The 115,343-nt window shown below is 35.3% G+C and carries 98 protein-coding genes and 3 tRNA genes (2 of these 101 cut by a window edge); 61 read left to right on the top strand and 40 right to left on the bottom strand.

What is annotated here, in order from left to right; translation table 11 throughout:
• Both ACQH2O_RS02255 and ACQH2O_RS02250 read right to left on the bottom strand, forming a co-directional pair.
• A protein-coding gene (locus ACQH2O_RS02255) for a monovalent cation:proton antiporter-2 (CPA2) family protein (protein WP_425385261.1) crosses the window boundary here: on the bottom strand, window positions 1–1,291 show its 5' portion. 428 nt of this gene lie to the left of the window's left edge; only the first 1,291 of its 1,719 coding nucleotides appear in the window; its start codon is at window positions 1,289–1,291; its stop codon lies off the left edge, out of view.
• Window positions 1,292–1,296: 5 nt separating this feature from the next.
• Entirely contained in the window at window positions 1,297–1,869 is a 573-nt protein-coding gene (locus ACQH2O_RS02250; protein ID WP_010081997.1) for a thioredoxin family protein, read from the bottom strand.
• Window positions 1,870–1,977: 108 nt separating this feature from the next.
• On the opposite strand from ACQH2O_RS02250, the gene tmk reads away from it, so the two are divergent.
• Window positions 1,978–2,568, top strand: coding sequence for a dTMP kinase (gene tmk, locus ACQH2O_RS02245; protein WP_425385260.1), 591 nt, complete (start codon window positions 1,978–1,980; stop codon window positions 2,566–2,568).
• On the opposite strand, the gene ACQH2O_RS02240 is transcribed toward tmk, so the two are convergent.
• The 4 genes from ACQH2O_RS02240 to ACQH2O_RS02225 form a co-directional block, all read right to left on the bottom strand.
• Complete coding sequence (locus ACQH2O_RS02240) at window positions 2,561–3,229, bottom strand: hypothetical protein (RefSeq protein WP_010081999.1); 669 nt, start codon at window positions 3,227–3,229, stop codon at window positions 2,561–2,563. The genes tmk and ACQH2O_RS02240 overlap by 8 nt on opposite strands.
• A gap of 154 nt (window positions 3,230–3,383) precedes the next feature.
• Entirely contained in the window at window positions 3,384–5,225 is a 1,842-nt protein-coding gene (gene ftsH / locus ACQH2O_RS02235; protein ID WP_209473305.1) for an ATP-dependent zinc metalloprotease FtsH, read from the bottom strand.
• Window positions 5,226–5,237: 12 nt separating this feature from the next.
• Entirely contained in the window at window positions 5,238–6,533 is a 1,296-nt protein-coding gene (gene tilS / locus ACQH2O_RS02230) for a tRNA lysidine(34) synthetase TilS (RefSeq protein ID WP_208571594.1), read from the bottom strand.
• A 184-nt stretch (window positions 6,534–6,717) separates the two neighbouring features.
• On the bottom strand, window positions 6,718–7,197 hold the full coding sequence (locus ACQH2O_RS02225) for an OmpA family protein (protein WP_010081889.1): 480 nt from the start codon (window positions 7,195–7,197) through the stop codon (window positions 6,718–6,720).
• A 275-nt stretch (window positions 7,198–7,472) separates the two neighbouring features.
• Between ACQH2O_RS02225 and ACQH2O_RS02220 the strand changes: the two genes are divergently transcribed.
• From ACQH2O_RS02220 to ACQH2O_RS02175, 10 genes are all read left to right on the top strand, one after another.
• On the top strand, window positions 7,473–8,894 hold the full coding sequence (locus ACQH2O_RS02220) for a carboxypeptidase (protein WP_010963135.1): 1,422 nt from the start codon (window positions 7,473–7,475) through the stop codon (window positions 8,892–8,894).
• A gap of 23 nt (window positions 8,895–8,917) precedes the next feature.
• Window positions 8,918–9,994 carry a rod shape-determining protein gene (locus ACQH2O_RS02215; protein ID WP_007548791.1) on the top strand — a complete coding sequence of 359 codons (1,077 nt, stop codon included), beginning with the start codon at window positions 8,918–8,920 and terminating at the stop codon, window positions 9,992–9,994.
• A 202-nt stretch (window positions 9,995–10,196) separates the two neighbouring features.
• Complete coding sequence (gene mnmA, locus ACQH2O_RS02210; protein ID WP_038199627.1) at window positions 10,197–11,309, top strand: tRNA 2-thiouridine(34) synthase MnmA; 1,113 nt, start codon at window positions 10,197–10,199, stop codon at window positions 11,307–11,309.
• A gap of 908 nt (window positions 11,310–12,217) precedes the next feature.
• Window positions 12,218–13,066 carry a WD1261 family protein gene (locus ACQH2O_RS02205; protein ID WP_425385259.1) on the top strand — a complete coding sequence of 283 codons (849 nt, stop codon included), beginning with the start codon at window positions 12,218–12,220 and terminating at the stop codon, window positions 13,064–13,066.
• Between the two features lie 129 nt (window positions 13,067–13,195).
• Entirely contained in the window at window positions 13,196–13,441 is a 246-nt protein-coding gene (locus ACQH2O_RS02200; protein WP_425385258.1) for a hypothetical protein, read from the top strand.
• A gap of 59 nt (window positions 13,442–13,500) precedes the next feature.
• Window positions 13,501–14,007 (top strand): inorganic diphosphatase, encoded by a 507-nt coding sequence (ppa, locus tag ACQH2O_RS02195; RefSeq protein WP_010082061.1) that lies wholly within the window; start codon window positions 13,501–13,503, stop codon window positions 14,005–14,007.
• Window positions 14,008–14,406: 399 nt separating this feature from the next.
• A tRNA-Ser gene (locus tag ACQH2O_RS02190) sits at window positions 14,407–14,497 on the top strand.
• Window positions 14,498–14,673: 176 nt separating this feature from the next.
• The gene (locus tag ACQH2O_RS02185; RefSeq protein ID WP_095742874.1) at window positions 14,674–15,819 is read left to right on the top strand and encodes a SurA N-terminal domain-containing protein; all 1,146 of its coding nucleotides are present in this window, start codon (window positions 14,674–14,676) and stop codon (window positions 15,817–15,819) included.
• 97 nt (window positions 15,820–15,916) lie between these two features.
• Window positions 15,917–16,537 (top strand): hypothetical protein, encoded by a 621-nt coding sequence (locus ACQH2O_RS02180; RefSeq protein ID WP_006279429.1) that lies wholly within the window; start codon window positions 15,917–15,919, stop codon window positions 16,535–16,537.
• Window positions 16,521–17,072, top strand: coding sequence for a 5-formyltetrahydrofolate cyclo-ligase (locus ACQH2O_RS02175; RefSeq protein WP_010963143.1), 552 nt, complete (start codon window positions 16,521–16,523; stop codon window positions 17,070–17,072). Before ACQH2O_RS02180 ends, ACQH2O_RS02175 begins: the two co-directional genes overlap by 17 nt.
• 36 nt (window positions 17,073–17,108) lie before the next feature.
• On the opposite strand, the gene ACQH2O_RS02170 is transcribed toward ACQH2O_RS02175, so the two are convergent.
• Window positions 17,109–18,143, bottom strand: a complete 1,035-nt coding sequence (locus ACQH2O_RS02170; RefSeq protein ID WP_425385257.1) for a hypothetical protein — start codon at window positions 18,141–18,143, stop codon at window positions 17,109–17,111.
• 136 nt (window positions 18,144–18,279) lie between these two features.
• Here ACQH2O_RS02170 and elbB point away from each other — a divergent pair, with 136 nt between their 5' ends.
• Both elbB and ACQH2O_RS02160 read left to right on the top strand, forming a co-directional pair.
• Window positions 18,280–18,987 carry an isoprenoid biosynthesis glyoxalase ElbB gene (gene elbB, locus ACQH2O_RS02165; RefSeq protein WP_022626165.1) on the top strand — a complete coding sequence of 236 codons (708 nt, stop codon included), beginning with the start codon at window positions 18,280–18,282 and terminating at the stop codon, window positions 18,985–18,987.
• Between the two features lie 175 nt (window positions 18,988–19,162).
• The gene (locus ACQH2O_RS02160; protein WP_010081942.1) at window positions 19,163–19,471 is read left to right on the top strand and encodes a hypothetical protein; all 309 of its coding nucleotides are present in this window, start codon (window positions 19,163–19,165) and stop codon (window positions 19,469–19,471) included.
• A gap of 2 nt (window positions 19,472–19,473) precedes the next feature.
• On the opposite strand, the gene ACQH2O_RS02155 is transcribed toward ACQH2O_RS02160, so the two are convergent.
• Window positions 19,474–20,685, bottom strand: coding sequence for a peptidoglycan D,D-transpeptidase FtsI family protein (locus ACQH2O_RS02155; RefSeq protein WP_425385256.1), 1,212 nt, complete (start codon window positions 20,683–20,685; stop codon window positions 19,474–19,476).
• Window positions 20,619–21,020 (bottom strand): hypothetical protein, encoded by a 402-nt coding sequence (locus tag ACQH2O_RS02150; RefSeq protein WP_425385255.1) that lies wholly within the window; start codon window positions 21,018–21,020, stop codon window positions 20,619–20,621. The genes ACQH2O_RS02155 and ACQH2O_RS02150 overlap by 67 nt, the downstream gene beginning before the upstream one ends.
• Window positions 21,021–21,040: 20 nt before the next feature.
• On the opposite strand from ACQH2O_RS02150, the gene ispH reads away from it, so the two are divergent.
• The 5 genes from ispH (at window position 21,041) to hemA (ending at window position 29,482) form a co-directional block, all read left to right on the top strand.
• On the top strand, window positions 21,041–21,970 hold the full coding sequence (ispH, locus tag ACQH2O_RS02145; RefSeq protein WP_010963148.1) for a 4-hydroxy-3-methylbut-2-enyl diphosphate reductase: 930 nt from the start codon (window positions 21,041–21,043) through the stop codon (window positions 21,968–21,970).
• A 637-nt stretch (window positions 21,971–22,607) separates the two neighbouring features.
• Window positions 22,608–22,901, top strand: a complete 294-nt coding sequence (locus ACQH2O_RS02140) for a hypothetical protein (RefSeq protein ID WP_244226830.1) — start codon at window positions 22,608–22,610, stop codon at window positions 22,899–22,901.
• A gap of 608 nt (window positions 22,902–23,509) precedes the next feature.
• Entirely contained in the window at window positions 23,510–25,405 is a 1,896-nt protein-coding gene (htpG, locus tag ACQH2O_RS02135; RefSeq protein ID WP_095742876.1) for a molecular chaperone HtpG, read from the top strand.
• A 38-nt stretch (window positions 25,406–25,443) separates the two neighbouring features.
• The gene (locus tag ACQH2O_RS02130; RefSeq protein WP_425385254.1) at window positions 25,444–28,209 is read left to right on the top strand and encodes a host RNA manipulator TomO; all 2,766 of its coding nucleotides are present in this window, start codon (window positions 25,444–25,446) and stop codon (window positions 28,207–28,209) included.
• A gap of 64 nt (window positions 28,210–28,273) precedes the next feature.
• Window positions 28,274–29,482 carry a 5-aminolevulinate synthase gene (hemA, locus tag ACQH2O_RS02125; protein WP_425385253.1) on the top strand — a complete coding sequence of 403 codons (1,209 nt, stop codon included), beginning with the start codon at window positions 28,274–28,276 and terminating at the stop codon, window positions 29,480–29,482.
• A gap of 118 nt (window positions 29,483–29,600) precedes the next feature.
• Here hemA and ACQH2O_RS02120 read toward each other — a convergent pair whose 3' ends face one another.
• From ACQH2O_RS02120 to ACQH2O_RS02105, 4 genes are all read right to left on the bottom strand, one after another.
• A complete protein-coding gene (locus ACQH2O_RS02120) occupies window positions 29,601–30,296 on the bottom strand; it encodes an inositol monophosphatase family protein (protein ID WP_006279720.1) in 696 nt (231 codons plus the stop codon).
• An 8-nt stretch (window positions 30,297–30,304) separates the two neighbouring features.
• Window positions 30,305–30,871 (bottom strand): elongation factor P, encoded by a 567-nt coding sequence (efp, locus tag ACQH2O_RS02115; RefSeq protein WP_006279719.1) that lies wholly within the window; start codon window positions 30,869–30,871, stop codon window positions 30,305–30,307.
• A 62-nt stretch (window positions 30,872–30,933) separates the two neighbouring features.
• Window positions 30,934–31,440: a ribosome maturation factor RimM gene (rimM, locus tag ACQH2O_RS02110; RefSeq protein ID WP_425385252.1), complete on the bottom strand. Its 507-nt coding sequence runs from the start codon at window positions 31,438–31,440 to the stop codon at window positions 30,934–30,936.
• A 14-nt stretch (window positions 31,441–31,454) separates the two neighbouring features.
• Window positions 31,455–32,630, bottom strand: a complete 1,176-nt coding sequence (locus tag ACQH2O_RS02105) for an aspartate aminotransferase family protein (protein WP_010963155.1) — start codon at window positions 32,628–32,630, stop codon at window positions 31,455–31,457.
• A 65-nt stretch (window positions 32,631–32,695) separates the two neighbouring features.
• Here ACQH2O_RS02105 and ACQH2O_RS02100 point away from each other — a divergent pair, with 65 nt between their 5' ends.
• The 3 genes from ACQH2O_RS02100 to recF all read left to right on the top strand — a co-directional run bounded on the left by ACQH2O_RS02100 (window position 32,696) and on the right by recF (window position 35,894).
• Entirely contained in the window at window positions 32,696–34,123 is a 1,428-nt protein-coding gene (locus ACQH2O_RS02100) for a sensor histidine kinase (RefSeq protein ID WP_038198431.1), read from the top strand.
• 189 nt (window positions 34,124–34,312) lie between these two features.
• Window positions 34,313–34,780 (top strand): thioredoxin-dependent thiol peroxidase, encoded by a 468-nt coding sequence (gene bcp / locus ACQH2O_RS02095; RefSeq protein ID WP_010963157.1) that lies wholly within the window; start codon window positions 34,313–34,315, stop codon window positions 34,778–34,780.
• Window positions 34,781–34,796: 16 nt separating this feature from the next.
• Window positions 34,797–35,894, top strand: a complete 1,098-nt coding sequence (recF, locus tag ACQH2O_RS02090; RefSeq protein WP_425385251.1) for a DNA replication/repair protein RecF — start codon at window positions 34,797–34,799, stop codon at window positions 35,892–35,894.
• Window positions 35,895–36,561: 667 nt separating this feature from the next.
• Here recF and ACQH2O_RS02085 read toward each other — a convergent pair.
• Both ACQH2O_RS02085 and ACQH2O_RS02080 read right to left on the bottom strand, forming a co-directional pair.
• A complete protein-coding gene (locus tag ACQH2O_RS02085; RefSeq protein WP_038198436.1) occupies window positions 36,562–36,906 on the bottom strand; it encodes a TrbC/VirB2 family protein in 345 nt (114 codons plus the stop codon).
• Window positions 36,907–36,923: 17 nt separating this feature from the next.
• Window positions 36,924–37,250, bottom strand: a complete 327-nt coding sequence (locus ACQH2O_RS02080; RefSeq protein WP_010081966.1) for a TrbC/VirB2 family protein — start codon at window positions 37,248–37,250, stop codon at window positions 36,924–36,926.
• A 136-nt stretch (window positions 37,251–37,386) separates the two neighbouring features.
• On the opposite strand from ACQH2O_RS02080, the gene ACQH2O_RS02075 reads away from it, so the two are divergent.
• A complete protein-coding gene (locus ACQH2O_RS02075) occupies window positions 37,387–38,202 on the top strand; it encodes a YihY/virulence factor BrkB family protein (protein ID WP_274979346.1) in 816 nt (271 codons plus the stop codon).
• On the top strand, window positions 38,189–38,944 hold the full coding sequence (locus tag ACQH2O_RS02070; RefSeq protein WP_022626173.1) for an SDR family oxidoreductase: 756 nt from the start codon (window positions 38,189–38,191) through the stop codon (window positions 38,942–38,944). Before ACQH2O_RS02075 ends, ACQH2O_RS02070 begins: the two co-directional genes overlap by 14 nt.
• 124 nt (window positions 38,945–39,068) lie before the next feature.
• Here ACQH2O_RS02070 and ACQH2O_RS02065 read toward each other — a convergent pair whose 3' ends face one another.
• Window positions 39,069–39,242: a hypothetical protein gene (locus ACQH2O_RS02065; RefSeq protein ID WP_167471214.1), complete on the bottom strand. Its 174-nt coding sequence runs from the start codon at window positions 39,240–39,242 to the stop codon at window positions 39,069–39,071.
• A 138-nt stretch (window positions 39,243–39,380) separates the two neighbouring features.
• Between ACQH2O_RS02065 and carB the strand changes: the two genes are divergently transcribed.
• The 3 genes from carB (at window position 39,381) to ACQH2O_RS02050 (ending at window position 43,810) form a co-directional block, all read left to right on the top strand.
• Window positions 39,381–42,836, top strand: a complete 3,456-nt coding sequence (carB, locus tag ACQH2O_RS02060; protein ID WP_138265033.1) for a carbamoyl-phosphate synthase large subunit — start codon at window positions 39,381–39,383, stop codon at window positions 42,834–42,836.
• Between the two features lie 376 nt (window positions 42,837–43,212).
• Window positions 43,213–43,473, top strand: coding sequence for an IS110 family transposase (locus tag ACQH2O_RS02055; protein WP_010082049.1), 261 nt, complete (start codon window positions 43,213–43,215; stop codon window positions 43,471–43,473).
• Window positions 43,424–43,810 carry a hypothetical protein gene (locus ACQH2O_RS02050; RefSeq protein ID WP_425385250.1) on the top strand — a complete coding sequence of 129 codons (387 nt, stop codon included), beginning with the start codon at window positions 43,424–43,426 and terminating at the stop codon, window positions 43,808–43,810. The genes ACQH2O_RS02055 and ACQH2O_RS02050 overlap by 50 nt, the downstream gene beginning before the upstream one ends.
• 174 nt (window positions 43,811–43,984) lie before the next feature.
• Here ACQH2O_RS02050 and ACQH2O_RS02045 read toward each other — a convergent pair whose 3' ends face one another.
• The 9 genes from ACQH2O_RS02045 to ACQH2O_RS02005 all read right to left on the bottom strand — a co-directional run bounded on the left by ACQH2O_RS02045 (window position 43,985) and on the right by ACQH2O_RS02005 (window position 49,778).
• Window positions 43,985–44,965 carry an SGNH/GDSL hydrolase family protein gene (locus ACQH2O_RS02045; RefSeq protein WP_010082050.1) on the bottom strand — a complete coding sequence of 327 codons (981 nt, stop codon included), beginning with the start codon at window positions 44,963–44,965 and terminating at the stop codon, window positions 43,985–43,987.
• A 140-nt stretch (window positions 44,966–45,105) separates the two neighbouring features.
• On the bottom strand, window positions 45,106–47,058 hold the full coding sequence (gene rpoD / locus ACQH2O_RS02040) for an RNA polymerase sigma factor RpoD (RefSeq protein WP_425385249.1): 1,953 nt from the start codon (window positions 47,056–47,058) through the stop codon (window positions 45,106–45,108).
• Between the two features lie 138 nt (window positions 47,059–47,196).
• Window positions 47,197–47,508, bottom strand: coding sequence for a cation:proton antiporter subunit C (locus ACQH2O_RS02035; RefSeq protein ID WP_006279706.1), 312 nt, complete (start codon window positions 47,506–47,508; stop codon window positions 47,197–47,199).
• Entirely contained in the window at window positions 47,505–47,924 is a 420-nt protein-coding gene (locus tag ACQH2O_RS02030; RefSeq protein ID WP_006279705.1) for a Na(+)/H(+) antiporter subunit B, read from the bottom strand. Before ACQH2O_RS02030 ends, ACQH2O_RS02035 begins: the two co-directional genes overlap by 4 nt.
• Complete coding sequence (locus ACQH2O_RS02025) at window positions 47,917–48,444, bottom strand: DUF4040 domain-containing protein (RefSeq protein WP_015589497.1); 528 nt, start codon at window positions 48,442–48,444, stop codon at window positions 47,917–47,919. Before ACQH2O_RS02025 ends, ACQH2O_RS02030 begins: the two co-directional genes overlap by 8 nt.
• A 1-nt stretch (window position 48,445) precedes the next feature.
• On the bottom strand, window positions 48,446–48,733 hold the full coding sequence (gene mnhG, locus ACQH2O_RS02020; protein ID WP_006279703.1) for a monovalent cation/H(+) antiporter subunit G: 288 nt from the start codon (window positions 48,731–48,733) through the stop codon (window positions 48,446–48,448).
• 6 nt (window positions 48,734–48,739) lie between these two features.
• Entirely contained in the window at window positions 48,740–48,985 is a 246-nt protein-coding gene (locus tag ACQH2O_RS02015) for a monovalent cation/H+ antiporter complex subunit F (RefSeq protein ID WP_007548527.1), read from the bottom strand.
• A gap of 28 nt (window positions 48,986–49,013) precedes the next feature.
• The gene (gene rpoZ / locus ACQH2O_RS02010; RefSeq protein WP_007548528.1) at window positions 49,014–49,421 is read right to left on the bottom strand and encodes a DNA-directed RNA polymerase subunit omega; all 408 of its coding nucleotides are present in this window, start codon (window positions 49,419–49,421) and stop codon (window positions 49,014–49,016) included.
• A 60-nt stretch (window positions 49,422–49,481) separates the two neighbouring features.
• The gene (locus ACQH2O_RS02005; RefSeq protein WP_010081926.1) at window positions 49,482–49,778 is read right to left on the bottom strand and encodes a helix-turn-helix domain-containing protein; all 297 of its coding nucleotides are present in this window, start codon (window positions 49,776–49,778) and stop codon (window positions 49,482–49,484) included.
• 436 nt (window positions 49,779–50,214) lie between these two features.
• On the opposite strand from ACQH2O_RS02005, the gene purE reads away from it, so the two are divergent.
• From purE to ACQH2O_RS01985, 4 genes are all read left to right on the top strand, one after another.
• Window positions 50,215–50,706 carry a 5-(carboxyamino)imidazole ribonucleotide mutase gene (gene purE / locus ACQH2O_RS02000; protein ID WP_179943748.1) on the top strand — a complete coding sequence of 164 codons (492 nt, stop codon included), beginning with the start codon at window positions 50,215–50,217 and terminating at the stop codon, window positions 50,704–50,706.
• 7 nt (window positions 50,707–50,713) lie between these two features.
• The gene (gene mutL / locus ACQH2O_RS01995; RefSeq protein WP_138265030.1) at window positions 50,714–52,540 is read left to right on the top strand and encodes a DNA mismatch repair endonuclease MutL; all 1,827 of its coding nucleotides are present in this window, start codon (window positions 50,714–50,716) and stop codon (window positions 52,538–52,540) included.
• Window positions 52,541–54,226: 1,686 nt separating this feature from the next.
• Complete coding sequence (locus ACQH2O_RS01990; RefSeq protein WP_425385248.1) at window positions 54,227–56,881, top strand: 2-oxoglutarate dehydrogenase E1 component; 2,655 nt, start codon at window positions 54,227–54,229, stop codon at window positions 56,879–56,881.
• Between the two features lie 244 nt (window positions 56,882–57,125).
• Complete coding sequence (locus ACQH2O_RS01985; protein ID WP_038198464.1) at window positions 57,126–57,914, top strand: hypothetical protein; 789 nt, start codon at window positions 57,126–57,128, stop codon at window positions 57,912–57,914.
• Between the two features lie 130 nt (window positions 57,915–58,044).
• Here the strand turns inward: ACQH2O_RS01985 and ACQH2O_RS01980 are convergent, their stop codons facing one another.
• Together ACQH2O_RS01980 and ACQH2O_RS01975 are read right to left on the bottom strand one after the other, a co-directional pair.
• Window positions 58,045–58,641, bottom strand: coding sequence for a TIGR02217 family protein (locus ACQH2O_RS01980; RefSeq protein ID WP_138265061.1), 597 nt, complete (start codon window positions 58,639–58,641; stop codon window positions 58,045–58,047).
• A gap of 190 nt (window positions 58,642–58,831) precedes the next feature.
• Window positions 58,832–59,590 (bottom strand): DsbA family protein, encoded by a 759-nt coding sequence (locus ACQH2O_RS01975; RefSeq protein WP_010963174.1) that lies wholly within the window; start codon window positions 59,588–59,590, stop codon window positions 58,832–58,834.
• A gap of 256 nt (window positions 59,591–59,846) precedes the next feature.
• On the opposite strand from ACQH2O_RS01975, the gene ACQH2O_RS01970 reads away from it, so the two are divergent.
• The 3 genes from ACQH2O_RS01970 to ACQH2O_RS01960 all read left to right on the top strand — a co-directional run bounded on the left by ACQH2O_RS01970 (window position 59,847) and on the right by ACQH2O_RS01960 (window position 62,655).
• Entirely contained in the window at window positions 59,847–59,999 is a 153-nt protein-coding gene (locus ACQH2O_RS01970; RefSeq protein ID WP_010081826.1) for a hypothetical protein, read from the top strand.
• Between the two features lie 16 nt (window positions 60,000–60,015).
• Window positions 60,016–61,089, top strand: coding sequence for a Fic family protein (locus ACQH2O_RS01965; RefSeq protein WP_233395584.1), 1,074 nt, complete (start codon window positions 60,016–60,018; stop codon window positions 61,087–61,089).
• An 87-nt stretch (window positions 61,090–61,176) separates the two neighbouring features.
• Window positions 61,177–62,655, top strand: coding sequence for a UbiD family decarboxylase (locus ACQH2O_RS01960; RefSeq protein ID WP_038198474.1), 1,479 nt, complete (start codon window positions 61,177–61,179; stop codon window positions 62,653–62,655).
• Window positions 62,656–63,433: 778 nt separating this feature from the next.
• Here ACQH2O_RS01960 and ubiA read toward each other — a convergent pair.
• The 5 genes from ubiA to ACQH2O_RS01935 all read right to left on the bottom strand — a co-directional run bounded on the left by ubiA (window position 63,434) and on the right by ACQH2O_RS01935 (window position 71,762).
• On the bottom strand, window positions 63,434–64,291 hold the full coding sequence (gene ubiA / locus ACQH2O_RS01955; protein ID WP_425385247.1) for a 4-hydroxybenzoate octaprenyltransferase: 858 nt from the start codon (window positions 64,289–64,291) through the stop codon (window positions 63,434–63,436).
• Between the two features lie 3 nt (window positions 64,292–64,294).
• On the bottom strand, window positions 64,295–64,693 hold the full coding sequence (locus tag ACQH2O_RS01950) for a ribosome-binding factor A (RefSeq protein ID WP_006279769.1): 399 nt from the start codon (window positions 64,691–64,693) through the stop codon (window positions 64,295–64,297).
• Between the two features lie 9 nt (window positions 64,694–64,702).
• Complete coding sequence (gene infB, locus ACQH2O_RS01945) at window positions 64,703–67,027, bottom strand: translation initiation factor IF-2 (RefSeq protein ID WP_070357031.1); 2,325 nt, start codon at window positions 67,025–67,027, stop codon at window positions 64,703–64,705.
• A 9-nt stretch (window positions 67,028–67,036) separates the two neighbouring features.
• A complete protein-coding gene (gene nusA / locus ACQH2O_RS01940) occupies window positions 67,037–68,599 on the bottom strand; it encodes a transcription termination factor NusA (protein ID WP_070357032.1) in 1,563 nt (520 codons plus the stop codon).
• Window positions 68,600–68,687: 88 nt separating this feature from the next.
• Window positions 68,688–71,762, bottom strand: a complete 3,075-nt coding sequence (locus ACQH2O_RS01935) for an efflux RND transporter permease subunit (RefSeq protein WP_208571588.1) — start codon at window positions 71,760–71,762, stop codon at window positions 68,688–68,690.
• A gap of 175 nt (window positions 71,763–71,937) precedes the next feature.
• On the opposite strand from ACQH2O_RS01935, the gene ACQH2O_RS01930 reads away from it, so the two are divergent.
• The gene (locus tag ACQH2O_RS01930) at window positions 71,938–72,660 is read left to right on the top strand and encodes a hypothetical protein (protein ID WP_138264854.1); all 723 of its coding nucleotides are present in this window, start codon (window positions 71,938–71,940) and stop codon (window positions 72,658–72,660) included.
• Between the two features lie 3 nt (window positions 72,661–72,663).
• Here ACQH2O_RS01930 and ACQH2O_RS01925 read toward each other — a convergent pair whose 3' ends face one another.
• On the bottom strand, window positions 72,664–73,401 hold the full coding sequence (locus ACQH2O_RS01925; protein WP_010963182.1) for a glutamine synthetase: 738 nt from the start codon (window positions 73,399–73,401) through the stop codon (window positions 72,664–72,666).
• 326 nt (window positions 73,402–73,727) lie between these two features.
• On the opposite strand from ACQH2O_RS01925, the gene dnaA reads away from it, so the two are divergent.
• Window positions 73,728–75,110: a chromosomal replication initiator protein DnaA gene (dnaA, locus tag ACQH2O_RS01920; protein WP_010962298.1), complete on the top strand. Its 1,383-nt coding sequence runs from the start codon at window positions 73,728–73,730 to the stop codon at window positions 75,108–75,110.
• A 27-nt stretch (window positions 75,111–75,137) separates the two neighbouring features.
• On the opposite strand, the gene ACQH2O_RS01915 is transcribed toward dnaA, so the two are convergent.
• Window positions 75,138–76,412, bottom strand: a complete 1,275-nt coding sequence (locus ACQH2O_RS01915; protein ID WP_022626184.1) for a metallophosphoesterase — start codon at window positions 76,410–76,412, stop codon at window positions 75,138–75,140.
• Between the two features lie 190 nt (window positions 76,413–76,602).
• On the opposite strand from ACQH2O_RS01915, the gene ACQH2O_RS01910 reads away from it, so the two are divergent.
• The 8 genes from ACQH2O_RS01910 (at window position 76,603) to ACQH2O_RS01875 (ending at window position 84,817) form a co-directional block, all read left to right on the top strand.
• Window positions 76,603–76,690, top strand: a tRNA-Leu gene (locus ACQH2O_RS01910).
• A gap of 29 nt (window positions 76,691–76,719) precedes the next feature.
• Window positions 76,720–77,802: a GTP cyclohydrolase II gene (locus ACQH2O_RS01905; protein WP_010082649.1), complete on the top strand. Its 1,083-nt coding sequence runs from the start codon at window positions 76,720–76,722 to the stop codon at window positions 77,800–77,802.
• Between the two features lie 72 nt (window positions 77,803–77,874).
• Complete coding sequence (locus ACQH2O_RS01900; protein WP_425385246.1) at window positions 77,875–78,555, top strand: virB8 family protein; 681 nt, start codon at window positions 77,875–77,877, stop codon at window positions 78,553–78,555.
• The gene (virB9, locus tag ACQH2O_RS01895) at window positions 78,542–79,342 is read left to right on the top strand and encodes a P-type conjugative transfer protein VirB9 (RefSeq protein WP_174515708.1); all 801 of its coding nucleotides are present in this window, start codon (window positions 78,542–78,544) and stop codon (window positions 79,340–79,342) included. Before ACQH2O_RS01900 ends, virB9 begins: the two co-directional genes overlap by 14 nt.
• 16 nt (window positions 79,343–79,358) lie before the next feature.
• The gene (locus tag ACQH2O_RS01890) at window positions 79,359–80,819 is read left to right on the top strand and encodes a TrbI/VirB10 family protein (protein WP_010962301.1); all 1,461 of its coding nucleotides are present in this window, start codon (window positions 79,359–79,361) and stop codon (window positions 80,817–80,819) included.
• A 1-nt stretch (window position 80,820) separates the two neighbouring features.
• Entirely contained in the window at window positions 80,821–81,813 is a 993-nt protein-coding gene (gene virB11 / locus ACQH2O_RS01885) for a P-type DNA transfer ATPase VirB11 (protein ID WP_010962302.1), read from the top strand.
• A 30-nt stretch (window positions 81,814–81,843) separates the two neighbouring features.
• Complete coding sequence (locus ACQH2O_RS01880) at window positions 81,844–83,847, top strand: type IV secretory system conjugative DNA transfer family protein (RefSeq protein ID WP_095742602.1); 2,004 nt, start codon at window positions 81,844–81,846, stop codon at window positions 83,845–83,847.
• A 121-nt stretch (window positions 83,848–83,968) separates the two neighbouring features.
• Window positions 83,969–84,817 (top strand): P44/Msp2 family outer membrane protein, encoded by an 849-nt coding sequence (locus tag ACQH2O_RS01875; RefSeq protein WP_010962304.1) that lies wholly within the window; start codon window positions 83,969–83,971, stop codon window positions 84,815–84,817.
• Between the two features lie 164 nt (window positions 84,818–84,981).
• Here the strand turns inward: ACQH2O_RS01875 and prmC are convergent, their stop codons facing one another.
• A complete protein-coding gene (prmC, locus tag ACQH2O_RS01870; RefSeq protein ID WP_425385245.1) occupies window positions 84,982–85,821 on the bottom strand; it encodes a peptide chain release factor N(5)-glutamine methyltransferase in 840 nt (279 codons plus the stop codon).
• Between the two features lie 1,112 nt (window positions 85,822–86,933).
• Here prmC and rpsL point away from each other — a divergent pair.
• The 12 genes from rpsL (at window position 86,934) to ACQH2O_RS01810 (ending at window position 102,838) form a co-directional block, all read left to right on the top strand.
• Entirely contained in the window at window positions 86,934–87,308 is a 375-nt protein-coding gene (gene rpsL / locus ACQH2O_RS01865) for a 30S ribosomal protein S12 (protein WP_006279787.1), read from the top strand.
• Window positions 87,309–87,313: 5 nt separating this feature from the next.
• A complete protein-coding gene (gene rpsG / locus ACQH2O_RS01860) occupies window positions 87,314–87,793 on the top strand; it encodes a 30S ribosomal protein S7 (RefSeq protein WP_007549313.1) in 480 nt (159 codons plus the stop codon).
• A gap of 21 nt (window positions 87,794–87,814) precedes the next feature.
• Window positions 87,815–89,890: an elongation factor G gene (fusA, locus tag ACQH2O_RS01855; protein WP_425385244.1), complete on the top strand. Its 2,076-nt coding sequence runs from the start codon at window positions 87,815–87,817 to the stop codon at window positions 89,888–89,890.
• An 11-nt stretch (window positions 89,891–89,901) separates the two neighbouring features.
• Window positions 89,902–91,074: an elongation factor Tu gene (gene tuf, locus ACQH2O_RS01850; RefSeq protein ID WP_010962759.1), complete on the top strand. Its 1,173-nt coding sequence runs from the start codon at window positions 89,902–89,904 to the stop codon at window positions 91,072–91,074.
• A gap of 13 nt (window positions 91,075–91,087) precedes the next feature.
• Window positions 91,088–91,160, top strand: a tRNA-Trp gene (locus tag ACQH2O_RS01845).
• A 19-nt stretch (window positions 91,161–91,179) separates the two neighbouring features.
• Window positions 91,180–91,380, top strand: coding sequence for a preprotein translocase subunit SecE (secE, locus tag ACQH2O_RS01840; RefSeq protein WP_022626186.1), 201 nt, complete (start codon window positions 91,180–91,182; stop codon window positions 91,378–91,380).
• Complete coding sequence (nusG, locus tag ACQH2O_RS01835) at window positions 91,370–92,206, top strand: transcription termination/antitermination protein NusG (RefSeq protein ID WP_070356705.1); 837 nt, start codon at window positions 91,370–91,372, stop codon at window positions 92,204–92,206. The genes secE and nusG overlap by 11 nt, the downstream gene beginning before the upstream one ends.
• A 2-nt stretch (window positions 92,207–92,208) precedes the next feature.
• The gene (locus tag ACQH2O_RS01830) at window positions 92,209–92,649 is read left to right on the top strand and encodes a 50S ribosomal protein L11 (protein ID WP_006279541.1); all 441 of its coding nucleotides are present in this window, start codon (window positions 92,209–92,211) and stop codon (window positions 92,647–92,649) included.
• A 4-nt stretch (window positions 92,650–92,653) separates the two neighbouring features.
• Entirely contained in the window at window positions 92,654–93,307 is a 654-nt protein-coding gene (gene rplA, locus ACQH2O_RS01825; protein WP_065094732.1) for a 50S ribosomal protein L1, read from the top strand.
• Between the two features lie 12 nt (window positions 93,308–93,319).
• Window positions 93,320–93,838: a 50S ribosomal protein L10 gene (gene rplJ / locus ACQH2O_RS01820; RefSeq protein WP_425385243.1), complete on the top strand. Its 519-nt coding sequence runs from the start codon at window positions 93,320–93,322 to the stop codon at window positions 93,836–93,838.
• 26 nt (window positions 93,839–93,864) lie between these two features.
• Window positions 93,865–94,266, top strand: coding sequence for a 50S ribosomal protein L7/L12 (gene rplL, locus ACQH2O_RS01815; RefSeq protein ID WP_007551887.1), 402 nt, complete (start codon window positions 93,865–93,867; stop codon window positions 94,264–94,266).
• Window positions 94,267–94,324: 58 nt separating this feature from the next.
• Complete coding sequence (locus tag ACQH2O_RS01810; protein WP_425385242.1) at window positions 94,325–102,838, top strand: DNA-directed RNA polymerase subunit beta/beta'; 8,514 nt, start codon at window positions 94,325–94,327, stop codon at window positions 102,836–102,838.
• 6 nt (window positions 102,839–102,844) lie between these two features.
• Here the strand turns inward: ACQH2O_RS01810 and dusB are convergent, their stop codons facing one another.
• Together dusB and ACQH2O_RS01800 are read right to left on the bottom strand one after the other, a co-directional pair.
• Window positions 102,845–103,807, bottom strand: a complete 963-nt coding sequence (dusB, locus tag ACQH2O_RS01805; protein ID WP_425385241.1) for a tRNA dihydrouridine synthase DusB — start codon at window positions 103,805–103,807, stop codon at window positions 102,845–102,847.
• Between the two features lie 25 nt (window positions 103,808–103,832).
• Window positions 103,833–104,768 carry a Ulp1 family isopeptidase gene (locus tag ACQH2O_RS01800; protein WP_425385240.1) on the bottom strand — a complete coding sequence of 312 codons (936 nt, stop codon included), beginning with the start codon at window positions 104,766–104,768 and terminating at the stop codon, window positions 103,833–103,835.
• Window positions 104,769–105,099: 331 nt separating this feature from the next.
• On the opposite strand from ACQH2O_RS01800, the gene serS reads away from it, so the two are divergent.
• Together serS and purD are read left to right on the top strand one after the other, a co-directional pair.
• The gene (serS, locus tag ACQH2O_RS01795) at window positions 105,100–106,377 is read left to right on the top strand and encodes a serine--tRNA ligase (RefSeq protein ID WP_425385239.1); all 1,278 of its coding nucleotides are present in this window, start codon (window positions 105,100–105,102) and stop codon (window positions 106,375–106,377) included.
• A 34-nt stretch (window positions 106,378–106,411) separates the two neighbouring features.
• Window positions 106,412–107,683 carry a phosphoribosylamine--glycine ligase gene (gene purD, locus ACQH2O_RS01790; protein WP_138264878.1) on the top strand — a complete coding sequence of 424 codons (1,272 nt, stop codon included), beginning with the start codon at window positions 106,412–106,414 and terminating at the stop codon, window positions 107,681–107,683.
• Between the two features lie 628 nt (window positions 107,684–108,311).
• Here the strand turns inward: purD and ACQH2O_RS01785 are convergent.
• Window positions 108,312–110,177, bottom strand: coding sequence for a WD_0033/WD_0034 family tandem repeat-containing protein (locus ACQH2O_RS01785; protein WP_425385238.1), 1,866 nt, complete (start codon window positions 110,175–110,177; stop codon window positions 108,312–108,314).
• A 125-nt stretch (window positions 110,178–110,302) separates the two neighbouring features.
• On the opposite strand from ACQH2O_RS01785, the gene ACQH2O_RS01780 reads away from it, so the two are divergent.
• From ACQH2O_RS01780 to gatC, 4 genes are all read left to right on the top strand, one after another.
• Window positions 110,303–111,135, top strand: a protein-coding gene (locus ACQH2O_RS01780; RefSeq protein WP_094189578.1) for an IS5-like element ISWpi1 family transposase whose coding sequence is annotated in 2 segments (ribosomal slippage) — window positions 110,303–110,672 and window positions 110,672–111,135 — 834 coding nt in all. Because the reading frame shifts where the segments join, the coding sequence is not laid out codon by codon here.
• A gap of 374 nt (window positions 111,136–111,509) precedes the next feature.
• The gene (locus tag ACQH2O_RS01775; protein WP_006280296.1) at window positions 111,510–112,376 is read left to right on the top strand and encodes an ankyrin repeat domain-containing protein; all 867 of its coding nucleotides are present in this window, start codon (window positions 111,510–111,512) and stop codon (window positions 112,374–112,376) included.
• Window positions 112,377–112,679: 303 nt separating this feature from the next.
• Window positions 112,680–113,606 carry a ribose-phosphate diphosphokinase gene (locus ACQH2O_RS01770; RefSeq protein ID WP_010962322.1) on the top strand — a complete coding sequence of 309 codons (927 nt, stop codon included), beginning with the start codon at window positions 112,680–112,682 and terminating at the stop codon, window positions 113,604–113,606.
• Complete coding sequence (gene gatC, locus ACQH2O_RS01765) at window positions 113,596–113,949, top strand: Asp-tRNA(Asn)/Glu-tRNA(Gln) amidotransferase subunit GatC (protein ID WP_010962323.1); 354 nt, start codon at window positions 113,596–113,598, stop codon at window positions 113,947–113,949. The genes ACQH2O_RS01770 and gatC overlap by 11 nt, the downstream gene beginning before the upstream one ends.
• A 41-nt stretch (window positions 113,950–113,990) precedes the next feature.
• On the opposite strand, the gene ACQH2O_RS01760 is transcribed toward gatC, so the two are convergent.
• Both ACQH2O_RS01760 and ACQH2O_RS01755 read right to left on the bottom strand, forming a co-directional pair.
• Entirely contained in the window at window positions 113,991–115,253 is a 1,263-nt protein-coding gene (locus ACQH2O_RS01760; RefSeq protein ID WP_006279726.1) for a Tol-Pal system protein TolB, read from the bottom strand.
• A gap of 5 nt (window positions 115,254–115,258) precedes the next feature.
• Window positions 115,259–115,343, bottom strand: partial view of a ribonuclease J gene (locus tag ACQH2O_RS01755; protein ID WP_038198529.1) — the final stretch only. The gene runs 1,550 nt beyond the window's last position; only the last 85 of its 1,635 coding nucleotides appear in the window; its start codon lies off the right edge, out of view; the stop codon is at window positions 115,259–115,261.

The following is a 115,343-nucleotide window of genomic DNA, read 5'->3' as shown; positions in this document are numbered from 1 at the left end:
AATGCTCTGCCGTAAGCATTTTTGTTACCATATATCCCACTCTACCAAATCCAGCAACTATCACATGGTTATAAAGATCTTGTGTATCTGTTTCAACAGCTTCATCATCTAATATTGTTTTCTCAGTGCTAAATGAGTTTGCTACCCAATCTCCAAGCCCCGATAAAAGAGGAGTGAAAGCCATGGTTACTGTAGTTACCATCATAAGTACTTGAGCGATTTCACTTGGTAGCACATTTAGCTCATCTGCTAAGCGAAACAAAATAAACGCAAATTCACCGCCTTGTGAAAGCAGTAACCCAGCTTGTATAGCAGGTGCACTCTTAAACCCAAAAAATCTACACAATATATATATAATAGATGTTTTTAAAACGATAAGGATAATCGATAATAAAGTAATTAGTGGTAACTTATTGAGTAAAAGTTCGGTATTGATGGACATACCAACAGTCATGAAAAATAAGCCAAGAAACAAATCTTTAAATGGCAATACTGCGTGTTCTACTGAGTGTCTATATTCTGTTTCTGCAACTAACAATCCAGCAACAAATGCACCTAATGCTAACGATAAATGGAATTGCTCAGTAATAAATGCTGCTCCTAATACTATTAAAAGCGTTGTTGATATAAAGATCTCATTACTTTCCATTTTAGCAATAACCGAAAATAAAGGTCTAAGCAATAATCTACCAGTTATAAATATCAGCACTAATGCAATAGCTGCTTGCACCAATGAACCTGCCAATGAGCTTATCAGGCTGTGCTCAGAATTGCCAGTAAGTAAAGGTACCAATACTATTAATGGTACCACTGCAAAATCTTGCATTAATAGCACTGCTATCGACAACCTACCAACCTGACTTGCTTGAGAACCTTTTTCTTGCAGAACCTGCAACACTATTGCTGTTGAGGATAGCGCAAGCCCACCACCAATAACTGTTGCTATATTCGTATTCACTCCGAAAGCAAGAGCGATGCACCATATTGCTACCATGGTAACTATAACTTGAAGAGAACCGAACCCAAATACATGAATACGCATAGCGATCAGGCGTTCAAATGTCAATTCAAGGCCTATAATGAATAATAGAAAAACTACACCAAATTCTGCAAGATTATCCATTGCTTCAGCTGAGTGTATCAGATTAAATCCGTGAGAACCAATAACTGCACCTGCAACGAAGTAACCAAGCACTGGACTAATATTCATTTTCCAAAATGCTATGACTATAAACACAGCAGCAGAAAGCAAAATTATAATATCAAACAAATGCTGAGAGCCACTGTGCATGATATTTAACCTGTAGAATTAGACCATTTAATTGAGCAGCCAATACTTGATTTTTGGTCAATTGGAGAATTACCAGTTTCTGCAATAAATTTCATAGCTTGAAATAAGTCACTACTTCCTACTTCATAGCTTTGAACCTTTTCTTTTTTTGTGTCGTTAAAACGTCCACGATAGCAAAGGTTTAAATTGGAATTAAAGCCGAAAAAGTCAGGAGTGCAAACAGCCCCGTATTCTTTAGCTATTTTCTGTGTACTATCAATTAAATATGGAAATATAAACTTATTTTCCTTGGCAAAATTAATCATATTTTCAAAGGAATCTTCTGGATATTCATTTACATCATTTGGCATTATTGCAATGGTGTTTACCTGATAATCTTTTTTCAATTGATCAACATCGCTTACCAGATTGCTAATAATTGACTGAACGTAAGGACAGTGATTGCATATAAACATTATAATAAGACCATTTTTTCCACAACAGTCACTTAATGCATAATATTTATTGTCTACTCCCAAAAGATTAAAATCTTTTGCAGTAAAACTAAAATCGACTTTAGGAGTATTCAGAGCAACCATAGACTATTATTATACCACATGTAATTTACGGTCTTATTATTTAAATGTCAAACGGTTTTTATGTATACTGTTTGCATATTCTTTTTTAGTATTATAATTATAAAACTTATGTTCATAACTTTCGAAGGAATAGACGGCTCTGGTAAAACAACACAATCTAAGCTACTTGCAAATCATTTTAAGCAAATTCGCGGCGAAAATAATGTGGTATTGACTCGAGAGCCAGGTGGCACTAACTTTGCAGAGAAGGTAAGAGGAGTATTGTTAACGAATAATATTGATTCTATTTCTGAACTCTTGCTACTTATCTCGATGAGGCGCGAACATATGAAAAAATTAATATTACCAGCTCTTGCAGAAGGAAAAATAGTGATTTGTGATCGGTTTATTGATTCAACTATTGCATATCAAGGATATGGGTTTGGAGTTGACTTAGGGCTAATAAGGGACTTACATAAGCTAGTGGAAATTAAATATCCAGATATTACATTCATTCTAGATATTGATGTTAAAGTTGGGTTAAATAGAGCAAAAGACAAGAATAAATATGAAGAAATGGATGTTAATTTTTACAATAAGGTCAGAAAAGGATTTCAGGAAATAGCCATAAAAGAGACCGTTAGGTGCAGTGTTATCACTGGAATTGAAACAAAAAATGATAATCACGTACACAATGAAATTATTGATAAAATCACCTAGCTTGTGATAGAAAATTATCAATTTCAGGTAACATTATTTCATATGAATAACTTTTTGTTTGAGTAGCTAAAAAATCCTGTATTTTGTCTGGATCTTCTTCACTTATCATCTTATATGCCCTTGCGAGGTTCATTAATTCACTTCTATTTTTTTTATTGCTTACTTCAGTAATAGTAAAAAATTGATCAAAATGGTCTAAGAGGTCTTTATTTTTTATTGAAGACACAATATCGTCAATTTCTTTCACATATAATGCAAGTTTGTGTGCTTTACTACGATCTTCAAAACAAAGATTAACAAGCACGTTACGAAACCTATCTTTCGTAGTACTTCTCACTTCTGCTAATAAGGACTTAATATTTTCTTGGCAATGCACTCTCTTTACCGATTCAGCCGGTTCAACCATACCAAGAACATTCTTTACCAAAGATTTTTCTTCACAACTAAATATGAACATGTAATAACCCATCGATAAAGTGAAGAGCAAGAACATAGCCGGAAGTAAAAACGGAGCTAATACATTTTGTGACGCAGGGAAAATAAACCAGGTAACAGTTGCTATTGACACAGTTACAAATAATCCTGATAAACATAATTGTGCTTTTCTTCTATAATTCTGATCAATAACTGTACTTACACCAATAGAAGCTATATCAATCATTACTCACACCTCATTAAACATTAATACTAACTGAATGATAGCATTATTGTGATGAAAATGCAATATTATGAATATTTTAATACAATTTATATTGACAGTTACAATTCTGAATGTTTTATTGCAGCGTTAGCTGATTAGCATTTTTAAGATGAGGTCAACTCTCATAGAGAGAGGATTTTTTTACTTTCTCATTCTTCTCATTTTCTTCTCTAACAATTTTTTTTCCGTTTAGTATATCCTTTATTTCATCTCCTGTTAAAGTTTCAAACTCCAGTAGATTTTCAGCAATAAGCTCTAAGCCTTTCTTATGCTTGGTCAAAATGTCTTTTGCTTTTTCATAGCAAGAAGATATGATTTTTTTCACTTCTTCATCTATGAGCTTTAGCGTATCTTCAGATGTCATATGAGGATGTTGTGGATCTTGCTGCTCACGATTGTGATACACTAGCCCTATCTCATCATTCATTCCACATTTTTTTACCATAGCACGTGCTATGTTAGATGCTTGTCGTATATCAGAAGACGCGCCACTTGTAACTTTATCGTAGCCAAAAATTAACTCTTCTGCTGCCCTGCCACCCATGGCAACAGTTATATCTGCTATCAGCTTTTCTCTTGTGTGGGACACTCTATCTGTTTCCGGTAGTCTCATAACTAAACCTAAGGCCATACCTCTTGGAATGATTGTTGCCTTGTGTATAGGATCAGAAGCAGGCATATTAACCGCAATTATCGCATGACCAGCTTCATGGTATGCAGTCAGTCTCTTTTCCTCTTCTGTCATAATTAGGGATCGTCTTTCTACGCCCATCATTACTTTATCACGTGCATATTCAAAATCATCCATGGTAACAATTTTCTTGTTTCTTCTTGCAGCGATAAGTGCAGATTCATTCACCAAATTTGCTAGATCAGCCCCTGAAAAACCTGGTGTTCCTCTTGCAACTGTTTTCACGTTTACATCTGGTGCTATTGATATTTTCTTTATATGAGTATTTAATATCTTTTCACGCCCATTTATATCGGGTAAAGAAATAGTAATCTGTCGGTCAAAACGACCAGGTCTAAGCAGTGCTGGATCTAAGACATCCGGACGGTTAGTCGCAGCAATTATTATTACACCTTCATTAGACTCAAAGCCATCCATCTCAACTAATAACTGATTTAATGTTTGTTCTCTTTCATCATTGCCGCCACCAAGACCAATGCCACGATGTCTACCCACCGCATCTATCTCATCTATAAAAATTATACAAGGAGCATTTTTCTTGCCTTGATCAAACATATCACGAACACGGCTCGCACCAACACCAACAAACATTTCAACAAAATCAGATCCAGAAATGCTAAAGAATGGCACATTAGCTTCTCCTGCAATTGCACGAGCAAGTAAAGTTTTACCAGTTCCAGGAGAGCCAATTAAAAGGCACCCTTTTGGTATTTTTCCACCTAATATTTGAAATTTTTGCCTTTGTTTAAGGAAATCAACGATCTCTACTAGCTCTTCTTTTGCTTCATCAATTCCAGCAACATCATCAAATGTTACTTTTTTTCCACTAGTCATGAGTCTAGCCCTTGACTTGCCAAAGCTTATAGTTCTGTTGCCTCCCGCTTGTGTTTGTTTAAGAAAGAATAGCAAAAAGCCAATAAAGATAAATGTTGGGACCCATGAGATAAGTAATCCACCAATTACGTTCATGGCAGAATCTCCAGTTGAAAAGGAGAATCTCACTTTTCTATCATGTAAATTTTTTATTAGGTCGCTATATATGACACCGCTTGAATTGAAACTTGAACCGTCCCTGAACTTGCCTTCAATGCTCTGGTTTTTTATGACAATATTTTCTACATCATTGTCTTCTAGTCTAGTTAAAAATTCCGAAAAAGGTATAATTGTTTTACTTTTACCTACATTTCCGCTGAATTGAATATAAGCAACTGAAATAAGAACAATAATTACTAACCAGATCAATAAGCCTTCTAAAAATTTTTTCATTTCTATTTCTAACTAAATACTAATCAAGCTTACCAAATTTTGTTTTATCGTGCTATTAATAATGCATTGAACCTTATCGTCATTGGTATTTTTTCCGTTATAATTTACATCAGGATAAGCAAGCACCTTGCTATCTTTTTGTACTGTAGGCAAAGAGTAGAAAACTTCAGGGCAGCAGTTGTAATCCTTCAGAAATTCAGGAACTTTTTGTGTTTTTTTTAATGGAGCGATGATAACTGAACACCCTTGATTTCCGAGTATTGTGCAGCTAAATCTGTTATCCCATTGGGTAGGTTCATTTAAAGGTAGGTTTACGGTAATTTCTTGTATCCTTGACGATTCTCTAATTATTAAGATATTTTCTCCATACTTTCTTATTTTACACCCAGAAAGTGTACAGTTAACATTACTATCCTTTTGCAATATTCTATTAAATATTGCAATGAGGCTGCTGTACCTTGGTTTATAATGTTTACTGGCAATTGCCATTATAGAGTAAAGAAGAAGCCTCAAGGCTATTTCCTCTGGCAATTGATAAAATTCACTTAGTTTAATTTCAATATAACCAAGATCATGCACATTAACGCAGTCATTAAACGCAAGGCGTGTGTAGTGCATCAACGCTTTTGCAGCTCTTTTCATATGAAGGGCTGTGAGGCATATTCGCTCTGTTAAAATCTCTTGATTATCACTTGCTTTAAGTAAGTTACGGTATAAAGTTCGTCTGTATTTTAAGTCATGATTGCTTCTATCTTCGATCCATTTTAACCGATGAAGCTTAGCGTACTTTTCTATTTCACTACGACTAAAATTTAACAATGGCCTAAATATATAAATACCATTTAGGAAAGACTTGTAGTCCATTGATGATAATCCATCTACGCCACTACCTCGCTCTAATCTTAACAAGAACGTTTCTGCTTGATCATCTTTGTGATGAGCAACAAGTAAATATTTAACATTATTATTTTTACACCACTCTGCTAGTAACTTATACCGTGCTTTTCGTGCCTGTAACTGAATATTGCCTTTAATATTTTGCTTCTCCCAATTTAATATGAACGATTCCTTTGCTCCAAGTTCCTTTGCATAACTTACAACAAAATCAGCTTCTTTTTGAGACTCTGGACGTAATCCATGATTTACTGTTAATGCTATAGGAAGTGAAAGCTTGTTTTTTTTTGCCCAGTTAGTCATTAAGTGCAGTAAGACTATACTATCTACACCACCTGATACTGCAACTGCAACTTGATTGTTATAGAAAGCAAAACTATTAACCACATTTTGAAATAATAACTCTAATTCCATTATGTCTCTTGATGGCCAGACAGGTCAGATCTCTTACGTCATACCGCGACTTATTTGTGGTATATATAGATCCCGCTAACAAGCAACGAAATATGACAAGTTTGTCCTTTTTTGTCTACCCCAGTGCCCTTTCTTTATGTCATCCCAGTGTTTGACACTGGGATCCAGGTTTTAATGCAAGAAACTATTTCTTTATTCCAGAAAATGAAAATTCCACTCTACGATTTTTAGCATGCTCTTTTTCATATTTAGAATTTCTAGAATCATCTTTTACATTAACCAAAGGCTCAGTTTCACCTTTAGAAGCAGTTTTTATTCTGTTTTCTATGTAGGGTGTACAACTAACCATAAATTTTTTAGCTGCATCAGCCCTTCTAGCGCCTAGCGCAAGATTATATTCATGAGAACCACGGTTGTCAGTGTGACCAGTTAAAGTAACCTTCGCGTCAGGGTTATCTTGTAACACCTCCATTACGTCAAGTAATGCATCTGCACTTACTTCAGCAATACTAGATTCATCATAACCAAAGAAAACTCTTTTATCACCTATCTGCTTAACAACAGAATTTATTTTATTTGTTGTATTTGCTCCTTTTTTTGGGCAAGAACTTACACCAGTAAGTAATAAACAAAAACAGCACATTATAACCAGTCTACTCCACATTACTAAACCTCCATAAATTTTAAATAGTGCGTAACTTTAATTTCAGTAGCTAATATCTCTCCATATTGTAATATAGTCAAGAGAAATAAAATACTAAATACTTTTTCTACAACCTTACAATTAATTTTCCTATAATATGCTGGACTCTGAGTAGAAAAATCCAATAAAAGAATAAAAAGTACAATTTTTTATTGTACTTTAAGCAAATATACTTTTAACTTTATTATTAATCTATTACGGTATTAAACAGATGTTTTCTAAAATAATGAACAAATATGCAATCTTATAAGTTTTTAGAGGAAGTATTATATAGGGTAAAGAATATCGAAAATACGCTAAAAGTACTAAACCAAAGCCAATTGAATATAGAGGACAAAGTTGAACAAATGAGTCTTCTAGAAGAAATCAGACATGAAATTATCTCTCATGACGCAATAAAGGAATCATTAGCAGATGCTCTTGGTAACAAAAAAAGTGCAAATACTCAGCAGCTAAAGTTAATAGAGAGAATACATAAAAGCAACAGTGCTGTTCCTATTGATTTAGTAAAGTCTTTATCCAAAGCTAAGGTTGAATGCCAAAATTTATGGAAGCTATCTCATTCTGAAACCAGTAACTTAGAAAAACTAAAAGAACGTTTTACTGATTTAATCACACTCATTCGCGAAGTAGCTTCTATAAAATCGCAGCAATTAAAATGCTCAAAATACGACTCACTGCTTGCTGACTATGACTCTGATATCACAGAAAAGAATATAAGGGAAGTATTCCCCAAGGTAGGCAAATTTTTTAGCGAAAATGTAGATAAAATAATTGAAAAGCAGAAAAAGGATAAGGTTACTAATATACAAAAAGTTGCTACTCAGAAACAGATTGAACTTGGCTCATTATGTTTACAGCAAATGGGTATTGCACTAAATGAGATTCGTACTTCTTATTACTACCCTATAGATTATGATGAATCTGATTTTTGTTATGGTTTATTTTCACTTTTACGGCATAGTGGTTATGCAATTTATCAAAAATGTTTAGCGCAAAATTCTATAAGTAGTCCAATTACGAGACATGTTATGTATGAAACTCAAGGGTTATTCATGGAAAGGATGATTGGAACATCCAGAGAATTTATTGAGTTTATTCAACCACACATAAAAGAGAAATTTGCTATAAAAGGCAAAACTAACGAGAAAGTTAGCAGTGTTGAAAATTTGTACTTGATTTTCAATGAAATAAACCTTTCTTCTTTTTTAAAAAATGCAGATGAATTTAGTCTGTTAGCTCATATTATGTTGAGAACTAGGTTAGAACAAGATATAATAAATGGTACATTGGAAGTCAAAGACCTGCATGATGCGTGGCTGGAAGGTATGAAGCACTATAAAATTCCAGTAAAAGCTGAAAATGAGCTAAACACTTATTTTCAAGATGAATATTGGGCAAGCGGTGTTATGGGCTACTTTCCTATAAAAATTATTGCTTTAATTGCTGCTGTGCAGATTTTCTCTTGCGTTAAAAAGAATCATTACGAATCATTAAGTGCTATAATAAAAGGAGATTTTAGTTTACTTATCAGTTGGTTATCTCAAAATATATACAGTGCAAAGTGTGGCCTGGAACTGCTAAAAAAAGTAACAGGTAAGGGTTTAGACGTTGAGTGTGTTACTTACTACTTATCTGAAAAGTATAATTTGTCTTAATAAATGGTTTTCTTGAGTTATGTATGAATTTTGTTCGAAAATTAACCGGAAAGTTTTATAGCCTTTTTACTTTCAAAGGTTTGTTTGCTAGCGATATTGCTATAGACCTTGGTACTGCAAACACTTTAGTTTATCAGAAAAATCAGGGAATAGTGCTTGATGAGCCTTCAGTTGTAGCAAGAATAAAAGAAAAAGGAAGTTACGTTCCTTATGCTTTTGGTAAAAAAGCTAAAATGATGCTTGGGAAAACGCCTGGAGAAATAGAGGCGATAAGGCCCTTAAAGGATGGAGTTATTGCTGATTTTAAAAGTGCGGAAGAAATGCTAAAATATTTCATACGCAGTGCAAACACAAAATTCACTGTTAATAAACCTAATATTATCATATGCGTTCCATCTGGATCCACGCCAGTTGAAAGGCGTGCTATACAAGATGCAGCAGAAAGTGCTGGTGCAAATGAAGTATTTTTAATTGAAGAACCAATGGCTGCAGCAATCGGAGCTGGGCTCCCGGTTACTGAACCTGAGGGTTCTATGATTGTTGATATAGGAGGCGGTACAACTGAAGTTGCAATTATTTCTTTAGGCGGAATTGTTTATTCACGTTCTGCCAGAGTAGGTGGCGATATTATGGATGAGGCAATAAAGTCATATATTCGTGAAAATCATAAATTATTAATCGGTGAAACAACCGCTGAGAAAATTAAGAAAAGCATAGGTTCAGCCAGTCTGCCAGGTGAAAATAACAAAGAGGGAATGATAATTAAGGGCAGGGATTTAGTGAGTGGCATGCCAAAAGAAATGCTTTTATCAGAATACCAAGTTGCAGAGAGTTTAATAGAGCCTGTACATCAGATAATTTCTGCTATTAAGACTGCGCTGGAGAGCACTCCACCTGAACTTTCTTCTGATATAGTCGATAGAGGAATAGTTTTATCCGGTGGTGGTGGATTATTACGTAATCTAGGTAAAGTTATCAGTGAAACAACAAAATTACCGGTTCGTGTTGCAGATGACCCACTTTGTTGTGTTGCTCTGGGTAGCGGAAAAGTGCTTGAAAACATGGATTATTTTGGCCATGTTTTATTTAAGCAGGATTAAATTATTTTTAAAGGTAGTTCATCGAATTTTATAGCAAATTTTACCTCAAGCATAAAGATGTCATCCAAGTAGCCAACACTGGGATCCAGAAAAATTGACTATAAACAAGTATGCTGTTTCGATGAAATTGTGTAATAGAAACTAGATTCCAGTGTCAGCTACTTGCATGACACCAAGTTTGTGTTTATAAATTAAGGCGATTATGCTAAAAGAATTTGAAATAGAACCTCTGCTAAAAGATAAAGCTCCGCACCAGACCAAGGCTGTTGTTGCAATGTCCGGGGGAGTTGATAGCTCCGTTGCTGCAGCACTGCTACATAACCTTGGGTACAAAGTGGTAGGTGTGACTCTTCAACTCTATGGCACCGACGGTAATGCTAACGCAAGAAAGGGCGCATGCTGCGCTGGACAGGATATTTATGACGCTAAGCGTGTAGCTGAAAGTGTTGGCTTTCCTCACTATATTTTAAACTATGAGGAAATATTCAAAAAGGAAGTAATAGAGGATTTTGCGAGTACCTATATGCGTGGGGAAACTCCCATACCATGCGTGAGATGTAACCAAACGGTAAAATTTCGTGATCTATTGCAAGTTACAAAAAATCTTGGTGCGGATGTGCTCGTAACAGGACATTACGTGAGAAGGTTAGAAAAAAATGGTGAGGTAAAGTTGTGCAGAAGCATTGATAAAAGTAAAGATCAAAGTTATTTTTTGTTTGCTACAACTCAAGAGCAATTGAAGCTTTTGCGATTTCCACTAGGTGGGTTCTATAAAAGTGATATAAGAAAATTAGCAAAGTATTTCAGCTTACAAATTTCTGAAAAGCAGGACAGTCAAGATATATGCTTTGTTTCCGAAAGCTATAGTAAAACAATAGCTAAATTAGCTCCACAATCTGTACAGAAAGGTAAAATAGTGGATGTTAATGGAAAAGTGCTAGGCGAGCACAGTGGCATAGTAAATTTTACAGTGGGGCAAAGAAAGGGCTTGGGTATCGCACACAATGAACCTCTTTATGTGATAAAAATTAATACAGAAAATAATGAGGTTATAGTAGGTCCGATCAACGTATTAATGCAAAAAAAAATATTGATCAAGGAGTTAAATTGGTTAGAACAACCAAAGGAAGGTATGGAAGTAACTGTGAAGCTGAGATCATCACATGTGGGAAGTTTAGCAACAATACATTCAACTGACGAAAAAAATAAAGCCTGTGTCATTTTAAACGACGATTACTTTGGCATCAGTCCAGGTCAAGCCTGTGTAGCGTATAAAGATGAGCAAGTTATCGGCGGTGGATGGATATGCTCTTAACTAAAAGCTTTAATGCAGAGTGTAAACATACAATAGACTTCTTGCATAACCATATAACAGAAACGAAAAAACTTGCTTGACAAACTCCGCCAGCCCCCTTATCATGAAACTGAAGCTATTTATTTATCTTCTCTGTACAGATTAAATGACAAAAAAACTCACGTATCTGGCGTCTCATGTTTAATTTTTTGCACTATGTGCACTCTATGTCTTTATCAAATTTCTGGGTTTTTACCTACACAAGCTGAAATACGCTTATAAAGCATTTAAAACATTAAAAAACGCCAACTTAAAAAATGGATAGTGAATAACTAGCTACCCTAGGGTTTCTTTTGCCTTTTTTTCTGTTTAGTAAATTTCTTAACGTTTATAATTTAGATTAGTTGCGGCTTAAAAGCAGCTAAATCGCGGTTATTAAGTGTTTAGAATAAAAAAACGCCATACTTGAAAGTATAATGTAAGTAATTAGCCAACCACGGGGCTTCTTTTGCCTTTTTTTTCGTTTGGTAAATTTCTTAATGTTTGTAGCTAAACGACAACCGTCATCCCGCTAGCGGGATCTCTTGTTAGCGCCGCGGCGGTATGACGTAGGATTGTTGTCATTTCGCTACTTGTTAGCGGCTAAGAGATACCGCGGCGGTATGACGGTTCGTGGCAGCATAAAGATAAGTCTCGTCATCCCGCTACGTGTTAGCGGGATCTATGTTGAGAGATACCGCCAATGAATCGCGGTATGACGGTGTAGATAGTATCCCGCTGCGTGTTAGCGGGATCTCTTGTTAGTGCCGCGGCGGTATAGCTATACCTTTTTCTACTTAGTTTGGGTTATGCAAGAAGTCTAATAACATTTATTGCTATTTTGCCATGTATCCCTTATACTATAAAGTAGAACATTATAGGTTTCAGCAATGATAAAAGAAATTGAAGAACTAATAAAAATTGTTGGTAAGGGTAATTTATTAGAGACGTTATTTATTTTTTTAGGTAGCTTTCAACATGCTGACTTAGGTCGTTTTATGGATCACAGAAATCATTTTGGTTTGTCTGAATTCATTAGAAAAAAAGAGGAACCATTAGATAAATATTTTAACTTAAAATTTAGTCTACAAGGGCTATTTTTAATTTATGCTCAAGCTTATCAAATTCTAAGTGAAAACAATAACCTGAATACTAAAGATGTCATAGATAAAATATATGAAGTTATTAAAGGATCTGAGTTAAATGAATATATAAATGAAGTAGTAGATGGAAGAAAATTAGATTTACTTAACATCTTAGCAAATCCAAAGAGAGAACCAATATTTAAAACAGAAGAAGATTTTGAAAATAAAGTACTCATTGGTCTTAGAAAGTTACTAAGTGAAGGAAATACATTAAACAAATATGACAGAGAATTTGCATTAAATAAGTGCGTTATCAGCAGCTATTATTCCATTCATGACATAAAAGCAGATAAAGATATAGCATTGTTCTTTTCTTTGGGTGGTCACTATAAAGAACTTTCGTCATCTAACAAAACAGTAAAAAGAGAAGTATTAGAGATATGTGAGAATCAGTTAATAGAGAGCTATATAATGTTCTTAGCTGGCAAACTACACATGATCGGATTATCAAGTAGAGATAAATATACAATCGACCATGAGAATGTGGATCGGCAAGAGAAAGCATTGAAAATGGATGGATTAATATATCCTATAAATACAAAAAACACCCTAGAGCAACTGTTAAAAAACCAAAATAGTGATGAATTTGAATAATTAATAACGAGCCCTGATAATATATACTACTCAGTGCTGCAAGAAGAGAATGAATGTAGGCCAAATCCTATCACCAGCAAGAAAAAAGAAAAAGACCATAAAAACACAGTCTGTAAACTTATTTTAGGTATGTTTGTATTATCTGTTGGGTTATATGTTGCTGATTATTTCTTTATGGAGCAAAAATTATTTAATCCAATAAAAGGTGTCCTACCACAGGATAATTTTGCTAATCTAGTAATTGCTGAAGTGCTTACTATCGTAATAGTATATGCTTTATTTCAATTATCACAGGAACCACCACTTTCAACAGTCAATAAGATGACGAATGAAAATTTAGGACAGCCCGTGCAAAATAAGTTTAGAATTACATAAATGTAGCAACTTAAAAGCATATATTGTATAATGCTTATTCTTAAGTTAAGAGGTAATTTATGGATTTAAGTAAAATAACAGCAGGACCAAATGCGGTGAATGTGGTAATTGAAATAAGTGCGAATGCTGAGCCTGTAAAGTATGAATTTAATAAAGAGTTTAGGTTGTTACAAGTTGACAGATTTTTATCTACCTCAATGACTTATCCTTGCAATTATGGGTTTGTACCAAATACCTGCGCAGGTGATGGTGATCCTGTGGATGTTTTGGTGCTAACTCAATTTCCCTTAGCATCTAGTGTTTTAATATCGGTGCGTCCAATAGGCGCATTACTCACTAAAGATGAAAAAGGAGAAGATGAGAAAATATTAGCAGTGCCTGTTTCCAGTGTTGATAGCTATTATGACAATATAAAGGACTATTCTGACTTATCTAAAAGCCTACTAGATAAAATTACTCATTTCTTTTCTCATTATAAAGATCTGGAAAAGGGAAAAACGGTAGCAGTTGGAGAATGGGTTGGTGTGGAAGAAGCAAAGAAAATCATTGAAAAAAGCAGAAATTAGTTTTTATTGATTTATAGCTAAAGTGGCTTAGGTTTGCCCACAATTTGAAAAACAACAAATTCGTCATTCCGCTACTTGTTAGCGGAATCTATACCGCGCACAACTGTACGAACATTGCAATATGGCACATAGTAAACGATGTCATTCCAGTGCGTGACACTGGGATCCAGACTTTCCGTAAAAACGTTATATTTTAACATAACACTTATATGCTCACCAACTTAGTGCTAATCAAAATCCTGGATCCCAGTGTCTGGGCACTGGGATGACAAGAAAGGGAGCACTGGAATTTTTGTTTCAGCATTAGCCATGCATCTGAACAGATACAAATATTGCAATTAAAAGCATTAGACAGGTGGTAGAGGTCTTGGTATTATATAATCTTTAGGTTCTAAATTTGGAAGGGTGGCCGAGCGGCTGAAGGCGGCGGTTTGCTAAACCGTTATACGACCCAAAAGTCGTATCGAGGGTTCGAATCCCTCTCCTTCCGTATACTGTTTTTAGCACGGTTTAAATTCGCTATATTAGCATGTTTTTAGCCTATTTACCAGCGTACCTGATTTTGTTGCAATGGTTTTTATTTCCATTGTCACTGAGATCACTATTAAAAAGTTGGCTAGCATTGACTCAGTATTTATTATAGAATTGGTTATTAACTTTACTTGTATGTATAAAATACTAATTTTACTGTTGATAGTGTTGCCACTTAGGTTGCTTGCAACCGAGATTGAAATTGTTGCAGATGTAAATGGTGAACCAATTTCAAATTTAGATATCGAAAAACGCATCAACTTTATAAATTCATTGTTTGGCACTCAAAGTGTTAATCAAAAAGAAGCAAAGCCTCAAGTGCTTAGGGAGCTAATAGACGAAATTATCATTATCAATGAAGCACAGAGGCTGAATATAAAATTGAGCAACGAGGAGTTAGATAATGCTATTATGTTATTTTTAACCCAAAGTTTTAAACTTAAGGCTAATGAAGTTGATCAATACATAGAGAAGCATAATATAGATCTTGGTATTTTAAGAAAACAAATAAAATGTCAGTTACTGTGGAGCAAAATTATTGAAGTAAGAATTGTGCCATTTATTAATATAAGCGATAAAGAAGTAGATGATGTAAAAAGGCAAACAGAAAAGCCGGATTATCTTATCACGTTCCAAGAGTTTATAATTCCTGATCAAAAAGACAAGGACGTTTATGGTATAGCTGAAGATTTAGTAAAAAAATTACGCAACAGTGATAACCCAGAATCTCCAATAAAGATGCGTAAAGCAACAGTTAATTTAAGTCAGCTAAAAGGAAAACTCAAGAGCGTTTTAGAAGGATTAGAAACCAGCGACATAGCAGGTCCATTCAGTTTCAGTGAAGGTTACTCCGTTATAAAAGTAATAGATAAAGTACAACTTAATCATGCACTGCTGGAAAGCACTTTAAAATTAAAACAGATTGTGGTTGAAGGTTCAGAAAGTTTATTAGATAATCTCAAGGAGCAAAAGGTCAGTTGTTTAAATTTTGATAAATTGGCAGATAATTTTAAGCTGCCAAACGCAAAAGAATTTGAAATAAAAATGCGAGATTTAAATCCTGATTTACAGATTTTATTTAGTAAAACAAGTGTGAATGAAATAGTAGAATTGAGAGAAAATGGCACTGCAAAGTTGATGATGTTGTGTGATATCAAGAGTAATGTAGCGGGTATAGAAGCAATCAAACAGAAAATGTACCAACAAAAGATTATGATACAAAGCAACTTGTTATTAGATGATATGCGTAAAAATGCAGCTATCAGTTATCGGTATAGTTGAAGTCAGAGAGTGTTCTTGTCTTTGTGTATAGAACTATATAAATTACTTTGTTCTATAAAATTTCAAAAAATTTGAACAAATGCAGTTAAAATAGCACATGAAGAATATAATGCTAATTGGTGGTGGAGTTGGAAATGCAGTGTTATTTTCGATAGGGAAGGCATGTCTTGAAAATAATAACAAGGTTTTGTACTTTGCTGGCTATAAGAAGTTAAGTGATGTATTTAAACGAGCACTGATAGAGCGTGCATCAAATGCAGTAGTTTGGGCATGTGAAGAAGGATTGATAGAAACAAGCAGAGATCAAGATAAATCCTTTCATGGTAATATAGTTGATGCAATAGTCTCTTATCAACAAGGAAGATTAGGTATTAATTTGAACGTTATAGATAAAATTATCACTATTGGTTCTGACAAAATGATGAAAGCTGTGAATGAAGCTAGAAAAACAATTTTAAAGCCATATCTGAAATCAGGCCACATAGCGATATCATCAGTTAATTCTCCTATGCAGTGTATGATGAAAGAAATCTGCGCTCAGTGTGTGCAGCAACATATAAATGCGAAAACAGGAGAAAGGAGTTTTGTTTATAGTTGCAGTAATCAAGACCAGGATATGGGGTGTGTTGACTTTGACTTTTTAAGTGAGCGCTTGAAGCAAAATAGTTTACAAGAAAAACTTACTGCAAAATGGATAGATCATGTTCAAAGATATTAAACAGCACAAAAAGGAAATAAGAGAGCAATATAGAGCTATAAGAAAAGATATTGATGAAAGTTATTCCAGTTATGCGGCAAATTCCCTTATTAATCTCTTTAATCAGAACTTAAGCTACGTTAAAGGCAAAACAATAGCAGCTTACATTCCAATGGATGAGGAAATAGATGTTGTGCCTTTGATGCATAGTTTACTCGATTTAGATTATAAAGTAGCAATTCCTAATAAAAATAAGTTACTAAAATTTGAGGAATGGAACAAAACAAATGAAGACGTAATTCCCGACACAATCATTACTCCTGTTATTGCTTTTGATGATCATTTTAATAGATTGGGTTTTGGCGGTGGTTGGTATGATACAATGATAGAAAAACTGCGGCCACTTGGAAAAATATTTATAGGTGTAGCCTATGAGAAACAATATTGTAAAGATTTACCTGTAGAAAAACATGATCAAAAATTGGATATTATAATCACTGAGATGTGTGTTAGATGTGGAAGTGGATTGCTCAAAAAAGTGGATAAAAAAGAATAGATCTCTACCTTTTCCATTCCCTCCCTCTCCAAGCCATCAGAGGGTTTTGGTTTCTCCTGTACTCGCTTGTTCAGAACTTGGACTATCTAATTGAGGAACTGGTGACTTCATTTGGTTAACTTTATCATTAACCATTTTTTCTACCTCCTCTATTTTACCCTCACCAATGGCCATAATTTTAGATTGAAATTTCTCCATAAGTTCCTCAAGTGCTTCCTTATCACTTTCATAAGTACTAGTACCTTTTTCTCTAAGCTTTTTCATGTCATCTTCTGAAAAATTTTGAATAGTTCCATTCTTTACTAACTCTTGTATAGCAGATCGCTGCCCTTCATTTTGAAGCATGCCTATGACCTTTGCTTTACTCTGGGCGTTTTTTATTTTTTCACCTTCTTCGGACATATTATAGCCTATAATCTCTTGAGCCAAACTGTTGTATAATTTACTAAAGTTATCTTTTTTTGGCCCAACCTCAGGCAATTTATCCCCTAAATTTTTAGATAAACTTTTCACTGCTTTTCCTGCATCAATCGCACCTTCTTTTATTTTTTCCCCTGCCTTTACTATACCTATTCCTGCATAACGTGCTCCAATACCTACAAGTGCTATTAATGTAGCAAGCACAATAAGTGGAGAAAATGCTGCTCCTAATACCATTACGGCAGAAGCTATTCCAATTTTTTTATTTGCAGATGCTGATTTAAAATAATTGACTAGATTGTCCAGTGGACCTTTATTATTATTTATAACATTACTTATTGCTTGCTGATTAACAGATTTTAACGCCTCTTCTATTATTTTTGAGTCAACATTTTCAGAAGTTAAACCTTCAAGCGCTTCTTCAATGAATTTTATAAATAATTCTTTGTTGACCTCCTTTTGCAAGCCTTGGTCATTAATCGCTAAACCTAAATCATTGAGGTTCATCCCTTTAACTTGTTCTGATAGGGTTGTAAATAACTCTTTTTTCCCCTCTTGTGAGGATTGTGCAATACTTTCTATTATATCTGAAATAGCTTTTCTTAGTTCTGGATAGTCAGTGTCAAAAAACATACTATTGCTAGATTCCATATTCAGCTTCGTTGATTATAAATATGCCTAATTATACATACTAATCATTAATTATATTATAATTGATATAACATACCCCTTTCCAAATATAGAATTTGTATTAAAATATCTAGATTATATGAAATCAAGGTACTTTATGGGTGAAAAAAAATTAAAAGCTGCTGTGGTCTTATCAGGGTGTGGTCACCTTGACGGTGCAGAGGTAAGAGAAGCGGTTTTAAGTTTGCTTGTGCTTGATCAGCAGGAAGTGGATGTTAAATGCTTTGCACCTGATATCAATATCACACAAGTTATGAATCATAGAACAAAAGAGGCAACAAAAGAAAAAAGGAATGTACTTGTGGAAGCAGCAAGAATCGCAAGAGGCGAAATATATGACTTAAAAGAAGCCAAAGCTGAAAATTTTGACATGCTAGTTGTACCTGGTGGATACGGGGTTGCGAAAAATTTATCTGACTTAGCTGAAAGTAAAGACATGGTGACAGTAATGCCTGAATTTGAAAGATTAGTTTCAGAATTTTTTGTTACAAAAAAGCCAATAGGAGCGATATGCATATCTCCAGCCATCATTGTTTCAATTTTAAGTAGCAAGATAGGTAAAGAAGAAAGTAAGGTTAAGGTAACTATAGGAGATGACAGAGAACAGTTGATAGAAAGGCTTGGCGGCGAGCACATAAAATGCGATACAGAGTTATCAATAGAAGACGAAGAACATAATGTATTTTCCTGTTCTGCTTATATGCGTAGCGACGAAAGTACATACTCTGTATATCAAGGGATAAAGCATATGATTGACAGCATGGTAAAAAAGATTAACAAAAAAACTAAACAGCCATTCCTATAAGGTGTACTAAATAAGACTTCTCTATTAATCACACAATTAACTGTTGAATTTTACATTTCTAGCTGTATTATGGCTACGTAGCTAAAGTAACTTAGGTTTATCGACGCTTTACTACTTGTTAGCGGTGTGGTGTAGTGGCCATATATGTTTAGTTCTTTTTTTTAAGGTATTTTGTATGTCAGATCTTTTCTATATTGAAACTACGTGTTGTGTGGACGGTCAGTGTGATGTCTATACAGGGGAAGTGAGTTTTAATGATGTCATGTTAGGCAAGTTCAGTCTAAATTCGTGCAGCGGGAAAGAAGCTATGATAAATCTAGACATTATTACATTCGATATTAATATCGCTATTGATGGTCAAAATGGAAAGACAATAAAAAAAGACCTTAAAGGTCTTGAATTTGTAACTAAAGATGATGGTTCTTGGTATATTAATAAGGATTTTGGTGATGATAAATTTGAAGTTGTAGTAAAGCAATCATAATTTTACATCTCAGGTGTAACATTTAGTATAGGCGCTATTCTATTTATAATGTTCTTTACTATAGGCGCAGCAATTATTCCCCCGGTATGGTGCATCCCTTGAGGCTCATCAATAGCAATTAGCACTATGTACCTTGGGTCAAGCATAGTTAGCACTCCTATAAATGATGCTATGTTTGCATCTTTGCTATATTTACCATCTACAACTTTTTCCGCCGATCCAGTTTTTCCTCCTATTGAATATGCCTTTATTTTTGCTTTTCTGCCAGTGCCATCTGTTACTGCTGCACGTAATAATTTTCTCATTTCCCTGGAAGTTCTTCTTGAGATAATTTGCTCTCCTATACTTCTTTTATTCAACATCAAGGTTGCGTTATGAAATATCCCATTGTTGATTAATGCTGCTGCAGTTTGTGCAAGATGTATAGGAGTTACAGCTATGCCATAACCATAAGATGCTGTTATTAAAGTGGTTTCACTCCATTTATCCGGGATTATCGGTGTGGATTTTTCTGGTATTTCTATTTTCAAAGGAGAAAATAGCTTCATAGCTTTAAAGTATTCTACCTGTTTTTCAATACCTAGTTTGACTGCAATTTTTGCTGCACCAATGTTGGATGATTTTACAAATATATCTTGCACAGTAATTTTTGGAATTTTAGATTTATGAAAATCCTGAATTTTATACTTTCCGATGGTGATTGGTGTTGATACGTCATATAAATCGCTAGTTTTTGTAGCGTTCGCATCAAGCGCTGCGGCTATTGTAAAGTATTTTAATACCGACCCCATCTCATATACCCCAAGACTGGCGCGATTAAACTTTTGTACGTCTTCTGCCTTATTCTGTAAGTTGGGATTAAAATCAGGTAGGCTGACCATCGAGATAACTTCACTATTTCTCACATTTAAAACAATTCCTACTCCGCCAAGTGCCTGATATCTGCTTACAGCTTTAGTTAGCTCTTCATGCACTATGCTTTGCACTCGTGTATCTAAGGATAGTATTATGGGCTTTTCTTGCTCATTGTTTTTACTTATATACGCCTCAACTCCTGCAATACCATTGCCATCTATGTCAGTGTAACCAAGCACGTGTGAAAATAAATTACTGTGAGGATATATACGCTTTATGTCGTCATCAAAATTTACTCCTGTACACCAGCGTTTTTGATCGCTAGTAATTCTTTTGGAGTCAAGTGCCGCTTTATCCAAGCAAATTTCTTTTCTGAAGTAAGTACTCTATATAAGTTCTTGTATTCGAGGTCATGCAAAGTAGAACACAGTTGTGCTGCTATACTTTCCGGATTCTTTACTTTGGTTGCATCTATATATAGTGATGTTGTGGGCACATTTGTTGCTATTACCACTCCATTTCTATCTAAAATATCAGGTTGTTTATGTACTATATTATCTTTTCTAAAATTTTCTGAAGTAGTAAGTTGATCAAATGTTAAAGAGAATATGCGAAAAATAATTATTATATAAAATATAAATAATGGTACTATAAAACACAGTGAGCGGAGCTTATTTTTAAGTAATGCTTGCATATTTACTTGATTTGACAAAAATGGAAATCATCTTAGCTGAACCACGAGGTTTTTGTGCCGGGGTAAAAAGAGCTGTGGACATATTAGCTATTACTTTAGAAAAATACAAAAACGAGCGCCAAGTTTATGTGCTACACGAAATTGTTCACAATAAATATATAGTAGAGGACTTTAAGAAACAAGGAGTGGTTTTTGTAAGCAGTATCGAGGAAATTGAAGATAATGAAGGAATACTGATCTTCAGCGCGCACGGAGTATCAAAAAATATAGAAGATGAGGCAAAAAGAAAGGGTATTCAAGTGATTGATGCAACATGTCCTTTAGTCAACAAAGTGCATAAAGAAGCAAAAAGGTATGAAAACAGTGGTAAAGAATTAATTCTCATTGGGCATGAAAACCATCCAGAAGTTAAGGGAATTAGGGGAAGAGTAAACAATCCTATCACTTTAGTGCAAACTTTGCAGGATGTATATGATTTAAAGGTTAAAGATCCAGATAATTTGTCTTATGTTACACAAACTACGTTAAGCATCGACGATACCCGTGACATTATTGCTGCCTTGAAATTAAGGTTTCCAGGCATAACAGGTCCAGATTTAAAGGACATATGCTATGCAACGCAAAACAGACAAAATGCTGTTAAAAAGCTAGCTGAAATTGTAGACATGGTATTAGTTGTAGGAAGTAAAAATAGCTCAAATTCAAACCGCTTATTAGATCTGTGCACTGCCAGAGGAAAAAGAGCCTACTTGATTGATAATTACAGCTGTGTGAATAAAAGCTGGTTTCAGGGCGTAGAAAAGATAGGAATCACCGCAGGTGCTTCCGCTCCTGACATATTAGTTGATGAATTAATAGACTACCTAAAAGTAAACCTGAGTGTAAAAATTTCAGTTATGCCAGGTGGTATTACTGAAAATGTTCAGTTTAAAATACCGAATCTGGTTTAAAACACAACTTATCTACTAAACTTCTCTTGAAATCACACAAACCAGCATCTATAGCTAAGACGTCATACCGCGATTCATTAGACTTCTTGCATAACCATATAACAAACTTTTATTGGGAATAGAAACGAAAAAACTTGCTTGACAAACTCCGCCAGCCCTCTTATCATGAAACTGAAGCTATTGTATTTGCTTTCGCCAATCTGCAGATTAAAAGGTAAGGATTACTTAATGTGTCGGCGTCTTATGTTCAATTTTTTGCAGTATATAGATACTGTATGTCTTTACAAAACTTCATCTACATCTAGATTTTTATCTAAATAAGCTGAACGCGCTTATAAAGCGTTACAAGACATCAAAAAATGCCAATACTCGACAGAGATAGTAAAAGACTAGCTAACTCGGGGATTCTTTGTCTTTTTTTCTGCTTAGTAAATTTCTTAAACATTTGCAGCGTAGGTTAGTTGCAATTAAAAGCGGCTGAATCTCGCTTGTCAAGCGTTTAAAACATAAAAAACGCCAATATTTTAAAGCGGATAATAACCCCAGGGCTTCTTTTGCCTTTTTTTTCGTTTGGTAAATTTCTTAATGTTTGTGGCTGAACGACAACCGTCATCCCGCTACTTGTTAGCGGGATCTCTTGTTAGCGGCTGAGATACCGCGAATGAATCGCGGTATGACGGTTCGCGGCGGCATGACGATAAGGTTTATACCTTGTCATCCCAGTGCCCAAACACTGGGATCCAGTTTTCTTTACAAATTCACCAAAAGTGTTTCATTCTATAACATAAAACCCATACTCACCAAATCCAATGCATTACTTGCAATTAAGTTTCCTGGATCCCAGTGTCTGGGCACTGGGATAACAAAGGAGGACGTTATTCCAGTGCCAAGCACTGACCATTTCTGGTCTCTTAAATTGCAACTAATCTAAGTATTAAAAAATTTACCAAACGAAAAAAAAGGCAAAAAAAGCCCGATGGTTGGCTAGTTACTTACATTATACTTTCAAGTATGGCGTTTTTTTATTCTAAACGCTTAATAACCGTGACTCAGCCGCTTTTAAGCCGCAACTAATCTAAATTATAAACGTTAAGAAATTTACTAAACAGAAAAAAAGGCAAAGAAACCCTAGGGTAGCTAATTATTCACTATCCATTTTTTAAGTTGGCGTTTTTTGATGTTTTAAATAGCGTATTTCAGCTTGTGTAGCTAGAAATTTGATAAAGACATGAGGTGCACATAGTGCAAAAAATTAAGCATGATTTACGCCAAATACATTAAGTTTTTTTGTCATTAATCCACTGCAGAGATTGCGAAGATAAATAAATAGCTTCAGTTTCATGATAAGGGGGCTGGCGAAGGGTGTCAAGGAAGTTTTTCGTTTCATCCAATGCGCTGCCAAAAGTTTGTTATGCAAGAGATCCCATAAATTGGGTGTCATAATAACTACACCCACATTAATTTTGGTGTACGTGACCTTGAAAGATCGTGATTCAATACTTAAATTATTAGGGTAGTAGGCAAATAATGGAGCTCAAAATGCATAATGTACAAGAAACTGAAAATTTAAAATTTGACGCTGAGGTAGGGAAAGTACTTAATATAGTGATTCATTCACTTTACACCAATAAAGACATTTTTCTGCGTGAATTAATATCAAATGCATCAGATGCATGTGATAAGTTGCGCTATGAATCTCAACTAAACCCTAATTTGCTAGATTTGAGTGACGAATTAAAAATCACTATCAGCTCCAATAAAGATAAGAACGAGCTATATATCACTGATAATGGCATTGGAATGAATAGACAGGATTTAATAGACAATCTTGGTACAATTGCAAGCTCTGGTACGCAAAAGTTCTTGGATGCGATTAAGAATAGCAAGGATTCAAGCCAAACTGTGGAGCTGATTGGGAAGTTTGGTGTTGGTTTTTACTCAAGCTTTATGGTTGCATCAGAAGTAATAGTAGAATCGAGAAAAGCTGGAGAAGAGGAGTCTTGGATCTGGCAATCCAAAGGAGATGGGGAATATTCAATCAGCAAGTCAGATAATCAAGTCCCTCGCGGAACCAAAATTACGCTCATTATGCATCCTGAAGAAAACGAGTTTTTAGATAAATTTCGTGTTGAAAATATTGTCACTACTTACTCTGATCACATAAATTTTCCTGTTGAATTTATAGACGAAGAAGGAAAAAGTGAAAAGTTAAACAGTAAGGCTGCAATTTGGACTAAGCCAAAAAATGATGTTACTCAAGAGGAGCACAACGATTTTTTCCGCAGTGTTGCCCACGTTGGCGGGGAGCCCTGGATGATATTGCATAATAAAAATGAAGGTGCAATAGAATATACAAATTTGCTTTATGTTCCTTCTATAAAACCTTTTGATTTATTCCATCCAGATAGACGTTGCTCTGTTAAGTTATATGTAAATAAAGTATTTATCACTGAAGATAATGTACAGATCATACCGCAGTATTTACGTTTCTTGAAAGGTATTGTTGATTCACCGGACTTACCTCTTAATATCAGCAGAGAAACGTTGCAGAATAATCGTGTTGTTGAGCAAATCAGGAAATCCCTCACTAAACGCGCGATATCAGAGCTCGGTAAAAAGGCAAAAGAGAATTTAGAGGAGTACACAAAATTCTGGACCAATTTTGGTGCAGTATTAAAAGAGGGTCTTTGTGAAGCTATGCCAACTGATGAGAGAGAAGCGCTGCTCTCGATTTGCAGATTTCATAGCACTGGTGATGAGAAATTAGTCAGCATTGATGACTATATAAGCAGAATGAAGCCTGAGCAGGAGCATATCTATTATCTCACTGGAAATAGCTTGGATTCAGTGAAAAACAGTCCGCAACTTGAGGGATTCGTCAGTAAAGGACTAGAAGTGCTCCTATTTGTTGATCCAGTTGATGACTTTTGGACTAGTGTAATTCATGAATACAAAGATCAGAAAATCAAGTCTGTAACCCGTGCAGATGTTGATTTGGAAAAATTCTCTTCAGAAGAAGATAAGACAGATGAAGAAAATAAATCGAATGAAGAAAAAACTGAGGAAACTATACTGCAATATTTTACCACAGTGCTTGGAGATTCAGTAAAAAGCGTAAAAATTTCCAAAAAATTGACTGATAGTCCCGTATGCCTAGCGGTTGATGAAGGTGCTATGGATCTTCGCATGGAGCGTTTTTTGCGTGAACAAAAGCAGCTAAATTACCGCACGCCAAAGGTGCTTGAAATTAATACTAAGCATCCTGTAATAAAGAGTATAATGAAATCTTATGCTGAAAGTGGTGAAAACCCAACATTGGAAGACATGATTCATTTATTATTTTACCAAGCTTGCATCGTGGAAGGTGAAGAGATGGATGATGTAAGTCTGTTTGCTAAGAGATTGAATAATTTGCTTGGCAAGATTTCTGTTTAATGCTATACTTAGCTTAGCTGCTAGTTAGGAGGTAAAACATGTTTGGTTCCAATTTTAGAGACTTTGTATCACAGGATAAAACTTCACAGGGCCAATCAAATTCTGAAAGATTAATCAAAAGTTGGCATGGTTTTGAAAAACCAGATTCTGAAGATTCAGGTATTGAAGAAGAGTTTGAAGTTTTAGATAGCGAAAGTCAAGAGATACCAGCTACTCCATGTAGCACACCCTCTGAAGATCTAAGTTTAGAGAATGCAATACTTGCAAACTTTCCTGATGGTTGTGATAGGTCGTTTACCGTAGAATCAAAAGATGAAGGTTCATTTGATACCATTCCTAAAAGTTTAACTTTCGCTGAAATAACAAATATCCTAAATCAAGCTATACAAGAAGATAATTGTGAAGAACTAGACAAGGTTGTACAAAATATTGAAGATTATGAAGGCAGGTCTATTACGCTGGATAATGTAAATTTAAAGAGTTTTTGTGAGCAACAACTTAACTTAGATTTACAAGATAGAAGCGATCATCAACATATATACTCAAATGTACTATCACAGTATAAATTTGATCAGGAGAATTTTGAGTGTGATTATTCAGTAAAAGAATTGGTATTATTGGCAATTGCAGCTAATGACAAGCTAGTAGAGCAATATCAGGATTTTCTTTTTGCTGAAGAAAATTTAAGTCTTTTACCTGTACTTGTTGGTGGTCAAAAATATATTGAAGCTTTTATAGAAAAATTCCATGGTACTGATGGAGTTTATGGAAGATTAAAAGGTCAAGCTATACAACTTGTCGAACCTAATAAGATTGACTTTTTCTCAGTTATAGCACTAAGAAAAGAGCAAGAATTACTAGAGACAGTTTTTGTCGAATACGTTTTAAGAGATTTTGGACAGGTGTTAAAAACAAGTAAACCTAATCCTTTGTATGGTGCGCTTGAAACAGCATCTCTGATCAAAAATGAAGAATTCATCACGATAGTGCTAGATGCATTTGAAAGATATATTAATGAGCTAACTAAAAAAGCCTCAACAGAAGAGTTATTAAAAAAGAGCTTTGCTACCTTGTTAGAAACTGCGATAAGCCAGGAACACACATCTGTCATTGAATACCTGTGCAAACGATACACTAATAGTGCAGATCGTGCCATTTACGATGTATATGAACAAGCATTTGCAGATGATAAAGTTATTACAATACTAAGGCAACAAATCCTGAAAAACATAGGAGCTCGTGGCAGAAAAGAAATTTATGATTTAATTCTGAAAACTGCATTGGATGCTGGTAATATTGCATTTATCGAGCACTTGTGTGAAAAATGTGCTAAATGCAGCAATGATGTTATTAATTATCTTGATCATAAATCTAAAAACAACGAGTTTGATGAAATATATGAATCAATTCTGATTGCATTGTCTAATACTGAAAGTCAAGACATTATAGTCAGTGTTCTAGCTCATGTTCAAATTTATCAAAGCATACTCAATAATAAACAGCAAGTAGTCAGGCAAACCATACAAAATATACTGAGAAATGCAATAAAAGAAGCTAGTTATGGAGTTGTTGTACCCTTATGTCAGCATGTTGACCTAAAATTCGCAGCTCTTCAGGCAATATGCAAGGAAGAATTTGAGAAAGCTTTACCAGTAATTGCAGAACAGCTTGAAAAAATAAGTATGGAACTTTCTCCAAGTATGACTCGTAATGAGTATCAAAAAAATAGAGATACTTTGAGTCATCTATATCTAATTAGAAATTTGTTAGAAAGTAGTAAATTAATCAATACTTCCAGTAAAGCAAATATACAGACACAAGCGAATACACAAGTTAATAAAAGAAGCAGCAGTGATAATGCAGTATCACCTGTTATAAAAGGCGATACGGCTGTAGTAAATGAAGAGAATAACAATCAACCAAGCAGTCAAAGAAACCCAAAATCCAAAAGTGCTGGCAGTCAACAGACAGAAAAAAATGTTCTTGCAGGGGAGGAAGAAAATGCTATCTTAAATAACACAGGGGTTTCAACGCAGGAGCCTTTAATTAATAATTTTGAGGAGGGTGAAATCAAAAAAGGCAGCGGAAAAAAAGGTGTTAAGCAACTTGCCAGTCCTGTTAAGAAAAAGATTGATGGACTTATAAGCAAAACCAGTACTAACTCAAGAGAAGAACTCGAAAATATTCTAAAAAGTAACTCTCCTACTCTTGTACTACAATATGTAAAAAATAAAGACGGTCCCTTTAAGGGTAAAGTAGAAGAAATTAAAAAAGAAATTAAAAACCATAATACAAAACAAGGTAATGTTAATATTTCACTGAACAACGATTTGCCAAATTCAGGAGACCAATCTACAAGTTCTAATAATACCGGAAGCAATAGTACACTTACCACAACTCCAGAAATTACGGGTTGTGAAAAGAAGTTGGGGGTAAGTGAAGTTTCTTCGAATGCTGACAATGTGTCTACAATTGGAGGTGTTATTAACAGTAAGGAAAAGCCTGCAGCAGTAGAAAAAACTAGTGCTATAAACAATCAATCAACCTCTATTACTGCAACACAAAATACGCAAAAGAGTAAGTGGCCTACCATAGCTACATGGACGTTAGCAGTAGCTGGAGTTGTTTCAGGAGTAGCTATTGCAGTTTATTTGGAAATGCTAGCTGCAGGAATAGCAGTTGGAGCTTGTTGTCTGGTTGCCGCTGCAATTATATACTGCTGTACACCTAAAAGCCAAGTTGAAAACAACAAGGTTGACAAACCTTTCAACACGGGGAAAGTACCTACTGCCGTACATGTATAATAAATATAGTAGTTTACCATTTAATAATTTATTATAATTATGTTAATTATCGGTAAATAAGGACTTGGTAAACTACGAAGAAATATTCTTGAATAAAATAAAAGATATAAAAGATGAGGGGCGCTACCGTGAATTTACGCACTTTGCGTCATTACCAGGTAGGCTCCCCCACATTATGGACTATGAAAGAAATAGGGAAGTAATAGTCTGGTGCAGTAATAACTATTTGGGAATGTCACAAAATGAGAGTGTAATTGCCGCTATCCAAAATTTATCTGTTGGTGCTGGAGGAACAAGAAATATATCTGGTACAACAAAAGAGGTTGTTGAACTTGAAAAATCCTTAGCTTGTTTGCATAAAAAAGAGGCTGCTTTAACTTTTGCTTGTGGCTACCTCGCTAACCAGACAACACTTAGCACTTTATCGTCTGTTATTCCGGGCGTAGTAATTTTTTCAGACGAGAAGAACCATTCTTCGATGATAGAAGGCATAAAATCAGGAAAAAGGCCAAAACATATATTTAAACACAATGATGTTAATCATCTAGAGCAGTTACTCAAGTCTATAGACAAAAAGACACCAAAAATAATAGCACTTGAATCCGTATATTCAATGGATGGTGATGTAGCTCCGCTTAAAGAAATATGCGACCTGGCAGATCAACATAATGCAATTACCTATTTGGATGAGGTGCACGCAGTTGGCATGTATGGTTCACATGGTGGCGGAATTGCAGAAAGAGAAGGTCTGATGGATAGAATAACCGTTATTCAAGGTACACTATCAAAGGCTTTTGGAGTGATGGGTGGGTATATAGCGTCTTCAAAGAGCTTGGTAGATGTAATAAGAAGTTCCGCTCCAGGATTTATTTTTACCACTGCTATGTCGCCTGTTTTAGCAGCGGCAGCAAAGGCAAGCGTTGAGCACCTAAAATCGAGCAACATTGAAAGGGAAAAGCAAAAGCAAGTCGTTGAAAAAGTAAAAAACTCACTGAGAAATGCAGGAATTAACTTCATTCCAACAGAAACTCATATAATTCCAATAATAATTGGCAACTCAGAGTTATCCAAAAAAGCATCAAAATTATTATTTGATGAGTATGGAATATATGTTCAACATATAAATTACCCGACAGTTCCAAGAGGAACTGAGCGTTTCCGTATTACCCCTACACCTTATCATACCGATGAAATGATAGAGCATTTAACAGAATCTCTTGTAAAAGTTTTCGAAAAGTTGTCTATCTCTGTAGCCTGTTTATGCTATAGCTAGTACAGCCCTACGTCATACCGCGATTTATTCGCGGTATCTCAGCATGGATTCCGCTAACAAGTAGCGGAATGACGAGTTTTACGCTTATCAAATTGTAGGTAAACATAAATTACTTTAGCTATAGTTTTATATCTCCAGCAATGATTAGCCCGTTGTCTTCCGTTAGCCTTCCACCGCTTTCTTGCAGAAAAAGTCTACCGAGCAAGGCTTTATATTTGTTAACTCCAGAGTAAATTATTCCACTGTGCCTTCCTGCCGCAAGGTATGCAAAGCCTAAAATTGTTGAACCTATGGAGCGTACATTACTATTGCCAGGCAGCAATTTATTTAACAAATTACCACTTACATCTATTAGACCCCCTTCACGGCTTTTCACTCGCATTTTTACATGACGAGATCTAAAATCCTCAAGAAAAGCACCTTTCTTTTCTTCTGCCCAAAAAGTTTCTCTAAGAGCCGGAGCATCAATTACAGCTGCCACAACTTTATTTTTATGAATGAGACAGACTGATACTGCAAAATAAACCATGCAACTAGAAAAGTTCTCCCTGCCCTCTATAGGCATAATAAACCAGGTATAAGTGTTATCTTTTACTTCTTGATCAGTATCATCTTCAAAAATAAAACCATAGTCTCGTTTGTAGTCGTGCAAGCAATCGTATATGGTTTGCTTGGATTTTGAATAAGTTTTATTAATAAAGTCTGCTGATTTAACATTAGAAATTTGCAATTCATTAAAATCGCGCATAAGCTGCTTGGAAGCATTACGCACAGAATCAAGCATCACATTAATTCGTGGTGATGAGAGGGACATTCTTCCTTTTACTCTTTCACTCTTTCATAATAGCTGTCACCTGGAGTATATACTACAATTTTATCCTCTTCTTTTATAAATTGAGGCACGTTAACGCGCATTCCGTTTTCCAAAATTGCAGGCTTATAAGAAGCAGTAGCAGTTTGTCCTTTAATAACAGACTCTGTTTCTTTCACAGCAAGTGTAACATAATCAGGCACATGCGCAGAAATTATTTTGTCTTGATAAGCTACAACTTTAATTTTCATGTTATCCTGTAAATAAATTTTTTTTTCTCCCAATAAGTCCAAATTTATAGTGATTTGCTCGTAATTACTTGGATGCATAAGATTTACAATGTTTCCTTCAGTGAAAAGGTAAACATATTCCTCTTCATCTAAAATTGCCCTTCTGATTGTTGCATCAGAACGAAATCTTTCATAGTGTTTTGCTCCGGTTTTGATGTTTTTCATTTCGGCTTGTATGTATGCACCACCTTTACCAGGTTGAGTATGCATAATACCTACAACCAAAAATAATCCGCCGTTATGTTCCAACACCTGACCTGGTCTGATATCGTTAGCTCTTTCTGCCATAATTACATTTTCAATTTGATCTTATAATTATAAATAGCTTTATATAAATATCAAAGTCTTTATTAGTCAATAAATTCTGGTATATTTAATACTATATACCTCCCCTTTATATTTATATGTGGAAATATCTCTTTAGTGAAAGACAGCATAATACGTTTTTTTGTGCTGATAACTAAAATTTCTAATATATCCCCTGAGCCGAAATTATACACAGATTTTACATAGCCATATAATTCATTACTTTTCAGCCTTACTTCAATATCTACAAGGTCACTTTGGTAAAATTCATCCTCATCATTTAGCTCTGGTAACTTGCTTCTTTCTATATATAGCTTCTTATTCCTTAAAAGCTCTGCTTCATTACGGGAATTTACTCCGCTTATTGTAGCTATTACTAAATTATCACCTATGACGGATACTGAGTCTATTTTATAATTCTCATCACCACTTATTAGCTTACCATATAAGGAGATATTTTCAGGCTTTTCAGTAAAGGTTTTTACTTTAACAGCTCCTTTAATTCCGTGAGGAGAGGTAATAATTCCTAAGCATACCAGATTGTCGTTCATATTAATGCAAGTATCTAATCAGAAGATTTCTCAGATAAATATTGAGTCAAAATCTCGATGCCTTCATCAATCTCTTTTTCAGTGATAATGAGTGGAGGTAAAATTCTCACAACGTTATCTGATGTTACCCCAACAGTAAGCAAGCCGCGATGACTTAACTCTTCTGCAAACTTTTGATTGTCTGCTTTCACTTTTATTCCAAGCATTAACCCTTTCCCTCTTACTTCCTCTATTATTGGAAATTTACTTGCTAAGTCTTCTAGTTTATTTTTTAAGTATTTACCTCTAATTTCAACATTTTTCAAAAAGCCGGGGCTGAGCAATTCTTCGAGCACAGCATTACCTACTGAGGTTGCAAGCGGATTGCCACCAAAAGTGGAACCGTGCATACCGACCGCCATATATTTAGCAGCATTTTCAGTTGCAAGACAAGCCCCCAGCGGAAACCCCCCGCCTATTCCCTTTGCAAGAGCACATATATCAGGTTCCACTCCTATATGTTCGTATGCGAATAATTTTCCTGTCCTACCAGCACCGCATTGTACGCAATCAAAAAATAACAATATGTCATTTTCATCACACAGCCTTCTTAGTTCTTTCATAAAGACTTCATTCATTACTTTGATACCACCTTGCCCTTGTATTGGTTCTATTAATATAACGCCTATACCACTTGAAATTGCTTTCTTTACGCTCTCAATATTGGGCTCGATGTTATCACACCAATCAATGTAGGGATTTAGTAATTCAGAAAATTTCTGTTTATCGTTTGTAGCACAAGTTAAAAAGGTTCTTCCATGAAATGCACCATGAAATGTTAAAATTCTGTGACGATTTTTATTGCCTTTTCCATTTTGATAGATCCTAGCAATCTTAAGTCCACATTCTACTGCCTCTGATCCAGAATTTGAGAAAAATACAGTGTCAGCGAAACTATTGTTTATTAATTTTTCTGCAAAATTATTGGCAGCAGGTATATTATAGGTATTTGATATATGCCATAATTTTTCTCCTTGCAATTTAAGAGCACTAATTAATCGCGAATTAGTGTGACCTAAGCTACTAACGGCTATTCCGGAGTGAAAATCTACGTAGCGCTCACCATCAACATCATATAGGTAGATACCTTTGCCATGAGAAAAATTTATATTAACAGGAGAATAAACTGGCAAAATAGGAGAAATTGTCATAAAATATTATATGCTAAATTTTATTATTAATAACATAAAAACCGTTGTTTCACAATAAGAAGGATATGTATAAGCTAGGTAAATTGATGTTTTCTGCGTTGAAGAAAAACAAATACACAAAAGTTATTGTATTACTCTCATCGATCTTTATGATTTTATTCAGTGTGATATATTGTAATCATTTACTAAGGAGTAATTTCCTTTCTTCTTACCGTGATTCAAGTGTAAACTTAAAAAGCGTACTGGAAAATGGCATAATAAAAAAATACCATTATTTACTAATAGAAAAGCATCACATTAAATACAAAAATTTTGACTACATAAACCAACTAGTAAAACTACGTGCTGAATTATTACAATCAGTGAGCAAAGTAAAGGATTTCAGCTTAATACTGTATGATCAAAACGGCAGAATAATATTCAGTAATTTTAACACTCAAGATTATGATTATGAACAGTTACTTACAAACGATGAAATTGATAAACTATTAAGTAACCAAGAAATATTTTATACTACAGGAAATACATTAACTTCTATTTTCCCTATATTCCATGAAAATAGCGTTAAACCGTCGTTTTTTTTGAAGATTCTTCGAAACTACAATAATTCTTATGTTATAGCATATGGCCTGTTTTTAACATTTTTGGGCCTATTATTAATAATCTTAATATTAATAATGTTCTATTTGCACTTTTCTAATACCCAAATGCTAGCCAAGCAACATAAAACTAACATTGAATTACAGCAGATAAAAGAGACATTAGAGCAAGAAAATGCAAACAAGCTAAAGTTTTTTGCAAGCGTTACACATGAATTACGCACACCTCTTAATGCTATTATTGGATTTGCAGAGTTGATCAAAAATGAAACTTTAGGTTCAATGGATAACTCTCAATACAAGGAGTATGCAGACGATATATATAATGCAGGGACACACTTACTTGCCTTAATTAATGATGTGTTAGATTTTTCAAAAGCTGAATCAAGTAGTTTAACAGTAGAAAAAGTGAAGTTTAACCTGAACAAAATAATAGATTCATGTGTAAATATGCTATTGCCTAAATTAAAAGAAGCCGGGATTAATTTAAAAAAAGAGATGACTAATAAACAATTATTAGTCATTGCAGATCCCAAGAGAATGAAACAAGTTATAATAAATTTATTATCAAACTCAATCAAGTTTACTCCCAAAGATGGTTTAATAAGAATGGTGATAAAAGAAAATATAGAAAAAAACTTATTAACTATTGAGTTTCATGACAATGGAATAGGAATAATGCAGCAGGACATATATAAAGTTATGTCTGTTTTTGGCCAAGCAGATTCGGGGTATAGAAACGAAGGTACGGGCATCGGATTGCCGCTAAGCAAGAAATTAGTAGAGTTAATGGGTGGAACTTTTGACATTAAAAGTGAAGCAAAACTTGGTACTACGATAACATTGAACTTCTTTTATGAAGAACAAACATGTGAAGATTCGATTGATTTTTAATAGGATCTATTTGATATGGCCTTACATCAGACGAAAACCACACTTTATCAAGAGCGGCAAGCCGAGAAGGTAGGCAGAAATTCATCAATAAGCCCCCATCAAGAATCTTATCTGTTAGCTATATATAAAATTTGATACTCTGACTACAATATACTACTATAGATGGAAGTGTTATTAATGGAGCAAGGTATGGAATTAGCAGTAGGAAATAATGCACCCGATTTTAGCTTGCCAGCAGATTCTGGTGAAAATTTATCACTGAGTGAATTTTTTGATAAAAAAAATGTAGTTCTTTATTTTTATCCTAAAGACGATACTCCGGGTTGTACAATGGAGGCAAAAGGCTTTAGAGATAAAATAGATGATTTTTCTTTCCTTGACACAGTGATAATTGGTGTATCAAAAGATAGTGTTAAGTGTCACACTAACTTCAAAGCAAAATATTCTCTGCCGTTTTCTTTAGTTTCTGATGAGAATGCTGAAATGTTGGGAAAATATGGTGTTTGGGTAGAGAAAAGTATGTTTGGCAAAAAGTATATGGGAATAGAACGCACTACTTTTTTAATAGATAAAAAAGGTAAAATAGTGAAGATCTGGAAAAATGTAAAAGTTAGTGGACATGTTGATGAGGTTCTGGAAGAAGTAAAGAGAATATAAACTAAAGAATAGGTTAATGGCTACCCATTGCTACATAAAAAAGCTGAAATTACATAATTTTCGTAGCCACTCAAACTTTGAACTGGATTCAGATGATAGCTCAGTTGTAATAACTGGCAAAAACGGTATTGGTAAAACTAATATACTTGAAGCAATCTCGTTGCTTGCTAAAAGCAATGGAATGAAAAAAGCAAAAGCCAGTGAGATACAAAATAGATTCAGTAATGAAGATTGGGTAGTGCACTATGATTTTTTTAATGGAATGGATTTTAATTCAATTGGTATCGCAAAGAGTTTTGATAAGAAACTAATACAAATTGATGGAAAAACGCAATCGAGTTATTCATCTTTGTATGAGATATCCAATGTAATATGGCTGATTCCACAAATGGACTATGTTCTTCTTAATTCTCCAAGTGACAGATTAAAATTTTTAGACCGTATAGTCTCACTGTTTGAGGAAAATTACACTTGCTGCTACATGAAACACAGAAAAGCTAAACGTGAGCGAAGTAAACTGTTGAGAGAGAACACCTTGGACGAAAATTGGCTCTCTAGTCTTGAAAACATAATGGCCGTTAATGCAGTTAGTATTTTACGTATGCGATCGTCTGTTTTAAAGACACTACAAGACACAATTGATAACCATTCCAGTGAGTTTTTTCCGAAGGCAAGTTTGAAATTCAGCAGCCAGCTAACTTTGGACGATACTGCAGAATATTTTCAGAATCGTCTAAAGGAAAACAGAGAAAAAGATTCATTGACTGGTAGAGTAACCTTTGGTGTGCATAACGATAATTTTCGGGTTTTTTGTCAAAAAAGAAACGTACCAATAAATCTGTGCTCCACTGGAGAACAAAAGTTATTACTGCTTTCTATTATTTTATCCAGTGTAAAAGCAAGGTGTATTCATTACAATAAGGCACCACTTCTTCTACTTGATGATATAATGTCTCATCTGGATAAACATTACAGAAAGGCGTTAATGGAGGAAGTGTTAAGTATTCAATGTCAAACTTGGATAACTGATGTAAATCAAGATAATTTCAATAGCTATCTTTATTCTTTCAAGTTTTTTGAATTATCAAATGAATTAAATGCAAAACTTCCTTGACAAACCTCGCCAGCCCCCTTATCATGATACTGAAGGTATTCAGTTATCTTCATCTGTGCAGATTAAACAGCAAGAAAACAACGTAGTTGGCGTCTTATTTTTAATTTTTTGCACTATGTGCACCTTATGTCTTCACAACATTTCTGGGTTTTTACCTATATAAGCTGAAACGCGCTTATAAGTCGTTTAAGACAGTATAGTACGCCGATTTTGCAGGATTAGAGAGTGACAACTAGCTAACACGGGGTTTCTTTTGCCTTTTTTTCTGCTTAGTAAATTTCTTAAACATTCAAACTAAGGTGAGTTGCATTCAAAAGCAGCTAAATTGCAGTGTTTAAGACTTAAAAAACGCCAATACTGAAAATAGACAATGACCAGGGCTTCTTTTGCCTTTTTTTTCGTTTGGTAAATTTCTTAAATATTTATGGCTAAACGACAACCGTCATCCCGCTACTTGTTAGCGGCTGAGATACCGCGAATGAATCGCGGTATGACGGTTCGCGGTGACATGACGATCAGCCTTGTCATTCTAGCGCGTGGCGCTGGAATCCAGACTTTAACTGATATGATTACAGAAAGAGAATTTATTAGGTAGTTATAGACACTGAAAGTGGTAAAACTTACCACTTTCAAGTAAAGAAAACTACGTTTACGCCTTCTATAATTTCTATGGATTATTCACTACTGCACCGTCTTCACAAATCACACCTCCTGGTGTTATTTTTGAAACGACTACAGGAGCGCCAAAAAACACAGCAGTAAATGCACCGAGTGCAAAAAGCGCTGGCCATGGCATTCTGCCAAATATCGCAAGCAAAGCTGCACCTATTATCACTATTGTGATCATCGGCCCACCTATGCCGTGAGTATAGCCTATTATCTTGCATATCACTGATGATGTTATATCACTTTCATCAACAAAAACGGTGTTGGTGGTGCCACCACTAGTATTAGCATTTGCATCAAACGCAAAGGAGAGAATTAACGCCACTAGTAGAAGAAAATTTTTCATTATGCCTCCAATAATTTCTATGGCTTATTCGCTACTGCACCGTTTTGACAAATCACACCTCCTGGTGTTATTTTTGAAACGACTACAGGAGCGCCAAAAAACACAGCAGTAAATGCACCGAGTGCAAAAAGCGCTGGCCACGGCATTCTGCCGAATATTGCAAGCAACGCTGCACCTATTATCACTATTGTGATCATTGGTCCACCTATGCCATGAGTATAGCCTATTATCTTGCATATCACCGATGATGTTGTATCATTTGTATCAACAAAAGTAGTAGGAGGAGCATTTGCATCAAATGCAAAGGAGAGAATTAATGCCACAAGTAGAAGAAAATTTTTCATTATGCCTCCGATAATTTCTATTTAATGCTGGATTATCTACCATTTTGATTAAATTTAAGTAAATGGTGAGGATTTTTTTGCTTAAAAGTATCCTTTATTTCATTTAGAATACTTTTCTTGGTTCGTTTATATTACAGTGCCACAGAAATTTTACAGCATCGTTTATTGTCTTTATCGTGCTTTGATTGACACAATTTATAATGATGGAGTGGAGCATGCAGGGTATTTATCATTTTTAATTCTGTTATCAATATTTCCTTTTCTCATCGTTTTAATGGCTGTGGCGTCAACATTTGCAAATTTTTTAGACCAGTACAACATTGGCTGGGTATTTATCATTGATAACATGCCACAGGATATTTTATCATCTTTGATGCCGCGTATTAGGGAGATAATATCAGGCCCGCCGCAAAGCTTACTAACTTTAGCAATTGTAGGTGCTGTTTGGACCGCTTCATCGACAATTGAAGGGCTTAGAACAATACTCAATAAGGCCTATAAAGTTCCGGTTTTGCCGCCTTATATATTAAGAAGAGTACTAAGTATATTACAATTTTTAGTAATCACGCTTATTATAACTCTAACTATAGTGTTTTCTACACTAGTACCAATGCTAATTGATTTTTCCTATCAGGGACTAAGTTATACTAGGTATTTACTTATTGAATTTGTACTTTTCACAGTAGTCTCTTGGCTATATTTTATGTTGCCAAACATAAAACAAAATTTATCAGACGTATTTCCTGGATCTTGTGTAGCTGTTATTCTTTGGACGATTTCTGCTTCAGCTTTTAAGCAATACTTAAAAGCTTCCTTTGACCAACTGGATTTGATATATGGAAGTTTAGGTGGTGTGGTAGTGTCATTACTATTTTTTTATATGCTAAGTTTGATTTTTATATATGGAGCAAAATTCAATTTTCAGCTAAAATATTTCAATGAATCTCGCTAAGGAGAAAGAAATGGGTAAGTTAGAAGGTAAAGTAGCTTTAATCACCGGAGCTTCAGGTGGAGTAGGCTCTGCTGTTGCAAAAAGGTTTATAAGAGAAGGTGCATGTGTGATTCTGATTTCAAGATCTCTTGATAATCTCAAGCCACTATATAATGAAATTGAAGAGCTTGAAGAATTTAAAGAAGGCTCTGTGAAACTAATTCAGCTTGATCTTTTAGACTTTGAGAATGTAAAGATACTGACAAACATGATAGAAAGCCTGAAATTATCAGAATCTGGAGCACTTGATATATTAGTTGCGTGTGCTGGAATTTTAGGCAAACTGAACCCCATTCATGACTGTGAGATTGAAGAGCTACAGAACGTAATGAATACAAATTTTACTGCCAATTGGTACTTACTAAAAAACTTAGATCCAATGCTAAAAAAGTCTAATGCTGGAAGAGCGATATTCATGACCTCAGAAGTGACACTTTCTCCTTCCTCTTATCCATATTGGATGCCGTATGCTGCAAGTAAAGTTGCACTAGAAATAATGGTGCAGATATATGCATCTGAGACAAAACATACAAAATTATGTGTAAATGCTGTATACACGGAAGGACCTGTGGGTAGTGAGCAGGCATTTCCTGGATCTGAATTGGTGTCACCTGATAAACTAACAGATAAATTTGTGGAATTAGCTTCTGAAGACTGCAGCATATCAGGAAAAATCTTACCGCTCAGCAAATCTCCCGAATAAATTACCATAGTATCTGCAAAGATACCGTTAAGCCCACAATTGTATGAACATTGTGATTTGAGAGTAATCTCCACTAGGAAGGATGTCATCCCAGTGCCTCTATGGTGTCATTCCAGTCTGGAATCTAGTCTTTATTATGCAGCCACTTATTTAAAGTTAAGTTTTCTGGATCCCAGACTGGGATGACACCTCTGGGCACTGCCGTCATAAAGGAACCAGTGTCAGCTACTTGAATGACATCATTTGCTGTGCAATTTACCTTCAAAAATGAATGTTTGTACAGCTGTGTGTCAAGCACTGGAATCTGCCACGCAAATTGCAATGTTCGTACAGTTATGCGTCAAGCCTAAAAGTAATTAGCTAATAGGTTTAATAAAAATTCACATATACAGGAAAGATTGGTAACATTACTTGAATAGAGACCGTTATTGTAATTATGCCGAAACGCACAGATATAGAATCTATATTAGTAATAGGAGCAGGCCCAATAGTTATAGGTCAGGCATGCGAGTTTGATTATTCCGGAACGCAAAGCTGTAAAGTATTAAAAAGCGAAGGTTATAAAGTCATTTTGGTTAACTCCAACCCCGCAACTATAATGACAGATCCTGAGTTTTCTGATGCGACGTATATTGAGCCGGTACTGCCTGAAATCATAGAGAAAATTATAATTAAGGAGAGGCCAGACGCAATATTGCCAACAATGGGCGGGCAAACAGCGCTCAATTGTGCAATAAAACTTGCAGATGATGGAGTGTTAGACAAATACAACGTAGAATTAATAGGGGTAAATAGAGAAGCAATAAAAAAAGCAGAGGATAGAGAGTTATTCCGTCAGTCCATGGATAGAATAGGACTGAAATACCCCAAAAGTATCATTATAAAAAATCAAGAACAAATAAAAAAGGCTTTGGATTACGTTGGATTACCAGCAATCATTCGTTCATCATTCACTCTTGGTGGTGCAGGTAGTGGCATAGCATATAATAAAGAGGAGTTTTTCAATATCGCAGAAAGTGCTCTCAAAATTTCGCCAATAAATGAAGTTCAGATAGATGAATCAATTATCGGCTGGAAAGAGTATGAAATGGAAGTTATCCGCGATTGTAAAGATAACTGCATAATAGTCTGTTCGATAGAAAATGTTGATCCGATGGGAGTGCACACCGGAGATAGTATTACGGTTGCTCCTGCTTTGACTCTGCGTGACGTAGAATACCAACAGATGAGAAATGCATCTATAGCAGTGCTGAGAGAAATTGATGTTAGTGCCGGTGGTGCAAATGTTCAATTTGCAGTGAATCCTAAAGAAGATGGAAGCCTCGTTGTGATTGAGATGAATCCAAGGGTTTCTCGCTCTTCTGCACTTGCTTCGAAAGCAACAGGCTATCCTATTGCAAAAGTTGTAACTAAACTTGCTATTGGCTATTCGCTCGACGAAATACGTAACGACTGTGCTCCAATAATACCAGCAGCATTCGAACCAGTGATTGATTATATCGTCACTAAAATTCCTCGATTTGAGTTTGAGAAATTTAAGGGGACGAATTGTGAATTATCAACCTCCATGAAATCAGTGGGAGAAGTGATGTCTATAGGCCGCACTTTTAATGAGTCACTACAGAAAGCTTTCCGTTCACTTGAAACTGATTTTACAGGACTTGATGAAGTATTTCCTGAGAACATTGATATTGATCACATAAAATCTCAATTAGCAAAATTGCTACCAAACAGATTACTGATTGCTGCTGACGCAATGCGCCACGGAATTAGCATAGAAGAAATAAATTCGATTACAGGATATGACTTATGGTTTCTGCAAAATATACAGCAAATTATATTAACTGAACAAAAAATCAAGGAAAATGGATTTCCTGGAACTGCGTACGAAATGTTAGAGCTGAAAAAAATGGGATTTTCAGATGCAAGATTAGCAAAGTTAAGTAATAGACCTACCTCTGTCATTCCAGTACCCTCTAATGTCATCCCAGTGCGTGACACTGGGATCCAGCCAGCGTTACACGCTGGAGATCGAGTAAAACAAATCGAAGAAATAAGAAAAAAATTTGGCATTAAACAAGTTTATAAACGCGTAGACACCTGTGCAGCTGAATTTGAATCGAGCACTGCTTATATGTATGGCTGCTATGAGGGTGATGTTGAAAATAAAACGGAATGTGAGGCGAATATTTCTGACCGAGAAAAGGTTGTCATTTTAGGAAGTGGTCCAAATCGCATTGGTCAAGGTATTGAGTTTGATTATGCATGCGTACATGCAGCTTCTGCCGCCAAAGAAATGGGGTATGAAACAATAATGATCAACTGTAATCCCGAAACTGTCTCAACTGACTACGATACCGCTGATCGTTTATATTTTGCACCACTCATTGCAGAGGATGTGCTTGAAATACTAAGTAAAGAGCAAGAAAATGGCACACTGGTTGGTGTAATAGTTCAAATAGGCGGTCAAACACCTTTAAAGTTAGCCAAAGTGCTTAACGAGAGAGGTTTCAAAATTCTGGGAACTTCATTTGATTCTATTGACCTTGCAGAAGATCGCATGAGGTTTAAAAACCTTGCTTTGCAACTTAATTTAAAACAACCTGAAAATTCTATCTGCCATTCAGTAGAAGAAGCGTTAACCAACGCAGAAAAGGTGGGGTTTCCACTAGTAGTCAGGCCATCATATGTCCTCGGCGGTCAGTCTATGTCGATTAGACACGATACTCAGAGCTTTAAAGAGTACGTCTTAGATCAAACTAAAATCTTTGAGCATGGTTCGCTGCTTCTTGATAAATTTTTAGTCAATGCAGTTGAGGTTGACGTTGATGCTGTATGTGATGGGGAAAAAGTTTTCATTGCAGCGGTCATGGAGCATATTGAAGAAGCTGGTATCCACTCTGGTGATTCAACATGCTCAATACCGACAAATACATTGAGTGACGAAGTAATAAAAGAGATCGAGCTCCAAACTGAGAGAATAGCATTAGCATTAAAAGTGAAAGGTCTGATAAACATTCAGTTTGCTGTTCAAGAGAATAGACCTCTTGCAGAACCTGTTTGTGATGAGAAATCTTTAGGAAAAGTGCAGATGAGCACCACAGAATACTCGAATGTATTTGAGGAGCGCAGACAAGCTTTGACGACAAAATTGCCTTCAGAAATCGAGTTATGCAAGAGGTCTAGTGATGTATACATACTTGAAGTGAATTTAAGGGCTAGTCGAACCGTTCCTTTTATTTCCAAGGTAATCAATATTCCTATTGCAAAGCTTGCCACTCAGGTTATTTTGGGTAAAAAATTGAATCAGGAAAACAAGCCTTTCAATCATTTTGCAGTTAAAGCTGCTGTTTTTCCATTTACCCGCTTTGCAGGAGTTGATACTTTACTTGGTCCTGAAATGAAATCAACAGGAGAAGTGATGGGAATTGACTCATCATTTGAAGCTGCACTTGCAAAAACGCACATGGCTGCAGGATACAAGTTACCAACAGAAGGAACAGCTCTGGTTTCAGTAAAAGATGATGATAAAAAGTATATATTGCCAGTTGCACGAATGTTGAAAGAACTGAGTTTTGAAATATATGCCACCAAAGGCACAGCTTCGTATCTGAACAATAACGGCATTGCTGCACAAGCTGTAAATAAAGTAAGAGAAGGCAGACCCCACATAGTTGATATGCTCAAAGATGGAAAAATAAATCTAGTGATTAATACTTCAAAAGGTGTAAAGTCAGTCTCAGACAGCAAAGATATCAGGAGAACTGCTATTTTGCAAAATATAGCTTACAGCACCACAGCTTCCGGAAGTAAAGCGTTAGTGCTTGCAATTCAATATGTAAAGAATAGCAAACTGGAAGTGAAATCATTACAGCAGATACAAAACGTTTAAATATCAAAACTAGAATAATTCACTCTCAAAATGCTAAAGAGAACATAATAAAAAGATGGAAATTTTGAAGGAAATAGTATACCTAAAGAATCAACTAGCGTAATTGAACAGCCAAATGCTGCAACGAATGCTCCACAATCTCACCTAGAGGACACTTCCCTTATATGTTAAGAACAAGTCTTTATAAATATCAAAGTAGTGAGATTAAAGACACACAGAGAAGAGGAATCGTCACGCCCCTTGATTATAAGAATCGTTGTTCAGCAAGGTTCTCTTCTCTGGTTTATTATACTGAAAGTTCCGAACAACTGATTGAGCTTTTAGGCTCGTATATAAGGCTGGAAAATGCAGTATATGTTATTATTACGGAGGAATTATGAATTCATCAAACATTATTGCTGGCATTGATGTTAGCAAAAGTAAATTAGATCTCCACATTCACCCACTTGAGCATTATAAAATATTTGAAAACAATGTACAATCCATTGATGAAATGCTGGACTTTTTACGTTTGCATAATGTAACCAAAATTGGTCTTGAGGCAACTGGTGGATACGAAAAATTATGTGCCTATACTTTACTAAGCAATGGTTTTGAGGTGTACGTCATTCAACCAAGGTGGGAGAGACTATGCTAAAAGCCTTGGTGGTATTACTACAAAAACTGATAAAATAGACTGCAGTATCATCTCACGTTATATTAATAATACAGATATGCGTGTTACTCCTTTAACAGTTAGTAATGGTAATATTGATTGCTTGAAACAAAAATTATCTCGTAGAAACCAACTTGTAGAAATAGCAAAAATACAAAAAACCCAAATCCAACAGGTAACTGATACATCTATAATCAAACAAATAGAGGAACTTCTTGCAATTTTACGTAATCAAATTAAAACTTTAGAAGATGAAATGATTACATTTATCGATCAAAACCAAGAGCTTAAAAGAAAATATATATCAATAACTATATAGTAGCGGGATGACGGTTTTTCAAATTATCGGTAAATCTAAGTCAGTTTAGCTATAGGCAGCAATTTTCTGTATTTATTTTAAATTGAAGAAAGCTCAAATGAAAGATCGTGTTTTGCTAAAAATCACAGAATGCAGTCTGGTTACTATTTAAAAGGATATGTTCAAAAAACTGTGTCAAATCAACTCATACACTTCATTACCAACTTCATGATGAAGTTCCGCAGTTGGATGGAAATAATCAAAAAAGAAATAATCCTTTAGTGTTTCTTTGCTACACCCAGGGTTATAGTGAACGTCAAGTTCCCCTTTAAATATCAACTTTAAGAGTATTTTTATATTTTCTTTAAATCTCCCAACTTGGTCTGCAATGTTCGATGTGCATGCATCTTGACAATTTAAACCTTTGCTCTTGTATTCGCTAAACATACTTCTCATTTTAGAGTTAAGATCAAATGCTTTTATTTCAAGATTTGTACTTTTCTTCATATAATCTAAGCCTTTAGCCAGTTTTGCATTGAAACTCTCCGTGAGCTTTGTAGCTAGTTCCCTTGCTTCTTCATCTCTATTAAAAGCTGGTATTGAGCCAACTTCAGGTGCATTTGCAACAACTACATGCTTAACACCATGTTCATTTAGAACCTTAAGTGCATTACATATTTCACTCACTGCTTGTTCCAACACTTCTTCCGCTTTAGTATCGTCATAAGCAGTGGCAACCATAACATCATTTCCGCCGATTATGATGCAAAATAAATCTTCTTTACCTATATCTGGATGATGTTTAATTACCGCATCTAGCTGGTTAGCTAAACGAAATTTATTGAAGAAATAAGAAAAAATAGGGTCAAAAATTTCAGATGCTGTTGCATATGAAACTGCGTAATTCTGACCTTGCTGTTCGTGGCATCTCCCAAAAAATGAATAACTCCACCCAGGTTTAAATTCATCTAAATCTAAATATTTTGCTATATATTCAACAGCAGTAGGGCCATTGCTAAAAGATCTTCCTTGATAAAAAGGATCATCAAATTTTACGCTTTTTGCAAAGGATAAATTATTTAAAATTCCAATGATTGCGCCATTATCGGATAAGCTATCACCCAGAACATAAAAATTTCTATACTTTGAATTAGAATTGTCATTTTTGTTTGTCATAATATTTACCGTAGATTAGCATGTTGTTTCATTAGATTCATAGAAAAAGAAAAATAGCGGTGAAATTATACAACTTTGGCCTAACTTGCTCTCCACTTTTTCCGGGCAAAATCAGCTTCTTCTTAACTTGACACGTATACTTAAAAGAACCCTCTAAGTTTTCTAGCACGGCTTGGATGTTTCAACTTGCGCAGTGCTTTTGCCTCTATTTGCCTAATCCTCTCACGTGTTACATTAAAAATTTTTCCTACTTCTTCTAAGGTATGTTCCTTCCCATCTTTACCAAGGCCAAAACGCATTCTTAAAATTCTTTCTTCCTTTGGTGTTAAAGTTGCAAGAACATTGGTTGTAATGCCACGCAAGTCAGCAAGTATTGCAGCATCCTCTGGCCTGGAGACTCGCTTGTCTTCTATACAATCACCAAAGGTACTACTATCATCTTTTCCTGTTGGAGCTTCAAGACTTACTGGATCCCTTGCTATTTTCATAACTTTGCGTATTCTTTCCAGTGGCATTGTCAGTTCTACACTCAATTCCTCTAACGTCGGCTCTCTTCCCATCTCATGAGTCATCTTTCTTAATGCTCTGTTGATTTTACTGATAATTTCCACCATATGAACTGGTATTCTAACTACTTTAGACTGCTCAGGTATTGCTCTAGTGATTGATTGTCTTACCCACCAAGTGCCATAAGTTGAAAATTTATATCCACGTTTGTAATCAAACTTATCCACGGCCTTCATAAGACCAATATTGCCTTCTTGTATCAAATCAAGCAGATCAAGGCCTCTTTTTGAATACTTCTTAGCAATGGAAACTACTAGCCTTAAGTTAGCCTTAATCATTTCTTGCTTTGCTTCAGAGACTTCTCGTTCGTGTTTTTGTATTCTCTTGATTAGCTCCTTAAATTCTTGTACGTTATCTTCCTGTATATGCTGCTTAATACCGTTCAAGGTACTAGCTATATGTTCAGAGTTATCGTCTATAAACCTTAAAAATTTGTTTTTTAATTCACCTGTAAAAGAGGACTGATTTTCATTGATCTTTAAAAGACTTATCTTTTTCAATTCGTGCTTTAAAAGCACGTCATCATAAACTTTATAGAAACTTTCTCTATCGATATCGTATTTTCTAGCCTCAGCAATAAGATTAGCCTCTTCAAGCGTAATGGATCTATTTATCTTATAAAGTTCTTGTGTAATTCTGGCAACAGCAGCATCACTTAACTTAATTTGTAATGCTATAGACCATATTTGATTATACAAATTTTCTAGCTCATTAGAGAAATTTTTAGAATTTTTTCTTAATATCAACGCTTCATTTGTTAAAGTAATTATCTCATCCAATGCAACTATGACCTTTGGCAATAAGTCACTTTCCATTTCAAGAATAGAAACATTTAAATTGACTGAACTTATATCTTCATTATTACCGTCTTTCTCATCATCACTTTTTTTACTATCTTTCTCATCATCACTACAGTACTCAGCATCTTCAGAAACATCCTCAGAATCCTCAACATCTTCAGCACTTTCTTCACTCTCTTCACTTTCTTCTTTGGGTACCACATTAAAATCAGAGTTATAAATTGCATCCAGATCTATAATTTCTCTCAGTAAGAGAGATCCATTACTTAAATCATCACGCCATACTTTTATCACCTTTAATGTTACTGATGTTTCAATTATTGCACGTAACATGTTATGGTTTTCAGATTCAATTTTTTTTGCTATCTCGATTTCATCTGCCCTTGATAAAAGCTTTACGGAGCTCATGTCTTGTAAATAAATCCTCACTGGATCATCATTTTGTACTAAAGTTGCAGTAACATTTGGCGATGTGTCATCATCATCAAGTTTACTATCATCACTGTTGGAAGGAATATCTTCTTCATCTTCGCTACTTTCAAGCACATTAATTCCGGAATCCTGCAATAAAGATATAGCATCATCTATAAAGTCAGACGAAAAATTTTCATCTGATAATTTATCATTTATATCATCAAAGGTGATAAAACCACCCTTTTTTATACTCTTAGTTACCAGATCTTTGATAATTTTTTTCTTATCTTCTGCATCATTAATAGTTGACATCATTACCTTTATAGTTTATAATTTTATTTCTTATTAACAAACAAACTTACAACGAGCAAGTCTATAATTTTACTTTTAACTTGTGGCTATTTGTTACTTCATATAGTTTAAGATACTGTTAATTTATGTACACTTGTCTTAATCAATTGTTCCATACTTTTCTTCCATTTTTACTGCTATGGATAATCCAACTGAAAATGTTGCAATTCCAACCACTATAGCAGTAAGCATTAAAACATGGGGTATAGGATTGCTATATGAATAAAAATTTGAAACCAATATAGGAGGCAAGGAACTTTTTATATATCCTAGAGATATGTAAAATAACAAAACAGATGCTTGGAAGACGCTTACCCCTATCATTTTCTTGATTAAATTCTTATCGTTTATAATAATATATAAACCTAGCACCATTAATACAATAATAATCGTATAATTATATAAAGTCATTGTTTTTTCCTACGAGCAAAATTTATATATATAATTAACATAGAGGAGCAGACAGTAAATGCTACACCTAATTCCACCAAAAAAATACCTAATTTTTGACCGGTTCTATTATTGGTTAACAAGATATCATAAGATAAAAAATTTTGGCCAAGTAAAGTTGTTGCAACGCCCGTTCCTCCATAAATTAAAATACCTAACACGTTAGTCAATCTAATCACAGAATAAGGTATTGCTTTTAGAGTTGTAGATACACCAAATAGCATTGAATATAATATTATCCCGGAGGCAATAATTATTCCTGCTTGAAAACCTCCACCCGGAGTGTAATCACCGTGAAATTGTATGTATAAACCAAATAAAATGATAAAAGGTATCATCAAAAATGTTACTGCATTTAATATCGGATCTTTAATCATTTTCTTTTTCTTCTTTTAATATCAACGTTATACAAAGCGCAGCAGTAAAAACTACTATAGTTTCTCCAAACGTGTCATAACCACGAAAGCTTGCCAAAATAGCTGTCACTATATTAGGAATACCGGTAGCTTTTTCGGTATTTTCCACATAATAAGGAGCAACATGCAAGTGGATCGGAGCATTGTGGCTGCCAAAATCTGGCAATTGAATCATAAAATATGACAAACATACAGCCAGAAATAACATAAAAAAAAGCGTTATAGGGTTATGAGATAGATTTACTTTATGATTCTTTATCAAGGAGAGTGCTGCAAACGTAAAAACTGTACTGAGCCCCGCACCAACAGAAGCTTCAGTAATTGCAACATCAGGTGCATTCATAATTAAGTATATAAGCGCAATCAGTGAACTAAATACACACATTAGAACAGCACTTACGACTAAATGTCGCGAGAAAACTATAAAAACCGTAACTGTTAGTAACAACAAAAGTAACACTACATTTAATATTTCTAACACCTTAGCCTTCTTTAACAGTTTTTTTCTTAACTTTATAATGAGTGCGCGCTAAAATATAGCTATTAGTTGAGTTAGCTACCCATATTATAAAAATTAATAATACTATTTTAACAGTATTGATTGAAAATCCATTCTGCAAAGCAAAACCAATTAACAATAACGTTGCACCGCTAGAATCTGTAATACCTGCTGCATGTAACCTAGTATAGAAATCAGGAAATCTGATCACCCCTATATTTGAAATAATTATCAAACAAATACCTAAAAATATGAAAATGGATCCTATCATAAATTATCAAAACAACATTAATCTCATTAGTGCTATAGTTGATATAAAGCTAACGCTAGCATACAACAATGCTATATCAATTAAAAAAAAATTATTCAGAATGATTGATATTGCTGTTATAAGTACAACTACTTGCGTTGAGAAATTATTGAACGCTAAAACCTTATTGTACACATCATTTGACTTAGACACTATGCAACACAACATTACACTCATACAGAACAACAGTGTATAGATAGCAATGCAAATCATTTAAAGACTATGTGACTTCAGTAGATTTCTAAACGGATACTTCTTCATCGCCATCTTGATCATTTATTTCATCATCTATTTCACCATCCACTTCATAATCTTGGCTTTCTTGACTTGCATCAAGATCTGTGTTATCAGAAAAATTTAATAAATTCGCTAGCTTACTTGTATTACTGCTGTAAACATTATTCATATTTCCTTTCATGTATTCCTTGCATCTACCTACCAAAAGGCTAAACAGCTCATGAGTATCCACCTGTTTTCCTGCTATTTCATGTAAGGAAACTATGGTATTTTTATGACCTTTAAACTTAGCTGCTTGAATTGGATTACTTGCCCCTGTATTTAAATCATGTGTTCTTTGACTTGCCAACAGAACCAATTTGAAACGGTTACTTACCCGTTCTATACACTTTTCTACAATAGACTCAGCCATAAGATACTACCTTAATAAGTTTTATACTATATCACAAAAAACAAGTTGTCAACTTTGTATCTATTGCGATTCAACTTCATGTTTTACTTTTTCTGCCTCAGATTTTATTTCTTGGCTTTCTGTCATCGTGATTGTTATCTCATGATCAAGTTTTTTTAGAAATCCTAACAATCGCTCTAAAGAAAAACCATCTATTTTACCATTTTTAATTTGCGATACCTTTGGCTGATCAATACCAAGTTTCTCAGCTGCAAAAGCCTGAGTCCAAGCATTTTTTTCTATAATTTTATTTATTATATAAAGCAACTTTGTTTTTATTCCTGCACTGTCTAAGTTATTTAACGATATTATTTCCATAATTCTTACACTCACATATCAATTAACTTTATTAAATATTATAACATAATATTTAATATACCAAGATATTAATATCATGTAACTTGTCAATAATTATATGATATCAATATTTAAAACTTTAAGTTGATTATATATTAATATTTTTATCAAATTTCTAGTAATTTTAAATTACCATTTTACCATCAGCCTATCTGAAAAAACCATTTATAGAAAGAACAAGCTAAGATTACAAAGCTTGAAATACAAAAATAATTATTTTATAAATTTATCTTACATAAGAAGTTTATATCTCTATATCTTAATATAAATATTTATTTAAATTTTTAAAATTTCTATTTTAACGAGAATTCTATATATTATATTTATAATATAATTTAAATATTTGTTGCTTTTTAGCTGGAACATTATTTAGTTAGTAAGTAAAATTGTGTTGAATATGACAAAAATAAAAAAAGATGTTGCTGTTATTATGGGAAGTGAGTCAGATTACACCACTATGGTCCATACTGTTGATATGTTAAAAGCATTAGAAGTTTCACATGATATATTCATAATATCTGCACATAGAACACCAGAAAGGCTCTTCAATTTTGCTAAATCTGCACAAGAAGAAGGTTTTAAGGTTATTATAGCTGGTGCAGGAGGTGCAGCTCATTTACCTGGTATGGTTGCGTCACTAACTTGTTTACCAGTTATCGGCGTTCCTGTGCATAGTAAACAATTAAATGGGCTGGACAGCCTACTCTCTATAGTTCAAATGCCAAAGGGTGTTCCAGTTGCAACCATGTCTATAGGGGAAAATGGAGCACATAATGCTGCCATTACCGCCGTATCTATATTGTCAATTTCTAACAGTGAAATTGCAGGTAGGTTAAAAAAGTGGAGAGAGAAGCAGACCAAAGAAGTAAAAGAAAAACCAGTTTCATAATAAATCTATGGCAATAATTCTTTTAGACACAAAAACCATAAACCGTATAGCAGCGGGGGAGGTGATAGAAAGGCCAGCAAGTGTAGTAAAGGAATTAGTGGAAAATGCAATAGATGCTGGAAGTTTAGAAATAGAGATTAAAATAGAAAGTGGTGGGCGTAACCTTATTATTGTGACAGATGATGGTAACGGAGTAGAAAAAAACGATTTAGAACTTGCGTTTATGCGCCATGCTACTTCAAAATTGAGCGACAATGAGTTGATAGAAATCAAGCATCTTGGCTTTAGAGGAGAAGCTCTGCCTTCAATAGCAGCAGTAAGTAGGATAAAATTATCGTCTAAGGCAAGAGAAGCAAATGAAGCATGGTCTATAAGTTATGAGGGTGGAGAGAAAATAGGGGAGCAAACTCCTTACTCTTTATCACAAGGCACACATATTGAAGTACGAGATTTATTTTTTGCCACTCCAAATAGACTAAAATTTCTAAAAACTGAAAGAGCAGAAACTCAAAGCATTGTTGATATTGTAAACAACCTAGCAATGATTAACTATCATATAGGGTTTACTCTCACTTCAGGTAATAAAAAGCTCTTAAAATACGCTAAGCAGACTTCGTTATTTCATAGATTGTGTGAAGTAGAAGAAGAATTTCAGGGCAATTCTTTGGAGATCAATGAAGAAGAAGACGGCATTAAACTTACGGGACACATCTGTAAGCCGACCGTCAATCGTGGTAAGTCCACTCAGATCTATACGTTTGTTAATGGAAGGCCAATTAAAGATAATTTACTTATTGGCGCAGTTAGGTATGCATATCATGATTTTATTCCAAGCGATAGGTATCCTTTTGCAGCGTTACATTTAGAGATACCTTATGATCAAGTAGATGTAAATGTGCATCCAAATAAGTCAGAAGTAAGGTTTCAGAATAAGAAGCTCATATATGAGATAATGACAAGAGGATTAATTAAAGCATTGTCAAGAAGGATAGGCACTTTTCCAGCGCATGACCAGAAAATGGATTCAACATTGCCGGATCCTTTTGATAAACCTAATGTTCAAAAAGAATTTTATGAAAAAAGACCAAGTCCTTTTAAAAATCAACTAATAAAAGAATTTGCTTCTCCAAATGAAAAAGCAAAAGGCTTATCAGAACAGTCAAAATCGTTTGATTATACCGGCATACAGAAATTTCCATCACAAGCGGAGACTATGGTTCTAGAAAAAAAGGTGTTAGAGCAAGTTGATTTGATAGAGAGCCACCCGCTCGGGTTTGCACGCTGTCAGGTCTATAATACTTACATTATTGCCGAGGTAAGAGACAAATTGATTATAGTCGACCAGCATGCAGCCCACGAAAGGCTAGTATATGAATGCTTAAAACAAAAATCAAGTGTAAAAAGACAAAAACTACTTCTTCCTGAAACGGTTGAAATCAAAAATCAAGCCGGAATGGAGATGATTGAAATCTATAAAGATAAGTTATTTGAAATGGGTTTTGATATTGAGATCAAACCAGAAAATAAAGTGATAGTAAAAGAAATCCCTGCAATTTTGGGAGCAATAGATGTGAAAGAGATGCTAATTAATATAGTCGATAGATTAACGGAAATAGAAGATACATTGCCAGTAGAAGATAAAGTGAACAAAATATTGGCCACTATCGCTTGTTATGGATCAATTAGAGCGGGTAGAAAAATGAGATTAGAAGAAATGAATGTGCTGCTTAGACAAATGGAAAAAACCCCATATTCCGGGCAATGCAACCACGGAAGACCAACTTATATAGAAATGAAACTCAGTGATATTGAAAAACTTTTTGAGCGTAGGTAATGAGGTTGCCATAAATATGTAAGTGCTCCTTTCTCGTCATCCAAGTAGCTCATAGAAACGAAAAAACTTCCTTGACAAACTCCTCCAGCGCCCTTATTATAGTATTAAGGGTATTTATGACTCAAAACTTGTTTTTGACCTGCAGGCTCAATGACAAAATTCAGTAAAAAACTCAGGGTATTTTTTGGCGGATTACATAAAATTATAGCGGCTGCATGTCTTTTAAATTTTTTCTACATTCAGCCAAACCGCGCTTAAACTAAGCGTCAGCACATTATTACAGCGCCACTTACAGTAATATAGAGTCAAAACTCGCTACTCGGGGCTTCTTTTGCCTTTTTTTCGTTTGGTAAATTTCTTAAATATTTATGGCTAAAGTAACTTAAGTTCACCGACAATCGTCATCCCGCTACGTGTTAGCGGGATCTATGCTTTGAGATACCGCGAATGAATCGCGGTATGACGGTTCGCGGCGGCGTGACGATAAGCTCGTCATCCCGCTGCTTGTTAGCGGGATCTATGTTAAGGTATAGTAGGGGATCTATGTTAAGAGATACCGCGAATGAATCGCGGTATGACGGTGTAGATGATGGTTAAGTAATTCGTCATCCCGCTGCTTGTTAGCGGCTAAGAGATACCGCGGCATGACGTAGGATTGTTGTCATCCCGCTGCTTGTTAGCGGGATCTATGTGAGATACCGTGAATAAATCACGGTATGACGGTTCGCGGCGGTATGACGTAGAAGCTATACTTTTATACTCACCAACTCAGTATCCAATCTGGATCCCAGTGTCGGCTACTCGGATGACACCATAATAAAGTGAAACTAGATTCCACCTTCAAGCGCTGGAATGACACCCTGACAATCGTCATCCCGCTACGTGTTAGCGGCTAAGAGATACCGCGGCATGACGTAGGATTGCTGTCATCCCGCTGCTTGTTAGCGGGATCTATGTGAGATACCGTGAATAAATCACGGTATGACGGTTCGCGGCGGTATGACGTAGAAGCTATACTTTTATACTCACCAACTCAGTATCCAATCTGGATCCCAGTGTCGGCTACTCGGATGACATTATAGGGGCGCTGGCCTGACAATCGTCATCCCGCTACGTGTTAGCGGCTAAGAGATACCGCGGCATGACGTAGGATTGTTGTCATCCCGCTGCTTGTTAGCGGGATCTAGAGATACCGCGAATGAATCGCGGTATGACGGTTCGCGGCGGTATGACGATAACCTCGTCATCCCGCTACGTGTTAGCGGGATCTCTTGTTAGCGGCTGAGATACCGCGAATGAATCGCGGTATGACGGTTCGTGGCGGCGTGACGATAAGGTTTATACCTTGTCATCCCAGTGCGTGACACTGGGATCTAGCCTTTATTATGCAGCCACTTGGTTGAAATTAAGTCTTCTGGATCCCAGTGTCAGCTACTCGGATGACACCATTCTTTTTTCTGGATCCAAGTAGTCTGGGCACTGGGATGACACCATAGGGGCGCTGCCATTATAGAGTGAACCAGTGTCACGCACTGGGATGACACCCTGACAATCGTCATCCCGCTACGTGTTAGCGGGATCTATGTTAAGAGATACCGCGGCGGTATGACGTATAGAAACTAAAAAAGTTCTTTTTTAAAAAACTTAAGTTATACTTATAAGTATTTGATACTTTTTATAGTGATTATGTCGAGTTTAAGCTGCCTTTATGGTGATAATGCAGAATTTGTGGAAGAAATGTATAGCCGTTATTTGCAGGGTGATAAATCAATCGGGGAGGATTGGTATAGAATTTTTTCAAGCAATTTAGAAGTTAATAAAGCGGAGACCTGCGGTGCACAACATGTAACTAAGGTGGATGATTCAGTTTCTAGTTTAGCAAATTTTTTCAGATCTTACGGTCATTTTTTTGCGGATCTTAATCCGTTATTACCCAATGTGAATAAGGAAGTAGATTATCAGAAATATTCGAATCTATATCCGGCAAGTGACGCTGGAATCTATAGAGATATTTACTGCAAGAACATCGGTTTTGAATTTATGCATATCTCCTCTTATGAGGAGAGGATGTGGCTGCAGGAAAAGATCGAAAATCAAACCTATACGCTGAGTTCACAAGATAAAAAGGAAATACTGAGGCACTTGATCGAATCTGAGATGTTCGAGCAATTTCTCCATATGAAATTTCCTGGATATAAACGCTTTTCTATTGAAGGTGGAGAATCAGCTATCGTTGCAATTGAAAAAATCATTAGTGATTCTACGGTTTTTGGTATTGAAGAAATAGTCCTTGGCATGGCTCACCGCGGACGACTCAATGTTCTAACCAAAGTGATGGGGAAAGAATATGCGGCAATGCTGTCTGAATTTCAAGGCAATCTTGCATACCCAAGTGGTCTTGAGGTGTCCGGTGATGTTAAATATCACCTTGGTTACTCTTCTGATCGAGCACTTTCAGGTGGCAAAAAAATACATTTAAGTTTATGCCCTAATCCATCTCACCTTGAAGCGGTAAATCCGGTTTTGGCTGGAAGAATAAGAGCAAAACAGAATATAAGATCTGTGCTTGGCATATCAATTCATGGTGATGCGGCTTTCATCGGTCAAGGAGTGGTTGCTGAAACTTTAACCTTAAGCAATATTGAAGGCTATAAAGTGGATGGCATTGTGCACATTGTCATTAATAACCAAGTTGGTTTTACTGCTAACCCATGTTGCGCACGATCCTCTTTTTATTGCACTGATATAGCAAAATCAATAGAAGCTCCAGTGTTTCACGTCAATGGAGATAACCCGGAAGCTGTGAGTTTTGCTACAAGTCTGGCGATGGAATATAGGCAGAAATTTAAAAAGGACGTAGTAATTGACATAATGTGCTACCGCAAATGTGGCCATAATGAAGGTGATGAACCGAATTTCACTCAGCCACTTATGTATAAGGCGATATCAAAGCATAAAACTCCTGGAACATTGTATGAAGAAAAATTGACTGCAGAGAAAGTATTAGATGGCGATGAAGTAAATAAATTGCGCAGTGAATTCAGGGCAAAATTAGATAAAAGTCTTGCTGAATCAGCGGCTTACACTCCAAAAAAAGCTGACTGGTTCGGTGGAGTGTGGTCAAAATTAAGAAGAGCAAAGCTGAACGATTTGAGCGAATACTACACGGATTCTGGTGTTCCGCCAGATGAGCTGAAAAAATTAGGTGTGCGTATAAATAGCAATATCCCAAGTAACTTTAACATTAACAATAAGGTTAGAAAAATACTCGATGGCAGAATAGACAGCATAAATTTTGGTAGTAATATAGACTGGGCAACTGCCGAAAGTCTTGCGTTTGCATCACTGCTCACAGAAAGAATAGGAGTGCGTTTATCAGGACAAGACTCTGGTCGTGGAACTTTCTCGCACCGTCATTCAAGGCTTGTTGATCAGGTAACAGAAGAAGCATTTATTCCGCTAAACAATATAAATGAAAAGCAAGCTCACTTTGAGGTCATAGATAGCGCACTATCTGAGTATGCTGTAATGGGCTTTGAATATGGATATAGTCTTGATTCTCCGTATTCACTGGTGCTCTGGGAAGGACAATTTGGTGATTTTGCAAACGGTGCGCAAATTATGATCGACCAGTTTATCGCATCTGCAGAAACAAAGTGGTTGCGATCAAGCGGTCTAGTTTTATTGCTGCCTCATGGTTATGAAGGACAGGGACCTGAGCATAGCTCCGCACGTATAGAGAGATTTTTGCAACTCTGCGCAGAGGATAATATGCAGGTAGTTAATTGTTCCACTCCGGCGAATTACTTCCATGTCTTACGCAGACAAATGCATAGAGACTTTCGTAAGCCTCTGGTAGTGTTTACACCTAAATCGCTACTGCGCCACAAAAGAGCAGTATCTAACCTATCTGATTTTGAAGGAAAATTCCTCACAGTAATTCCAGAATGTAGAACAGGTTTAGTTTCGAATGATAAAATACGTAAAGTTGTAATATGCAGTGGTAAAGTTTATTACGACATATGTGAAGCACAAAAAATAAACGATATAGCAGTAATACGTTTGGAGCAATTCTATCCTTTTCCTGCAGATAAACTAAGTAATGAACTTGAAAAGTACAAAAACGCTGAAATTATATGGTGTCAAGAAGAACCAAAAAATATGGGAGGATGGTTTTTTGTCAACCCATTGATAGAAGAAGTGTTATCTAATCTCGATATCCAAGCAAAAAGACCTAAGTGTATCGCAAGACCTGCTGCTGCATCTCCTGCATGTGGTTATGTTAGTGTTCACACTCAGCAGCAGGAGGAGATTTTAAAGCAGGTTATGCAGGGGATCTAGCACAATTGTGCAAATATTGAAGCGAAAGCTGGCAAGCGAACATTGTTCATCAGATCTTGACGCTGGGCACTGCAGCCAGGCGCAATAGAAAACGCATTACACCAATAAAGCCCTTTTGGTACTCAAGCAAATATAAAAGATTTTTATTCTATTAAAAAAAATTTAATTTTTATTAAAATTTTCATTTATTTTTATTTAAAAAGTAAATATTAATAATATTTACTTTAATTAATATAGGATATATATGAATACAAAAATATTTGAGATGTTAATAAGGAGAACTGGTCTACGCAGAGATAGCAAAGCTGAGATCATACAGTTAAATAGAAATGAAAAAGCTTTTGTAGATGAGGATAAAGAATCTATCGAATTAGCTGAGGCCATTTTTGAAGAGAATAATATGTTTCGTTTCCGCAAATCAGGTCCTGCTATGGATTACATTTTGCACAAATTAATAAATGATAGGAAGCTTTTCGAGGAAATGAAAGATAGAGGTACAAGTATAATACGTCTTTTTTCTTTGTTATCAATGTATCATGGTCGTCTCAATTGCTGTGTTATAAGAAAAGGAGGGTGTATTACTGAGTGTGGCATACTTGATTACGCTGGCACCTATCCAGAACTAGTGCCTTTAGAGGACTTTATACTTATTGAGCCTTCCTCGTACCTCGAGTACATTGTGTTTGACAATGAGAATATCAGAAATAGGTTAGCTGAAGACTTAACTGAAGATAAAACAAAATTAGATATCTTTTTGAATGGAATTTTAGCAACAAAGAATTCGGATTTAGTATTATCTTGTATTAACAAGATAGAGGTTCTTAATGAGGAAGATAGATATTTTGTTAATCTCTTACAGAAAAACGGCATGCTAGACTACATCTTAAACAAAGATGATACAACACTTGCAAAATCAACTCTAAAGGAGTTGTTGAAGCTTTCTATTTTGCAGGAAGAAAAAAGCACTGAGTTAGAATCTCCCCAAGCTTCAAGTGTAAATGTTAGCAAAGCTCAGCAACATTGTAGTATATAGCTGGTGATAAAGTTTAAAATAATTGCATATACTGAGGCTCATTTAGGTATAGAGCCTCAGTGGTGCTTAATTTTTCAATTTATGGTAGACTAGTAGCCCTACTATGATGTGGATCTATGCTCGCTTATAACTAAAATTTCACTTCCACCAAGGGGATATTATTCCAGCTATTGCTTCCATAGTCATCAATAGAAGCGTTTAAGTAATCTGTATCAAAGCGCACGGGCACATCAAATTCGAAGCTCGCAGTGATTATTGCATCTTTTACTGGCGGTTTCATGAATGTTATTTCTCCCGTTGAATAATTTACTGAATATTCACTCTCTTCTTTACCATTTAAATAAATCTTTACTGTCCCATGCACTGGCTTTTTGATCATACGTATATGCTTATCTTCCCCACTTACATAAGTTTTGATTAGCTGAAAAGTCGTTTTTTTGTTATCTCCTATACCAATCTCTTGGTTGATGGCTATAAAATCCGACCAATCCTTAAAACGAAACCCTATTGCTTTACCTTTTCGTGCATGAAAAAATGTTATTAGTTCTAGTAGCTGCTCGTTTGATCTGACCCCGTAAGCTATGTTGTATCTAGTGCGTGCATGAGACCAATTGATGTTGCGCTGTTCACAACCATTGTGAGTTGTTACAACGTCAGTGGAAAATTCCGGTCCTCCAGTGGAACCATAAGATATATTTTCTGGAAATCTAATTTCTGTGAATGACATATGTCCTCCTGTGAAAGTAAAATAGTTTGGTTGAAGAAAATGTTGTAATTTGAAAGCGTTTCACATAGTAAATGACGCTATGGAAAGTGGATGAGACTACTGAGTTAAACTGCTGTCACACCCACAATTACTATACTCAGGTTCATTTGAGTTGTCAAGCAAAAAAATAAAATTTTATGGCAAACTGTAACTAGCCTTGCTTGTGACTTAATTCATCTACTTTTTTGCGTAATACATTCAAATCAGTTGCTCCTACAAACAGGCTATCTCCAATTATTAAAAAAGGTGTACCACCTACTCCCAAATCTCTTACTAGAAGCCTACTGTTGTTTATCATTTGCTCAATTTTGTCCGCGTTATCTTTTATGGAATCATTAAAATCGTCCTCATCAATCCCTATGTTTTTCACTATATCCAATATGCTTTCGTCTGAAAATTCTCCTTTGTGACTTAAAGCAGCATGGTGAAAATCGAAATATTTTTCTTTATCGAGAAAATAGACAGCTAAAGCACTTTTTGCTGCCTTTAAAGAAGCGTTACCAAGTATTGGAGCATCCCTAAAGATATACTTAATTTTGCCGTCGTTAATTAACTGCTTTATATCATTCTTTATAGCTTTGCAATGTCCACAAGAATAGTCAAGGAAGCCTACAGCTATAACACTACTATTTTCATTTCCGGAGTAAGGATAAGTAAGGTCAAATATTTGATCCTTGTATTGTGAAATTTTACTTTTGGTTACATTATCTCGAGCAGCGTAACTACTTTTAATCGACTCCTCTTTGAGAGTTTTTACGATCTTATCAAAATTTCTGCTTATATAATTATCTAATTTCTCACCTATATAATCATCGTTTAGCATTTGGCTGCGATTTGAAAGCCAATTGTTTATTATCGGCAAGCTTGCTATTGCTATTATTAAAATTAATAAAAACGATATTCTAGACATACAATTTATTTAAAAACCTACAATATAAAACTTTTAGTACACATTTATCTATATATTAAAAGAAGCATCTAATGTTAATATATAAAAACATTTATATCAAGTGTATTTTATAACCAGTTTTGCCTCAAATGCAAACTTTACACAATAAAACTCAAGCACATTACCACAAAGTTCATCAGAAGACTTGGTAGCAGAGGCGCGCGGAGCGTAGATTTAAGTTGTTTCCGCTGTGTATAATTTTCCGCGGAATAAACATATGAACGAGCCAATAATTGGTAGAGAAAAAGAAATAGCTATTCTACAAGACAAACTTCTTTCTCAATCAGCCGAATTTATTGCTGTTTATGGTCGGCGTCGTGTAAATGTTGTATTATCTGCATTTTATCAGCATAATATAGAAGTAATGTAATGCAGATATTATGCCGATGCCAAATTATACGATTACTTCTAAAATTGCTAGTTGTCTTATAAGGATTGAAGCAGCAAAAGAAAAAGTGTTACATTTGCCGCTCACTGTATCAATGCTTTTGTCTCTTCGTGAAACTGCACGGCTTTATACCACACACTATTCTACTATGATTGAAGGAAATCGACTTGAACCTAAACAGATTGAAGAGGTTTTAAGTGGTAAAAGCCACTTTCCAAAATATAGGAGAGATGAAAATGAGGTTAAAGGATATTATGCAGCTTTAACTCAAGTTGAACAATGGGCAGCAAGGAGAATACCCATTACTGAGAAAGCTGTTCAAACACTACATGCTCTAGTAATAGCAAGTGGAAAATCTAAAATAAAATCAACACCTTATCGTGATGGTCAAAATGTTATCCGCGATAGTCTTACACGTGCAATAATTTATATGCCACCTGAAGCAAAGGATGTACCAAAGCTCATGAGCAGTATGATTGATTGGATTCGTAACAGTGAGCAAGTGCCTTGCCCAATTATTGCAGGTATTGCGCATTATCAATTTGTAACAATTCACCCTTACTATGACGGTAATGGTCGTACTGCAAGATTGTTGACTACATTAATTTTACACCTTGGTGGGTATGACCTAAAAGGACTTTATTCATTGGAAGAATATTATGCTAAGAATCTAGGAGCTTATTATGAGGCAATCAGTGTAGGTCCATCGCACAATTATTATATGGGACGAGCTGAAGCAGATATCACTAAGTGGGTGGAGTATTTCGTAGAAGGTATGGCAAATTCATTTGAGAACGTTTTACAACGTATAAATGAAGAAGAATACCACACTGATCAGACTGATCTTATACGTAAGCTTGATCCTAAACAACGCAAAGCTCTTGAGCTCTTCCAGGAGTTTTCCGCTATTACAGCTAGTCAGGTTGGCGAACTATTTAATTTTAAGCCTCGTACCAGTGCGCAACTTTGTAAAAAGTGGGTGGAAATGGGGTTTATCAAGATTGTAGATTTTTCCAATAGAGGAAGGAAATACAAACTTAGTAAGCAATATGAAGATTTGATCTCAAATTAACTGAAAGCTCGCTAGACAGTGCATAGGTCAAATTTCAATAAAGTGCTTGAAAACTAGATATAAACTTAAAATTTTAAAAACTGGAATATGTACAACAACTTACGCGACTTCATCAAAGCCTTAGAAGAAAAAAAAGATCTGATTAGGATTAAGGAGGAAGTTTCAACAGTTCTTGAAATGACAGAAATTCATCGCAGAGTTTTGTCAAGCAAAGGGCCAGCGATCATTTTTGAAAATGTTATCACAGAAAATGGCAAAAATTCGATTCCAGTTTTGGTGAATTTATTTGGTACTATTAAGAGGATTGCATTGGGGTTGAACATAAATCCTGATGAACTAAGAGATCTTGGTAAACTTTTAGCATTTTTGCAATCACCTGAGCCGCCAAAAAACTTTAAGGATGCTATAAAAATGTTTCCTTTGTTGAAAGTCGTGTTATCGATGCGAAGTAAAGTCGTGAGCAAGGCTCCATGTCAAGAGGTAGTGCTAACCGGAGATGAAGTGGACCTAAGTCTACTGCCCATTCAAACATGCTGGCCAAATGAACCTGCACCACTTATCACCTGGCCGATTGTGGTAACAAAAGGACCCACGAAAGAAAAGCAAGATAATTTTAATCTTGGAATATATCGTATGCAGGTTATAGATAAAAAAACAACACTAATGCGTTGGCTTGCACAAAGAGGTGGCGCAACTCACCATAAGCGTTGGAAGGAAGAAGGCAGAGATATGAAATTTCCTGCTGCTGCTGTGATCGGTAGTGATCCTGCAACGATTATTGCTGCGGTAACTCCAGTGCCAGAAACATTGTCAGAATACCAATTTGCTGGACTACTGCGAAAGAAGCCGCTTGAGCTTGTAAATTGTAAGACTATTCCACTTCAAGTGCCAGCTCACGCAGAAATCGTTCTGGAAGGCTATGTGAGTTTGGATAGCTATCAAGACGAAGGGCCATACGGAGACCACACTGGCTACTATAATTCTGTTGAGCAATTTCCTGAATTTAATATTACTGCAATTACTATGCGCAAAAATCCAATTTATCTCAGCACTTTCACTGGCAAGCCACCTGATGAACCATCGATTCTTGGTGAAGCACTCAACGAAATTTTTGTGCCCATTCTTATCAATCAATTTCCAGAGATAGTGGACTTTTATCTGCCACCGGAAGGTTGCTCATATAGAATAGCGGTAGTGTCGATAAAAAAATCCTATCCAGGGCAGGCAAAAAGAATTGTTATGGGCATACTTTCCTTTCTAAAGCAATTTTTATACACGAAGTTTATTATCGTTGTTGATGATGATATCAATGTACGTGATTGGAAGGAAGTGATGTGGGCAATGTCAACAAGGATGGACCCTGTGCGTGATACAATCATGATAGAAAATGCACCTATTGATTATTTAGACTTTGCTTCCCCTGAAAGTGGACTTGGAGGTAAGATGGGATTTGATGCGACAAATAAAATCCCGCCTGAAACCAAACGAGAGTGGGGAAAGAAAATTGAGATGAGTGAGGAAATAGTAAGGAAAGTCGCGGAGAAGTGGGAGGAATATATGGACTAGACTTCTTGCATAAAAGCAGAAAAAAGTTTGGCGTTTTTTATAATGCCGCATTAACTGATAATTGTGATTTAAGTTCGTCACAGTGCCCTTTTTTTGTCATCCTATAGCTATACCGCCGCGGTATCTCTTAGCCGCTAACAAGTAGTGGGATGACGAGCTTATCGTCATCCTGCCGCGAACCGTCATACCGCGATTCATTCGCGGTATCTCAGCCGCTAACAAGCAGCGGGATACTTAGGGATGACGGTTGTTGTTTAGCTGTAAATATTAAGAAATTTACCAAATGAAAAAAAAGGCAAAAGAAGCCCTGGGGTTATTATCCGCTTTAAAATATTGGCGTTTTTTATGTTTTAAACGCTTGACAAGCGAGATTCAGCCGCTTTTAATTGCAACTAACTTACGCTGCAAATGTTTAAGAAATTTACTAAGCAGAAAAAAAGACAAAGAATCCCCGAGTTAGCTAGTCTTTTACTATCTCTGTCGAGTATTGGCATTTTTTGATGTCTTGTAACGCTTTATAAGCGCGTTCAGCTTATTTAGATAAAAATCTAGATGTAGATGAAGTTTTGTAAAGACATACAGTATCTATATACTGCAAAAAATTGAACATAAGACGCCGATACATTAAGTAATCCTTACCTTTTAATCTGCAGATTGGCGAAAGCAAATACAATAGCTTCAGTTTCATGATAAGAGGGCTGGCGGAGTTTGTCAAGCAATTTTCGTTTCTGCGAGTACCTGAGTTTATTGACTTCATTAGAGCCAAAACTCTTGAGACCTAGGTGATAATTCTATTTAAAAGGATGCCAAAAAAGAGAAGCAACCCTACGTAGGAATTATTTTTAAATATGGACATGCATTGACTGGGATCGTCAGGATTGAAATTTTTGTATTGGCGGTGAAATATGAACCCTACAGCAAGTAGAGCAATATAAAAAATGTTATTTAATGATGATAAGATACCAGCATATAGCCACGTCATAAGAGATATTAAATAAAATCTTTTCAACCAAGATTTTGTTGTATCACCAAAATATAATGCGGTAGATTTCATCCCGAGTTTTTCATCATCTTTTTTATCTTGATGGGCGTATATGGTGTCATAGCTAAGTGTCCAAAAGACGCATCCTATATAAAACAGCAAGGATTCTATACTGATCTGGTTTGTTATTGCTGCTGAGCCCATGAGCGATCCCATATTGAAGGTAAACCCTAAGAACAATTGTGGCCACCAAACATACCGCTTTAATAAAGGGTAAGTAGCTATCATACACATTGAGATTATTCCAAGTATGAGTGTAGTTTTATTAGTTAATAATAAGATTACCAGGGCAATAGACAGTAACAGTGAAAGTAAAGCTAAAGCCTGCTTTATGTTTAATGCACCACTTGCAAGTGGCCTATATTTTGTTCGTTCAACGTGCGCATCTATTTTTCTATCGAAGATATCATTGATTATGCACCCTGCGGGTCTCATTAAAAATGCACCTATAGTAAACAAAACAAGGAGAAAAAGAACCTGATACGATAGAGAAGTTGAGGCTAAAAGAATACCGCTCAAACTGGGAAATAGCACAAGCCACAAACCTGTTAAACTGTGCAACCTCATTAATGAAAAGTAATGGTTGAAATACATTAATTAAGTGTGATTATGTAATATTTTGCTTACATTAACAAAATTATCGAACGCTAAATCAGGCTTGAAAACTAACTCAGGTATAAATCGCAAATCAACATAACACAATATAGATTTACGTATTGACCATGCAGACTGGTTCATTTCATTAACAACAGTGTTAATATCACAATTATTCTCAGAAGGATCTCCAGTGCGTCTTTTTTCTGGATCTAAGTAGTCAGCTACTTGAATATTCAATGAAGATAACACAATATATACATCTGCTTTTTTCAAATCTTTACTTAATTTTACGTCAGATACCGCTACATTTTTATTGAACACCTTACCTTCCATTAGAACTCTTGATATTGCTCTATGCAATACCGATGCTATCTTTAGGTTTCTAATTTCCTTTTTCATATCCAGCTACTATAACACCCTTTCTTCTTGCACTAATTGATAAGCTTCCAAAATATCTCCAACTTTAATATCGACATTACCCTCTAGTGATACTCCGCATTCAAAGTTTACACCTACTTCTTTAACATCATCTTTAAATCTACGTAGTGCTTTTAACTTTCCTTCATGCACCAATTTGCCACCACGCATTACCTTAATTAAAGAATCTTTTCTTATGACTCCATCACTTACGTAACATCCAATGATATTACCAGCTTTAGATACGTTAAATATTTGCCTCACAGATGCAAAGCCAACACGAACCTCTCGTGTAACAGGCTTTAACATTTTAGTTAAATACATTCTCATGTCGTCAATGAGCTCGTATATTATGTTATAAGTATGTATTTCTATACCTTTTTGTTTTGCCAAGTCCCTTATTTTTGAGTCCACTTTTACATTAAAAGCTAAAATTACTGCACTTGATGCTTCTGCAAGCAGCACATCTGAATCTGTTATCCCTCCTACTGCTTTGTGTAGGATATTTAATTTCACTTGGTCTTTACCGAGTTTATCAATTGAACTTGATATTGCTTCAATAGAACCAGTTACATCGCACTTTAAAACTACAGATAGTTCTTCTGTTTCGCTGTTATTACGACTGAATATATCTAAATTATTGTCGCCCAAATCTTCTTTCTTTTTCTTGATTAACTCTAGCCTGTATTCAACAATTTCACGCGCCTGCTTTTCAGAATTTACAACAACAAATTTATCTCCAGCATTTGGTACACCATTTAGACCAGTAATTTCAATTGGAGCGGAGGGTAGTGCTGCTTTTTCTCTTTGACCGAGGTGATTAACCATACTACGTACTTTGCTGTATGTTGTACCAACTACCAATATATCACCAACCTTTAACGTTCCTTCCTCAACTATCAATGTGGCTGATATTCCTTTCGCTTTATCTATTTTGGATTCTATTACCCATCCAAGTGCTCGACAATCTTCTATTGCTTCTAGCTTCATTAATTCAGCGATTAACAAAATCGCCTCTTCTAGTTTATCTAAATTAGTTTTCTTTTTTGCTGATACTGGCATAATCATAACATCACCACCAAGCCCTTCAGGGATGAGATCATATTGAGGCAAACTATTAATTATTTTTTCTACATCACCAGGCTCAGATTTATCAATTTTATTAATAGCAACTATAATGGAAACATTTGCTGCTTTTGCATGATTTATTGCTTCAACTGTTTGTTTCATGATTCCATCGTCAGCTGCAACTACTATTACAACTATATTAGTAATATTGGCACCACGTGCACGCATCGCAGTGAACGCTTCATGTCCTGGTGTATCAATAAAGGTAATTTTTTGCTTATCTTTTGTCGTTATTTGATAAGCACCTATGTGTTGAGTTATGCCACCTGACTCTCTTTCTGCAACATTAGATTCACGAAATGCATCGAGCAATGAGGTTTTACCATGATCGACGTGTCCCATAAAAGTGACGATTGGTGGTTTAGGTTTTTTAGGCAGGCTTTCTCTGCCTTCTATAAAAAATAAATCTTTTTCTCTGTTGGTATCGCTCACTCGTTTAGCCGTATGATTAAATTTTTCCACTATTTCACATGCTATATCTGGATCCACCAGATCATCTACTCTATAACTCTCACCGACTTCTTCTTTGAACATTTTTAGCACACTCTTGCTATCTTCTGCCATGCGAATAGATAACTCCCTGATAGTTATTTTGTCTGGTATAATAACTTCTCTTGATATATTTTTACCCTTAGTAAACTTTGACTTTCTACCTCTTATACCAAACCTTTGCTTAAATACAGGGGGTTGTTCAGTTTTTTCATCTATTGCCTGTGCAATTACCAGTTTAGAATGCTTAGAATATATATCTTTGTTGACTTTAAAAGACTTTTTATCGTTGTCCTCATGGTCAATACTATCTTCTTTTGGTTCAACTAAGTGGGTATTACTTAAAACTTGCTTATTTATTTCCTTAGATAAAGCGTCCGCTTCATTTTTCTCGTCAATCTCTTTATTGCTGTCTTCTTTTGCTGTTTTCTCTTTTTCTTCTCTCTGATTTCTTTCTTTCAGCAAAGCAGCATTCTGCACAGCATTAATGCGAAAAATTTGTTCTTTCTCTGTTAAAGAACATAATTTACTCTCGTCAAATAAATTATGTTCTTCTGCATCATGAGATTTTTTTCTTCTTTTTTTTACTACTGTAGCTCCAGTACTTGGGCTAGCTGAAGAGTTTAAATTGAGGTCTAATTTAAGCTTGCTTAAACCTTGGAGCGTTAATTTTTTATCACTGATATCTTCATTATTCATATTATTTTATTATATTAATCCAAGCTTTTTACGTGCTTCTATGATTATTGAATCTACTGTATCTTTTAGATCTTCTTTGCTATCGGATGAGGAAGAGAGTATGCTGCAAAACTCATAACTTGATAAATCTGCTATGTCCTCTAAAGTCTTAATATCATGCTTACTAAGAGCAATTTTATTGTCTATTGATAAAGTTAAATTGATTACATCATCCTCCATACCTAAACTTTTTAGCTCTTCTATTTTTCTATCATTTTCTGCTTTCAGGTACTTATTTGCTCTATTGTGAAGTTCGTTTGCAATATCTTCATTAAAGCCCTCTATTGAAGCAAGCTCTTTAATTGAAGCGCTAGATATGTCTTCTACACTTGAAAAACCTTCTGTTACCAATAGCTGACCCATAATCTCTTCTAAGTTTAAAGCTTCAGCAAATAAAGCTGAACATTGACTAAGTTCTTTACTTCGCCTTTCTGATTCTTGCTGAGTGCTTAATATCTCAATTTTCCATCCAACAAGCTCTGAAGCTAATCTTACATTCTGGCCCTTTTTTCCTATCGCTAAACTCAATTGATCTTCAGCAACTATTAACTCTATGCAATTTTCATTTTCATCAATAATAACCTTCGATACTTCTGCAGGAGTAATGGCTTTAATAACGAATTGACCCAAATCTGAGGAGTAATTTATAACGTCAATTTTTTCACCATTTAATTCGTGTATAATAGTTTTTATTCTATCTCCCTTAACTCCAACACAAGCACCTACTGGATCAATGTTCTTGTCGGGAGAGAAAACGGCAACCTTAGACCTTGAACCAGCATCTCTAGCTATACCTTTAATTGTCACTAATCCGTCAGCAATTTCTGGTATTTCTTGATTTAATAATGCCTCCAAAAAGCCTTCATGAGTCCTAGAAAGAATAATTTGACGTCCATCATCAGAGCGCTTAACAGTCTGTATGTAAGCTTTAACCTTATCACCTTCACGAAATGATTCACCACCAGTTAAATTTCGCAATGGAAGATATGCCCTAGTGCCATTTATGTCTATAATAAGATCTGAATATTCTACTTGTTTAACAATACCATACCTTATTTCTCCCACTTTATCTTTAAACTCCTCATATTGCTTTTTTGACTCTTCATCTTTAATTACTTGAGCAATCTTTTGCTGGGCAATTCTTGCTGAAGCAAGATCAGTGTTAAGAGAGAGCAATTCACTAACAGTATCTCCAACTTTTGCATCTCCTTTTATTAATTTAGCTTGTGTAAGCGTAATTGATTCACACTCAGTATTCTCTTTTTCATTTGATTCATCATCAATAACTTTTAGTTTTCTATATGAAGTAACTTTGCCTGTGTTTCTATCTATATCAACTACAATTTTACTTTTGCTACCATATTTTTGATGAGCCACTGCTTCTATAGCACTTTCTAGTGCCTTTATTACAACATCAAAATCTAAACCTTTTTGAAGTGAAAGCTCTCCTGCTGTTTTTATTACATCAAGGCTTCCAACTATGTTATTCTTGTTACTTTTCTGCTTAACACTGCTTTTACGATTAGCAATCATAATAAATAAATCCAATGTAATTAGTTATAATTATAGCTCCAACGGGCAAAGAACACTATCTTAAATGTTAAATGATTGCTAATTTAAGTCAAGTTTTTTCATGTTTTTGTATAACAAGCAACGCAGGAGTAAAGAATAAAGTTAAAACCGTTGCAGCCAATATTCCACTTGCTATGGTTGTTGAAATGTCAACCCACCACTGGCTTGATGGAGCATCATATGTGATTTGTAGCGTAAAAAAATTGATATTTAACCTGGTAATCATCGGTATTAAACCAAGAACTGTGGTTGCAACGGTAAGCAATATTGGCCTAACGCGAGAAATTGCAGCGTTTATTACACATCGCTTGATGTCATTTTTGTGTACCTTAATTTGATGATGAAAGGCATCAAGCAATAGTATGTTATTATTCACTATAATTCCTGCCAAAGCAATTATCCCCACTCCACACATAACAACTACGAAAACTTGTTGGATAAGAAAGAAAACAAAAAACACACATGTTGTGGATAAAAACACTGCTGTCATTACGATAAATGTATGGTATACATTATTAAACTGTGTCACTAATACCAATATCATTAGTGTAATCGCTAATATAAAAGCCTTTAACAAAAATGCTCCTGATTTTTGTTGATCTTCTTTGTCGCCTTTAAAATCAATTTTTACTCCCTTGTCCCAATCCTGGGCAATAGAATTCTGAATGAACTTTACTCTTTCATCAACAAGATAGCCAGTATCAACGTCAGCAGAGATTGTCACTGTGCGTAATCCATCAATCCTGTTTAGTTTGTTTACCTTTTTTTCGGGAGCATATTTTACTATGTTGCTCATAGGATACGGGCCATTAACTGTATTGATAAAAAGATTGTCTATAGTCTTCATATTGCGGTCCTTTCTGGGGAAACGGAGTACAATATCGATTTCTTCATCCGTGTTATTTGGTCTATATTTTCCAATCAATACTCCATTTGTAACCATCTTTATAAAATCGCCAATGGTTGCAACACTTACTTCAGAGCTTGTAGCCTTACTCTTATCAACACTCATATTCCACTCTATTTCAGGTGCTGATCTGCTATCTTGAATATTTATAAACCCGGATGAAGGTTGGTTCATAATTTCTAGAATTTTCTCTGCTGCTAAATTCAAACTGGATACACTCCCGCTGAGGTTAATTTGTATTGGCTTGTCAGCCGACGGTCCTGGCTTTTCCTCTTGAACATTAATTATTATTCCTTTCATGTCTTGCACACTGCTCCTTATATCATTTAGTATGTGCTTAGCTTTGCGCCTGAAGCGCCAATCCATAAGTTCTAGTTGTATTCTGGCGATAACGTTGTCTGAAAATGCTCCTGATCTAGCATAAGAAACATGAATTTCTTTTTCAATGCTCAAAATGCGTTCTTCCACTTCTTTGAGTATCAGATCTCGTTCTTTGGCTGATAAGCTTTCTTTTGCTTTAACACTGATTAAAATATTATCTGAATCCACTTTCGGAAAAAACTTTACTCCAGGACCAAAAGTAAAGTACAGCACACTAAATGAAAACAAAACGAATACAGTAGCACATACGAATTTTTTAGGATGATCCAAAACCTTCTCTAGCATGCGTACGTAAGCTCTTATTATAGGCCCAGCATTTTTTATTTCACCACTTTCTATAGCACTCATTTTTTTTATTTCTTTTTTTGAAGTTATCGAAGGCTTACCAAATATTGCACCAAGTGTTGGTATAAAAACCAAAGCCATAATGAGCGATCCAGTCAAAGTTAGGATTATTGTAATTGGTATGTACTGCATGAATTTACCAACAGTATCAGGCCAGAATAATAGAGGAAAAAACACTGCTAATTTAGTTAACGTTGATGATAGAACCGGATAAAACATATCACGAACTGAAGTGTAAAAAGCTTCTACTTTGTCCATTCCGCAGATCATCTTTCTATCGGCATATTCGCTGATCACAATTGCATCATCAACCAGCATGCCAACAGCCATAATTAAACTGAAGAGCACAACGATATTTAAGGTTATACCCATAAAGTAAAGAGCTATTATCCCAATGAGAAAGGAACCGGGTATCGAGAGTGCCACAAGAATAGCAATCCTTGTTCCCATAGAAAGCATCATTATGATCAATATTAACAACACAGCAAATATTATGCCGTTTTCCAAGTCATCAAGCACATCGCGGACGTTTTTTGACTGGTCGTTTAAGTACACCACTTTTAAATTTTCAGGTAATTGATCTTTTGCCTTATCCATTAAGTATTTTACTTGATTTACTGTGTCTATTATGTTTTTTCCGTTACGTTTTGAAATTCCTAGCACGACACTAGGTAATCCATTAATGCGAGCAAATCCTTGGTGATCCTCAAACCTAGGGTATACTTTTGCTATATCTTTGATTCTCAAAACTGCATCGCCTTGAGATCTAATAGGAATATTCATAATATCTTCTATATCTTTTAATAACCCTGATATTTTAATCGAATATTTACCGGTATCATTTTCCAGTGACCCAGCTCCCACTAGTCTGTTATTGCTTGATATAGCTTGGAATATTTCGTTTGATTGAATGTTATATTTTGTTAGAACTGTGGGCTCAACTATCACTTCCACTGTTTCTTTACGCATACCTGCCACTTCAACTTTGAGAACATTTGGCAGAGATTCTATTTCTTTCTTTAGCTTGCGTGCTATTTCAGTTAAGGCTCTTTCTGGCAAATTACCAATTAAGCCGACATTGAGTATCGGAAATAAGCTCAAGTTTATTTCATTGATTATCGGAGATTCCGCTTCAACAGGTAACTTCGATTTTATGTTTGAAAGCTTTGAACGGACATTATCGAGCACTTCTTTATTATCATACTCTGTTCCAAATTCGAGTATCATGTGAGCACCATCATTAGTTGCAAAAGCTCTCAATTCTCTTACACCTTCGATGGATCTTAGTTCATTTTCTATAGGAAGCACTAATAGCTTTTCACTATCTTGAGCAGAAATCCCAGGAAGTCCAACAAACACGCTGATTATAGGAATCTGTATACCAGGATTGCTTTCCCTTGGCATTTTTACATAAACGTATGAACCGAAGATAAAAATTACTATAAGTAATAATACCACCGCCCTGTTTCGCTCTATGAGTAAGCTCTGCATGTTGAATGTTAGCTGAATATGTGCGTTTGTACAATATTATAGTCGAGGTACATTGCATATTAATTAATCCTTGTGTAGCTTTAAAACTTTACGCAAATAATTAAAATTTTTGCAAAATTGCAAGTATAAGAAAATTTCTGTATAATAATTCTAGAGCAGTATTTGAGAGGTTATTATGGTGGCAATTCTAAATATAACAAAAGGCAAAAATAAAGTTATTGTGTCTGGATTAGCTGGAGCTTTATCAGCTTTAATATTTTTAACAGCAATCCACATTGCCGCAAAGATAGCCATTATCGTTTCTGCTGCTGCAGTTACTTACTTATTACTTTCGCTGATTCATAAAATAAGAACTAAAAAAGAACAGCCTGCTGAAATTACTGGTGTTTCAGGAGATGAAGGTGAAGAAAAAGGTACCGTAAAAGAACCAAAAAGAACTGAAACTGAGCTAGCAGAAGAAATAATAAGGAAAAGAGCAGAAGAGCGCATGGAGAAAGGATCACTTGGTGGCCCTATAAATGCGTTTGGCGAACCAATTCTTGATGAATTTAAGAACACTGAAGGCAGTCATTCTGCTGATTATACAAAAACTATGGTAGTACCTGAGAAAATTATTCTTGACATGTCAGATGATAGAAATCCTGCACAAAATAACTCTAGCTCTATAAAGAATCAGATGAAATCTCTCCCTGAACACATGGATGTATCTGGTAATCCACTTCCTGAGCAGCCACCGAGCAACCTTACCAATATAGGGCTTGGATCATCTAAAAGTACGCAGAAACTATCTGCTGCAGACTTGCTATTACAGTATGGGAATGTAAATAATGATGTGAGGAAAGTGCTAGAATGGCCAATTACCTCAAAGGAGTTTAATGGGTTAGGGTTTAACAGGTAGTTGCTATATCAAACTCTCCATCTTATATTGAGGATCAGATGCAATGCCATACACTCTATTTGGCGGAGCAATTTTGTTCTCTATACCAAAAACTATACCTTCAATTATTGCTGTGAGTACTTTTTCAAGGTTACAATCTGTTCCAGGAACACGGTGCTCTAGGCGGCATCTTTTGGAATCGTTGCCAAAATAGGGAATTCTTATCGCAGCAGTTCTGTTATTTACTCCCCAACTAATCGTAGTTGGAGTGTGAATATCCGGATACTGAAATCTTAAATATGAATCATCATTTGGAGCAAAAAACAACATATGTTTTTTCATCATTGCACATAATCCACCAATACTATGAATCAGATAGTCACTGTACTTTTGCTCATTGATATAAAATAAGTTACCGTTATTTGAATTCACGAGATTAACATGCACATTTAATGCACTGCCTGCTCTATCCAAATAAGGCTTTGCTTTAAAAGAAACATTCCCACCTAGTTTTTGTGCTGTTTCAGTAAGTGATTGTTTTGCTAACTCAAAATGCTTAATTAAATTGTAGGAGTTCGTATAACAACCACTTTTTATCTCATACTGATGTGTAGAATTCTCCTTCTCGCAAGAAAATTCAAGAGATGCTATTTTATTTTTGATGCTATTCAGAAATAAGTATTCTTTTTCTATTCCTTCAATGTAAAACTCTAGTTCAATACCGAATACAGCATAACAACTCAAATTACTTAATATAATCATAAATTTGCTTCAGTAAATCTATATTAGGTTAGCTATATTTATATGAATACTTTACTTATTTGCCAGTAAATTTAACATCTTATTTATACATAATGTATTACTGTTTTTAATAGCATGCTTCTAATCCTCGATACAAGCGACATTTACAAATTTTTCATTTTTTTGAAATAAAAATGATCAATTTTAATGTTTTTATACCCTTTACAACCCATCAAAAAATCACCATAATTTTTAGTATGTATTAAGTAGTATTAGCTTTTCATTTTGCAGTAAGCTATTGATTATCTTATATTTTTCTAATTATTGCTTTTTTCTTGGTGTGGTATATGAACTTAACTAGCCCTAAGGTTTCTACTATGTTTTTTGATCAGATTATTACAGTAACGGATCACAATGTTACTTGGGAAAAAATCCAAAATTGTCTTTATAATCTTTATGGAGAAGCAACATATAATAGCTGGCTGAGTTCACTAAAATTTGTCAGTAGCAGAAATGGGGAAGTTCTTTTATCCGTGTCAACAAGGTTTATAAAAGAGTGGATTACAGTTCATTACATGAAAAAAATATTATCATTATGGCAAAGCGAAGATAAAAGTATACGTTCTATTGATATTCAAGTAATTGAGGAGAGGAATTCAAATTTTAATGTTATACTAAAAAACAGAGAGGAAAGTAATCATAATCTTGGTTCGCCGCTGGATCCAAGGTTCACCTTTGATAATTTTGTAGTGGGAAAGCCAAATGAATTAGCATTTACGGCGGCAAAGCGTGTGGCAGAATCTATAGATCCAATATTAGGCAGCAATCCTTTGTTTCTATATGGTGGAGTGGGACTTGGTAAAACACATCTAATGCATGCTATAGCTTGGCACATAGTCAATTCCCCATCAGCAAAAAGAAAAGTGGTGTATTTATCAGCAGAGAAATTTATGTACCAATATATTACAGCGCTGCGAAGCAAAGATATTATGTTATTTAAAGAGCAATTTAGATCAGTAGATGTATTGATGGTAGATGATGTGCAATTTATCAGTGGTAAAGATAGTACACAAGAAGAATTTTTTCACACTTTCAATGCATTGATAGACCAAAATAAACAATTGGTTATATCAGCTGATAGGTCTCCTAGTGATCTTGATGGAGTGGAAGAAAGAATAAAATCACGACTCGGTTGGGGGTTGGTGGCAGATATTAATGAAACAACTTTTGAATTAAGGCTTGGTATATTGCAGGCAAAAGTGGAGCAGATGAATATGTATGTTCCGAAAGATGTCCTAGAGTTTTTAGCAAGGAACATAAAATCTAATATAAGAGAATTAGAAGGAGCATTAAATAAGGTTACCCATACCTCATTAATTGGAAGAAGTATGACGGTAGAATCAGCTAGTGAAACCCTAATCGATCTTCTTAGGTCAAATCATAGGTCAGTCACAATAGAAGAAATACAAAAGAAAGTAGCTGAATTTTTCAATATAAAGGTTGCAGATATGCAATCCAATAGAAGGCTTCGCAGTCTTGCAAGGCCAAGACAAATAGCTATGTATTTTGCCAAAAAATTTACGCAAAAAAGCCTACCAGATATTGGGAGAAACTTTGGTGGCAGAGACCATGCTACTGTTATACATGCAGTAAAACAAGTAGAAAATTTTATAAAGACCGACTCAAAATTTGCTGATGAAATCAATCGATTAAAAAAAATGTTTAAGTAGCGTTTTTAAAATAGCTAATAACAAATCCTAAAATGAATCGACTATAGTTTTAATCCGTTTAAGTTTAAAATCTTCTGTTAGCTTCGCAGAATACATTTCCTTATTGTGTTGATTATAGAAGGTAAATTCGTGATCATCTAAATTTAGTATTGCAAAGCCAAAGCCAAAAAAGTTTCTAACCTCGTGTGCTAAGTAGTTTTTACCATTTGAATAGTCAAATTCTACATTTTGATAAACAGATTCTTGATCTTGAGCGTGTAATGATGCACCACCGTTTCCAACTATAATTTGGTCTGGAACATTATCCATTAATAAAATCTGGGCTATATGAATGTGGCCAGAAACTATGGTAGTAACATTGCTTGGAAATTTATCTCCAAAAGCTTCGATTTGTGTAAGATTACCATGGCTTTTTAATGTCAAAAATTCTTTTTTTGGAGATCTCCAAAGCGGTTTATGAGTTAAAAACCACATGGGCTTGTCAGAACTATTTTGTATCAATTTATCAAATTGCCTCTCAAAAGCATCAATTGTGCTTTGGGTTGTAAAAATATCCTCACCGGATGAAGAGTCGAAGATAAAAAATTTCATCGGTCCAGCATCTAAGGACCAACTAGAAACGAAGTTTCCACATTTTTCAGACGAAAAGGGGTATGAATCTAGATACCTGAACCATCCTTCATAAGCTCTATCACAACTCTCATGGTTTCCACGAACAAAAAGGAAAGGGGATTGTGATAAAATATCCTTTGCAGGCTCAAACCAATCAGCGTACCAAACTTCTTTATTATATCCATAAATATCGCCACACTTTTTTGTATTTCTACATTTTGTTTGTCTATAATGATAATCACCAACATGGATAATTAAATCTGGTTTATGAAGGGCGATTGAATCTAAATTTTTTTTTAAAGGCCAGCTATCTACCGAATTACATTCCTGCTGAAATAACATATTTATTCTACAGCCCGTGTCACCAATGAAAGCAATTTTATTAACCTTTTTTGGTAATATAGGAACCCGTAGATCCTCAATACTAATGTTTTTGGCACTTGTTTGTACTGTCAGTTCACAAACTGTTTCGTTATGACCACCATTGTTAATTGAGCTGCGATTCAGCATTTCTGTTTCCTCGCCATCAACATAAACAATGGGACACATGTCATTGTCCGTAATTGCGCGTATGCTTAGTTTATTTTCTGGGATAACTTGAGACCATGTGTATAATATTTGTGCATGGACGAAATGAAAGCTAGTTATAAGAGAGAGAGCTAAAAAAATAAAGATATTAGCTATATTCATTTGTATAAAAACCTAAGTTAAAAATTAGTAGTAAGGTTATCTTAAATGATTAAAATTTATAATCACAAAATTCATAATCAAATTATACAAACAATTTCTAAATTATTCTAGTATCAGATTGACACTCTAGATGAAAAATTCTAAAATGATTAAGTAATTTAAAATAATTATATAAAAACTAGAATATAGTGCGGCCGTGGTGGAATTGGTAGACACGCAGCGTTGAGGTCGCTGTGGCTCATAAGGCCTTGGAAGTTCAAGTCTTCTCGGCCGCACCAGTTTTTATCGCTGTTTAATATGGGTAAAAATGTTTATAGGAAATCAGAGTAGCAATAAGGTAGAAAGAGCTATCAGCGAAATCAGGCGCGGTCGGCCAATTGTAATATATGATGAAAGTAATTACCTATTGTTTGCTGCTGCTGAGGCTTTAGAAAGAGATTTATTTAATCAATACAAGCTTACATCAAGTAATGTATATGTTACTTTAACTTCAAGTAAGGTAAAATACATATCTCAGAATAAAGAACATAACAGCAAACGTCTGTTGGTGAATAATTTTGATGAACTGCTCTATTTAATAAACTGTTCAAAGGAAGATTGCATAAAAGAGTTGCAATGCTCAAAGACAATAGATGAATGTGCTATTGCCTTGCTTAAGTTCTCAGAATTATTGCCATACGCGTTAGTGGCTGATATGACTTTTGAGAATAACCATGAAATGCGAAATTGGTGCGAGAAAAATGACGTTATTGCACTGGACACGTCATTCATAAATAATTTTCAAGAAAATCAGGATGTATATGAAGTGTGCAAAACATCATTATTTTTAAAACAGACTCAAGAAGTAAATATCATATCTTATAGAACCGAAAGTGGTGGAAGAGAACATCATGCAATTATCATTGGCAATCCAGATAAAGATGACGAACCATTAGTGAGAATTCATTCTTCGTGCTATACGGGTGACTTGTTAGATAGCTTGTCATGCGATTGCAGAAGTCAGTTACATCAAGCAATTCAAATGATAGCTGACTCTGGAAGTGGTATTATATTGTATTTGATGCAAGATGGAAGAGGCATTGGTTTAACTAATAAGTTAAGAGCGTACAGTATGCAAAGAGGACATAATCTTGATACTGTTGATGCAAATAGAATATTGGGTTTTGAAGATGATGAAAGGAGTTTTGCTGTTGCAGCTAAAATGCTTAAGAAATTGAACATTAACAAAATCCAATTACTTACAAACAATGATAGGAAATTGTCAGAATTGGAAAGTAGTGGTATAGGAGTTACAAAGTGTCTACCACTTATTGTGGAACGTAATAAATATAACGATTCATATATGGAGACAAAGTTTGGTAAATTAGGCCATAGATTAAGAGTTTTTTAGCTTTTTTGCTGTAACTACTTTGTTAATTTGCTATGTTTATTAACATAAGTTAAGATTTTTAGGAATACTAAAATGCTAAGATTTTTTAAGCGAGAAAAAAATACTGAATCCTTAGATAAGGATATAAATTGGAATTCAAACCGCTACAGCACAGTTATTGCTCAAAGGAATATTCTACTTTTATTTGCATTAATATTATTAGCAACGATCTCTATCAGCATATTAGTCATATTTAAAATTAGCACAAGTAGCACTATTGAGCCATTTGTTATAGAAATTGACAAGAAATCAGGAATAGTGCAATTGGTTGATCCTGTCACAGTAAAACAGTATTCTGCAGATGAAGCGCTAAACGATTATTTTATTTCAGAGTATATAAAAGCAAGGGAGATTTTTGATCCATATCATTATAATTATAACTATTATACAAAGGTGAGGTTGTTTTCCTCACCTGATGTGTATAATGAATTTAGAAATTATGTAGGATCGCAGAATATGGATGATCTTTTTAATTTATATTCAGATACCAAAAGTGAATTTAAAATTCGCTCAATTCAAAAGTTGGGTAACGATGCTCTTCAGGTGAGATTTTTTGTGGAATTTACACGGAAAGATGGAAGTTCTACGAGAAAAAATAAGATAGTTATTATGTCATATAGATATGCATCGCTTGAAATGGATGATCAGCAAAGGTATATTAACCCATTAGGATTTCAAGTTATTTCATATAGAGTAGATGATGAATATGTATAGGATATTATTAGTTTTAGCTTTACTTGTAAGTGGCAATTTAAACGCATCCATTAATTATAATGAGCCTATTTCTATAGATAGTAGAATAAAGACTTTTGTGTATAGCCCTAATGAAGTATTTACGGTGGTTTTTAGTCAGGGTTACTATTCTTATATTGAATTTGCGGAAGGAGAAAAAGTTAAAAATATCGCTGTTGGTGATGCATCAAGTTGGAAAATTAATCCTTATGACAATAAATTGCTTATCATGCCATTTGAAGTTAGTAGTCGCACTAACATGATTATTACGACAACTAAAAAAAGAAATTACATTTTTGATTTAATCTCAAGGCCAAACTACGATAAATACCCGGATACTGATGCTAAGAAAGTAGATCACGATTATTCTGCTGAAAAGGATATATCTTACGTAGTACGTTTTTATTATCCTCAAGAAGAAGGTGAATTTGATGTTGATTTAGATGAGGTTTCTTTACCTACTCAAATGCAATATACTACAGACAAGCTAGAAAAAATAATACAAGAAAATGATACGAAGTACAATTATACATATATTGATGAAGGTGGTAATGCGGATATAGTTCCGATCGAGTTATTTGATGATGGTTATTTAACCTATTTAAAATTTAGAAATAATAATAAAATACCTCAGGTTTTTGTAGAAGGGGAGGATAAACCTTGTAAAAGGCTGTTATTTGATGATTATGTTATAATAAAAGGAGTACATAAAAAGCTATTTATGCGTTATGAAGATGGTGAAGTTGAAATTATAAATAGGTCACTTTAGCTGTGGTACATGCAATATGAATAAAGAAAGGCGTAACAATTCAGAAGATGAATCAGAAATAGAGAATAAGGTAGTAACAGTTGGCTCTAATCAAGGTCATAGGGCATTGATGGTCATTATTTTAGTGCTTCTGGCTGGTGGAGTGTATTATCTCTATTTTAGTCCTTCTCCTAAAGAGGGTTCAGAAGTTATTAAAAAAGAGGAAACAAAGCAAAACGTTCAAGAATTGAAAGGAAAGTTGGAACAAGTTCCAGATAATGTAATGGTTCCTGAAAGAATAATAACTGATCCCTTACCACCCTTACCTCCTCTTCCTACACCACTAATCATACCAGAAATAAAACAAATTAGAAAAGAAGAAGTGATGAAAAAAGAAGAAGAGAAACCAAAAGAAACTCCTGTGTCAAATATACCTATTTTGCCAAAGCAAAATTTTCCTTCTAGTAATGTTATGGGCAATTTACCTACCTCGTTTCCTACAATAGGGGGTGGCGGTTATCCTAGAGACAGACGTAGTGCACAGATGTTGACAATTTCAGGTGGTAGTGGAGAGAACAAGGCTGCTGATGCTATTTTATCCGACACTTCAGCACAATCGAGCAAAGCTACCAGAGTAGGAAAGCTTGGTTTAATGATTACTCAAGGTAAAATTATTGATGCTGTTCTTGAAACTGCAATAAACTCTGATCTGCAAGGAATGCTGCGTGCTATGGTGAGTAGAGATGTTTATGCAGAAACTGGTGATACAGTTTTAATACCTAAAGGCTCAAGATTGATAGGCAGTTATTCATTTGACTCGAATGTTGCTAAATCTCGTGTAAATATAAACTGGAATAGAGTGATTCTGCCACATGGAATAGATATTGCAATCTCATCACTTAGTACTGACGAGCTTGGTAGAGCAGGAATAGCAGGAATAGTTGATAACAAAATAGTAAGTGCGTTATTCTCTTCGGTGACACTTGCTGGTGTTTCGATTGGTTCTGCTGTTATAGGGCAAAAGGCTTCTAATCTTGTTGATACGCTAACTGTCAGAGATGCAGTAAAGTCTATCACTGCAACCGAAATAGATTTTTCTTCTCTCCAACTCATTATTGACCCAGAAAAGAAGATATCTAGTGACAAATGGAAATTAGGCCTTGGGGCTATCGGAAGAATTCGGAGTGCCAAAAGCAGACAAGATTTACTAAAAATAATGAAAGAGGAAATAGCAAAAGCACTAGGAATTGAAGAAGACGAGGTAAATATAAGCCTGGAAATTGTAAATCAACTGTTAGAACAAATTCAAAGAAAAAGCAAGTCTGTTTATGATGAAGCAATCGGGAAATCAATCGAGGATTTTTCTAAAGATATGCGGGATGTAGTGGGCAGATATACAGATAAAAAACCAACTATTTATGTTGATCAAGGCACTGCATTGAAAGTATTTGTTAACCAAGATATAGTATTTCCTCCACAGGCAATATTAAATCAATGAAATGAACTATGCTGCACTTGATACATATTTGGAGCCATTACAAGGCATATTTCAAGAAGAAGGCGTAAATGAAATATCAATAAATAAGCCAAAGGAAGTATGGATTGAAAATCGCGGTGAAATAAGGTGTGAAAAATTAGAAGTATTCGATCTTAACCATTTGAAATCTCTTGGCAGACTGATTGCTCAAGCTACAGAACAAAAACTTAGCGAAGAAGCGCCGTTACTTTCGGCAACATTACCAAATGGTTATCGTATACAGATAGTATTTCCGCCAGCATGTGAACCTGATAAAGTAGTCATGTCGATTCGTAAGCCTTCTAGCATGCAGTTAGCACTCGATGATTACGAAAAAATGGGTGCTTTTTCTGAAACTGTTACAGAAGCAACTGATAATCCAGTTGACCGTCATTTGGATTTATTGTTAAGGCAAAAAAAAATAAAAGAGTTTTTAGAATACGCTGTAATAAGTAAGAAAAATATTATAATTAGTGGTGGAACTTCCACTGGTAAGACTACTTTTACTAATGCTACTTTGCGTGCTATTCCAGATGAGGAAAGAATTATTACTGTTGAGGATGCAAGGGAAATCGTTTTGAACGATCATCCCAATAAAGTCCATCTAATTGCCTCTAAAGGAGGGCAGGGCAGAGCAAAAGTAACCACTCAAGATTTGATAGAAGCGTGCTTACGTTTAAGGCCAGACAGAATAATAGTTGGTGAGCTCCGTGGAGCGGAAGCTTTTAGTTTTCTTAGGGCGATAAATACTGGTCACCCTGGATCAATATCAACCCTTCATGCGGATAGTCCAACAATGGCCCTTGAGCAAATAAAACTGATGGTTATGCAAGCAAACCTTGGCATTCCTCCAGACCAAATTATACCATACATTAGAAATGTGATTGATATTGTTATTCAGCTAAAAAGAACCGGTGGGGGCAAAAGAAGCATTTCTGAGATATTATTTACTAGATCTGCGAGCGAAAATGCTTAAATTTATACATAAGTTAAGGAAGAGTAGTTTATGAGTAATAGAAATCACCTACGTAATATTCTCATAGGAGGTGTAGTAGCTTTTAGCGTACTTGAGTTTTGCTTCTATCTATCTGGTATATTGTTTGTTCTGTTTGCTGATGGTCCGGATGCTGTGGATTTTAAGGCAATTAATCCTAGTTTGACGCCTTTCCCTCAAGCTCTTTGGCCAACGATTTTTGATCATATACAATATTGTTGGCATCATCCAGAGTTATATAGCCTTGAGCTCAAAATCACATTAATTATATCTTCTGCACTGCCTATCATTGTTTTAATGATTATCTTATGGAATTTAAGAGAAAGGATAATTGAGTGGCGACCATTTAAAAAGAAGGAATCACTTCATGGAGATTCGCAGTGGGCATCAGAGAAAGACATACGAAAAGCAGGATTAAGAAGCAAAAAGGGATTATTGCTTGGTAAAGATAAAAGAGGATACTTCATTTCTGATAGGTTTCAGCATGCATTGTTATTTGCACCTACAGGTTCTGGTAAGGGTGTTGGCTTTGTAATTCCTAATTTATTATTTTGGACTGACTCGGTAATTGTACACGACATAAAATTAGAAAACTATGAAATAACAAGTGGTTGGCGAGAACGACAAGGACAAAAAGTATACGTATGGAATCCAGCGCAGCCAGATGGAATAAGTCACTGTTACAATCCATTACAATGGATTAGTGAAAAACCTGGGCAGATGGTTGACGATGTGCAGAAAATAGCTAACCTAATCATGCCTGAACAAGACTTTTGGCAGAATGAAGCAAGAAGCTTATTTGTTGGAGTGGTATTATACTTACTTGCTGCACCAGAGAAAGTTAAATCTTTTGGTGAAGTTGTGCGTACGATGCGTAGTGATGACGTGGTTTATAATCTTGCTGTTGCTCTTGATACAATGGGTAAAATACTACACCCTGTAGCATATATGAATATTGCAGCTTTTTTACAAAAAGCTGATAAAGAAAGGTCAGGTGTTGTATCAACCATGAACTCATCACTTGAATTGTGGGTAAACCCATTGATTGATACTGCAACTGCGTCAAGTGATTTTAATATTCTAGATTTTAAAAAGAAGAAAATTACAGTTTATGTTGGTTTAACTCCTGACAACTTGACTAGGCTCAGGCCTTTAATGCAGGTTTTTTACCAACAGGCAACTGAGTTTTTATGTAGAAAATTGCCATCGGATGACGAGCCTTATGGCGTATTGTTTTTAATGGATGAGTTTCCTACACTTGGAAAAATGGAGCAATTTCAAACAGGTATTGCATATTTTCGTGGTTATCGAGTTAGGTTATTCTTAATTGTTCAAGATACTGAGCAGCTCAAAGGAATATACGAAGAAGCAGGGATGAACTCCTTTTTGTCAAACTCGACTTACAGAATAACTTTTGCAGCCAATAATATTGAAACAGCTAATTTAATATCGCAACTTATAGGAAACAAAACTGTACAACAAGAATCGTTGAATAAGCCTAAATTTTTAGATTTAAATCCTGCTTCAAGGTCATTACATATCTCTGAAATACAGAGAGCATTGCTATTGCCTCAAGAAGTTATTATGTTGCCACGTGACGATCAGATAATTTTAATAGAGTCGACTTACCCAATTAAATCAAAGAAAATTTTGTACTACAGTGATACCACCTTCACAAGAAGGCTGCTCAAACAAACTCGTGTGCCTACACAAGAACCATATGACCCAAACAAAGTTCTTTCTGCCGCTGCGAGCAAAGATAAGGTTAATAACGAGGGGAATAATGTTCTTGAGGGACCTAATTCAGTTGATTATCCTGCTGAAACTAAAACCGAAGATGCAGTATATGATGAATCAGATGAATTTGCAGACGAAGATATTGATGATGAAGATATCGACGATAAGTTTGAAGATGATGACGAGGAAGATGAGGATAGGAGCGATGATGGGTTTGATGACGAAGAAGAGGAGGATGAATTTGAAGATGAGGATAAATTAAAAAATGACGAGAAGTAAGGTTAACTTTGCCTATTTTTAGCTCAGAAAAGTGCAAGTTATGCAAATAATTAGGTTTTTCATATTAAGCCATTTTTAATTAATTAGTATTAGATTAGCTATTTTAACTAGGGGAGTAGTAATGATTAGTAAAAAAACATTAGCGGTTACAGCATTTGCTTTATTGTTGTCACAACAATCTTTTGCAAGTGAAACAGAAGGGTTTTACTTTGGTAGTGGGTATTACGGTCAATATTTAAATAACACAAGCGTACTAAAAACAAGCACTACAGGTATCAAAAATTTGTCTATAAATGACAGGGGTGCTCAGAACACAGAAGGTCAGTCACTAAGTGAGTATAAAGGAGATTATAATCCACCTTTTGCTGCAAATGTGGCATTTGGTTACACAGGGGAATTGGGTAACAACAGCTATAGGGCTGAATTGGAAGGGATGTATTCTTCTGTAAAAGTGGATAATATTGGTTTAACAAGTAGCCAAATAACTGTTTCATACCTAAAGGAGACTGGTGAGGATCCTGATAAAGAAACTTATCTCTATAGTGCTGCAGTTAGTCATGACCAAATTGAGAACATATCTGTAATGGCAAATGTTTATCATCATTGGAAAAGTGACCGTTTCTCTTTTTCTCCTTACGTTGGTATTGGGATCGGTGCAACAAGAATGACGATGTTTGAAAAACCGTCAATAAGACCCGCAGGTCAATTAAAAGCTGGCTTTGACTATCGCATAAACGAAGATGTAAATATGCATATCGGATATAGAGGTTTTGGTGCTATTGGTAGCGATATTAAGCTTACAGCAAAAAGGTTAGGACAAGTGGTAGACGACCCTAATAATGATAAAAAAAAGAAGCTTAATCCTAGCTCAGGTAGCAAAGTAACTGAGGAAATAAATATAGGTAATCAACTATTTCACACACACGGTATAGAGGCTGGTCTTACTTTCCATTTTGCCAGCAAAGCTTAAACATGTTGCCCTTTAAAAAATGCATAAAACCGTTCCTGTCGTCCTATGGCTTGACCATAGGATCTAGTTAAATATAGATCCAAGTAGTCACGCTACTTGGATGACTAGGTAGAGGGTACTGGGATGATATAGGATAATATGGGATGAAGGCAAAAAAACATTAGCTATGTTCTTTTCACAACAATGCATCTCTTCATTCCCGCTAAGTCATATACATATTCCTGAAAAGCTAATTCGTATGAGGGGATTATTTTGTCAATATTGCTTTGATCTTCACCTATCTCCAATATCGCAAACCCATTTTTTTTAAGGCACTTTCTCAATATTGGAAAAATGCTCAAGTAACAGCTCAAACCATCAATACCACCATCAAGGGCAATTCTTGGTTCCTTTTGCACTTCAGCTTGCAAGTCTTTCAATTTGCTTCTTTTAATATATGGAGGATTACTGATTATAAGATCGAATGAACCTCTGCACTCTGTCCACGAACTTGGAAATATTTTGGCTCTGCTGAGAAGATCATGTTTTTTTGTGTTCTGATAGGCAACTTTATATGCTTCCAAGCTTTTTTCAAAACCGACGCCAACAGCATATTCATACTCACTAAGTACGGATATCAATAAACAACCTGTGCCTGTACCAAAATCTGCAATTTTTAGTTTCTGTTTTTTGTTTGGGTAATATTTTAACACTGCTAGGATTATTGTTTCACTATCTGGCCTTGGATCTAAAACATGCTGGTTAACTATAAAATTTTTACTCCAGAATTCACGATTACCTATTGTTTGCGATATTGGATATCTTTCCGCTCTTTTTTTTGTTAATTTCCAAAATAAAAGTTCTTTCTCCATCGGCACTTGATCAGCATGGTTCACAATTATAAATGATCTTTCCACTCCAAGTACGTGCTGCATGATGATTTCACAATCTAAATGTGGTGATTCAACTTTATGTGACGATAATAACTCCGATCCTTCTTGAATTAAAGTGCTGATTGTTTTCATTATTCTAAAAATATGTTTCTTTCAGCCAAAAATAGCAAGATGAGCTTCCAGTTTAGGGTAGCTGCACTAAATCCCAGTGTCAAGCACGCAGCTGTACGAACATTGCAATTTGCAGATCCAAGTAGCTTGACTACTTGGATCCAGCTAAGTTGGTGAGCATAAAAGTATAGCTAATGCGAGCTTTACGTCATACCGTCACGGTATCTCTAGATTCCGCTAACACGTAGCGGGACGACGAGGTCAGGGTGTCATCCTAGTACCTTCTCCTGTCATCCCAGTGCCCTGACTACTTGGATCCAGGAAAAAGAATGGTGTCATCCAAGTAGCCTCCCTCCCCTGTCATCCCAGTGCCCAGACACTGAGATCCAAAAAAGTTTGCTTGTAAGCAAGCAAACTAGCACAGAAAGTGGTTACAACATTTTCGATGAGATTATATGGAAAACTGGATTCCAGTGTCAAGCACTGGAATGACACCTTCCTGCCCAGTTCATGTTGCCATAAATATTAAGAAATTTACCAAGCAAAAAAAAGGCAAAAGAAGCCCTAGTCATTGTCTATTTTCAGTATTGGCGTTTTTTAAGTCTTAAACACTGCAATTTAGCTGCTTTTAAATGCAACTCACCTTAGTTTAAATGTTTAAGAAATTTACTAAGCAAAAAAAAGGCAAAAGATATCCCGTATTAGCTAGTTGTCACTCTCTAATCCTGCAAATTGGCGTACTATACTGTCTTAAACGCTTTATAAGCGCGTTTCAGCTTATATAGGTAAAAACCCAGAAATGTTGTGAAGAAGTAAAGTGTGCATAGTGCAAAAAATTAAAAATAAGACGCCAATTACGTAATACTGTTGTCATTTAATCTGCACAGATTGAAGATAAATGAATACCTTCAGTACCATGATAATGGGGCTGGCGAAGGGTGTCAAGTAAGTTTTTTCGTTTCTACTGAATGACAGTTGTGGCTTGGGAGGTAGTGCAAGAAGTCTACTGATGGCTTTCAAGGCAGTTGAGCTTAATTATTAGAGTAGTAATGTTTATTTTTATATTGACTATTGAGGTTTATTATTTTATAACTAAAAACTTAGTTATTTTAATGAGCTTGAGTTTATAACATATGCCTACGATAAATCAATTAATACGTAAGGGTAGATTAGGATTGACCCATAAGAAAAAGGTACCAGCTTTGGGAGAAAGCAACCCTCAAAGGAGAGGTGTTTGCACTAAGGTGTATACTACAACTCCTAGAAAGCCTAACTCAGCACTCCGTAAAGTAGCCAGAGTAAAAATTAGTGGGTATGGTGAAGTGACGGCTTATATACCTGGTGAAGGTCATAATTTACAAGAACACTCTGTTGTTTTGATACGTGGTGGGCGGGTTAAAGATTTGCCAGGTGTGCGTTATCACATAATAAGAGGTGCCCTTGATCTGCGTGGTGTGCAAAATCGAAAGAAAGCTCGTTCAAAATATGGTGTAAAGAAATCTGGTTAAAGTTTATGGCTCGTCGGAATAAAGCAAAAAAAAGAGAAATAAGTCCTGATTCGCGTTACGGCAGTGTTTTGCTGATGCGTTTCATTAATACAATCATGAAATGTGGTAAAAAATCTACTGCAGAAAAGATTATCTATGACGCTTTGTCTTTAGCTGAAAAGAAAATAGGCGAAGGTGGGTTATCAATTTTTGAGACAGCAGTAGGAAATGTTACTCCTTCTATAGAAGTGCGTTCTCGACGCATTGGTGGTGCAACTTATCAAGTACCTGTTGAAGTTCGACAAGATAGAGCGGTTTCTTTAGCGTTAAGGTGGATTGCTAAAGCAACTTCTGCTGCTCGAAAAAAGAGTGGAAAAACCACTGTTGATTGTTTGCAATCTGAAATACTGGATGCTTATAATAAACGCGGTGGTGCGTTTAAGATGTGCGAAGAAAAATATAAAATGGCTGAAGCTAATAAGGCATTTTCTCATCTTCGTTTTTAATGTTAGCTAATTAATTGTGATATGGAAATTGGAATATCTAAATACAGAAATATAGGGATAATGGCTCACATAGATGCTGGTAAGACTACCACAACAGAGCGTATTTTATTTTATACTGGTAAGCAAAATAGAATTGGTGAAGTGCACGATGGTGCAGCTTCTATGGATTGGATGGAGCAGGAAAAAGAGCGTGGTATTACAATCACATCTGCTGCAACAACATGTTTTTGGAATGATCATAGGGTCAATATAATAGACACTCCTGGTCACGTTGATTTCACTATTGAAGTTGAGAGATCTTTAAGGGTTTTGGATGGTGCAGTTGCTGTATTTGATGGAGTTGCTGGAGTTGAACCTCAATCTGAGACAGTGTGGCGTCAAGCTGATAAATATAGCGTTCCTCGTATCTGCTTTGTTAATAAGATGGATAGAATAGGGGCAAATTTTTATCGATGTGTTGATATGATAAAGACGAAGCTTGGTGCAGCACCTTTAGTTATTCATTTACCAATAGGGAGTGAGAAAGATTTCAAAGGTATAATTGACCTTATTTCTATGAAAGCCATTATATGGCAAGAAGAAACGTTGGGCGCTAAATTTTCTTATGAAGATATTCCTTCTGATTTGCTTGATAAGGCTCAAGAATATCGAAATCTTTTATTAGATGCTGCAGCTGAGATGGATGATGAAGCGATGAATACTTACTTTGAGTCTAATGATCTGCCAGTGGATTTACTGAAAAAATGCGTGAGAAATGGGACCATTAAAGGAAAATTTGTTCCTGTGTTATGTGGATCAGCTTTTAAAAATAAAGGCGTACAACCACTTTTAGATGGTGTGGTTGACTTTTTACCTTCTCCTATTGATGTTGATGTAATTGTTGGAATTGATCCTAAAGATTCAGAAAAGAAAATTGAGGTCAAACCTTCAGAAAAAGAGAAATTTGTTGCTCTTGCATTTAAAGTGATGACGGATAAATTTGTAGGCAGCTTGACGTTTATCCGTATTTATTCTGGTAAATTAAAGTCTAAATCTACCGTTTCAAATGCGTTAAAAAAAGAAACTGAAGGGATTGGCAGAATGTTACTTATGCATGCAAATAACCGAGAAGATATAACTGAGGCTAGGGCTGGAGATATAGTTGCTTTAGTTGGGCTAAAGAAAACAACCACCGGAGATACTTTATGTTCTGTTGATTTTCCTATATTATTGGAGCGTATGGAATTTCCTGAGCCTGTTATTGAAATTGCTGTAGAACCTAAAACCACTTCAGATCAGGAAAAATTAGGTATTGCTCTAAATAGGTTGGTTGCAGAAGATCCTTCTTTGAGAATGTCAGTAAATGCGGAAAGTGGCCAGACTATATTGAAAGGCATGGGTGAGCTCCATCTTGAGATTATTGTTGATAGAATGAAGCGCGAATTTAACGTTGAGGCTAACGTCGGTGCTCCTCAGGTTGCATATCGTGAAACTATCACTAAATCTGTTGAAATTGATTACACTCATAAAAAACAATCTGGTGGAGCTGGTCAGTTTGCTAAGGTTAAAATAAAATTTGAACCTCTTGAGCCTGGTTCTGGGTTTCAATTTGAAAGTAAAATTGTAGGTGGTGCTATTCCAAAAGAGTATATTCCTGGGGTAGAAAATGGCTTGGAGTTGATAAAAGAAGGTGGTATAATTTCGGGATTTCCGTTGATTGATTTTAAGGCTACCCTTCTTGATGGTGCTTTTCATGAGGTTGATTCTAGTCCTTTAGCTTTTGAACTTGCTGCTAAAGGTGCTTTTAAAGAGATGGCAAATAAAGCTGGTCCAAAAATGCTGGAGCCTATAATGAAAGTTGAAATCATTACTCCTGAAGAATATATGGGTGATGTTATGGGTGATATAAATAGTAGAAGAGGAAATGTTGCTGATATGCTCGATTTAGGTAATAATAGTAAAATAATTACTGCTTCGGTACCTCTTGCAAATATGTTTGGTTATATCAACGTTTTGCGTTCTATGTCTCAGGGAAGGGCGCAGTATAGTATGCATTTTTCTTGTTATGAGCAAGTGCCACAATATGTGGTTGATGAGTTAAAGTTAGAGTATAATTAAGGGTAATAATTATGACAGCAATAGTGGAAGCATTTGGAAAGCCGCATGTAAATGTGGGAACAATAGGACATGTGGATCATGGGAAGACGACGTTAACAGCGGCGATAACGAAGCATTATGGAAATTTTGTAGCGTACGATCAGATAGACAAAGCGCCAGAAGAAAGGAAGAGGGGGATAACGATAGCAACAGCGCATGTTGAGTATCAGACAGAGAAAAGGCATTATGCACACGTTGATTGTCCTGGACACGCTGACTATGTAAAGAACATGATAGTAGGTGCAGCACAGATGGATGCGGCGATATTGGTAGTGTCGGGGGTTGATGGGCCAATGCCACAAACGAGAGAGCATATATTGCTGGCGAAGCAGGTAGGTGTTGGATATATCGTGGTGTATATAAATAAAGCTGATGTTGCTGATGCTGATATGATAGATTTAGTAGAAATGGAAGTGAGGGAATTACTGAGTAAATACGGATTTCCAGGGGATGAAGTGCCTGTGGTGGTTGGTTCAGCGCTCAAGGCGCTGGAGGATGACAGCAGCGAATATGGAAAGAAATCAATAGATAAATTGATGGAAAAGTTAGATGAATATGTAGCGGTTCCACCAAGGCCTGTGGATTTACCATTTTTATTGCCAATCGAAGATGTATTTTCGATATCGGGGCGAGGAACAGTGGTAACAGGAAGAATAGAGAAGGGAGAGATAAAGACGGGAGAAGAGATAGAGATAATAGGTCTGAAAGCGACGCAAAAGACGATATGCACAGGTGTTGAGATGTTTAAGAAGTTGCTGGATAAGGGAAGTGCAGGACTCAATGTAGGAATATTGTTAAGAGGAACAAAAAGAGAAGAAGTGGAGAGAGGGCAAGTATTAGCGAAACCGGGGACGATAACACCGCATAGAAAGTTTAAGGCGGAGGTTTATATATTAAAGAAAGAGGAAGGAGGAAGGCATACACCATTTTTTGCGAATTACCAGCCACAGTTTTATTTAAGGACAACGGATGTAACTGGGAGCATAAAATTGCTAGATGGGAAGGAGATGGTAATGCCAGGAGATAATGTGAGTGTAGAAGTAGAATTGCAAGTACCGATAGCAATGGATAAGGGATTGCGTTTTGCGATAAGAGAAGGCGGTAGAACTGTTGGTTCTGGTGTTGTTTCTGAAATTTTGGAGTGAGAGTTTGAGTTATAGGAGTGTAGCTCAATTGGTAGAGCGCTGGTCTCCAAAACCAGAGGTTGTAGGTTCAATTCCTATCGCTCCTGCATTAATGTTGTGGTGGAAATGTTAAAAAGTTTGTGTGGTTTTTTCTGTGATATAAAGCAAGAAATACGAAGAATTGCTTGGGTAAAGAAACAGGAGGTGTTGTCATCTCTATTTGTTGTAATGATTGTTATATTATGCTTTTCGATTTTCTTCTGTTTTGTGGATTTTATGTCTCTTTACGTAATTAAGGCTTTATTTGGAATTATTTATGGAATGTGAATATAAATGGTATATCATTAAAGTTGATTATGGATATGAGCAAAACATACGCGAATTGGTAAGTAATGCTGTTTATTTTAAGGAAGTGTTTATTCCTTATCAAACGGTATGTAATTCAAAGTCTGATATAAAAGAATTATGTGAAGTGTATGTATATATGCATCTGTGTGATGAAAGCAAAAATATTTTGAATCAAACGCCTGGATTCTGCAGTGGCGAATCTGGTGATTTTGAGATGATTTCAGATGATGAGATAAGTTTAAAGTGTAAAGAATTTAATAGATATAAATGGTATATCTTGAGAGTTGCTTCCAATTGTGAAGAGAAAGTGCGCCAACATATATTGGAAAATTCTATGAGATTGGGTGTTAATGATTACTTTAAGGAAGTTTTTATTCCATATGAAGAGCTAAGTGAAGTAGAGTTGAAATCTAAGAAAATTGCTACACGAAGGAAATGCTTTCCTGGTTATGTCTTTTTATACGTGAATTTATGCGATGAAGTATTGAATTTTATCAATAATATACCAAAATCTCTTAAGGTTTATGGATTTTTGAAAAACGGTAATATTCCAAAGGTGATTTTGGATGATGAGATTCACTCAATGTGTAATGCACTTTATAATGCTCAAGAGACAAAGAAGTTAGGTTATGGTTATGAAAAAGGTGAAAAAGTGAAAATTAATGATGGTCTTTTTCAAAATTTTACTGGTAAGGTAAATATGGTAAACGATGAGAAAAAAATTATTAATGTGGAAGTATCGATTTTAGGTAAGCCGACAATAATAGAGCTTGATCTGGCTCAAGTAGAGAAAATAGAGGATTAATTATGAGTGTTATAGTTGCTAAGATTAACTTACTTATGGAAGCTGGGAAAGCAGTTCCAGGACCGAAAATTGCTTCAGTACTTGGTCCACGTGGTATACCTGTTCCTAAGTTTTGTGAAGCTTTTAATAAAGTTACTAGTGCTGCTAACGCTAATTATAAAGTAGGCGATTTAGTAACAGTGCGAATTTCCATAAAGGATGATCGCTCTCATGATTTTACTGTCAGCGGTCCGCCTGTGGCTTATTTACTTAAGCAGGAGGCTAAATTAAGTAAAAGTTCTGGTAATCCTGGTAAAGAATTAGTGGCTAAATTACCTATGTCTGCTATAATTAAAGTAGCAAAGTGCAAGATGGTTGATATGAAAGTGGATAATGAAGATTCAGCAGTGAAAATGGTTGTAGGCACTGCAAAATCTATGGGTATAGAAGTTGTGGAAGGTTAGGTAAATGAATACATATAATGATAATCCTAAGCAGTGTTTGAAGAAGATTGTTGAGTCTGCTTCAGCAAAATTTAATGAATCAGTTGATATTGCGGTCAATTTAGGCGTAGATTCACGTAAATCTGAAGAGCAGGTGCGTGGTACAGTAGTTTTGCCTAAAGGTATCGGGAAGAATATTAAAGTAGCTGTTTTCGCTCAAGATAAACATTTATTAGAAGCTGAAAAAGCTGGTGCTGATATTGCAGGAGGAGAGGATTTAGTTGAAGAAATAAAAAAAGGTAGAAAGTTAGATGTTGATTGGTGCATTACTACTCCTGATTTTATGGCAAAAATCACTCCTATTGCAAAAGTATTGGGTGCTAAAGGGCTGATGCCTAACCCTAAATTTGGTACTGTGACTTCTAACATTGCAGAAGCTATTAAAACCATTAAGTCTGGTCAGGTAAAATTTAGAACAGATAAAAATGGTGTTATTCATGGTAAATTAGGAAATATTAAATTTGATATTGATGACTTGCTAGAAAATTTAAAAGCCTTTCTTAAAGTAATTAAAGATAATAAACCTATTTCTGCGAAAGGAATTTACTTTAAGGGTGTTTTTTTAAATTCAACTATGGGTAAAGCTTATAAGATAGGCAAAGTGGAAGATATAATTTAAGGGAGTGATACCGTGAAGCGTAAAGATAAGGATGAATTTATACAGAGCACAATAAACGTATTTGTAAATAATGATTTCTTGATATTAGTAAATTTTAAATCTATAAATGCTAATGATTCATTAACTCTGAGGAATAGTCTGAAGTCTATAGCAGGTGGGGTATTAGTAGTTAAAAACACTCTAGCGCGCTTGGCTTTGGAAAGGACTGGTAAATTCTCTTGTTTATCAGGCAAATTTTCCGGTCCTGTTGCTATTATATACTCTAGTGGCATAGTAGAAGCTGCAAAATTAATAGTTGATTTTACTAATGCTAACAAAGAAAAAATGTCTGTGATTTGCGCAGCTCATTTAAATGAATTGTTAACAGTGGAAGATGTTAATAAACTGGCTAAGTTGCCTTCTCTGGATGAATTGCGTGTTAAAATTATGCGTTTAATATCTTATGATATTCCTGCTCGGTTAGCGTTGTCTATTAATTCATCTTCTATGAGGCTTATGAGAGTTTTGGATTATTATAGTTCTAAAAAATAAATTTGTTGTTAAGTAAGGTGGTAATTATGAGTAATGTAACAAGTGATTTGGTTGATAAAATATTATCTTTAAACCTATTAGAGGCTTCTGAACTTGTAAAAGTTTTAGAAGAGAAAATAGGGTTGCCTGCTGGTTCTTTTCTTGGTGGAGCTGTTGGTGCTGGGGCGCCTATTGGTGATAATGCTGCTGCTCCTGCTGCTCAAGAAAAAGCTGAGTATAAAGTTGTGATTAAAGAAATTGATGCGAGTAAAAAAATAGGAGTTATTAAAGCTGTGAGAGAGGTTAATTCTACATTGGGTTTAAAAGAAGCAAAAGAGTTGGTTGAATCTTTACCTAAAGATTTGACTGCTAATGTTCCTAAAGACGAAGCAGAAAAAATCAAGCAAAAACTTATTGAAGCAGGAGCAACTAAAGTGGAGCTTGAATAATATTTAATGTATTAATTTTATATTGATATAGCTCTTTTAATTAGTTTGGGGTATTTTAATGGTTGATTCTTCTTATATGTACGCTTCTGGTGCTTTTGTTCCTAGAGTTTCTTATTCTAGGTCGATTGATTTAAAAGATTCTTTATTGGATTTGGTTAAGGTTCAAAAAGAATCATATGATTCTTTTACTCCTAAGAATAAGGGTAATGAAAGACTTGAAGTTATCTTTCATACAATCTTTCCAATAAATGATCCTTTGCGTAGGGCTACTATTGAGTTTATAAGTTGTAGGGTAGATGATCCTAAGTATGATGAATCTGAGTGTATAAAGCGTGGTGTAACTTTTTCTGCTCAGGTTATTGCTTCTATACGTCTTGTTGTTATGCAGGATGGTATTTCTCTTGATGAATATAAATCGATTAAAGAGAGTGGAGATCATTCTAAACTTGCAACCGTTGTAAAATCTATAGAAGAGCAGAAAGTCCACTTTTGTGGGTTGCCTATGATGACTGATAAGGGCACTTTCATCATTAATGGTGTGGAAAAAGTTATCGTCTCACAAATGCATAGGTCTCCTGGTGTATTTTTTGATAGCGATAAGGGAAAAACTTACAATTCTGGTAAATTGATCTATTCTGCTAGAATTATTCCTTATAGGGGTTCTTGGCTTGATATTGAATTTGATGTTAAAGACCATTTGTATTTTCGTGTTGATAGAAAAAGAAAATTGCCAATTTCAGTTTTATTAAAGGCGTTGGGTCTATCAAATAATGATATACTCGATAGATTTTATGAGAAAATAAAGTATGTAAAACATAAAGATGGTTGGAAAGTGCCTTTTGTTCCTGATAAATTTAAAGGAGTGAGGCTGCCTTTCGACTTAATGGATATTGAAGGTAATGTGCTGCTTAAAGCTAACGTTCGTATTACCTCAAGACTAGCTAAAAAGCTATATGATAATGAATTGAAAGAGTATCTGGTTCCGTTTAATTCTATATGTGGTTTATTCCTCGCAGAAGATTTAATGGATAGTGCTAGCTCTACGAAAATTTTATCTGCTGGTGAATCTATAAAGCTGGAAGACATAAAGAAGCTTGAGTTATTATCTGTAGATGAAATATCAGTGTTGAACATAGATAATTTGTTTGTTGGACCTTATATATTAAATACGCTTTTCTTAGATGAAAACATGTCTTATCAGGATGCACTATATGAAATATATAGAGTTTTGCGTCCTGGTGAAGTTCCTGTTTTAGAGATAGTAGAAGAGTTTTTCCGTAATCTTTTCTTCAGTCCGGAATATTATGATTTGTCTAACATTGGTAGGTTGAAGCTTAACTCTTACCTTGGATTAAATTATGATGAGGATTTAACTGTTTTAACGCATGAAGATATTATTGAAATTGTGAAAAAAATAGTATTGTTACGTGACGGTCAAGGATCTGTAGGTGATATTGATCATTTAGGAAACAGAAGAGTAAGATCAGTTGGAGAGTTTATAGAAAATCAATTTAGAACTGGGTTGTTGAAATTGGAACGCGCAATAGTTGATTCTATGTCCACTTCTAGTTTAGATAAAGTTTCTCCATCTGATTTTATTAATCCAAAAGTGTTAACTAATGTCTTAAGAGATTTCTTCAATTCTTCTCAATTATCTCAATTTATGGATCAGACTAATCCGTTATCTGAAATAACACATAAAAGAAGGTTATCCGCGTTAGGTCCTGGCGGTTTAACAAGAGAACGGGCAGGATTTGAGGTGCGTGATGTTCATCCAACTCATTATGGAAGAATTTGCCCTATTGAGACTCCTGAAGGGCAAAATATAGGGTTAATCAACAGCTTAGCTATATACGCGCGTATTAATAAATATGGTTTCATTGAAAGCCCTTATAGAAAAGTAGTCAATAGGGTTGTTACTGATCAAATTGAGTATCTTTCTGCTATAGACGAAGGCTCACATCATATAGCTGACACTAGCGTAAAGCTTGATGAAAATAATTGCTTTGTTGATGACATGCTATACTGTAGGTATGCTGGTAGCTTCGTCATGGTAAGTAGCGACCAAGTTAGTTACATTGACGTATCTCCTAAGCAGGTAATATCAGTTGCAGCTTCCTTGATTCCATTTTTAGAAAATGATGATGCTAATAGAGCATTAATGGGCTCAAATATGCAACGTCAGGCCGTACCTTTATTGAAGCCTACCGCTCCTCTGGTTGCTACTGGTATGGAGTCTTTTGTAGCTTCTGGCTCTGGTGCTGTAGTTTTAGCAAAACGCGATGGCATAGTTGATAGTTCTGATAGTAACTCTATAGTTATACGTGCTTTTGATAAAGAAAGGGTTAACTACTTGGACGTAGATATTTATCATCTAAGGAAATTTCAGCGTTCTAACCATAATACTTGTATTAATCAAAGACCGCTAGTGTGCGTAGGTGATTATGTTAAAAAGGGTGATGTAATAGCTGATGGTCCTGCAATTAACAGTGGTGAGTTGGCGCTTGGTAAAAATTTGCTAGTCGCTTTTATGTCTTGGCAAGGTTATAATTTTGAAGACTCTATTATTATTTCTAGTGAAGTTGTTAAAAAAGATCTCTTTACTTCTATTCATATAGAAGAATTTGACTGTGTTGTACATGATACCCCTTTAGGATCAGAAAAAATAACTCGTGCTATACCTGGTGTTAATGAAGAAAATCTATATCACTTGGATGATAGTGGTATAGTGAAAATTGGTACAAGAGTTGGTCCAGGCTATATTCTGGTAGGTAAAGTTACACCTAAACCTTCTCTTTCATTGCCTCCTGAAACGAAGTTATTAATGACAATTTTTGGTGAAAAGTCATTCGATTGTGCGGATTCCTCTTTATATACATCTCCAGATGTTGAAGGGACAGTAATTGATGTACAAGTCTTTACACGCAGGGGGGTTGAAGAAAATGAAAGGGCATTACTCATCAAACAAAAAGAGATAAATGACTTTGAGGAAGAGCGAGATTATATAATCAATGTTACTAGTGAATATTTCTATGATGAACTGAAGAAACTTCTTATTAATTCTGGTTCTCAAGATCGAGAAAAATTTGACTCTATTGAACGTGAGCAATGGTGGGGTATAGGATTAAAAAACCAATCCATTTCTGAGCAAGTTAAGAGCTTAAAAAAAGATTTTGATGAAAAAGTATCACATGCAATAGCACAGTTTAAGCGAAAAGTAGAAAAATTACATGAAGGTTATAACCTGCCTCAAGGTGTGTCGATGTCAGTAAAAGTTTTCATTGCTGTGAAACATAGTCTGCAACCAGGGGATAAAATGGCTGGTAGACATGGAAATAAAGGTGTGATTTCTCGAGTTGTGCCAGTGGAAGATATGCCTTATTTGGAAGATGGTACTCCTGTTGATATTATTCTTAACCCTCTTGGTGTTCCTTCACGAATGAATGTAGGGCAAATACTGGAAACGCATGTAGGTTGGGCTTGTAGAAAATTAGGGGAAAAGGTAAGTAATATTCTCGATGAGATCAATAAGATCAAAAGTGCTTTTTGCAAGGGAATTAGGTCCCTTAACGATGATAATTTTACACAATTTGCAGTAGCATACCTTGATAATAAAAAAATTGAAAATATTGATGATGATGAAATAACGGCTTCTGTTTTAAATACACCTAATAAGAATGCACTAAATGACGAGTTGAATGAGTTAGTAGAGAACTATTTGAACTCTTGTAAAAGTTCATACAGCAATTTACGTAACTTCCTGATTGAGGTTTATAGCTATGGCAGTAACGTATCTATCTGTAATGATATTCGTAATATTAGTGATAATAATCTCATTGAATTTGCACGCAAATTACGTGATGGCGTTCCTGTTGCTGCACCTGTATTTGAGGGTCCAAAAGATGAACAAATAGCAAAATTATTTGAACTTGCTGGTTTAGATAACTCTGGACAAGCTGTATTATATGACGGTTGCAGTGGTGAAAAATTCGACCGCAAGGTTACAGTTGGTTACATGTACATGCTTAAGTTGCACCACTTGGTTGATGGTAAAATTCATGCGCGTTCAGTAGGGCCTTATAGTTTGGTTACTCAACAACCTCTTGGAGGAAAATCTCATTTTGGTGGTCAGCGTTTTGGTGAAATGGAATGTTGGGCATTACAAGCCTATGGTGCTGCTTATACTTTGCAGGAAATGTTAACTGTGAAGTCTGATGATATTAATGGTAGAGTTAAGATTTATGAATCGATAATAAAAGGTGACAGTAATTTTGAATGTGGAATTCCTGAATCCTTTAATGTGATGATAAAAGAACTACGTTCTTTATGTTTAAATGTAGATTTAAAGCAAAATGATGTAGTGATTGAAGATATATCTCACACTAACATTGCACAACCTTTTAATGAGGTTAGCATATCGATTGCTAGCCCTGAAAGTATTAAGCGTATATCTTGTGGTGAGATAGAAGATGTTTCAACTGCAAATTATCGTACGTTCAAAGTTGAGAAAGGTGGATTATTTTGCCCTAAGGTTTTTGGCCCTGTCAATGACGATGAATGTTTATGTGGAAAATACAAAAAAAGAAGACACAGAGGTCGCATATGCGAAAAATGCGGAGTAGAAGTTACATCTTCTAAAGTAAGAAGAGAAAGGATGGGTCATATAGAGCTTGCATCTCCTGTTGCTCATATATGGTTTTTGAAATCGCTTCCTTCAAGAATTGGAGCATTATTGGATATGTCTCTCAGAGATATTGAGAATATTTTATATAGCGATAATTATATCGTAATAGATCCTCTTGTTTCGCCTTTTGAAAAAGGTGAGATTATTAGTGAAAAAGCTTATAATGAAGCTAAAGATAGCTATGGGATCGATAGTTTTGTAGCTATGCAAGGTGTTGAAGCTATAAGAGAGTTGCTAACGCGCCTTGATTTACATGAAATTAGGAAGGATTTAAGACTAGAATTAGAATCTGTTGCTTCTGAGATAAGAAGAAAGAAAATTATAAAGAGATTGCGTATTGTTGAAAACTTCATTAAATCTGGAAATAGGCCTGAGTGGATGATACTTACAACTATACCTATTTTACCACCTGATTTGCGTCCTTTGGTATCGCTTGAGAGTGGTCGTCCTGCAGTTTCTGATCTGAATCATCATTATAGGACTATTATTAATAGAAATAACAGGTTGAGAAAATTGTTGAGCTTAAATCCTCCTGAGATTATGATTCGTAATGAAAAAAGGATGTTACAAGAAGCAGTTGATTCTCTTTTTGATAATAGTCGTCGTAATACTTTGGTAAATAAAGCTGGTGCTGTTGGATATAAAAAGTCCATTAGTGATATGTTAAAAGGAAAACAGGGTCGTTTTCGCCAGAACCTCTTAGGAAAAAGGGTAGACTACTCTGGACGTTCTGTAATAGTTGTTGGTCCAACTTTGAAACTAAATCAGTGTGGATTACCAAAAAGAATGGCTCTTGAACTATTCAAACCTTTTGTTTACTCAAAGCTTAAGATGTATGGTATGGCTCCAACTATTAAGTTTGCTAGTAAGTTGATAAGAGCAGAAAAACCAGAAGTTTGGGATATGCTTGAAGAGGTAATAAAAGAGCATCCTGTTTTGTTGAATAGAGCGCCTACGCTACATAGACTTGGTATTCAGGCTTTTGAGCCAATCCTTATTGAAGGCAAAGCAATACAGCTTCATCCGCTTGTCTGCACGGCGTTTAATGCTGATTTTGATGGTGATCAAATGGCAGTGCATGTGCCAATTTCATTGGAAGCTCAGCTTGAAGCTAGGGTGTTGATGATGTCCACTAATAACGTTTTAAGTCCTTCTAATGGCAGACCGATTATAGTTCCTAGTAAAGATATAGTACTTGGTATATATTATCTGACTTTACAAGAACCTAAGGAAGATAATTTACCATCTTTTGGTGCTTTTTGTGAAGTTGAGCATTCCTTGAGTGATGGTACTTTACATATTCATTCTAGTATAAAGTATAGGATGGAGTATATTAATAGCAGCGGTGAAACTCACTATAAAACTGTTTGTACAACTCCTGGCCGTTTAATATTATGGCAAATTTTTCCTAAGCATGAGAATCTAGGCTTCGATCTAATAAATCAGATATTAACAGTCAAGGAAATAACTGGTATAGTTGATTTGGTATATCGTAACTGTGGTCAAAGTGCTACAGTGGCATTTTCTGATAAATTAATGGTACTTGGCTTTGAGTATGCCACATTTTCTGGTGTCTCTTTTGGTCGTTGTGATATGGTTATACCTGAAACTAAAGCTACACATGTTGATCACGCGAGGGGTGAAATTAAGAAATTCTCTATGCAATATCAAGATGGGCTAATAACTAGAAGTGAGAGGTATAACAAGGTTATAGATGAATGGTCTAAGTGTACGGATATGATAGCTAATGATATGTTAAAAGCAATATCTATATATGATGGAAATAGTAAGTACAACTCAGTGTATATGATGGTTAACTCTGGTGCAAGGGGTTCTACTTCACAGATGAAACAGCTAGCAGGAATGCGAGGGCTCATGACCAAACCTTCTGGTGAGATTATAGAAACACCTATAATTTCTAATTTCCGTGAAGGATTGAACGTATTTGAATACTTTAATTCTACTCACGGTGCGCGTAAAGGTTTAGCTGACACTGCACTTAAAACTGCAAACTCTGGATACTTAACTCGTCGTTTAGTTGATGTATCTCAAAATTGCATAGTTACAAAGCATGACTGTAAAACAAAAAATGGTCTTGTTGTGAGAGCTACAGTTGAAGGAAGTACTATAGTTGCATCTCTAGAGAGTGTTGTGCTGGGTAGAACAGCTGGAAATGATATATATAACCCAGTGACAAAAGAATTATTAGTAAAAGCAGGGGAATTAATTGATGAGGATAAAGTAAAGCAAATCAGCATTGCAGGTCTTGATGTTGTAAAAATTAGATCGCCTTTAACTTGTGAAATAAGTCCTGGTGTATGTTCTTTATGTTATGGAAGAGACCTTGCAACTGGTAAAATTGTTTCAATAGGTGAAGCAGTTGGTGTTATAGCTGCTCAATCTGTTGGAGAGCCAGGTACTCAGTTAACGATGCGTACTTTTCATATAGGTGGAGTAATGACTAGAGGCGTTGAATCCTCGAATATTATAGCTTCTATTAATGCTAAAATAAAGTTAAACAATAGTAATATAATTATAGATAGAAACGGAAATAAAATTGTGATAAGCCGTTCCTGTGAAGTCGTGTTGATTGATAGCCTTGGTAGTGAGAAGTTGAAGCACAGTGTACCTTACGGCGCTAAGCTTTATGTAGATGAGAGTGGGTCAGTAAAAATTGGCGATAAAGTTGCGGAATGGGATCCTTATACATTGCCTATTATCACGGAGAAGACTGGTACAGTGTCTTATCAGGACTTAAAAGATGGAATTTCGATCACTGAAGTGATGGATGAATCTACAGGAATATCAAGCAAAGTAGTAAAAGACTGGAAATTGCATTCTGGTGGAGCTAATTTACGTCCTCGTATTGTGCTGCTTGACGATAATGGTAAAGTAATGACACTCGCAAGTGGCGTTGAAGCATGTTATTTTATACCAATCGGTGCAGTGCTCAATGTACAAGATGGCCAGAAGGTTCATGCAGGTGATGTTATTACAAGAACACCAAGAGAGTCAGTTAAAACTCGTGATATTACTGGTGGTTTACCGAGGGTTATAGAGTTATTTGAAGCACGTCGTCCTAAAGAGCATGCTATTGTTAGTGAGATAGATGGCTATGTAGCGTTTTCTGAAAAAGACCGTAGAGGAAAACGCAGTATATTAATTAAACCTGTAGATGAACAAATTTCTCCAGTTGAATATTTGGTATCAAGAAGTAAGCATGTAATAGTCAATGAAGGTGATTTTGTACGTAAAGGTGATCTATTGATGGATGGTGACCCTGATCTCCATGATATTTTACGTGTGCTTGGGTTAGAAGCTTTAGCGCACTATATGATTTCTGAAATACAGCAAGTTTATAGATTGCAGGGTGTTCGTATAGACAATAAGCATTTAGAGGTGATCTTAAAACAAATGCTACAAAAAGTGGAAATTACTGATCCTGGTGATACTATGTACTTGGTTGGCGAAAGCATTGACAAGCTGGAAGTTGATAGGGAAAATGATGCTATGAGTAACTCTGGCAAACGGCCTACTCATTATCTTCCTATTCTGCAGGGGATTACTAGGGCAAGTCTTGAAACTAGCTCCTTTATTTCTGCTGCCTCTTTCCAAGAGACAACAAAAGTACTTACAGAAGCAGCATTCTGCGGGAAGAGTGATCCTTTAAGTGGATTAAAAGAAAATGTTATAGTAGGAAGATTAATTCCTGCTGGTACAGGTTTGATTATGAATAAGATCAGAGCACTTTCACTTTGTGATAATGTGGATAAATATGAAAAATATTTTGATATTGAAACTTATGACGAGGAATGGTTGATGGATAATGGTTGTCATTTACACTCTGGTGAGGAAGAGAGCGTAGTGGCATACGATCAGTCGAATTGAGTACAGCTAGTGTGTCTCTTGACCAAAAAAGCCAATAATATTTTCTTTCACTTCTGTGCTATCTGTCATGTTATTTACTCTCACACGAAATTCAGATGAGCCTTGAAGCCCGCTACTGTACCAACCTATGTGTTTGCGGGCCATCTTTATTCCTGTGTCATTTCCATAGTACTCAAGAATATTGTCGTAATGCTCGAGTATGATGCTTAATCTCTCTGAAGCTGTTGGCTCAGAAGTTTCACTTCCACTGAGAAAGTTCATTGCTTGATTAATCAGCCAAGGTTTACCGTAGGCACCACGACCTATCATCACTCCGTCTGCTCCAGATTCTTTGAGAGCATTCTGAATATCATTTAAATTTTTAATATCGCCATTTACTATAACTGGAATTTTCACTTGCTCTTTAACATTTCTAACGAATTTCCAATCTGCTTGACCATTATAAAGCTGCGCTCTTGTTCTTCCATGCACAGTGATCATTTTTGCTCCTAAGTCTTCGGCAATTTTCGCAAGTCTCGGGGCATTGCGATTTTCATCGTTCCATCCAGTGCGCATTTTCACCGTAACTGGCATATTCACTGCTTTGACCACAACTTCAATTATCTCAGCGGCTTTTTTCTCATCACGCATTAGCGCTGATCCTGCATAACCGTTTACAACTTTTTTAACAGGGCAACCAAAGTTTATGTCTATAATTTTTGCTCCCATGTCCTCGTTTAATTTTGCAGCCTCCGCCATAACATCTGGCTCACACCCAGCAAGCTGCACAGCAGTTAATGCATCGACTTTTGCTTTTTGCAAACTCTGGCGAGTTTGCATAATCATAGCTCTGCTTGCGATCATCTCTGAAACTAACAAACTTGCACCAAGTTTCTTCACAATACTTCTAAACGGATAATCAGTCACTCCAGACATTGGAGCTAAAATAACTGGAGAATCAATTGTCAAATTTCCTATTTGGAGGGGCATAAGGTCAATGGTAATTTTTCATTGATTACATAATGCAACACAAACTTGCATTCTCCCTTGAAATAGAAGACTGAGATGTTTTCGTCCTTGGCGGACGCTTACGATTTCTTAGATCTTCCTTACATTTCTCATCTTCCATAAGCGCTCTTGTAAATTCTTCTCTTTTCTCATTCAAATCAAATTTATATTCTGATAACTTTTTGTCAATTTCGTCAAATGATTTGTCTTCGTTAAGCATTTGTGTAATTTTATGAGCATTTTCTAACGCAAATATTCCACAGTTATACCCGTCACTTTGCTGCTTAGTTGGGGAAATTCTTATGTCTAATACCCATTCCTCTTTTTGCAGTTCTCTTTTAACAATATTTAGCACATTATCTGGCAATTGATTACCAAATGAGCCACAGTAATAAGCTCTAAATTTTTTATCACCTGCATCAGGTTTAATAACCAAAGTTACCCAATGATTGTTGTTAATATGAAGAACCGAAGTAAATATCAATTTAGAATTTTGTTTTAATTCACCTCTATAATTCTGAAGAAATTCTTTTGTGAGTTCGTCCCAACCATTAGAATAGCTAGGAGCAAGAAAATAGACATTATTATTACTATGTTCACTTTGTGAGTACCCATACACAACTCTTGCAATATGTGTAATGTCATCATCACATAACCAGTAAGCATAATTTCCTCTGTTTGTCTGATGCACAAGAGTGTCCAAATTTTCATGAAACTCTTTACCACCCAAACCACTATCTTTTGAAGCAATAGAACTTCTGCGACTACTGTTCTCTGAAACAGTTGACCCATCTTCATTATCTGGTCCAGGAAAAATACCACTATCCTCATCTGGAGTTTTTTGCTCACCTTGACTTGCTCTTTTTCCATTAATATAACCCTTCGCTAAGTAAAATAAAGGTTCAACAACCATTTTGTATGCTACTGTAAGAATTGTTCCCATTAAAACCCAAACTACGGGGTTAGAGATGAGCATAGCAAGTGGAAAGGTCAATAGAGGGGATCCTATACCGCCCCTAAACAGCCAGCAGCGAATGTGGCTGCTAGGCATACACAAGTAGCGTAGATAACGAATTCCTCACCAGCAAAGTAAGTGCTCTCTTTCTGATTATTTTTTGTAATGCCCAACATACTACACCCTATGAACGCTAAGTTAATTAAATTTAAACAAATTCTAACAAAAAAATCAACCATAATAATTTTAGTAGTATGAGAATATATTGAATATTAAGAGCTTTTGGAGTACAGTAACAATGTTAGTAATAGCACAATATATGCACGATATAGAATATATACGCAAAAACCCTGAAGGATTTGAAAAGGCAATGAAAAGCAGGGGAATTAGAGAATCTACTGCGGAAGAGATATTAGAAATCGATCACGAGAAAAGATCATTAACCACTAAACTGCAGGATTTGAATAGGCAGCGCAATGAAATCACAGAGGAAATAAAAAAGCTTAAAATGAGCAAGAGCCCCTGTGAAGAGCAAATAGAGTTGTCAAAAAGCATCACAAATGAGATAGAGGCAATCAGCTTAAAAGAACAAGCAGAAAAGGATAAGTTAGTGAATGTTTTATCTAACTTGCCGAATATTCCTGCGCAAGATCTGCCAATAGGCGCAGATGAGAACTCTAATTTAGAGGTGAGAAGATATGGAGGAAAAAGACAGTTTGATTTTGTACCAGAATCTCATTATGAACTCGGAGAAAAATTAGGTTTAATGGACTTCGAACAAGCGGCGAGAATTTCCGGATCAAGATTTACGATATTAAAAGGACAGTTAGCTAAGCTTGGACGAGCGCTAATAAATTGTATGCTTGAAATGCATGTTAATGAATTTGGCTATACTGAGGTGTACCACCCGGCTTTGGTGAAAAACGAAGCTATGTATAATGTTGGTCAGCTACCGAAATTTTCTGACGATTCGTATTTAACTACCGACGAATTGAGGTTGATTCCCACAAGTGAAGTGTTTTTAACAAATTTAGTTGCTGACAAAATAATGGAAGAAAAAGAACTGCCTATTCGCTTTACTGCATATTCGGAGTGCTTTCGTAAAGAAGCAGGTAGTGCAGGTCGCGATACCAGGGGCATGATAAGGCAACACCAATTTGGTAAAGTGGAGTTGGTAAGCATCACAACTGAAGACCAATCAAATGATGAGCTTGAGCGTATGACGAGTGTTGCTGAAGAGATATTAAAAAAATTAGAATTGCCATACAGAGTAATGCTGCTTTGCAGTGGCGATATGGGTTTTGCTGCACAAAGGACTTATGACATAGAGGTATGGTTACCTGGGCAAAATAAATATAGAGAAATATCAAGCTGCTCAAATTGTGGTGCATTTCAAGCAAGAAGGATGAACGCTAAATACTCTTCAGAAACTGATAAAAAGATGAAAAAATATATTCACACTTTAAACGGCTCAGCTTTAGCTATAGGAAGAACGATTATTGCCATAATGGAGAATTATCAAAATTCTGACGGGTCGATTGCAATACCAAACGTGTTGCAAAAATACATGAGTAATGATACTGTTATAAGCAAATAATAATTTTGACATATAGAAAAGCGAGGAAATAAAGATGAAGGTTCTGGTTATAGGTTCTGGTGGGCGTGAGCACGCTCTACTTTGGGCTCTAAAAAAATCTCCTATCTTGACTGAGTTATATGTAACTCCTGGTCGCCAAGCTATGAAAGATCTTGGGGCTCTTGTGGATGTAAATATTCAAAATTCAGTGGATGTTACACAATTTTGCAAGAGAGAAAATATAGAGTTGGTTGTTATTGGTCCAGAACAACCAATAATTGATGGGCTTGCTGATGATTTAGTTGCAGAGGGAATAAATGTTTTTGCTCCAAGTCAAGCAACTGCAAAACTTGAGGGATCGAAGTCTTTCACCAAGGGACTATGTAAGCGATATGGTATACCAACTGCCAAGTACGAGTGTTTTGTTGATGAAGGGTTAGCTAAAGATTTTGTACGTAGCAATAAAATAAAGTTTCCACTTGTAGTGAAAGCAAATGGAATTGCAGCAGGAAAAGGGGTGGTTATATGTAATACAGAAAGCGAAGCTTTTTCAGCAATAAATTCAATGCTAGTGGAGAAAAAATTTGGTGAATCAGGTGAAGAAATAATCATAGAAGAGTTTTTAGTTGGAGAAGAAGTAAGTTTTTTTGCTCTTATTGATGGGTTGAAAGTAGTAACTCTTGGGTGTGCAAAAGATTATAAGAGAGTTGATGAAAGTAATGAAAGCCAAAATACTGGAGGTATGGGGTCGTACTCATCACCTTCAATTATAAGTAAGGACATGGAGCAAAAAATTATCCAAAAAATAATATACCCTACAGCTCAAGCATTGGTTAACATGGGTACGTCTTATAAAGGAGTACTCTTTGCTGGTTTAATGATTTGCAAAGATAGCCCAAAACTTCTCGAGTATAACGTTAGATTCGGTGATCCAGAAACGCAATCTATATTACCTAGATTTGATTCAAATTGCGATTTGTTAAAATTGATGTTGTCAGTTGCAGAAGGAAAGTTAAATGTCAAAATGGTGGAACTTAACAACAAATCTACAGTTTGTGTAGTTGTTGCAAGTAAAGGCTATCCGGGTGATTATCAAAAGGGAGAAGTAATTAAAGGATTAGATAAGATTGAAAGCATTCCTGGTGTGTTGGTGTTTCATGCTGGTACTAAATTCGATGAAAGTGGTAACTTAGTTTCCGATGGCGGAAGAGTGCTAAATATAGTAGCAGAAGGGAGCACTATAGAGGAAGCCAAAAGTAAGGTGTACTCAGCATTAAATTTTTTAGAATGGCCAGGGGGCTTCTTCAGATACGATATCGGTAGTTAATGTTAGCTGTCGGTTAGCAGGTGGTTCACAGAAACGAAAAACTTCCTTGACAAACTCCGCCAGCCCCCTTATCATGAAACTGAAGCTATTGTATTTGCTTTCGCCAATCTGCAGATTAAAAGGTAAGGATTACTTAATGTATCGGCGTCTTATGTTCAATTTTTTGCAGTATATAGATACTGTATGTCTTTACAAAACTTCATCTACATCTAGATTTTTATCTAAATAAGCTGAACGCGCTTATAAAGCGTTACAAGACATCAAAAAATGCCAATACTCGACAGAGATAGTAAAAGACTAGCTAATTCGGGGATTCTTTGTCTTTTTTTCTGCTTGGTAAATTTCTTAAACATTTGCAGCATAGGTTAGTTGCAATTAAAAGCAGCTAAATCTTGCTTGTCAAGCGTTTAAAACATAAAAAACGCCAATATTTTAAAGCAGATAATAACCCCAGGGCTTCTTTTGCCTTTTTTTTTATTTGGTAAATTTCTTAAATATTTATGGCTAAACGACAATCGTCATACCGCAGCGGGATCTAGAGATACCGCGGCGGTATGACGTAGGGAAACCTTTCTTGGGTTAGCTATAAAACTAATCAGCATCTTGTTTAGCACATATAAATTAAGTTTCACAAATATAGTGCTAAACCTTGAAAATATGTTATAGCTACTTCTTCCAATTTAGTGGTGGGTTTTGACAGTACACATGTTATTTTACTAGCTACCAACTCAAGTGTCACAGAAGTTGCAATCATTTTAAATGTCACAGAAGTTGCAATCACTGCATTTATATTCTGTACTTTAACATTTACTCTACTTTCTATTAGAGGCTTTACCCCCCTTACATCATTACGTACAGCAGTATGATTTATTTCATTTTCAATTCCACTACTATGCTGCAACAAGATATCCCCATTAACTTTTATTTCAACATTTTTGTCACTACTACCATTGTTAAAATTTAATCCCTCATCTCTTCTACTTTGTCTTTTTTCTTTTAATTTTAATTCAGTTTCTCTTTTATCAAGGGTAGGAAATGGGATGTGAGTTTTTTCCTGACCATCTTGATTTATAGCTCTTGTTGTATTAAAAGCTTCGTTGCTTTTACATGATATTGTATAAGTAAGTGGTGTGTAGATTTTTTCTTCACTATCTGGATATTTTATAGTTATTGTTGCATTAAGAATGTCTTTCAGAATATCATTTTCTCTAGCTATGTCTAAAATTTTTTGAATAACTTTGCGATCATGTAATGCGGCAAGTAACTTATCAGTTACTTTTTGATTATTTTTATGTTTTATGGTTATTGTTGTGTTAAGAATGTCTTTCAGAATATCGTTTTCTTTAGAGACTTTTAAAATTTCTTCAATAGTTTTGCTATTTTTACATGATATGGCGTAAGTAAGCGGTGTGTAAATTTCTTCTTGACCATCTAGATATTTTATAGTTGTTGTTGCGTCAAGAATATCTTTCAGAATACTGTTCTCTTCAGCTGCTACTAGAATTTCTTTAATAATTTTGCCATCCTCCCAGAACATAGCATGAGCAAGTGGTGTGTAAGTCACTTCCCGGCTATCTAAATGTTTTATAGTTATTGTTGTGTCAAGAATATCTCTCAGAATACCGTTTTCTTTAGCTACTCTTAACACTTTCTCAACAGCTATACTATCTCTACGTAGTATAACATAAGCAAGTGGTGTGTAAGTCACTTCCCGGTCTAGATATTTCATGGTTGTTGTTGTGTTAAGAATATCTTTCAGAATACTGTTCTCTTCAGCTGCTACTAGAATTTCTTTAATAGCTTTGCTATCCTTCCAGAACATAGCATAAGCAAGTGGCGCGTAAGTCACTTCCTTGTTATCTGGATATCTTATAGTTGCTGTTGTGTTAAGAATATCTTTCAGAATACCGTTCTCCTTAGAGACTTTTAAAATTTCTTCAATAGCTATACTATCTTCATATAGTATAGCATAAGCAAGTGGTGTAACAGTTGCTCTCCGACCATCTGGATATTTTATAGTTGTTGTTGCGTTAAGAATATCTTTCAGAATACCGTTTTCTTTAGAGACTTTTAAAGTTTCTTCAATAGTTTTGCTATTTTTACATAATATGGCATAAGTAAGTGGTGTGCAAGTTTCTTCCTGACCACCTGGATATTTTATAGTTGTTGTTGCGTCAAGAATGTCTTTCAGAATACCGTTTTCTTTAGCTACTCTTAACATTTTCTCAACAGCTATACTATCTTTACGTAGTATAGCATAAGCAAGTGATATAATAGTTGATTCTTTACCCCGATGTTTACTTACTTCCGTAGTAAGAATCCTTTGTTTTTCCTTTTCAGATATTTTTTCTAGTTCTTCAGCAATGCTACTTTTTTTGCCTTCTATTTTTGATGCTAATTTTAAAATACTTTTTTCATCTTTCTCTTTCAATTTCGAATCGTTTACCTGATGAGTCATTTTTTTTCTCAAGGTCTTTCTTATTAAACTAAGCATAACATTTTCTCTCTTCGTGGTTATAATATTTGCTTTTATGAATCAGTTGTGTTGATAATGTATTAAGAGGTTGTCCGGAAACAAGTAAAAGGCTATAATATCTGAAATTTTAGTACGGGGTAAAGATGAGAAAAAAGTATCCAACAGATCTAAGCGAAAGGGAATGGGCAAGAATAGAAAAACACTTCAGAGTATCATACAAGAAAGGAGGAAGGCCGCCAAAGTATAGCAAAAGAGAAATATTAGAAGCAATTTTCTATGTATTGCGTACAGGGTGTCAATGGCGGTATTTACCAAATGATTTTCCGCTATGGAAGACTGTGTATGAGCAGTTCAGGCAATGGAAGAAGCAGGGAATTTTTGAGAAAATGAATTATGAAATTACAAAATATAGTAGAAGAAAAATAGGAAGGAATGAGCAGCCGAGTGCCTGTATAGTAGATAGTCAATCTGTAAAGACTACAGAAAAGGGGGGATCAAAGGCTATGATGGAAGTAAAAAAGTAAAGGGTAGAAAAAGGCATATAATTACAGACACTCAGGGTTTTATACTAGGTTGTTACGTAGGCGCTGCTAACGAAAATGATAGAGATGGTATTAAAATAGCATTAAACAATATGAGAACAAAATATACTAAAGTTAAAAAAATGTGGGCTGACATGGGATACCAAGGAAGAAATTTAAAGAATCACATAAAGGAAGAATATGACATAGATATTGAAATTGTTAAAAGGCCTCCATGTAGATTTTGGGTGCACAAAGATACGCCACCTGAGCTACTACCAACAAGAGAACAAGGGTTTAAAGTACAGCCAAGAAGATGGGTTGTAGAAAGGACTTTTGCTTGGGTTAATAGGAATAGAAGGCTATCGAAGGAGTATGATTTACTCACAACATCCACTGAGAATTTCATATACCTAGCTATGAGTAGGGTTATGTTAAAGAGGGAATATGCTTGAATTTACTAGTTTCCGGACAACCTCTAATTGCATAGTTCAGACATTGTTTTATAAAGCAAAATTTTAGTAGACCACCTTACAAGAACGTTTCTTGCTAATTCTGAATCCGAAAAAAGGACGCAGTAAAGTTATTTGTAAGGGAAGAATGAAACTTGTAGCTATAGCTAAACTGACTTACGATAATTTGAAAAACCGTCATCCCGCTGCTTGTTAGCGGGATCTAGAGATACCGCGGCGGTATGACGGTTCGCAGTGGTATGACGGTTCGCGGCGGGATGACGATAAGCTCGTCATCCCGCTACATTAATATTGTATTAATAAAAACTTAATAATAATCCTTAATAATATATGAACTAACATGTTTGCAATTTCGTATGACAGAGGAAACAAAAGATGGATATGCTTCCTTATACGTTGCAATTCAGGAAGGTAATATTGAAGCTGCAGAACTACTAATAAAATGTGGCACAAACGTCAATGATCATTATGAACGCAATCGTACGCCACTGCATATTGCCATCGGACGCAAACAATTAGAAATAGCAAAATTGCTGATAAAAAATGGAGCAAACGTTAATGCAAAAACTCAAAATCATGGTAAAGATGATCTAACACCAATGCACTTTGCAGTTTTTGCAAATACGCCAGAATTTATAGAATTACTAGCTAGCCATGGTGCATTGATTAATGAAAGAGAAAGTACCGAAGGGTATACTCCTCTTCACTTTGCTGCTTTATATGGGAACAAAAATATAATACAAGCCTTAATTGATAAGGGACAAGATATTGAAGATGTGGACAATAATGGGCGAACAGCTCTGTTTTTAGCTGCTAGGCAGTGCACTGAAGCAGAAGATGATAGCAGAATAGAAATTATCAAGTATTTGATAGACAAGCTCAAAGCAGATGTAACAAAGAAAGACAATAATAACAATGCAGTACTCTTTCCTGCCGCTAATAATTGCCCTGGAAAAGTGGTAGAATTCATCATTGAGCAATATATAAAAATCTTTGAGTTAGAGAATTTTATCAACCACAAAAATAATGATGGAATGGATGCTTTGGATATTGCGCTGAATAGTGGAAACGAGAAAGCTATTGAAGTATTAAGATCATATGGAGCAGATATCAAGAATAAGGTAGATGGTAGCATTCAAAAAATTACTGCAGAAAAACCAAGTAGCACCCTAGACAGAGCAGAAAGTGCAGAGGTAGCGCCTCCAATTAAGCAAAGAGTATAAAGCTTTTTATAAAGCGATTATAAATTTCAGTAAGTTGCAGAGGCTCTACAATGGGAAGTGTAGTATGTTAGCAGATACAAATGACTAGATAAATTATATTTCATTAAAGTCATTTATCTTGAAACATAAGCAGGATTTTGTATAGTTGTTTCAATTTGGGTCTATATATTGAAACAACGCGTGAAAATGACAGGTCATTGTACAAGAGGTATCTAATTCACCGACAAGAATGCTAGATAAAGACACTTACATTTCAATTATTTCACAATTTCTGTATAATCTTAAAAACTCAATTAGTGCGTTATGAAGATAATAATAGGTAATGCTAGTAAGGAATTAGGGGAATCAGTAGTTAACCGGCTAGATGTTCAACCATCCTCTGCTTGGATATCAAAGTTTACCGATGGTGAGGTAAATGTAGAAGTAGCAAATGATCTATATAATCAAGAAGTATATATAATACAATCTCTTTCTCCCCCTGTGAATGATAATCTTATGGAGCTTCTGCTTATAATTGATGCAGTAAATAGATTAGGAGCCAAAAGGATAGTAGTAATTATCCCTTATTATGGATATAGCAGGCAAGATAGAATTATCAAGAACAATAATGTGCAGTCTGCTTTAAGTGCCAAATTAGTTGCAAATCTTATTCAAACTGCAGGTGCAAGTAGCGTTGCAGTTATTGATTTGCACTCAAGTCAAATTGAAGGATTCTTTGATGTACCGATAACTAATTTGAACTGCTTTGAAGCATTTGTTGACTCTATACACACAGAAAATTTGGCAATTGTTGCACCTGATGTTGGAGCAATTGGCAGAGCACGTGCTTTTGCAAAGACTTTAGAGGAAAAGTACAAGATAGGGTTAAATGATAAGATTATTGTAGTAGATAAATATAGGGAGAAAGCAGGCACATCTCAAGTAATGAACATAATAGGAGAAGTTGCAAATAAAAATTGTGTCATTGTTGATGATATAGTTGACTCTGGTGGAACATTGTGTAATGCAGCTCTTGCTTTAAAAGGCCACGGAGCAAAGTCCGTAATTTCATGCATCACACATGGCGTGCTTTCAGGAAGTGCAGTTGAGAAAATTTCTTCCTCTTCTTTAGATAAATTAGTGATTACGGATACCATACTTCACAAATTTGAAAAAACTGGTAAAATAGAAGTTGTTTCGGTCGTAGATATTTTAACTCACTTTATCCAAGGAGGTAAAGATGCCAGCTAAGTCAACAGAAGACGTTATTACTTCACTAATAGAATTTGCAAATAAGAGAAAAATAACAATTACCAAAGAAGAAATGCTTAAAATTGCACAGCTTGTAAGGATTAAGTTATCAAATGACGAGATTGATCACTACTCCAAAGAACTGACAATGCTGGATTGGATACATGATACTTTATTGCAAGTTAATACTGAAGGTGTTTCTCCTATGCGTTATGGCAGCATAGACAAGGACATTCATGTACGCGATGATGTTATAAATTCTCAAAACATTAAAAAAGAGATATTGTCCAATACAAAACCTGAGCATGGGTATTTCGTAGTGCCAAAGGTTATAAGCAATTAAAGTAAAATAAGGCTCATATCAAATCTATAATAGATCTACTTTCAAAAATAAGACCAATCCGGTAAAGAAGCATTTGTGGGAGTGGAAACCATTTTTTGATTTTTCTTTACTAAGTCTACTAAATATAGTTTAGAGTTGCTTGGTGATTCTGTTCTTGTAAAAATGATTTCTCTACCATTTGGTAACCATGCCGGGGATTCAATTTTATGCCCCTCTGAAAGCAGACGTTCTTCTTTGCCATCTGGCTTCATAACTCCTATGTAAAATTTTCCTGACTGAATCTTTGTAAAAGCTATCAGATCTCCTTTTGGCGACCAAACAGGCGTAGCATATCTTCCACTTCCAAAACTAATTCTTTTAGGTTTTTTACTTTTGTTAGTAAAATCGATAACGTACAGTTGCTGACTCCCACTTATATCAGAACTAAAAGCCATATACTTTTGATCTGGAGAAAAAGAGGGAGAAGTGCTTATAGCTGAACCTTTAGTAATTTTTTTTGTTCGTTTACTACTTAAATCCAAAGATAATATATTCGTTTCACCACCCAATGAGTGGGAAATTAAAAGAGATTTACCATCGGGAGAAAATCTTGGTGCAGAAACAACTCCTTCAAATGCGCTGATTATTGATTCAGTGTTATCTTTTAAATTTTTTAATATTATATAACTTTTACCATTTGCGTACGAGATATAAACAATACCCTTTCCATTTGGTGAGAATCTCGGTGTTGACACAAATCTATCGCCATTTGTTAAGTATTTTATATTACTTCCATCTTGATTCATCACAGCAATTTTACGCACAGATTTGTAGTTGCTATCTTTTTCTTCAGCGATATACGTGATTTTTGTGTTGAAGTGCCCTTTCTCACCAATTAATCTATCATGTATCACATCCGAAACGAGGTGACCAATTTTTCTCCAGTCTTTTGCTGGAAAAACAACTGACTGAGTAAGTAATTCTCTTTTTGTAAAAGCGTCAAATAAACGAAATGATAGCTCTAATGCACTACCAGATATTTCGCTTAAACTTACTGTGACTACAGTATCGCTTTTCCAAGATTTAGATTCAGCTTCCGCGCCACGTTTTACATTAAATAAGCCACAATTAGATAAATTTGTTCCTATTACCTTTGCAATATTTTCGCTTAATTCGCTTTCCAACGCTGTTTTACATGTACATTTAGATACAACAAGACCAATGTTACCAACACTGCTTTTTTTTATATCAACATATAAAGCAGCTTTTGTAAAATAAGGAATAAATAACGAAATAAATAACACCAGATGAACGAATAGCTTCATTCATTTCATACCTGTTCTATCTGAACCTCAATTATAGGCCTTTTTAGTAAATATTCCTTTAAGATACTCAATATTGAACTTTCAATCTTA

Origin of the sequence: Wolbachia endosymbiont (group B) of Schoenobius gigantella (genome assembly GCF_964031005.1) — a bacterium.
GTDB lineage: Bacteria > Pseudomonadota > Alphaproteobacteria > Rickettsiales > Anaplasmataceae > Wolbachia > Wolbachia pipientis.
This window is presented reverse-complemented; position numbering and strand designations above follow the sequence as displayed.

What these genes read in the sequence shown, in the direction of transcription:
- ACQH2O_RS02250 (WP_010081997.1), bottom strand. Translation starts at nt 1,869, where the DNA reads ATGGTTGCTCTGAATACTCCTAAAGTCGATTTTAGTTTTACTGCAAAA.
- tmk (WP_425385260.1), top strand. Translation starts at nt 1,978, where the DNA reads ATGTTCATAACTTTCGAAGGAATAGACGGCTCTGGTAAAACAACACAA.
- ACQH2O_RS02240 (WP_010081999.1), bottom strand. Translation starts at nt 3,229, where the DNA reads ATGATTGATATAGCTTCTATTGGTGTAAGTACAGTTATTGATCAGAAT.
- ftsH (WP_209473305.1), bottom strand. Translation starts at nt 5,225, where the DNA reads ATGAAAAAATTTTTAGAAGGCTTATTGATCTGGTTAGTAATTATTGTT.
- tilS (WP_208571594.1), bottom strand. Translation starts at nt 6,533, where the DNA reads ATGGAATTAGAGTTATTATTTCAAAATGTGGTTAATAGTTTTGCTTTC.
- ACQH2O_RS02225 (WP_010081889.1), bottom strand. Translation starts at nt 7,197, where the DNA reads ATGTGGAGTAGACTGGTTATAATGTGCTGTTTTTGTTTATTACTTACT.
- ACQH2O_RS02220 (WP_010963135.1), top strand. Translation starts at nt 7,473, where the DNA reads ATGCAATCTTATAAGTTTTTAGAGGAAGTATTATATAGGGTAAAGAAT.
- ACQH2O_RS02215 (WP_007548791.1), top strand. Translation starts at nt 8,918, where the DNA reads ATGAATTTTGTTCGAAAATTAACCGGAAAGTTTTATAGCCTTTTTACT.
- mnmA (WP_038199627.1), top strand. Translation starts at nt 10,197, where the DNA reads ATGCTAAAAGAATTTGAAATAGAACCTCTGCTAAAAGATAAAGCTCCG.
- ACQH2O_RS02205 (WP_425385259.1), top strand. Translation starts at nt 12,218, where the DNA reads ATGATAAAAGAAATTGAAGAACTAATAAAAATTGTTGGTAAGGGTAAT.
- ACQH2O_RS02200 (WP_425385258.1), top strand. Translation starts at nt 13,196, where the DNA reads ATGTTTGTATTATCTGTTGGGTTATATGTTGCTGATTATTTCTTTATG.
- ppa (WP_010082061.1), top strand. Translation starts at nt 13,501, where the DNA reads ATGGATTTAAGTAAAATAACAGCAGGACCAAATGCGGTGAATGTGGTA.
- ACQH2O_RS02185 (WP_095742874.1), top strand. Translation starts at nt 14,674, where the DNA reads ATGTATAAAATACTAATTTTACTGTTGATAGTGTTGCCACTTAGGTTG.
- ACQH2O_RS02180 (WP_006279429.1), top strand. Translation starts at nt 15,917, where the DNA reads ATGAAGAATATAATGCTAATTGGTGGTGGAGTTGGAAATGCAGTGTTA.
- ACQH2O_RS02175 (WP_010963143.1), top strand. Translation starts at nt 16,521, where the DNA reads ATGTTCAAAGATATTAAACAGCACAAAAAGGAAATAAGAGAGCAATAT.
- ACQH2O_RS02170 (WP_425385257.1), bottom strand. Translation starts at nt 18,143, where the DNA reads ATGGAATCTAGCAATAGTATGTTTTTTGACACTGACTATCCAGAACTA.
- elbB (WP_022626165.1), top strand. Translation starts at nt 18,280, where the DNA reads ATGGGTGAAAAAAAATTAAAAGCTGCTGTGGTCTTATCAGGGTGTGGT.
- ACQH2O_RS02160 (WP_010081942.1), top strand. Translation starts at nt 19,163, where the DNA reads ATGTCAGATCTTTTCTATATTGAAACTACGTGTTGTGTGGACGGTCAG.
- ACQH2O_RS02150 (WP_425385255.1), bottom strand. Translation starts at nt 21,020, where the DNA reads ATGCAAGCATTACTTAAAAATAAGCTCCGCTCACTGTGTTTTATAGTA.
- ispH (WP_010963148.1), top strand. Translation starts at nt 21,041, where the DNA reads ATGGAAATCATCTTAGCTGAACCACGAGGTTTTTGTGCCGGGGTAAAA.
- htpG (WP_095742876.1), top strand. Translation starts at nt 23,510, where the DNA reads ATGCATAATGTACAAGAAACTGAAAATTTAAAATTTGACGCTGAGGTA.
- ACQH2O_RS02130 (WP_425385254.1), top strand. Translation starts at nt 25,444, where the DNA reads ATGTTTGGTTCCAATTTTAGAGACTTTGTATCACAGGATAAAACTTCA.
- ACQH2O_RS02120 (WP_006279720.1), bottom strand. Translation starts at nt 30,296, where the DNA reads ATGTCCCTCTCATCACCACGAATTAATGTGATGCTTGATTCTGTGCGT.
- efp (WP_006279719.1), bottom strand. Translation starts at nt 30,871, where the DNA reads ATGGCAGAAAGAGCTAACGATATCAGACCAGGTCAGGTGTTGGAACAT.
- rimM (WP_425385252.1), bottom strand. Translation starts at nt 31,440, where the DNA reads ATGAACGACAATCTGGTATGCTTAGGAATTATTACCTCTCCTCACGGA.
- ACQH2O_RS02105 (WP_010963155.1), bottom strand. Translation starts at nt 32,630, where the DNA reads ATGACAATTTCTCCTATTTTGCCAGTTTATTCTCCTGTTAATATAAAT.
- ACQH2O_RS02100 (WP_038198431.1), top strand. Translation starts at nt 32,696, where the DNA reads ATGTATAAGCTAGGTAAATTGATGTTTTCTGCGTTGAAGAAAAACAAA.
- bcp (WP_010963157.1), top strand. Translation starts at nt 34,313, where the DNA reads ATGGAATTAGCAGTAGGAAATAATGCACCCGATTTTAGCTTGCCAGCA.
- recF (WP_425385251.1), top strand. Translation starts at nt 34,797, where the DNA reads ATGGCTACCCATTGCTACATAAAAAAGCTGAAATTACATAATTTTCGT.
- ACQH2O_RS02085 (WP_038198436.1), bottom strand. Translation starts at nt 36,906, where the DNA reads ATGAAAAATTTTCTTCTACTAGTGGCGTTAATTCTCTCCTTTGCGTTT.
- ACQH2O_RS02080 (WP_010081966.1), bottom strand. Translation starts at nt 37,250, where the DNA reads ATGAAAAATTTTCTTCTACTTGTGGCATTAATTCTCTCCTTTGCATTT.
- ACQH2O_RS02070 (WP_022626173.1), top strand. Translation starts at nt 38,189, where the DNA reads ATGAATCTCGCTAAGGAGAAAGAAATGGGTAAGTTAGAAGGTAAAGTA.
- carB (WP_138265033.1), top strand. Translation starts at nt 39,381, where the DNA reads ATGCCGAAACGCACAGATATAGAATCTATATTAGTAATAGGAGCAGGC.
- ACQH2O_RS02055 (WP_010082049.1), top strand. Translation starts at nt 43,213, where the DNA reads ATGAATTCATCAAACATTATTGCTGGCATTGATGTTAGCAAAAGTAAA.
- ACQH2O_RS02050 (WP_425385250.1), top strand. Translation starts at nt 43,424, where the DNA reads ATGGTTTTGAGGTGTACGTCATTCAACCAAGGTGGGAGAGACTATGCT.
- ACQH2O_RS02045 (WP_010082050.1), bottom strand. Translation starts at nt 44,965, where the DNA reads ATGACAAACAAAAATGACAATTCTAATTCAAAGTATAGAAATTTTTAT.
- rpoD (WP_425385249.1), bottom strand. Translation starts at nt 47,058, where the DNA reads ATGTCAACTATTAATGATGCAGAAGATAAGAAAAAAATTATCAAAGAT.
- ACQH2O_RS02035 (WP_006279706.1), bottom strand. Translation starts at nt 47,508, where the DNA reads ATGACTTTATATAATTATACGATTATTATTGTATTAATGGTGCTAGGT.
- ACQH2O_RS02030 (WP_006279705.1), bottom strand. Translation starts at nt 47,924, where the DNA reads ATGATTAAAGATCCGATATTAAATGCAGTAACATTTTTGATGATACCT.
- mnhG (WP_006279703.1), bottom strand. Translation starts at nt 48,733, where the DNA reads ATGATAGGATCCATTTTCATATTTTTAGGTATTTGTTTGATAATTATT.
- ACQH2O_RS02015 (WP_007548527.1), bottom strand. Translation starts at nt 48,985, where the DNA reads ATGATTTGCATTGCTATCTATACACTGTTGTTCTGTATGAGTGTAATG.
- rpoZ (WP_007548528.1), bottom strand. Translation starts at nt 49,421, where the DNA reads ATGGCTGAGTCTATTGTAGAAAAGTGTATAGAACGGGTAAGTAACCGT.
- ACQH2O_RS02005 (WP_010081926.1), bottom strand. Translation starts at nt 49,778, where the DNA reads ATGGAAATAATATCGTTAAATAACTTAGACAGTGCAGGAATAAAAACA.
- purE (WP_179943748.1), top strand. Translation starts at nt 50,215, where the DNA reads ATGACAAAAATAAAAAAAGATGTTGCTGTTATTATGGGAAGTGAGTCA.
- mutL (WP_138265030.1), top strand. Translation starts at nt 50,714, where the DNA reads ATGGCAATAATTCTTTTAGACACAAAAACCATAAACCGTATAGCAGCG.
- ACQH2O_RS01990 (WP_425385248.1), top strand. Translation starts at nt 54,227, where the DNA reads ATGTCGAGTTTAAGCTGCCTTTATGGTGATAATGCAGAATTTGTGGAA.
- ACQH2O_RS01985 (WP_038198464.1), top strand. Translation starts at nt 57,126, where the DNA reads ATGAATACAAAAATATTTGAGATGTTAATAAGGAGAACTGGTCTACGC.
- ACQH2O_RS01980 (WP_138265061.1), bottom strand. Translation starts at nt 58,641, where the DNA reads ATGTCATTCACAGAAATTAGATTTCCAGAAAATATATCTTATGGTTCC.
- ACQH2O_RS01975 (WP_010963174.1), bottom strand. Translation starts at nt 59,590, where the DNA reads ATGTCTAGAATATCGTTTTTATTAATTTTAATAATAGCAATAGCAAGC.
- ACQH2O_RS01970 (WP_010081826.1), top strand. Translation starts at nt 59,847, where the DNA reads ATGAACGAGCCAATAATTGGTAGAGAAAAAGAAATAGCTATTCTACAA.
- ACQH2O_RS01965 (WP_233395584.1), top strand. Translation starts at nt 60,016, where the DNA reads ATGCCAAATTATACGATTACTTCTAAAATTGCTAGTTGTCTTATAAGG.
- ACQH2O_RS01960 (WP_038198474.1), top strand. Translation starts at nt 61,177, where the DNA reads ATGTACAACAACTTACGCGACTTCATCAAAGCCTTAGAAGAAAAAAAA.
- ubiA (WP_425385247.1), bottom strand. Translation starts at nt 64,291, where the DNA reads ATGTATTTCAACCATTACTTTTCATTAATGAGGTTGCACAGTTTAACA.
- ACQH2O_RS01950 (WP_006279769.1), bottom strand. Translation starts at nt 64,693, where the DNA reads ATGAAAAAGGAAATTAGAAACCTAAAGATAGCATCGGTATTGCATAGA.
- infB (WP_070357031.1), bottom strand. Translation starts at nt 67,027, where the DNA reads ATGAATAATGAAGATATCAGTGATAAAAAATTAACGCTCCAAGGTTTA.
- nusA (WP_070357032.1), bottom strand. Translation starts at nt 68,599, where the DNA reads ATGATTGCTAATCGTAAAAGCAGTGTTAAGCAGAAAAGTAACAAGAAT.
- ACQH2O_RS01935 (WP_208571588.1), bottom strand. Translation starts at nt 71,762, where the DNA reads ATGCAGAGCTTACTCATAGAGCGAAACAGGGCGGTGGTATTATTACTT.
- ACQH2O_RS01930 (WP_138264854.1), top strand. Translation starts at nt 71,938, where the DNA reads ATGGTGGCAATTCTAAATATAACAAAAGGCAAAAATAAAGTTATTGTG.
- ACQH2O_RS01925 (WP_010963182.1), bottom strand. Translation starts at nt 73,401, where the DNA reads ATGATTATATTAAGTAATTTGAGTTGTTATGCTGTATTCGGTATTGAA.
- dnaA (WP_010962298.1), top strand. Translation starts at nt 73,728, where the DNA reads ATGAACTTAACTAGCCCTAAGGTTTCTACTATGTTTTTTGATCAGATT.
- ACQH2O_RS01915 (WP_022626184.1), bottom strand. Translation starts at nt 76,412, where the DNA reads ATGAATATAGCTAATATCTTTATTTTTTTAGCTCTCTCTCTTATAACT.
- ACQH2O_RS01905 (WP_010082649.1), top strand. Translation starts at nt 76,720, where the DNA reads ATGTTTATAGGAAATCAGAGTAGCAATAAGGTAGAAAGAGCTATCAGC.
- ACQH2O_RS01900 (WP_425385246.1), top strand. Translation starts at nt 77,875, where the DNA reads ATGCTAAGATTTTTTAAGCGAGAAAAAAATACTGAATCCTTAGATAAG.
- virB9 (WP_174515708.1), top strand. Translation starts at nt 78,542, where the DNA reads ATGAATATGTATAGGATATTATTAGTTTTAGCTTTACTTGTAAGTGGC.
- ACQH2O_RS01890 (WP_010962301.1), top strand. Translation starts at nt 79,359, where the DNA reads ATGAATAAAGAAAGGCGTAACAATTCAGAAGATGAATCAGAAATAGAG.
- virB11 (WP_010962302.1), top strand. Translation starts at nt 80,821, where the DNA reads ATGAACTATGCTGCACTTGATACATATTTGGAGCCATTACAAGGCATA.
- ACQH2O_RS01880 (WP_095742602.1), top strand. Translation starts at nt 81,844, where the DNA reads ATGAGTAATAGAAATCACCTACGTAATATTCTCATAGGAGGTGTAGTA.
- ACQH2O_RS01875 (WP_010962304.1), top strand. Translation starts at nt 83,969, where the DNA reads ATGATTAGTAAAAAAACATTAGCGGTTACAGCATTTGCTTTATTGTTG.
- prmC (WP_425385245.1), bottom strand. Translation starts at nt 85,821, where the DNA reads ATGAAAACAATCAGCACTTTAATTCAAGAAGGATCGGAGTTATTATCG.
- rpsL (WP_006279787.1), top strand. Translation starts at nt 86,934, where the DNA reads ATGCCTACGATAAATCAATTAATACGTAAGGGTAGATTAGGATTGACC.
- rpsG (WP_007549313.1), top strand. Translation starts at nt 87,314, where the DNA reads ATGGCTCGTCGGAATAAAGCAAAAAAAAGAGAAATAAGTCCTGATTCG.
- fusA (WP_425385244.1), top strand. Translation starts at nt 87,815, where the DNA reads ATGGAAATTGGAATATCTAAATACAGAAATATAGGGATAATGGCTCAC.
- tuf (WP_010962759.1), top strand. Translation starts at nt 89,902, where the DNA reads ATGACAGCAATAGTGGAAGCATTTGGAAAGCCGCATGTAAATGTGGGA.
- secE (WP_022626186.1), top strand. Translation starts at nt 91,180, where the DNA reads ATGTTAAAAAGTTTGTGTGGTTTTTTCTGTGATATAAAGCAAGAAATA.
- nusG (WP_070356705.1), top strand. Translation starts at nt 91,370, where the DNA reads ATGGAATGTGAATATAAATGGTATATCATTAAAGTTGATTATGGATAT.
- ACQH2O_RS01830 (WP_006279541.1), top strand. Translation starts at nt 92,209, where the DNA reads ATGAGTGTTATAGTTGCTAAGATTAACTTACTTATGGAAGCTGGGAAA.
- rplA (WP_065094732.1), top strand. Translation starts at nt 92,654, where the DNA reads ATGAATACATATAATGATAATCCTAAGCAGTGTTTGAAGAAGATTGTT.
- rplL (WP_007551887.1), top strand. Translation starts at nt 93,865, where the DNA reads ATGAGTAATGTAACAAGTGATTTGGTTGATAAAATATTATCTTTAAAC.
- ACQH2O_RS01810 (WP_425385242.1), top strand. Translation starts at nt 94,325, where the DNA reads ATGGTTGATTCTTCTTATATGTACGCTTCTGGTGCTTTTGTTCCTAGA.
- dusB (WP_425385241.1), bottom strand. Translation starts at nt 103,807, where the DNA reads ATGCCCCTCCAAATAGGAAATTTGACAATTGATTCTCCAGTTATTTTA.
- ACQH2O_RS01800 (WP_425385240.1), bottom strand. Translation starts at nt 104,768, where the DNA reads ATGGGAACAATTCTTACAGTAGCATACAAAATGGTTGTTGAACCTTTA.
- serS (WP_425385239.1), top strand. Translation starts at nt 105,100, where the DNA reads ATGCACGATATAGAATATATACGCAAAAACCCTGAAGGATTTGAAAAG.
- purD (WP_138264878.1), top strand. Translation starts at nt 106,412, where the DNA reads ATGAAGGTTCTGGTTATAGGTTCTGGTGGGCGTGAGCACGCTCTACTT.
- ACQH2O_RS01785 (WP_425385238.1), bottom strand. Translation starts at nt 110,177, where the DNA reads ATGCTTAGTTTAATAAGAAAGACCTTGAGAAAAAAAATGACTCATCAG.
- ACQH2O_RS01775 (WP_006280296.1), top strand. Translation starts at nt 111,510, where the DNA reads ATGACAGAGGAAACAAAAGATGGATATGCTTCCTTATACGTTGCAATT.
- ACQH2O_RS01770 (WP_010962322.1), top strand. Translation starts at nt 112,680, where the DNA reads ATGAAGATAATAATAGGTAATGCTAGTAAGGAATTAGGGGAATCAGTA.
- gatC (WP_010962323.1), top strand. Translation starts at nt 113,596, where the DNA reads ATGCCAGCTAAGTCAACAGAAGACGTTATTACTTCACTAATAGAATTT.
- ACQH2O_RS01760 (WP_006279726.1), bottom strand. Translation starts at nt 115,253, where the DNA reads ATGAAGCTATTCGTTCATCTGGTGTTATTTATTTCGTTATTTATTCCT.